General features: G+C 71.5%; 100 protein-coding genes, 2 tRNA genes, 1 other RNA gene, 3 pseudogenes and 1 riboswitch (2 of these 107 only partly in view). Of the genes and pseudogenes, 73 read left to right on the top strand and 33 right to left on the bottom strand.

The window, feature by feature from the left end:
* Positions 1 to 2,577 (bottom strand): annotated as a pseudogene (locus AC3CH1_RS22920) (FHA domain-containing protein); it reaches 1,133 nt to the left of the window's first position.
* Positions 2,578 to 3,071: 494 nt separating this feature from the next.
* On the opposite strand from AC3CH1_RS22920, the gene AC3CH1_RS22925 reads away from it, so the two are divergent.
* From AC3CH1_RS22925 to AC3CH1_RS22940, 4 genes are all read left to right on the top strand, one after another.
* Positions 3,072 to 4,754, top strand: coding sequence for a serine/threonine-protein kinase (locus tag AC3CH1_RS22925; protein WP_488464650.1), 1,683 nt, complete (start codon positions 3,072 to 3,074; stop codon positions 4,752 to 4,754).
* 320 nt (positions 4,755 to 5,074) lie between these two features.
* Positions 5,075 to 6,319 carry a serine/threonine-protein kinase gene (locus AC3CH1_RS22930; protein ID WP_488464651.1) on the top strand — a complete coding sequence of 415 codons (1,245 nt, stop codon included), beginning with the start codon at positions 5,075 to 5,077 and terminating at the stop codon, positions 6,317 to 6,319.
* A gap of 114 nt (positions 6,320 to 6,433) precedes the next feature.
* Positions 6,434 to 7,540, top strand: coding sequence for a peptide chain release factor 2 (gene prfB, locus AC3CH1_RS22935; RefSeq protein ID WP_488464652.1), 1,107 nt, complete (start codon positions 6,434 to 6,436; stop codon positions 7,538 to 7,540).
* Positions 7,541 to 7,869: 329 nt separating this feature from the next.
* The gene (locus AC3CH1_RS22940; protein WP_488464653.1) at positions 7,870 to 8,859 is read left to right on the top strand and encodes an LPXTG cell wall anchor domain-containing protein; all 990 of its coding nucleotides are present in this window, start codon (positions 7,870 to 7,872) and stop codon (positions 8,857 to 8,859) included.
* Positions 8,860 to 9,083: 224 nt separating this feature from the next.
* Here the strand turns inward: AC3CH1_RS22940 and AC3CH1_RS22945 are convergent, their stop codons facing one another.
* Positions 9,084 to 9,284: a hypothetical protein gene (locus AC3CH1_RS22945; protein ID WP_003968786.1), complete on the bottom strand. Its 201-nt coding sequence runs from the start codon at positions 9,282 to 9,284 to the stop codon at positions 9,084 to 9,086.
* Positions 9,285 to 9,543: 259 nt separating this feature from the next.
* Between AC3CH1_RS22945 and ftsE the strand changes: the two genes are divergently transcribed.
* From ftsE to ssrA, 5 genes are all read left to right on the top strand, one after another.
* Positions 9,544 to 10,233, top strand: coding sequence for a cell division ATP-binding protein FtsE (ftsE, locus tag AC3CH1_RS22950; RefSeq protein WP_003968787.1), 690 nt, complete (start codon positions 9,544 to 9,546; stop codon positions 10,231 to 10,233).
* Between the two features lie 54 nt (positions 10,234 to 10,287).
* Positions 10,288 to 11,205 carry a permease-like cell division protein FtsX gene (gene ftsX / locus AC3CH1_RS22955; protein WP_488464654.1) on the top strand — a complete coding sequence of 306 codons (918 nt, stop codon included), beginning with the start codon at positions 10,288 to 10,290 and terminating at the stop codon, positions 11,203 to 11,205.
* Positions 11,206 to 11,273: 68 nt separating this feature from the next.
* A complete protein-coding gene (locus tag AC3CH1_RS22960) occupies positions 11,274 to 12,461 on the top strand; it encodes a S41 family peptidase (RefSeq protein WP_488464655.1) in 1,188 nt (395 codons plus the stop codon).
* An 18-nt stretch (positions 12,462 to 12,479) separates the two neighbouring features.
* Entirely contained in the window at positions 12,480 to 12,968 is a 489-nt protein-coding gene (gene smpB, locus AC3CH1_RS22965; protein WP_018958425.1) for an SsrA-binding protein SmpB, read from the top strand.
* A gap of 119 nt (positions 12,969 to 13,087) precedes the next feature.
* Positions 13,088 to 13,475: a transfer-messenger RNA gene (gene ssrA / locus AC3CH1_RS22970) on the top strand.
* Positions 13,476 to 13,632: 157 nt separating this feature from the next.
* Here the strand turns inward: ssrA and AC3CH1_RS22975 are convergent.
* Positions 13,633 to 15,021 (bottom strand): MFS transporter, encoded by a 1,389-nt coding sequence (locus AC3CH1_RS22975; RefSeq protein ID WP_488464656.1) that lies wholly within the window; start codon positions 15,019 to 15,021, stop codon positions 13,633 to 13,635.
* Between the two features lie 260 nt (positions 15,022 to 15,281).
* Here AC3CH1_RS22975 and AC3CH1_RS22980 point away from each other — a divergent pair, with 260 nt between their 5' ends.
* From AC3CH1_RS22980 to AC3CH1_RS23010, 7 genes are all read left to right on the top strand, one after another.
* Entirely contained in the window at positions 15,282 to 16,253 is a 972-nt protein-coding gene (locus AC3CH1_RS22980; protein WP_488464657.1) for a LysR family transcriptional regulator, read from the top strand.
* Between the two features lie 160 nt (positions 16,254 to 16,413).
* Positions 16,414 to 17,091, top strand: coding sequence for a ribosomal eL19 family protein (locus tag AC3CH1_RS22985; protein ID WP_488464658.1), 678 nt, complete (start codon positions 16,414 to 16,416; stop codon positions 17,089 to 17,091).
* A complete protein-coding gene (locus AC3CH1_RS22990) occupies positions 17,092 to 19,314 on the top strand; it encodes a bifunctional polysaccharide deacetylase/glycosyltransferase family 2 protein (RefSeq protein ID WP_488464659.1) in 2,223 nt (740 codons plus the stop codon).
* Positions 19,311 to 20,483, top strand: coding sequence for an acyltransferase family protein (locus AC3CH1_RS22995; protein ID WP_488464660.1), 1,173 nt, complete (start codon positions 19,311 to 19,313; stop codon positions 20,481 to 20,483). Before AC3CH1_RS22990 ends, AC3CH1_RS22995 begins: the two co-directional genes overlap by 4 nt.
* Before the next feature lie 157 nt (positions 20,484 to 20,640).
* Complete coding sequence (locus AC3CH1_RS23000) at positions 20,641 to 21,972, top strand: nitrate/nitrite transporter (RefSeq protein WP_488464661.1); 1,332 nt, start codon at positions 20,641 to 20,643, stop codon at positions 21,970 to 21,972.
* Between the two features lie 163 nt (positions 21,973 to 22,135).
* Complete coding sequence (locus tag AC3CH1_RS23005) at positions 22,136 to 23,278, top strand: uroporphyrinogen-III synthase (RefSeq protein WP_488464662.1); 1,143 nt, start codon at positions 22,136 to 22,138, stop codon at positions 23,276 to 23,278.
* A gap of 91 nt (positions 23,279 to 23,369) precedes the next feature.
* Positions 23,370 to 23,933 (top strand): GNAT family N-acetyltransferase, encoded by a 564-nt coding sequence (locus AC3CH1_RS23010; protein WP_488464663.1) that lies wholly within the window; start codon positions 23,370 to 23,372, stop codon positions 23,931 to 23,933.
* Here the strand turns inward: AC3CH1_RS23010 and AC3CH1_RS23015 are convergent.
* Positions 23,866 to 24,531, bottom strand: a complete 666-nt coding sequence (locus tag AC3CH1_RS23015; protein ID WP_488466710.1) for a GNAT family N-acetyltransferase — start codon at positions 24,529 to 24,531, stop codon at positions 23,866 to 23,868. The genes AC3CH1_RS23010 and AC3CH1_RS23015 overlap by 68 nt on opposite strands.
* A 145-nt stretch (positions 24,532 to 24,676) precedes the next feature.
* Between AC3CH1_RS23015 and AC3CH1_RS23020 the strand changes: the two genes are divergently transcribed.
* From AC3CH1_RS23020 to AC3CH1_RS23035, 4 genes are all read left to right on the top strand, one after another.
* Positions 24,677 to 25,315: a CGNR zinc finger domain-containing protein gene (locus AC3CH1_RS23020; protein ID WP_488464664.1), complete on the top strand. Its 639-nt coding sequence runs from the start codon at positions 24,677 to 24,679 to the stop codon at positions 25,313 to 25,315.
* A gap of 112 nt (positions 25,316 to 25,427) precedes the next feature.
* The gene (locus AC3CH1_RS23025) at positions 25,428 to 27,809 is read left to right on the top strand and encodes a HelD family protein (protein ID WP_488464665.1); all 2,382 of its coding nucleotides are present in this window, start codon (positions 25,428 to 25,430) and stop codon (positions 27,807 to 27,809) included.
* A gap of 493 nt (positions 27,810 to 28,302) precedes the next feature.
* A complete protein-coding gene (locus AC3CH1_RS23030; RefSeq protein ID WP_488464666.1) occupies positions 28,303 to 29,739 on the top strand; it encodes an NAD-dependent malic enzyme in 1,437 nt (478 codons plus the stop codon).
* Positions 29,740 to 30,115: 376 nt separating this feature from the next.
* Positions 30,116 to 30,397 carry an HU family DNA-binding protein gene (locus tag AC3CH1_RS23035; protein ID WP_003968811.1) on the top strand — a complete coding sequence of 94 codons (282 nt, stop codon included), beginning with the start codon at positions 30,116 to 30,118 and terminating at the stop codon, positions 30,395 to 30,397.
* A 138-nt stretch (positions 30,398 to 30,535) separates the two neighbouring features.
* Here AC3CH1_RS23035 and AC3CH1_RS23040 read toward each other — a convergent pair whose 3' ends face one another.
* Positions 30,536 to 31,018: a DUF2000 family protein gene (locus tag AC3CH1_RS23040; protein WP_488464667.1), complete on the bottom strand. Its 483-nt coding sequence runs from the start codon at positions 31,016 to 31,018 to the stop codon at positions 30,536 to 30,538.
* Between the two features lie 67 nt (positions 31,019 to 31,085).
* On the opposite strand from AC3CH1_RS23040, the gene AC3CH1_RS23045 reads away from it, so the two are divergent.
* Entirely contained in the window at positions 31,086 to 31,898 is an 813-nt protein-coding gene (locus AC3CH1_RS23045) for a helix-turn-helix transcriptional regulator (RefSeq protein WP_488466711.1), read from the top strand.
* 127 nt (positions 31,899 to 32,025) lie between these two features.
* Here the strand turns inward: AC3CH1_RS23045 and murA are convergent, their stop codons facing one another.
* The gene (gene murA, locus AC3CH1_RS23050; RefSeq protein ID WP_467528657.1) at positions 32,026 to 33,366 is read right to left on the bottom strand and encodes a UDP-N-acetylglucosamine 1-carboxyvinyltransferase; all 1,341 of its coding nucleotides are present in this window, start codon (positions 33,364 to 33,366) and stop codon (positions 32,026 to 32,028) included.
* Between the two features lie 287 nt (positions 33,367 to 33,653).
* Here murA and AC3CH1_RS23055 point away from each other — a divergent pair, with 287 nt between their 5' ends.
* The 13 genes and pseudogenes from AC3CH1_RS23055 to AC3CH1_RS23115 all read left to right on the top strand — a co-directional run bounded on the left by AC3CH1_RS23055 (position 33,654) and on the right by AC3CH1_RS23115 (position 49,943).
* The gene (locus AC3CH1_RS23055; protein WP_488464668.1) at positions 33,654 to 34,214 is read left to right on the top strand and encodes a YqgE/AlgH family protein; all 561 of its coding nucleotides are present in this window, start codon (positions 33,654 to 33,656) and stop codon (positions 34,212 to 34,214) included.
* 122 nt (positions 34,215 to 34,336) lie between these two features.
* Entirely contained in the window at positions 34,337 to 34,633 is a 297-nt protein-coding gene (locus AC3CH1_RS23060) for a DUF3039 domain-containing protein (RefSeq protein ID WP_006124925.1), read from the top strand.
* Between the two features lie 239 nt (positions 34,634 to 34,872).
* A complete protein-coding gene (locus AC3CH1_RS23065; RefSeq protein WP_488464669.1) occupies positions 34,873 to 36,177 on the top strand; it encodes an extracellular solute-binding protein in 1,305 nt (434 codons plus the stop codon).
* Positions 36,178 to 36,179: 2 nt separating this feature from the next.
* Positions 36,180 to 37,160 (top strand): carbohydrate ABC transporter permease, encoded by a 981-nt coding sequence (locus tag AC3CH1_RS23070; protein WP_488464670.1) that lies wholly within the window; start codon positions 36,180 to 36,182, stop codon positions 37,158 to 37,160.
* Positions 37,157 to 38,062, top strand: a complete 906-nt coding sequence (locus AC3CH1_RS23075) for a carbohydrate ABC transporter permease (RefSeq protein WP_488464671.1) — start codon at positions 37,157 to 37,159, stop codon at positions 38,060 to 38,062. Before AC3CH1_RS23070 ends, AC3CH1_RS23075 begins: the two co-directional genes overlap by 4 nt.
* 4 nt (positions 38,063 to 38,066) lie before the next feature.
* Positions 38,067 to 39,733 (top strand): annotated as a pseudogene (locus AC3CH1_RS23080) (beta-N-acetylhexosaminidase).
* 353 nt (positions 39,734 to 40,086) lie between these two features.
* Positions 40,087 to 40,983: an FAD binding domain-containing protein gene (locus AC3CH1_RS23085; RefSeq protein WP_371623727.1), complete on the top strand. Its 897-nt coding sequence runs from the start codon at positions 40,087 to 40,089 to the stop codon at positions 40,981 to 40,983.
* Positions 40,980 to 42,800: a (2Fe-2S)-binding protein gene (locus AC3CH1_RS23090; RefSeq protein ID WP_488464672.1), complete on the top strand. Its 1,821-nt coding sequence runs from the start codon at positions 40,980 to 40,982 to the stop codon at positions 42,798 to 42,800. Before AC3CH1_RS23085 ends, AC3CH1_RS23090 begins: the two co-directional genes overlap by 4 nt.
* 73 nt (positions 42,801 to 42,873) lie before the next feature.
* On the top strand, positions 42,874 to 45,216 hold the full coding sequence (locus tag AC3CH1_RS23095; RefSeq protein WP_488464673.1) for a xanthine dehydrogenase family protein molybdopterin-binding subunit: 2,343 nt from the start codon (positions 42,874 to 42,876) through the stop codon (positions 45,214 to 45,216).
* 112 nt (positions 45,217 to 45,328) lie between these two features.
* Positions 45,329 to 45,751, top strand: a complete 423-nt coding sequence (locus AC3CH1_RS23100; RefSeq protein WP_488464674.1) for a hypothetical protein — start codon at positions 45,329 to 45,331, stop codon at positions 45,749 to 45,751.
* Positions 45,752 to 45,770: 19 nt separating this feature from the next.
* Complete coding sequence (locus AC3CH1_RS23105; protein ID WP_488464675.1) at positions 45,771 to 48,116, top strand: hypothetical protein; 2,346 nt, start codon at positions 45,771 to 45,773, stop codon at positions 48,114 to 48,116.
* Between the two features lie 28 nt (positions 48,117 to 48,144).
* The gene (locus AC3CH1_RS23110) at positions 48,145 to 48,822 is read left to right on the top strand and encodes a hypothetical protein (protein ID WP_488464676.1); all 678 of its coding nucleotides are present in this window, start codon (positions 48,145 to 48,147) and stop codon (positions 48,820 to 48,822) included.
* A 335-nt stretch (positions 48,823 to 49,157) separates the two neighbouring features.
* Positions 49,158 to 49,943: a hypothetical protein gene (locus AC3CH1_RS23115; RefSeq protein WP_488464677.1), complete on the top strand. Its 786-nt coding sequence runs from the start codon at positions 49,158 to 49,160 to the stop codon at positions 49,941 to 49,943.
* A gap of 53 nt (positions 49,944 to 49,996) precedes the next feature.
* Here the strand turns inward: AC3CH1_RS23115 and AC3CH1_RS23120 are convergent.
* Positions 49,997 to 50,071, bottom strand: a tRNA-Cys gene (locus AC3CH1_RS23120).
* Positions 50,072 to 50,297: 226 nt separating this feature from the next.
* On the opposite strand from AC3CH1_RS23120, the gene AC3CH1_RS23125 reads away from it, so the two are divergent.
* The 6 genes from AC3CH1_RS23125 (at position 50,298) to AC3CH1_RS23150 (ending at position 56,475) form a co-directional block, all read left to right on the top strand.
* Entirely contained in the window at positions 50,298 to 51,803 is a 1,506-nt protein-coding gene (locus AC3CH1_RS23125) for an MFS transporter (protein ID WP_488464678.1), read from the top strand.
* Positions 51,804 to 51,842: 39 nt separating this feature from the next.
* Positions 51,843 to 52,043, top strand: a complete 201-nt coding sequence (locus tag AC3CH1_RS23130; RefSeq protein ID WP_488464679.1) for a CopG family transcriptional regulator — start codon at positions 51,843 to 51,845, stop codon at positions 52,041 to 52,043.
* Entirely contained in the window at positions 52,040 to 52,429 is a 390-nt protein-coding gene (locus AC3CH1_RS23135) for a type II toxin-antitoxin system death-on-curing family toxin (protein ID WP_488464680.1), read from the top strand. Before AC3CH1_RS23130 ends, AC3CH1_RS23135 begins: the two co-directional genes overlap by 4 nt.
* A gap of 158 nt (positions 52,430 to 52,587) precedes the next feature.
* Positions 52,588 to 54,372 carry a DEAD/DEAH box helicase gene (locus tag AC3CH1_RS23140; protein ID WP_488464681.1) on the top strand — a complete coding sequence of 595 codons (1,785 nt, stop codon included), beginning with the start codon at positions 52,588 to 52,590 and terminating at the stop codon, positions 54,370 to 54,372.
* 494 nt (positions 54,373 to 54,866) lie between these two features.
* Entirely contained in the window at positions 54,867 to 55,511 is a 645-nt protein-coding gene (locus AC3CH1_RS23145; RefSeq protein ID WP_018958460.1) for an IclR family transcriptional regulator, read from the top strand.
* Positions 55,512 to 55,686: 175 nt separating this feature from the next.
* Positions 55,687 to 56,475 carry a S16 family serine protease gene (locus tag AC3CH1_RS23150; RefSeq protein ID WP_488464682.1) on the top strand — a complete coding sequence of 263 codons (789 nt, stop codon included), beginning with the start codon at positions 55,687 to 55,689 and terminating at the stop codon, positions 56,473 to 56,475.
* Here AC3CH1_RS23150 and AC3CH1_RS23155 read toward each other — a convergent pair.
* The 8 genes from AC3CH1_RS23155 to AC3CH1_RS23190 form a co-directional block, all read right to left on the bottom strand.
* Positions 56,435 to 57,751, bottom strand: a complete 1,317-nt coding sequence (locus AC3CH1_RS23155; protein WP_488464683.1) for an MFS transporter — start codon at positions 57,749 to 57,751, stop codon at positions 56,435 to 56,437. The two genes, AC3CH1_RS23150 and AC3CH1_RS23155, sit on opposite strands and share 41 nt — an antisense overlap.
* Positions 57,752 to 57,776: 25 nt before the next feature.
* Complete coding sequence (locus tag AC3CH1_RS23160; RefSeq protein ID WP_488464684.1) at positions 57,777 to 57,971, bottom strand: hypothetical protein; 195 nt, start codon at positions 57,969 to 57,971, stop codon at positions 57,777 to 57,779.
* 43 nt (positions 57,972 to 58,014) lie between these two features.
* On the bottom strand, positions 58,015 to 58,629 hold the full coding sequence (locus tag AC3CH1_RS23165) for an ArsR/SmtB family transcription factor (protein ID WP_488464685.1): 615 nt from the start codon (positions 58,627 to 58,629) through the stop codon (positions 58,015 to 58,017).
* A gap of 76 nt (positions 58,630 to 58,705) precedes the next feature.
* Complete coding sequence (locus AC3CH1_RS23170) at positions 58,706 to 59,698, bottom strand: glycine betaine ABC transporter substrate-binding protein (protein WP_488464686.1); 993 nt, start codon at positions 59,696 to 59,698, stop codon at positions 58,706 to 58,708.
* Positions 59,695 to 60,564 carry an ABC transporter permease gene (locus AC3CH1_RS23175; protein WP_488464687.1) on the bottom strand — a complete coding sequence of 290 codons (870 nt, stop codon included), beginning with the start codon at positions 60,562 to 60,564 and terminating at the stop codon, positions 59,695 to 59,697. Before AC3CH1_RS23175 ends, AC3CH1_RS23170 begins: the two co-directional genes overlap by 4 nt.
* Complete coding sequence (locus AC3CH1_RS23180) at positions 60,561 to 61,829, bottom strand: ABC transporter ATP-binding protein (RefSeq protein WP_488464688.1); 1,269 nt, start codon at positions 61,827 to 61,829, stop codon at positions 60,561 to 60,563. Before AC3CH1_RS23180 ends, AC3CH1_RS23175 begins: the two co-directional genes overlap by 4 nt.
* Positions 61,822 to 62,469, bottom strand: coding sequence for an ABC transporter permease (locus AC3CH1_RS23185; RefSeq protein ID WP_361880044.1), 648 nt, complete (start codon positions 62,467 to 62,469; stop codon positions 61,822 to 61,824). Before AC3CH1_RS23185 ends, AC3CH1_RS23180 begins: the two co-directional genes overlap by 8 nt.
* A 41-nt stretch (positions 62,470 to 62,510) precedes the next feature.
* Positions 62,511 to 62,984, bottom strand: coding sequence for an Lrp/AsnC family transcriptional regulator (locus AC3CH1_RS23190; protein ID WP_003968841.1), 474 nt, complete (start codon positions 62,982 to 62,984; stop codon positions 62,511 to 62,513).
* 122 nt (positions 62,985 to 63,106) lie between these two features.
* Here AC3CH1_RS23190 and hppD point away from each other — a divergent pair, with 122 nt between their 5' ends.
* Complete coding sequence (gene hppD / locus AC3CH1_RS23195; RefSeq protein ID WP_488464689.1) at positions 63,107 to 64,252, top strand: 4-hydroxyphenylpyruvate dioxygenase; 1,146 nt, start codon at positions 63,107 to 63,109, stop codon at positions 64,250 to 64,252.
* 132 nt (positions 64,253 to 64,384) lie between these two features.
* Here the strand turns inward: hppD and AC3CH1_RS23200 are convergent, their stop codons facing one another.
* Positions 64,385 to 66,139 (bottom strand): tetratricopeptide repeat protein, encoded by a 1,755-nt coding sequence (locus tag AC3CH1_RS23200; protein WP_488464690.1) that lies wholly within the window; start codon positions 66,137 to 66,139, stop codon positions 64,385 to 64,387.
* A gap of 97 nt (positions 66,140 to 66,236) precedes the next feature.
* Here AC3CH1_RS23200 and AC3CH1_RS23205 point away from each other — a divergent pair, with 97 nt between their 5' ends.
* On the top strand, positions 66,237 to 67,604 hold the full coding sequence (locus AC3CH1_RS23205; protein ID WP_488464691.1) for an FAD-binding oxidoreductase: 1,368 nt from the start codon (positions 66,237 to 66,239) through the stop codon (positions 67,602 to 67,604).
* A gap of 50 nt (positions 67,605 to 67,654) precedes the next feature.
* Here AC3CH1_RS23205 and AC3CH1_RS23210 read toward each other — a convergent pair whose 3' ends face one another.
* On the bottom strand, positions 67,655 to 68,137 hold the full coding sequence (locus AC3CH1_RS23210) for an SsgA family sporulation/cell division regulator (protein WP_361880054.1): 483 nt from the start codon (positions 68,135 to 68,137) through the stop codon (positions 67,655 to 67,657).
* 247 nt (positions 68,138 to 68,384) lie between these two features.
* On the opposite strand from AC3CH1_RS23210, the gene AC3CH1_RS23215 reads away from it, so the two are divergent.
* A complete protein-coding gene (locus AC3CH1_RS23215; protein WP_488464692.1) occupies positions 68,385 to 70,070 on the top strand; it encodes an RDD family protein in 1,686 nt (561 codons plus the stop codon).
* 227 nt (positions 70,071 to 70,297) lie between these two features.
* Positions 70,298 to 70,960, top strand: coding sequence for an RDD family protein (locus tag AC3CH1_RS23220; protein ID WP_488464693.1), 663 nt, complete (start codon positions 70,298 to 70,300; stop codon positions 70,958 to 70,960).
* Positions 70,961 to 70,988: 28 nt separating this feature from the next.
* Here the strand turns inward: AC3CH1_RS23220 and AC3CH1_RS23225 are convergent, their stop codons facing one another.
* Positions 70,989 to 71,306, bottom strand: a complete 318-nt coding sequence (locus AC3CH1_RS23225; RefSeq protein WP_488464694.1) for a hypothetical protein — start codon at positions 71,304 to 71,306, stop codon at positions 70,989 to 70,991.
* Positions 71,307 to 71,733: 427 nt separating this feature from the next.
* Between AC3CH1_RS23225 and AC3CH1_RS23230 the strand changes: the two are divergent.
* Together AC3CH1_RS23230 and AC3CH1_RS23235 are read left to right on the top strand one after the other, a co-directional pair.
* A pseudogene (locus AC3CH1_RS23230) lies at positions 71,734 to 74,135 on the top strand (immune inhibitor A domain-containing protein).
* A gap of 124 nt (positions 74,136 to 74,259) precedes the next feature.
* Positions 74,260 to 74,691: a hypothetical protein gene (locus AC3CH1_RS23235; protein WP_488464695.1), complete on the top strand. Its 432-nt coding sequence runs from the start codon at positions 74,260 to 74,262 to the stop codon at positions 74,689 to 74,691.
* A 97-nt stretch (positions 74,692 to 74,788) separates the two neighbouring features.
* Here the strand turns inward: AC3CH1_RS23235 and AC3CH1_RS23240 are convergent, their stop codons facing one another.
* On the bottom strand, positions 74,789 to 75,379 hold the full coding sequence (locus AC3CH1_RS23240; RefSeq protein WP_488464696.1) for an isochorismatase family protein: 591 nt from the start codon (positions 75,377 to 75,379) through the stop codon (positions 74,789 to 74,791).
* Positions 75,380 to 75,608: 229 nt separating this feature from the next.
* Complete coding sequence (locus tag AC3CH1_RS23245; protein ID WP_488464697.1) at positions 75,609 to 76,937, bottom strand: nicotinate phosphoribosyltransferase; 1,329 nt, start codon at positions 76,935 to 76,937, stop codon at positions 75,609 to 75,611.
* Positions 76,938 to 77,016: 79 nt separating this feature from the next.
* Here AC3CH1_RS23245 and clpS point away from each other — a divergent pair, with 79 nt between their 5' ends.
* From clpS to AC3CH1_RS23295, 10 genes are all read left to right on the top strand, one after another.
* Positions 77,017 to 77,334, top strand: coding sequence for an ATP-dependent Clp protease adapter ClpS (gene clpS / locus AC3CH1_RS23250; RefSeq protein WP_026290599.1), 318 nt, complete (start codon positions 77,017 to 77,019; stop codon positions 77,332 to 77,334).
* Between the two features lie 77 nt (positions 77,335 to 77,411).
* Complete coding sequence (locus AC3CH1_RS23255; protein ID WP_488464698.1) at positions 77,412 to 78,023, top strand: DUF2017 domain-containing protein; 612 nt, start codon at positions 77,412 to 77,414, stop codon at positions 78,021 to 78,023.
* 367 nt (positions 78,024 to 78,390) lie between these two features.
* Positions 78,391 to 79,839: an amino acid permease gene (locus tag AC3CH1_RS23260; protein WP_488464699.1), complete on the top strand. Its 1,449-nt coding sequence runs from the start codon at positions 78,391 to 78,393 to the stop codon at positions 79,837 to 79,839.
* A 130-nt stretch (positions 79,840 to 79,969) separates the two neighbouring features.
* Positions 79,970 to 80,392 carry a M67 family metallopeptidase gene (locus AC3CH1_RS23265; protein WP_488464700.1) on the top strand — a complete coding sequence of 141 codons (423 nt, stop codon included), beginning with the start codon at positions 79,970 to 79,972 and terminating at the stop codon, positions 80,390 to 80,392.
* A gap of 70 nt (positions 80,393 to 80,462) precedes the next feature.
* Positions 80,463 to 80,653, top strand: a riboswitch (cobalamin riboswitch).
* Positions 80,654 to 80,691: 38 nt separating this feature from the next.
* The gene (locus AC3CH1_RS23270; protein ID WP_488464701.1) at positions 80,692 to 81,687 is read left to right on the top strand and encodes an ABC transporter substrate-binding protein; all 996 of its coding nucleotides are present in this window, start codon (positions 80,692 to 80,694) and stop codon (positions 81,685 to 81,687) included.
* Positions 81,684 to 82,724, top strand: coding sequence for a FecCD family ABC transporter permease (locus tag AC3CH1_RS23275; protein ID WP_488464702.1), 1,041 nt, complete (start codon positions 81,684 to 81,686; stop codon positions 82,722 to 82,724). The genes AC3CH1_RS23270 and AC3CH1_RS23275 overlap by 4 nt, the downstream gene beginning before the upstream one ends.
* Positions 82,725 to 82,842: 118 nt before the next feature.
* Complete coding sequence (locus AC3CH1_RS23280; protein WP_488464703.1) at positions 82,843 to 83,640, top strand: ABC transporter ATP-binding protein; 798 nt, start codon at positions 82,843 to 82,845, stop codon at positions 83,638 to 83,640.
* Positions 83,641 to 83,709: 69 nt separating this feature from the next.
* Entirely contained in the window at positions 83,710 to 83,838 is a 129-nt protein-coding gene (locus tag AC3CH1_RS23285; RefSeq protein WP_018958487.1) for a putative leader peptide, read from the top strand.
* Positions 83,839 to 83,936: 98 nt separating this feature from the next.
* On the top strand, positions 83,937 to 84,224 hold the full coding sequence (locus AC3CH1_RS23290; protein WP_015608820.1) for a MoaD/ThiS family protein: 288 nt from the start codon (positions 83,937 to 83,939) through the stop codon (positions 84,222 to 84,224).
* A complete protein-coding gene (locus AC3CH1_RS23295) occupies positions 84,224 to 85,174 on the top strand; it encodes a PLP-dependent cysteine synthase family protein (protein ID WP_488464704.1) in 951 nt (316 codons plus the stop codon). Before AC3CH1_RS23290 ends, AC3CH1_RS23295 begins: the two co-directional genes overlap by 1 nt.
* Before the next feature lie 109 nt (positions 85,175 to 85,283).
* On the opposite strand, the gene AC3CH1_RS23300 is transcribed toward AC3CH1_RS23295, so the two are convergent.
* On the bottom strand, positions 85,284 to 85,796 hold the full coding sequence (locus AC3CH1_RS23300) for a type II toxin-antitoxin system PemK/MazF family toxin (RefSeq protein WP_488464705.1): 513 nt from the start codon (positions 85,794 to 85,796) through the stop codon (positions 85,284 to 85,286).
* 266 nt (positions 85,797 to 86,062) lie between these two features.
* On the opposite strand from AC3CH1_RS23300, the gene AC3CH1_RS23305 reads away from it, so the two are divergent.
* Together AC3CH1_RS23305 and AC3CH1_RS23310 are read left to right on the top strand one after the other, a co-directional pair.
* Entirely contained in the window at positions 86,063 to 86,815 is a 753-nt protein-coding gene (locus AC3CH1_RS23305) for an MBL fold metallo-hydrolase (RefSeq protein WP_488464706.1), read from the top strand.
* A gap of 76 nt (positions 86,816 to 86,891) precedes the next feature.
* Entirely contained in the window at positions 86,892 to 87,374 is a 483-nt protein-coding gene (locus tag AC3CH1_RS23310) for a GNAT family N-acetyltransferase (protein ID WP_488464707.1), read from the top strand.
* Between the two features lie 146 nt (positions 87,375 to 87,520).
* Here AC3CH1_RS23310 and AC3CH1_RS23315 read toward each other — a convergent pair whose 3' ends face one another.
* Positions 87,521 to 88,786, bottom strand: coding sequence for a PTS transporter subunit EIIC (locus AC3CH1_RS23315; protein WP_488464708.1), 1,266 nt, complete (start codon positions 88,784 to 88,786; stop codon positions 87,521 to 87,523).
* A gap of 279 nt (positions 88,787 to 89,065) precedes the next feature.
* On the bottom strand, positions 89,066 to 90,325 hold the full coding sequence (locus AC3CH1_RS23320; protein ID WP_488464709.1) for a PTS transporter subunit EIIC: 1,260 nt from the start codon (positions 90,323 to 90,325) through the stop codon (positions 89,066 to 89,068).
* A gap of 163 nt (positions 90,326 to 90,488) precedes the next feature.
* Here AC3CH1_RS23320 and AC3CH1_RS23325 point away from each other — a divergent pair, with 163 nt between their 5' ends.
* The 4 genes from AC3CH1_RS23325 to rdgB all read left to right on the top strand — a co-directional run bounded on the left by AC3CH1_RS23325 (position 90,489) and on the right by rdgB (position 92,947).
* Positions 90,489 to 90,779, top strand: coding sequence for a PTS sugar transporter subunit IIB (locus AC3CH1_RS23325; RefSeq protein WP_392945985.1), 291 nt, complete (start codon positions 90,489 to 90,491; stop codon positions 90,777 to 90,779).
* A gap of 162 nt (positions 90,780 to 90,941) precedes the next feature.
* Positions 90,942 to 91,679, top strand: a complete 738-nt coding sequence (gene rph / locus AC3CH1_RS23330; RefSeq protein WP_018958495.1) for a ribonuclease PH — start codon at positions 90,942 to 90,944, stop codon at positions 91,677 to 91,679.
* 123 nt (positions 91,680 to 91,802) lie between these two features.
* Complete coding sequence (locus tag AC3CH1_RS23335) at positions 91,803 to 92,192, top strand: hypothetical protein (protein ID WP_488464710.1); 390 nt, start codon at positions 91,803 to 91,805, stop codon at positions 92,190 to 92,192.
* A 152-nt stretch (positions 92,193 to 92,344) separates the two neighbouring features.
* Complete coding sequence (gene rdgB, locus AC3CH1_RS23340; protein WP_361875826.1) at positions 92,345 to 92,947, top strand: RdgB/HAM1 family non-canonical purine NTP pyrophosphatase; 603 nt, start codon at positions 92,345 to 92,347, stop codon at positions 92,945 to 92,947.
* A 111-nt stretch (positions 92,948 to 93,058) separates the two neighbouring features.
* Here rdgB and AC3CH1_RS23345 read toward each other — a convergent pair.
* The 4 genes from AC3CH1_RS23345 to bcp all read right to left on the bottom strand — a co-directional run bounded on the left by AC3CH1_RS23345 (position 93,059) and on the right by bcp (position 96,518).
* A tRNA-Leu gene (locus AC3CH1_RS23345) sits at positions 93,059 to 93,142 on the bottom strand.
* Between the two features lie 42 nt (positions 93,143 to 93,184).
* Positions 93,185 to 94,189 carry an HNH endonuclease signature motif containing protein gene (locus AC3CH1_RS23350; RefSeq protein ID WP_488464711.1) on the bottom strand — a complete coding sequence of 335 codons (1,005 nt, stop codon included), beginning with the start codon at positions 94,187 to 94,189 and terminating at the stop codon, positions 93,185 to 93,187.
* Positions 94,190 to 94,353: 164 nt separating this feature from the next.
* Entirely contained in the window at positions 94,354 to 95,850 is a 1,497-nt protein-coding gene (proP, locus tag AC3CH1_RS23355) for a glycine betaine/L-proline transporter ProP (protein WP_488464712.1), read from the bottom strand.
* Positions 95,851 to 96,050: 200 nt separating this feature from the next.
* Positions 96,051 to 96,518: a thioredoxin-dependent thiol peroxidase gene (gene bcp, locus AC3CH1_RS23360; RefSeq protein ID WP_488464713.1), complete on the bottom strand. Its 468-nt coding sequence runs from the start codon at positions 96,516 to 96,518 to the stop codon at positions 96,051 to 96,053.
* A gap of 150 nt (positions 96,519 to 96,668) precedes the next feature.
* Here bcp and AC3CH1_RS23365 point away from each other — a divergent pair, with 150 nt between their 5' ends.
* Both AC3CH1_RS23365 and AC3CH1_RS23370 read left to right on the top strand, forming a co-directional pair.
* Positions 96,669 to 96,986 (top strand): DUF3618 domain-containing protein, encoded by a 318-nt coding sequence (locus AC3CH1_RS23365; RefSeq protein ID WP_488464714.1) that lies wholly within the window; start codon positions 96,669 to 96,671, stop codon positions 96,984 to 96,986.
* An 80-nt stretch (positions 96,987 to 97,066) separates the two neighbouring features.
* A complete protein-coding gene (locus AC3CH1_RS23370) occupies positions 97,067 to 97,441 on the top strand; it encodes a GroES family chaperonin (RefSeq protein WP_007450657.1) in 375 nt (124 codons plus the stop codon).
* Positions 97,442 to 97,559: 118 nt separating this feature from the next.
* On the opposite strand, the gene AC3CH1_RS23375 is transcribed toward AC3CH1_RS23370, so the two are convergent.
* Positions 97,560 to 99,896: a transglycosylase domain-containing protein gene (locus tag AC3CH1_RS23375; RefSeq protein ID WP_488464715.1), complete on the bottom strand. Its 2,337-nt coding sequence runs from the start codon at positions 99,894 to 99,896 to the stop codon at positions 97,560 to 97,562.
* A 277-nt stretch (positions 99,897 to 100,173) separates the two neighbouring features.
* Here AC3CH1_RS23375 and AC3CH1_RS23380 point away from each other — a divergent pair, with 277 nt between their 5' ends.
* The 4 genes from AC3CH1_RS23380 to AC3CH1_RS23395 all read left to right on the top strand — a co-directional run bounded on the left by AC3CH1_RS23380 (position 100,174) and on the right by AC3CH1_RS23395 (position 103,861).
* Positions 100,174 to 100,974 carry an ABC transporter permease gene (locus tag AC3CH1_RS23380; RefSeq protein WP_488464716.1) on the top strand — a complete coding sequence of 267 codons (801 nt, stop codon included), beginning with the start codon at positions 100,174 to 100,176 and terminating at the stop codon, positions 100,972 to 100,974.
* Positions 100,967 to 101,854 carry an ABC transporter permease gene (locus AC3CH1_RS23385; RefSeq protein ID WP_488464717.1) on the top strand — a complete coding sequence of 296 codons (888 nt, stop codon included), beginning with the start codon at positions 100,967 to 100,969 and terminating at the stop codon, positions 101,852 to 101,854. Before AC3CH1_RS23380 ends, AC3CH1_RS23385 begins: the two co-directional genes overlap by 8 nt.
* Before the next feature lie 30 nt (positions 101,855 to 101,884).
* Positions 101,885 to 103,015: an ABC transporter ATP-binding protein gene (locus AC3CH1_RS23390; RefSeq protein ID WP_488464718.1), complete on the top strand. Its 1,131-nt coding sequence runs from the start codon at positions 101,885 to 101,887 to the stop codon at positions 103,013 to 103,015.
* A gap of 132 nt (positions 103,016 to 103,147) precedes the next feature.
* Positions 103,148 to 103,861, top strand: coding sequence for a DUF1707 SHOCT-like domain-containing protein (locus tag AC3CH1_RS23395; RefSeq protein ID WP_488466712.1), 714 nt, complete (start codon positions 103,148 to 103,150; stop codon positions 103,859 to 103,861).
* Positions 103,862 to 103,903: 42 nt separating this feature from the next.
* Here the strand turns inward: AC3CH1_RS23395 and AC3CH1_RS23400 are convergent, their stop codons facing one another.
* On the bottom strand, positions 103,904 to 105,151 hold the full coding sequence (locus tag AC3CH1_RS23400; RefSeq protein WP_488464719.1) for an SGNH/GDSL hydrolase family protein: 1,248 nt from the start codon (positions 105,149 to 105,151) through the stop codon (positions 103,904 to 103,906).
* A gap of 142 nt (positions 105,152 to 105,293) precedes the next feature.
* On the opposite strand from AC3CH1_RS23400, the gene AC3CH1_RS23405 reads away from it, so the two are divergent.
* Complete coding sequence (locus AC3CH1_RS23405) at positions 105,294 to 106,751, top strand: DUF445 domain-containing protein (RefSeq protein WP_488464720.1); 1,458 nt, start codon at positions 105,294 to 105,296, stop codon at positions 106,749 to 106,751.
* A gap of 80 nt (positions 106,752 to 106,831) precedes the next feature.
* Here AC3CH1_RS23405 and AC3CH1_RS23410 read toward each other — a convergent pair whose 3' ends face one another.
* The gene (locus AC3CH1_RS23410) at positions 106,832 to 107,140 is read right to left on the bottom strand and encodes a hypothetical protein (protein ID WP_488466713.1); all 309 of its coding nucleotides are present in this window, start codon (positions 107,138 to 107,140) and stop codon (positions 106,832 to 106,834) included.
* 184 nt (positions 107,141 to 107,324) lie between these two features.
* Between AC3CH1_RS23410 and AC3CH1_RS23415 the strand changes: the two genes are divergently transcribed.
* The 3 genes from AC3CH1_RS23415 (at position 107,325) to AC3CH1_RS23425 (ending at position 109,925) form a co-directional block, all read left to right on the top strand.
* A complete protein-coding gene (locus tag AC3CH1_RS23415) occupies positions 107,325 to 108,152 on the top strand; it encodes an alpha/beta fold hydrolase (RefSeq protein WP_488464721.1) in 828 nt (275 codons plus the stop codon).
* A gap of 96 nt (positions 108,153 to 108,248) precedes the next feature.
* Positions 108,249 to 108,848, top strand: coding sequence for a hypothetical protein (locus tag AC3CH1_RS23420; protein WP_488464722.1), 600 nt, complete (start codon positions 108,249 to 108,251; stop codon positions 108,846 to 108,848).
* Positions 108,849 to 109,157: 309 nt separating this feature from the next.
* A complete protein-coding gene (locus AC3CH1_RS23425) occupies positions 109,158 to 109,925 on the top strand; it encodes a sulfite exporter TauE/SafE family protein (protein WP_488464723.1) in 768 nt (255 codons plus the stop codon).
* Positions 109,926 to 110,015: 90 nt separating this feature from the next.
* Here the strand turns inward: AC3CH1_RS23425 and AC3CH1_RS23430 are convergent, their stop codons facing one another.
* The gene (locus tag AC3CH1_RS23430) at positions 110,016 to 110,690 is read right to left on the bottom strand and encodes an excalibur calcium-binding domain-containing protein (RefSeq protein ID WP_488464724.1); all 675 of its coding nucleotides are present in this window, start codon (positions 110,688 to 110,690) and stop codon (positions 110,016 to 110,018) included.
* Between the two features lie 418 nt (positions 110,691 to 111,108).
* Between AC3CH1_RS23430 and AC3CH1_RS23435 the strand changes: the two genes are divergently transcribed.
* Entirely contained in the window at positions 111,109 to 112,107 is a 999-nt protein-coding gene (locus tag AC3CH1_RS23435) for a phosphotransferase (protein WP_488464725.1), read from the top strand.
* Between the two features lie 283 nt (positions 112,108 to 112,390).
* Here the strand turns inward: AC3CH1_RS23435 and AC3CH1_RS23440 are convergent, their stop codons facing one another.
* Both AC3CH1_RS23440 and AC3CH1_RS23445 read right to left on the bottom strand, forming a co-directional pair.
* Entirely contained in the window at positions 112,391 to 113,326 is a 936-nt protein-coding gene (locus AC3CH1_RS23440; protein ID WP_488464726.1) for an SDR family oxidoreductase, read from the bottom strand.
* 102 nt (positions 113,327 to 113,428) lie between these two features.
* Positions 113,429 to 113,801: the 3' portion of an NADPH-dependent F420 reductase gene (locus AC3CH1_RS23445; protein WP_488464727.1), read on the bottom strand. Its footprint extends 260 nt past the window's final position; the window shows 373 of its 633 coding nt (coding positions 261-633); the start codon falls outside the window, past its right edge — the gene reads right to left on this strand; its stop codon occupies positions 113,429 to 113,431.

Consider the following 113,801-nt stretch of genomic DNA (forward strand, 5'->3'; position numbering starts at 1 on the left):
CGTGCGCTCCGAGTCCCGTGAATCCAGCGGCGGATACGGGGTGCGCCCGGAGTCCCGTGGATCCAGCGGCGGATACGGCGTACCGCCGGAGTCGCGGGCGTCCAGCGGTGGGTACGGGGTGCGGTCAGGGTCGGGGGCGCCCGCGGCCGGGTACGGCGCCCGGCCGGAGTCGCGGTGGGGGGAGGCGGCGGCGGTGCGTTGCGGGCCGACGCGCGGGCCCGTGCTGAGGGTGCGCCCCGAGTTGGGGCTGTCCAGCTCCTGGCGGGGCGCCCGGGCCGCCGCGCCCCGGGGCGTCGAGGCGCCGGGCTGGGCCTCCGCCGTGGACGCCCAGCGGGCCATCAGCGAGGCCGGCGTCGCCCGGGCCAGGCCCAGCTCGTCCAGCAGCCGGGCGGACGGCGGCAGCGCCGCGGTCGTCGGACGGCCGGCCAGTGCGGCCGAGCCCTCCTCACGCAGGGGCGCGAGCGCCCGCCCGAACCGCTCGGCCCAGGCCGCCGACACCGCGTCCACCGCGGCCACCGTCCCGTGCCCCGCGGCCTGCCCGCCCGCCGTGCGCAACAGGCGCAACGCCGTGGCGACGTCCCCGCTGAGCATCGCGACCGCCCCGCACTCCCGGAAGGCGATGGACGCCCGGCACGCGGCCTCGTACGTCGCGGACACCGGGGAGGTGGGGGAGGCGGCCGGGGTCTCGGCCAGGCAGATCAGGTGGATCCCGGCCGCCGCGCCCGCCCCGGCCAGCCGTGCCGTGGTCTCGCGCAGCACCGCCGTGCCGGGGTCGCCGTCCAGGAGGACCACCGTGTGCGGACCCGTGTGGGCGCGGGCTGCCTCGGCCACCGAGGCCCGGTCCAGATGCGGCCAGCCGGGACCGAGAGGGCCCTCGTCGAGGCGGCGCACCAGCTCGGCCGTACGGGCGGCCGCCTGCTCACGGTCGTACGCGAGGAGCAGCCGGCAGTCCTGCCCGTGCGTCGGCCGCAGATGCGGCAGCCACCCCAGCCAGGACCACTCGCGCCGCCGCTCCTCCAGCGGGCGGGCGCGGTCCGTGCTGATGAGGACGATCTCCAGGTCGAACGGGGAGTGCAGCGCGGCGAGCTGCGCCACCGTCGCGCGGGCGAGACCCGCCAGCCGGCCGCGCGGACCGGCGAGCCCCAGCGAACCGGCCTCCCGCAGCCCCACGGTCACCGGCACGGCGGGCACGTCGGCCCGGTCGGTCGTGCCGAGCCGCACCACCAGCGCCTCCGGGTGCTCCGGGTGGCGCTCCCAGAGCCGGGGCCCGGGGCCGAGCGCGGTCATCAGCACGGCCGCCGGATCCGGCCAGGTGCCCTCGGGGGCGGTGGGCAGCGCGGAGAAGGGGGAGCCGGGGGAGACAGGGGAGGCGAGGTGCCCGGCCCCCGACGGGCCGCCGGGCCGATCGTGGGAGCCGCCCGGGAAGTCGTGGGGTTCCGCCGCGGCGCCGTACGCGCCGGGTCCGGGCGCCGATGATCCGTACGTCGTCGGGCCACCCGGGCCGTCGGGGGCGCGGGAGGCGCCGTACGGGTCGCGCCGGACGCCCGCCCCGGTCTCCGGGTCCGCCGCCTGCTCGACCCTCGCGCCGCCCTTGAGCCGCCTCGCCCATGCTCCTATGCCGCGCCGGGGAGCCGGGGCGTCGGCGAACTCCTCGCCACGGGCCGGGGCATCCTGCCCCGGGTACGCGCCCGGCTCGGCCTCGGCGTGCTCGGGCCAGGAGTCCGCTTCGAGGGAGGAGCCCTGGGCTCCGGAGCCGCCGTGGGGCCCTTCGGGCGCCGGTGAACCGGCGGGAGCGGGGGAACCGATGGGACCGGGGAAAGGGGAGGCCGGTGCGCCGTAACCGTGGCCGTGGCCCGGGCCGCCGTGGTCGGGGGTGTGCCCGGAGAGCGGCGCGCCGATGCCGTGGCCCGGGGTGGGAGAGCCCGTCTCGGCGCGGGCCACCCGCAGGTGCCCCTCGCCGTCCGGGGCGGTCGGCAACGTCGCCGGACGGGAGCCCGCCGTGAGGCGGAGGGCGGACTCGCCGAGCCGCAGCAGCGCGCCGGGGGCGAGGCGGACCGGCCGCTCACGCACCTCGACGCCGTCCAGCGAGGTGCCGTTCGTCGAACCGAGGTCGGCGACCGAGACCCGGCCGTCGTCGGAGACCGTCACCGCGCAGTGCAGCCGGGAGACGTCCGGGTCGTCGAGGGGGACGTCCGCGTCCGCGGAGCGGCCGATCCGGATCTGCCCGCCGTGCAGCAGGTGGACGCCGCCCGCGTCAGGGCCCGCCACCACATGGAGCTGGGCCGGAACGGGGTCGTCGGTCGCCTCGTCGTCACCGGGGACCTGGAGCGAGAGGACCGCTCCGTCCACCAGGGGCGGTTCGCCCAGCGCGACGCGGTGGCCGTCGAGCCGCTCCCGTCCGGCGAAGAACACGATCGCTCCGCCGCCCTGGGAGCTCTCGGGCCCCGCCACGGCGGAGGCCAGCTGGGAGGCGACGGCGGCCAGCGCCGTCCCGGCGGGAGCGGTGACGAGCACGTCGCAGGTGCGCGCCGGGGTCTGGCCGCTGCGCGGCGCGAGGACGGTCAGCCGGATCTGCATCGCCGTCAGCGGTCCCTTCTGCGCGGGGGTGCCCGGCAGGGGAAACGCCCTGTGATTCCCCCCACCCGGCACGGACACGTCGTCCGTACAGGTCGTCACGCACCGCGAGACTCCGACCTCGCAGATCCGTGCTGGAGGCATCCTCGCACCTGCCACTGACAACACGCCCGGCGGTCACCTTTAAATGATCTTGAATGGTCGGCTGTGGGCGCAAAAGTGCCTGCTTGCGTCCGGATCCCGCCGCTCGGACGGATTTCCCGGTGGCCGCCCGCCGGGTGCCGGACGGAAATCCGCTCCTGTGCCCGAACGTCTGACCGGCCTGTGATCAGCCGTGCGGCAACCTTCCGCCCGGTCCGCGCGTCTTCCCCCGAAACATGAGCCCCCGGTGCCCCGTTCGGCGGCACTACAGTGGGCCGGAACATTCGGGCGGGCCCAAGGAGCGAACAAGACCCCTGGGGGACCGCAAGCACCACGATCAGCAGGGAGCGCATGACGTGCGGCCCGTAGGCAGCAAGTACCTGCTCGAGGAGCCGCTCGGACGCGGCGCCACGGGCACCGTCTGGCGAGCCCGCCAGCGGGAGACCGCGGGCGCCGAGGCAGCCGTCGCGGGTCAGCCCGGCGAGACCGTGGCCATCAAGGTCCTCAAGGAGGAGCTGGCCAACGACGCCGACGTCGTGATGCGGTTCCTGCGGGAGCGCTCCGTCCTGCTGCGGCTCACGCACCCCAACATCGTGCGCACCCGGGACCTCGTCGTCGAGGGCGATCTCCTCGCCCTGGTGATGGACCTGATCGACGGCCCCGACCTGCACCGCTACCTCCGCGAGAACGGCCCGCTCACCCCGGTCGCCGCTTCCCTGCTCACCGCGCAGATCGCGGACGCGCTGGCCGCCAGCCACGCCGACGGCGTCGTCCACCGCGACCTCAAGCCGGCCAACGTGCTGGTCGACGAGCGCGACGGCCAGATGCACCCGATGCTCACCGACTTCGGCATCGCGCGCCTGGCCGACTCCCCGGGCCTGACCCGGACCCACGAGTTCGTCGGCACACCCGCCTACGTGGCGCCGGAGTCCGCCGAAGGCCGCCCGCAGACCTCCGCCGTCGACATCTACGGCGCGGGCATCCTGCTGTACGAGCTGGTCACCGGCCGCCCGCCGTTCGCCGGGGGCACCGCCCTCGAAGTCCTGCACCGGCACCTCAGCGAGGAGCCCCGCCGCCCCTCCAACGTCCCGGCCCCGCTGTGGACGGTCATAGAGCGCTGCCTGAGCAAGGACCCGGACCGGCGGCCCAGCGCCGAGAACCTGGCCCGCGGTCTGCGTACGGTCGCCGCGGGCGTCGGCGTCCACGCGAACTCCGCCCAGATCGCCGCCGCCGACGGGGTGGGCGCCCTGCTCGCCCCCGACCCGGCGCCCACCGCGGTCCCGGAAACCCCGGGCGCCGCCGACCCCACGCAGGTGCTGCCGAGCAACGCGGGCTCCTACGACCCCGCCGCGCCCACCAGCGTCTTCCAGCAGACCGGCGGCCCGGGCCCCGGCGGCGGCGACGCCGACCCGACGTCCGTCATGCCGCCCGTGCCGCAGCGCCCCGACGGGCCGCCGCAGCCGGACGGGCCGCACCCCTGGCAGTCGCAGCTCCAGGCGGCCCGCGACCGCAACGAGCAGACCCAGGTCCAGTACCTCGACCCGAGCCAGGACCCGCTGCGCCGCCGCCCCCAGCGCCAGCAGCCGCCGCAGCAGCCCCAGCAGCAGCCGCCCCAGCGCCGCCAGCAGCCGCCGCAGCACCAGCAGTACCCGCCACAACACCAGCAGCAGCAACAACACCACCAGCAGCATCAGCCGCAGCGCTACCAGCCGCCGCAGCCGCCCCAGCGGCAGCAGTACGCGCCTCCGCAGCCGCAGCAGCCCCAGCAGCCGGCCCCGCGACCGCCGCGCGAGCCGCGTCCGCCGAGGCAGCGCGGCGCCAACCCGATGCGCATCCCCGGACTCGGCTGTCTCAAGGGCTGCCTGTTCACCGTGGTGCTCCTGATCGTCGCCGGCTGGCTCATTTGGGAGCTGACCCCGCTCCAGGACTGGGTCGCCCAGGGCAAGGGCTACTGGGAGGCGATCGGCGACGCGATCGGCACGGTCACCGACTGGATCTCCAAGGTCGGCGACAGCGCGGGCAGTTCGGGCGGGGCCTGAACCGAAACCGTTGGATGTCGCCCGACGCGTAAGGGCCGGGCGACATCCGATGTGCAACGGTCGAGCGGCCCTCGACGCGTAACGGTCGGGCGGCCCCTGACGCGTAACGGTTCGGTGAAGCCCGACCCGTATCGGTCCGGCGAGGTCCGGCCCGTATCGGGCGGGCGCTGTCCGACCCGTAACCCTGTCCCTTTGTCGACTTCTCCGGGCCTATTTGGCCCGGAGAAGTGAAGGTCGGCGCCATCAAGGGCACGTGACACCCCGAACGCCGCGTAACTTTGTCGACCGGGGGTCCACCGCCAGCCGCTGAGGGAGCAGTCTTGGCACGGAATATCGGCAGCCGGTACACGGCCCACCAGATCCTGGGGCGCGGCAGCGCCGGCACGGTATGGCTCGGCGAAGGGCCCGAGGGCCCGGTCGCCATCAAGCTGCTCCGTGAGGACCTCGCGTCCGACCAGGAGCTCGTGGGCCGCTTCGTGCAGGAGCGCACAGCCCTGCTCGGACTCGTCCACCCGCACGTGGTCGCCGTCCGGGACCTCGTCGTGGACGGCAACGACCTGGCCCTGGTCATGACCCTCGTCCGCGGCACCGACCTGCGCACCCGCCTCGACCGCGAACGCCGCCTCGCCCCCGAGGCCGCCGTCGCGATCATCGCGGACGTCGCCGACGGGCTCGCCGCCGCGCACAAGGCCCACGTGGTGCACCGGGACGTCAAGCCGGAGAACATCCTGCTCGACATGGAGGGCCCGCTCGGCCCCGGCGGCGCGCACCCGGCCCTGCTCACCGACTTCGGCGTCGCCAAGCTGATCGACACCCCGCGCCGCACCAAGGCCACGAAGATCATCGGTACGCCGGACTACCTGGCCCCCGAGATCGTCGAGGGCCTCCCGCCGCGCGCCGCCGTCGACATCTACGCCCTGGCGACCGTGCTCTACGAGCTGCTCGCCGGCTTCACCCCCTTCGGCGGCGGCCACCCCGGCGCGGTCCTGCGCCGCCACGTCACCGAGACCGTCGTCCCGCTCCCCGGCATCCCCGAGGAGCTCTGGCAGCTCCTGGTCCAGTGCCTGGCCAAGGCCCCAGCCTCCCGGCTGCGCGCCTCGGAGCTCGCCGTACGGCTGCGCGACCTGCTGCCCCTGCTGGCGGGGATACCCCCGCTGGAGGTGGACGAGCCGGACCCGGAGGAGAACGACCAGCAGCCCGCCGCCTACGACGAGCAGCAGTACACCCCGGCCGCCGAGGAGCCCCGCCGCCGCGGCGCGGTCCCGCTGGTACCCGGCTCCGCTCCCGACTCCAACCGGGACACCCACACGAGCATGCGCGTCCCCGCCCCGGACGAGCTGGCGGGCGGCCCCCTCGGGACGGCCCGCGCCCCCCGCGCCCCGGGCAGGCCCCGGCCCGGCTCCGCCCGCAACAAGGCGGCGGCCGTCCGCAAGCGCCGCATCACCCTCGGTGTCGCCGCCCTCGCCGTCTGCGCGGCCGTCGTGGTCGGCGGGCTGCTGGTCGACGGCGACGACGGGGGTCAGGCGCCCCAGGACAGCGAGAACTCGGCGCCGGCGACCCCGTAGGAGACGTCGAAAGCCCCCTGGCAGAGCCGCCGGGAACCCTCGCCCCGGTCCGGGAACGGCAACCGGTTTCCGGGCGAGGGCAAGCTTCATCCGCCCAGCCGTTACGCTGGACCCGTGGCAGTCGTCGATATTTCCGAAGAGCTGAAGTCCCTCTCCTCGACCATGGGGTCGATCGAGGCCGTCCTGGACCTGGATGCGCTGAGGGCGGACATCGCCGCGCTCGAGGAGCAGGCTGCGGCGCCGTCCCTGTGGGACGACCCGGAGGCGGCCCAGAAGATCACCAGCAAGCTTTCCCACCTCCAGGCCGAGGTCCGCAAGGCCGAGACCCTGCGCGGCCGCATCGACGACCTCGAAGTCCTCTTCGAGCTCGCCGCCGACGAGGGCGACGCCGACGCCCAGGCGGAGGCCGAGACCGAGCTGGAGTCGGTGAAGAAGGCGCTGGACGAGATGGAGGTCCGCACGCTCCTCTCCGGCGAGTACGACGCGCGCGAGGCCCTGGTGACCATCCGGGCCGAGGCCGGCGGCGTCGACGCAGCCGACTTCGCCGAGAAGCTCCAGCGCATGTACATCCGCTGGGCCGAGCGGCACAACTACAAGACCGAGGTCTACGAGACCGCGTACGCGGAAGAGGCCGGCATCAAGTCGACCACCTTCGCCGTCCAGGTCCCGTACGCCTACGGCACGCTCTCCGTCGAGCAGGGCACTCACCGCCTGGTCCGTATCTCGCCCTTCGACAACCAGGGCCGGCGCCAGACGTCCTTCGCGGGCGTCGAGGTGCTCCCGGTCGTCGAGCAGACCGACCACATCGAGATCGACGAGTCCGAGCTGCGCGTGGACGTGTACCGCTCCTCGGGCCCCGGCGGACAGGGCGTCAACACCACGGACTCCGCGGTCCGTCTGACCCACCTGGCCACCGGCATCGTCGTCTCCTGCCAGAACGAGCGCTCACAGATCCAGAACAAGGCGTCCGCGATGAACGTCCTCCAGGCGAAGCTCCTCGAGCGCCGCCGCCAGGAGGAGCAGGCGAAGATGAACGCGCTCAAGGGCGACGGCGGCAACTCCTGGGGCAACCAGATGCGTTCGTACGTCCTGCACCCGTACCAGATGGTCAAGGACCTGCGTACGGAGTTCGAGATGGGCAACCCCGAAGCGGTCTTCAACGGCGAGATCGACGGCTTCGTCGAAGCGGGCATCCGCTGGCGCAAGCAGAGCGAGAAGTAGCCACGGCGGTACGGAGATCGGGCCCGGACAGGCGACTGTCCGGGCCCTCCTCCGTTGCGGAGGACCTGTGCCCGACGCGTCACAGTCCGGCTTCCGAATAACCGTCAAGAACCCCCATATGGGTGTCTAGCGCACGGAACGGCCTTGACGTAGTCCTTAACTCTGGCCAGGGTGCTAGAGCAGCATGCGTATGTCCGGGACGGGTGTGAACCGGGGGGCTGGCGGGGCGACCACGACACGACGTGGCCGTGCCGAGGCGATTCCCCGCAGGGCCGCGACCCGCATATGGCTGCTCCAATGACGAGATCGGCTACTGGGGGTAGCAACACATGACGAAGAAGACGCGTATGCGCGTCGCGCGGATCGCCGCTGGTGCGGTTATCGCCGCGGGTGCCTCGCTGACCGCGGCCGGTGCGGCGCAGGCGATCGGTATCGGCGTCGACACCGGCGTCGCCGATGTCGAGGTCCAGACGGGCCTGCTGGGCGGGGACGACGGCGGTGCCACCGAGGGCAACGAGAACCCGATCGGCGGCGCCGACGTCGGCGGTGGCGACCAGGGTGGTGCCATCGAGGGTGCCGTTGAGGGTGGCGACCAGGGTGGCGTTGAAGGCGCTGTCGAGGGTGGCGACCAGGGCGGCGTCGAGGGTGCCGTTGAGGGTGGCGACCAGGGTGGCGTCGAGGGTGCCGTTGAGGGTGGCGACCAGGGCGGCGTCGAGGGTGCCGTTGAGGGTGGCGACCAGGGCGGCGTCGAGGGCGCCGTTGAGGGTGGCGACCAGGGCGGCGTTGAAGGCGCTGTCGAGGGTGGCGACCAGGGCGGCTCCAGCAACAACGGTGGCTCGGGCAACAACGGTGGCTCCAGCAACAACGGCGGCTCCAGCAACAACGGCGGCTCCGGTAACAACGGTGGCTCCGGCAACAGCGGTGGCTCCGGCAACAACGGTGGCACCAGCACCTCTGGCACCGGCACCTCCGGTAGCTCCTCCGACGGCGGCTCCTCCGACGGCGGCTCCTCCGACGGCGGCTCCTCCGACGGTGGCTCGACGTCCGGCGGCGGTTCCGCGACCGGCGGCGGGTCCACCACCGGTGGCGACGACGCCGGCTGCACCGTCGACCTCGATGGCGCCGAGTGCACCGACAACACGGACACCGACAGCGTCGGCAACAAGCCGGTCGAGCAGAGCGAGGGCAAGGAAGAGCTCGCCGAGACCGGCGCGGCCGAGACGACCTTCCTGGTCATCGGCGCCGCGACGATGATCGCGGGCGGCATCGGCTTCCGTATCCTGCCCCGCCTGGTCGGCGGCGGTCGCACGGTCGCCTAGTCCCGCAACGGACCGCGGTGGACCGTACCGGCGCGTAGAGGGCGCAGGTGCGGTCCGGTCGCGGCCCCGACGCGACACGGCACGGCATGAAGGAGGGCCCGGAGGGCGTATGACGCCTCCCGGGCCCTTCTGTGCGCCCGAACCCGCTCAGGCGGCCGTACGCCTACGTCTGTCGGCCCCGAAGGGGCTGTGAGGGGCGACCCGGAGGGCCGTGCGGGGCCGGATCAGGCCGCTTGGTGCGCCAGCAGCGCGAGCGCGGTCAGCAGCACCACCATCAGGGCGATCAGCATGGCCGGGCTCATCCCGGCCAGCGGGCCCTGGCCCTGCTCCTCCAGCATCTGCTGCCGCACGGCACGGCAGACGCGGCACCGGCCCTCGCTGACGGGGGACGCGCAGTTCGCGCACACCAGTCGGTCATAGGTCATGCGCATTCCTCCTCCCGCGCGGCGGAGCCGCTTACCTGCTTCTCTCCGCACAACGCTCACGGAAACGCAACCGTTCCCCCCACCACTGTGCCAGCTCGCGACGATTTCGGCGCGGCCCGCCGGACAAGGTCCGGCACGACCCGTTTCGTTCCAGGCGCGGATCCGCCATAAAACGCCCATTGGCGGACGCCGCCTGCACGCGTGAGCCCGGTTCGCGTATGGTCACGCTCACCTACTCCCGGCCGACCGTGGTGCATCCGTGATCCGATTCGACAACGTCTCCAAGACCTACCCGAAGCAGACCCGACCGGCTCTGCGCGATGTCTCGTTGGACATCGAGAAGGGTGAGTTCGTCTTCCTGGTGGGGTCCTCCGGCTCCGGCAAGTCGACCTTCATGCGACTGATCCTGCGCGAGGAGCGCGCCAGCACGGGCATGGTCCATGTGCTCGGCAAGGATCTCGCACGGCTGTCCAACTGGAAGGTGCCGCAGATGCGCCGCCAGCTGGGGACGGTCTTCCAGGACTTCCGCCTGCTGCCCAACAAGACGGTCGCGGAGAACGTGGCCTTCGCGCAGGAGGTCATCGGCAAGCCCCGCGGTGAGATCCGCAAGGCCGTGCCCCAGGTCCTCGACCTCGTCGGCCTCGGCGGCAAGGAGGAGCGGATGCCCGGTGAGCTCTCCGGCGGTGAGCAGCAGCGCGTGGCCATCGCCCGCGCCTTCGTGAACCGCCCCATGCTGCTGATCGCGGACGAGCCGACCGGCAACCTCGACCCGCAGACCTCCGTCGGCATCATGAAGCTGCTGGATCGGATCAACCGGACCGGCACCACCGTGATCATGGCGACCCACGACCAGAACATCGTCGACCAGATGCGCAAGCGCGTCATCGAGCTCGAGCAGGGCCGTCTCGTACGCGACCAGGCACGCGGCGTCTACGGCTACCAGCACTGACCGAGGGGCTCCGGCCCCTCGTGCACTTCGAGCATCGAGTACTGAAAGGACGCCATGCGCGCCCAGTTCGTCCTGTCGGAGATCGGCGTCGGTCTCCGCCGCAACCTCACGATGACCTTCGCGGTCGTGGTCTCCGTCGCCCTCTCGCTCGCCCTGTTCGGCGGTGCGCTGCTGATGCGCGAGCAGGTCAGCACGATGAAGGACTACTGGTACGACAAGGTCAACGTCTCGATCTTCCTCTGCAACAAGAACGACGCCAAGGACATGCCCAAGTGCGCCAAGGGGGCTGTCACCAAGGAGCAGAAGGACCAGATCAAGGTCGACCTGGAGAAGATGGACGCCGTCGAGACGGTCCACTTCGAGACGGTCGACGAGGCGTACAAGCACTACCAGGAGCAGTTCGGCGACTCCCCGATGGCGGGCAACATCACGCCCGACCAGATGCAGGAGTCCTTCCGGGTCAAGCTGGAGGACCCGCAGAAGTACAAGGTCGTCGCGACGGCCTTCGCCGGGCGGGACGGGGTGCAGTCCGTCCAGGACCAGCGGTCCATCCTGGACCAGCTCTTCGAGCTGATGAACGGCATGAACGCCGTCGCGGTCTACGTAATGATCCTGATGCTGGTCATCGCGCTGATCCTGATCGTCAACACCGTGCGCGTCTCCGCGTTCAGCCGGAGACGTGAAACGGGCATCATGCGCCTCGTCGGAGCCTCCGGCTTCTACATCCAGGCCCCCTTCATCATGGAGGCGGCCGTCGCCGGCCTCATCGGCGGCGTACTGGCCTGCGCCATGCTGCTCGGCGGACGGTACTTCCTGATCGACGGCGGCCTCGCGCTCCAGGAGAAGCTGAACCTGATCAACTTCATCGGCTGGGACGCGGTCCTCACCAAGCTCCCGCTGGTGCTCGCGATCGGTCTGCTGATGCCCGCCATCGCCGCTCTGTTCGCGCTGCGCAAGTACCTGAAGGTGTGACATGTGCCCCCTGGGGCGCGCGGGCGAGTGCCCGTGCGCCCCAGGGGGCTTGTCCTAGACTCGGCGCCATGTCGGGTTGTTCGCACCGCTTCCGGCCCCGCGGCCTACGCCGCGGGGCGGCCCTGACATTGGTCTTCGGGTGCGCTCTCGCCACCGCCGCCGCGACCGGTTCGCTGCCGCAGGACCCCGATTCGGGCTCCGGTACGCAGACCCGTGCCGTCTCCTCCACCGTCGCCCCGGTGGACCGCGACGAGATCGAGGACGCCGCCGCCGAGGCCGCGGCGGACGGGAAGTCCGTGAAGGACGCCGCGGAGGAGGTCGTCAGCCGTAGTGGCGATCGCTGGGGCGCGGTCTACGACGAGCGGGAGTACGAGGAGTTCGAGCAGGCGCTGGACGGCTCCTACACCGGTGTCGGGCTCTCCGCCCGTCGCACCGACCGCGGCCAGGTCACCGTGTCCCGCGTGCAGGCCGGCGGTCCCGCCGACCGGGCCGGCATCCGCGCCGGCGACCTGCTGCGCACCCTGGACGGCCGCGCGGTCGGCAAGCGCCCCGTCGCGGAGGTCGTCGCGTTGCTGCGCGGCGACGGTACGGGGGCGGCGGAGGGCAGCCGGGTGGAGCTCGGCCTGGTGCGGGAGGGCAGGGGCTGGACCGAGACCCTCCGGCGGGCCCGGCTGACCACCGAGGCGGTCACCGTGCGGCGGCTGGGGGCCGAGCCGTCGTCGGCGGTCCTGATCAAGGTCGCCGCGTTCACCAAGGGCGCCGGGGCCGAGGTCGGGGAAGCGGTCCGTGAGGCTCCCGACGGGGCCGGGATACTGCTCGACCTGCGCGCCAACTCCGGCGGACTCGTCACCGAGGCCGTCGTCGCCGCCTCCGCCTTCCTGGACGGCGGCCTGGTCGCCACGTACGACGTACGCGGGGAGCAGCAGGCCCTGTACGCCGATCCGGGCGGTGACACGGACCGCCCGCTCGTCGTCCTGGTCGACGGCGGCACGATGAGCGCCGCCGAGCTGTTGACCGGTGCGCTCCAGGACCGGGGCCGCGCGGTCACCGTCGGCTCGCCCACCTTCGGCAAGGGCTCCGTGCAGATGCCCAGCGAGCTTCCGGGCGGTTCGGTGGCCGAGCTGACCGTCGGCCACTACCGCACGCCGACCGGCCGGAACGTCGACGGCAGGGGCATCACACCCGACCTCGTGGTGGGGGAGAGGGCCCAGCAGCGGGCCGAGACGGTATTGAGTGGCCTCGGGGGTGGGTCGTAGTGCGAAAATGACCGCACTATGGCGAAGGAAAAAGACACCGGGCGCAAGATGATCGCGCAGAACAAGAAGGCGCGGCACGACTACACGATCCTCGACACCTACGAGTGCGGCCTCGTCCTCATGGGTACGGAGGTCAAGTCCCTGCGCATGGGACGGGCCTCCCTGGTCGACGGCTTCGTCCAGATCGACGACCACGAGGCCTGGCTCCACAACATCCACGTACCCGAGTACGTCCAGGGCACCTGGACCAACCACACGGCCAAGCGGAAGCGGAAGCTGCTGCTGCACCGGGCCGAGATCGACAAGCTGGAGTCGAAGTCGCAGGAGAGCGGCCACACGATCGTGCCGCTCGCGCTGTACTTCAAGGACGGCCGGGTCAAGGTCGAGATCGCGCTCGCGAAGGGCAAGAAGGAGTACGACAAGCGGCAGACGCTCCGCGAGAAGCAGGACACGCGGGAGACGAACCGCGCCATCTCGGCGGCCCGCCGGCGGCAGCGCAGCGCCTGAGCGGGGCCTGTCCCGGCGGGGCCGGCGGCCGGGCAGGAATACAGTGGCATCGTCCGGCGTTGGTCACGTACGATGGGCCGTGCACCTCAGCGAAGGTGCGCGTTTTGAAAAATCAACATGGGGATGATCGGTTTCGACAGCGGATGTCGAAGCAGGGGAAGCGAGTCGAGGAAGCGGCAATGATCTCGTAAACCATATGTCGCAAACAATAATCGCCAATTCCAAGCGCGATTCCTCCGCCTTCGCCCTCGCTGCCTAATTAGCAGCTAAGCGAAGACTCTGCGGAGTGTCAGCCCGGGGGTGGTCCCGACCCGGATCCTGGCATCAACTAGGGATCTAAACTTCTCGGCCCGGCCACGGGGCCGAGAAGGAAATCAAACAGTGGCTGGGCCTGTCGGAGGCTTGTTCGCGTGACCTCCGGGGCCGAGAAAAGCGCAGCGAACTGCACTCGGAGAAGCCCTGGTTCCGCACCGTTGGACGCGGGTTCGATTCCCGCCATCTCCACCACCCCATGTAAGCCTCCGCCCCGCGAGTTCACTCGCGGGGCGGAGGCTTTTTTCATGCAGGCTTTTTCATGCAGGCTTTTTTTCCTGCCCGGCGACCCGTGCCCGGCGACCCGTGCCCGGCGCCCGTCGTGCCCGCTCTTCGCTCGTCTCGCCCCTCGTCATGCCGTACGGCCCCCTCGCCGCACCGCCGTCCCCGCGCCCGCGGCGACCAGGGCGAGGGCCGCCGCCGACATCGGGGCCGCGTAACCGGTGACCGTGCCCGCGTGCTCGACCAGCCAGCCGCCGGCCGCCGCCCCGGCCGCGATGCCTCCGAGCAGCGCGGTCACCGCGAGCGTCATGCCCTCGTTCAACTGCTCCGGGCGCGTGGACCGCTGGACCAGCGTCATGCCCGTGACCATCGTCGGCGCGGTCGCCGCCCCCGCCACCAGCAGGCAGAGCGCCAGGACCGGCAGGGAGGCGGAGCCGGTGGCGGCCAGCAGCGGCAGGGACATCAGCGCCGTCATCCCGGCCAGGCACAGCAGCAGCCTGAGGCGGACGTTCCGGGCGGGTCGCAGCGCACCGTAGACCAGGCCCGCCACGCACGACCCGGCCGCCTGGAGCGCCAGGATCGCGCCCCCGGCATGCGCGATGGAGACCACCTCCAGCGCCCCGAACACCGCCCCCGTGGCGAGGAAGACCGCCAGCAGCGCGGGCATCCCCGGCGTCCGCAGGGGCGAGGCCACGGTTTTCGTACGGGGGGTGACGGGCGGTTCCGTGGCGCGCTGGGCGGCGAAGACCAGGACGCCGCTCATCAGGAGCACCGCCCCCACGAGGGTGCCCGCCACGGGAAACAGCGCCCCGCAGAGCGTCGCGGCGAGCACCGGGCCCAGCATGAAGCACAGCTCGTCGGCGGCCTGTTCGAAGGAGTTCGCGGTGTGCAGGGCCGCCGGGTCGCCCCGGTGCAGATGCGCCCAGCGGGCCCGCGACATCCCACCCGTGTTCGGGGTCGTCGCCGTCGCGGCGTACGCGGCGAACAGCGTCCAGGCCGGGGCCTCGTAGTGCACGCAGAGAACCAGGGCCAGCGACCCCAGCACGGCGAGCGCGGTGGCGGGCACCGCGATCCGCGCCTGCCCGAAGCGGTCCACGAGCCGGGCGGTGAAGGGCGCGACGACCGCCGTCGCGGCCAGCCCGGTCGCGGTGACGGCCCCGGCCAGGGCGTACGACCCCCGGGACCCGGCGATCATGATGACCGCGCTGACGCTGAACATCCCCATCGGCAGCCGGGCGATCAGGTTGCCCGCCGTGAACGCCCGCGCCCCGGGCGTGGCCAGCAGCCGGAGGTACGGGTTCGACGACCGCCGGCGCCCGGCTCCCCCGGTCCGCCCGGCTCCCCCGGTCCGCCAGTCACCTCCGGTCCTCCCGGGCTCGGAGCGAGGGGCGGCGACCAACTGGCCGCCGGCGACGGCGAGCAGGGGAGTGCACGGCGGTGCGACGGCCCGGTCCGGGCGGCCGACGGGAACGGGCCGGGCAGCGGCGAGCGGGCGGGGGGACGGGCCGGTTCGGGGCATGACCGCCCGGCGGGACGGGACCGGCGGGGGAACGGACTCCGGGTGGGGAACAGTCGCCGGGCGGGGAGCGGACCGCGGGTGGGAAACGGACTTCGGCAGGGGAGTGGACTCCGGCCGGGGAGCGGGCTCCTGGCGGGCGGCGGTGGGCGATATCGGCATACGGACAGGCTGACCGCGGACCGCCGCCCGGGTCCAACACCTTCTCCGCGCCGATTCACCCGTCTGTGTTGTGAATGTTTCCCGCGCGGTAGATTCGCGCTGTGCCTCCCGCCGACATCGACCCCCGTCTCCTGCGCGCGTTCCTCGCCGTCGCCGACGAACTGCACTTCACCCGGGCCGCCGCCCGCCTCTTCGTCGCGCAGCAGGCGCTGAGCCGGGACGTCCGGCGGTTGGAGCGCGAGCTGGGCGCCGAGCTGTTCGTCCGTACGACCCGGCAGGTCGCGCTCACCCCGGACGGGGAACGTCTGCTTCCGTACGCCCGCCGGGTGCTCGACGCGCACGCCGAACTGTCCGGGGCCTTCAGCGGGGCGCCCGCCCGGCCGCTGCTCGTCGACCTGAACAGCGACGGCGCGACCGCCGCCCGGGTGCTGGCGCGCGCCCGCGAACTGCTGCCGGAGTGCGAGCTGATGGCCCGCTTCGAGTCCGGCCTCACCTGGGCCGCCGGCGAGATCCTGGCCGGCCGGCTCGACGCCTCCTTCGGCCGGGCCGCCGGGCTGGCCCCCGCGGTGCGCGCGGGACTTTCCGTGCATCCCGTGCGGTACGAGCCGATGGCCCTGATGCTCCCCGTCTCCCACCCCCTCGCCGACCGGGAGGTCGTCGCCCTGGCCGAGCTGGCCGGAGAGACCGTCTACGCGGGGGCCGGCAACGAGCGGACACGGGAGTGGACGGACCTCGCGACGCTGCTGTTCGCCGAGTGGGGCATCACCATGGCCCCGCCCGTTCCGCTCGCCGTGGGTGTGGCCGAATTTCAGCGGGTCATGTCGAAGGGTGGGCACCCCGTGCTCGCCGTCGTCGACTTCCCGACGCTGCCCGGAACGGTGCTGCGCCCGCTCGTCGAACCGATTCCGCTTTCGCCGCTGGCGCTGGTCTGGCGCAAGGGTCTGAACCACCCCGGCGTGGATGCGCTGCGGAGCGCTGCTGACCAGTTGGCCCTTGCTGAAGGGTGGATGGTCCCGCCCCCCGGATCCTGGCTTCCCGAGGGCGATCGGTCACTGATGCGCAACCATTCCTGATCAACTCCGTTCAGGGGCGGTTGGGCGTCAACGTCGTGCGCTACATTCATCGTCCGGGTGCAGGAAGGTCGGGTTCGTGGACGGGTGGGGGCTCAGTCCAACAGTAAAGAACCAGTCATTTTCGTGCGCCTGATTCTGAGTGGGGGATGGGGCTGCACCTGTGGACGATTGGCGCGAAGGCCGGAGAACCTGGCACACGCACGAGCCCGACGACGCGACGATCCAGCTCGACGGGCTGGGCCGTCAGCTCGCCGAACTGCCCGGCGAACCCTCCCCGCCGGACGGCACCGACGGTCCCGTGTTCGTGGACGAGAGCGGTCGCCGCGGCAAGACCTTCCGCCGCCTCGGCTGGGTCCTGGCCTCGGTCTGCGTCGCCTACGCCGTGACCCTGGTCCTCGCCCTCCTCGGCGGCAACTCCCGTGCCCCCTGGCTGCCCCTGTCCGAGACCGGGGGGAAGGCGGAGGCGGAGCGGGCCGAGGAGGTCCCCGTGCCCGACGACACCGTCGGCGGCCCGTCCGAGGACGCCCCGGAGCCAGGGCCCAGCGCCTCGGGCCCCGCGGCGACCGAGGCGTCCGGCCCGCCCGCCGACGCGACCCCGTCGGCCACCTCCGTACTGGTGCCCGCCAAATCGGCCGGCGCCCCCTCCGCGTCGGTCTCCGCCGACCCGTCCCGTACGACCGGTACGGGCGGCGGCACGGAACCGGACCCCACGGCCTCGACCGCCGAGCCAACGGTCGACCCCTCGCCGCCGCCCCCCGCCCCGGAGCCGTCCGACCCGACGACGACCGCTCCCGCCGAGACTCCCGACCAGCCGGTGCAAGAAGAGAGCGCCCCGTAGATGAACTCCCCCGCCACGCGGGGCAGGAACGGCAGATCGAGGCGTGCGCCACGCGGCCGGAGCCGGTACAGGCTCCCCATGCGCTACCTCCTGCCGACGACGTTTCTCGTCGCCCTGCTCGCGATGCTGATGCTGCGCGGATACGTGCACAACGAGATCCTCGCCGACCACCGGGTCCACGGCGCCGACCGCACCACCCAGGTGCCCGACGACGTCCTCTCCGGAGGTCCCGTCATCGACGCCCGCTCCGGAGACGCGAAGACCCTGCGCGTACCCGACCGCCGGATCGTCCTGACCTTCGACGACGGCCCGGACCCGGTCTGGACGCCGAAGGTGCTCGACAAGCTGAAGGAGTACGACGCCCACGGCGTCTTCTTCGTCACCGGCAACATGGCCGCCCGGTACCCCGGACTGGTCGAGCGGATGGTCGCCGAGGGGCACGAGATCGGGCTGCACACCTTCAACCACCCCGACCTCTCCTACCAGTCCACCGAACGCATCGACTGGGAGCTGTCGCAGAACCAGTTGGCGCTGGCGGGCGCGGCGGGCATCCGCACCTCGCTCTTCCGGCCGCCGTACTCCTCCTTCTCGTACGCCATGGACAACACGTCCTGGCCGGTCACGGAGTACATCGGCAGCCGCGGCTACCTCACCGTCGTCAACGACACCGACAGCGAGGACTGGAAGCGCCCCGGGGTCCGCGCCATCGTCGAGCGGGCCACGCCGAAGGACGGCAAGGGCGCGATCATCCTGATGCACGACTCCGGCGGCGACCGCTCGCAGACCGTGGCCGCGCTCGACACCCTGCTGCCGGACCTGGGGGAGCGGGGCTACACCTTCACCCGGCTCACCACCGCCCTCGACGCCCCCAGCGCGCACACCCCGGTCACCGGGTTCGCGCTGTGGAAGGGCAAGGCGTTCGTCGCCGCCGTCGCCGTGTCCGAGCGGATCACCGGCGTCCTGGTCGTCGGCCTGGCCGTCATCGGCGTCCTCGTCCTCGTCCGCTTCGGGCTGATGCTGCTGCTGTCCTTCCTGCACGCCCGCAAGGTCCGCCGCAGGAACTTCGGCTGGGGTCCGCCCGTCACCCGCCCGGTCACCGTCCTGGTCCCCGCGTACAACGAACGCGCGTGCATCGAGGCGACCGTGCGCTCCCTGGCCGCCAGTGAGCACAGGATCGAGATCATCGTCATCGACGACGGTTCGACGGACGGCACCGCCGACCTCGTCGAGGCGTTGCGGCTGCCCCGCGTACGGGTCGTGCGCCAGCGGAACGCGGGCAAACCCGCCGCCCTCAACAACGGCATCCGGCACGCCCGTTACGACATCGTCGTGATGATGGACGGCGACACCGTCTTTGAACCGTCCACCGTCCGCGAGCTGGTCCAGCCCTTCGGGGACCCCCGGGTCGGAGCCGTCGCGGGCAACGCCAAGGTCGGCAACCGCGACTCCCTCATCGGCGCCTGGCAGCACATCGAGTACGTGATGGGCTTCAACCTGGACCGCCGGATGTACGACGTCCTCGGCTGCATGCCCACCATCCCCGGGGCTGTCGGCGCGTTCCGCCGCGAGGCCCTGGACCGGGTCGGCGGAATGAGCGAGGACACCCTCGCCGAGGACACCGACGTCACCATGGCCCTGCACCGGGACGGCTGGCGCGTGGTCTACGCGGAGAACGCCCGCGCCTGGACCGAGGCCCCGGAGTCCGTGCAGCAGCTGTGGTCGCAGCGCTACCGGTGGAGTTACGGCACCATGCAGGCCATCTGGAAGCACCGTCGCGCGGTCATCGAACGCGGGCCCTCGGGCCGCTTCGGACGGGTCGGGCTGCCGTTCGTCTCCCTCTTCATGGTGCTCGCCCCGCTGCTGGCCCCCCTGATCGACGTGTTCCTGCTGTACGGGCTGGTCTTCGGCCCCACCGGCAAGACCGTCGCCGCGTGGTTCGGCGTCCTGGTCGTCCAGGCGGTCTGCGCCGCCTACGCGTTCCGGCTGGACAAGGAGCGCATGACGCACCTGATCTCGCTGCCGCTCCAGCAGATCCTCTACCGCCAGCTCATGTACGTCGTGCTGCTCCAGTCCTGGATCACCGCGCTCACCGGCGGCCGGCTGCGCTGGCAGAAGCTGCGGCGCACGGGCGCGGTGGAGGCTCCCGGCGGCTCGTCCGGTCGGCGGCCCGCCGAGACCGGGGCCGTCAGCGCCGGCAGCCCGGACCGAAGGCCCTACGGATGACCGCCCCGCCCCTGCCGATGACCGTCCCCCCGGACCACGCGGTCCCGCCGCCGCCCGCCCCCGTGAAACCGGCCCGCGACCGGTACTTCGACCTGCTGCGGGCCCTCGCCCTCTTCCGCGTGGTCCTCTACCACCTGACCGGCTGGGCCTGGCTGCCCGTCGTCTTCCCGTCGATGGGCGTCATGTTCGCCCTCGCCGGGACGCTGATGGCGCGCTCGCTGAAGCGCCCCGCCGCCCAGGTGATCCGGGGCCGCGTCCGCCGGCTCCTGCCGCCGCTGTGGCTGCTCGGCGCGATCGGCGTCACCGGCATGGCCGCCCAGGGCTGGGGCCCGGACGCCGAGGGCCACCCGGGCTGGTGGTGGCAGCACCTCCTGTACTGGGTGCTGCCGCTCAGCGATCCGCCGTACGCGTACGACGTGGCGGGCATCGACGGATTCCTCGGCGCGAGCTGGCCCGAGGAGCTGGCCGGGCCGCTCTGGTACATCCGGGCCTACCTGTGGTTCGTCCTGCTCTCCCCGCTGATCCTGCGCGGCCTGCGCAGGCTGCCCCGGCCGACGCTGCTCGCGCCGCTCGCCCTGGCCGTCGTCATGCGGCTGGAGCTGTTCTCCACCACCGAACGCCTCGACTCCACGATCACCGACTTCTCCACGTTCGGCGCCTGCTGGGCCCTCGGCATGGCCCACCAGGAAGGCGTCCTGAAACGGCTGCCCGCCTACGTCGTGCCGTCGATCGCCCCGCTCCTCGCGGGCGCGGGGCTGTGGTGGGCGAACCACGAGGGCTTCCGCGGCGGCTTCGACCTGGACTCCATCCCGCTCGCCCAGGCCCTGTGGTCCCTCGGCTGCGTCCTGCTCCTGCTGCACCTCAGCCCCACCTGGACCGCGTGGCCGAAGCGACTGCGCCCCTTCGACCGGCCCATCACCTGGCTCAACTCGCGGGCGGTGACCGTCTACCTCTGGCACAACGTCTGCATCCTGACGGCCGCCACGCTCTACGACCGTCTCTGGTCCGTGGACGCCCTCGGCGAGAACGTGCCCTGGCTGCTGGAGAGCTGGGTGCCCGTGCTGCTGATCGCCTGGGCCCTCATCGCGCTCTGCGTCCTCGCCTTCGGCTGGGCCGAGGACGTCGCCGCCAAGCGCCGGCCGCGGCTCTGGCCGGACGGCAGGCGGTAGCGGACACCGCATCTCACCGGGCCGGGAGGGGGCCGGTGAGAGCAAGGTTGCCCACCGGTCACCTCACGGCACCACGCCGAAACGCGGGCTCCCTAGCGTCGGGACGACACCCCGAAGCGACGGGGACACCACCCCGACCCCCCTGTGGAGGCGCGTGATGGCAGGCCGTTGGATCGAGACCTGGGAGCCGGAGGACGAGACGTTCTGGCGGGAGAAGGGCGAACGCGTCGCCCGCCGCAACCTGTGGCTCTCCGTGCTCTCCGAGCACATCGGATTCTCCATCTGGACCCTCTGGTCGGTGATGGTCCTGTTCATGGGACCGGAGTACGGCATCGACCCGGCCGGGAAGTTCTTCCTCATCTCGACCGCCACCCTCGTCGGCGCCCTGGTGCGGGTGCCGTACACCTTCGCGGTCGCCCGGTTCGGCGGCCGCAACTGGACGGTCTTCAGCGCGGTGAGCCTGCTCGTCCCGACCCTGGCCGCGTTCTGGGTGATGGAGCCCGGCACCTCGTACGCCACCTTCGTCGCGGTCGCGGCGCTCACCGGGATCGGCGGCGGCAACTTCGCCTCGTCGATGACCAACATCAACGCCTTCTTCCCGCTGCGCGAGAAGGGCTGGGCACTCGGCCTGAACGCGGGCGGCGGCAACATCGGCGTCCCCGTCGTCCAGCTCGTCGGCCTGCTCGTCATCGGCACGCTGGGGGCCTCGCACCCCCGGATCGTCCTCGGCGTGTACCTCCCGCTGATCGTCCTGGCCGCCGTCTGCGCCGCCCTGTACATGGACAACCTCCGGCCCGTGAGGAACGACACCGGGGCCGCGCTGGAAGCCGTCCGCGACCCGCACACCTGGATCATGGCGGTCCTCTACATCGGCACCTTCGGCTCGTTCATCGGCTACAGCTTCGCCTTCGGCCTGGTGCTCCAGACCCAGTTCGGCCGGACCCCGCTCCAGGCCGCCTCGCTCACCTTCATCGGCCCGCTGCTGGGCTCCCTGATCCGGCCCGTCGGAGGCCGGCTCGCCGACCGGTACGGCGGCGCGCGCATCACCCTGGCCACCTTCGCCGCGATGGCCGCCGCCACCGGCGTCGTCATCCAGGCCTCGGGGAACGCCTCGCTGCCCGTCTTCCTCACCGGCTTCACCGCCCTGTTCGTCCTGACGGGCCTCGGCAACGGATCGACGTACAAGATGATCCCCGGCATCTTCCACGCCAAGGCCCTCGCCAGAGGGCTCGACGCGGAGGCCGCCGCCGCCCACGGACGACGGCTGTCCGGCGCGGCCATGGGCCTCATCGGGGCCGTCGGCGCGCTCGGCGGCCTGGCCATCAACCTCGCGTTCCGCCAGTCCTTCCAGGCCTCCGGCGCCGGAACCGCGGCCTTCTGGTCCTTCCTCGCCTTCTACGGGGTGTGCTTCACCCTCACCTGGGCGGTATACCTTCGCCGCCCGGCGCCCGTGCCCACCCGGGGCCGGCTCGGCTACGCGAAGGTGTAGGCCCTGCCCCCTGGAGCGAGCACGGGACGGCATGACGACATCCTGACGTCGTACGACGTAACGGCCGGGAAATACGGGGGAACCGAGCCTGTCACGCATCGTTGACAGTCTCGGACCTTCGCACCTCGCGTACCAGCGGAACCACGGGAGCCGGGAACACGCCATGCAGGACGACGACACAAGCCACGGCCCCCTCGCGGGCTTCACCGTCGGGGTGACCGCCGCCCGCCGCGCCGAGGAGCTCGCCACCCTCCTCAAACGCCGCGGGGCCGCCGTCCTGCACGCCCCCGCCCTGCGGATCGTGCAGCTCGCCGACGACAGCGAACTCCTCGCCGCCACCAATCAGTTGATCGGCCACGCGCCCGACGTGGCGGTCGCCACCACCGCCATCGGTTTCCGCGGCTGGATCGAGGCGGCCGACGGCTGGGGCGTCGGCGACGCCCTGCTGAAGACGTTGAGCGGGGTCGAACTCCTCGCCCGGGGCCCCAAGGTCAAGGGCGCCATCCGGGCCGCCGGGCTGACCGAGGCCTGGTCGCCCGGGTCCGAATCGATGGCCGAGGTCCTCGACCGGCTCCTCGCCGAAGGCGTCGCCGGCCGCCGGATCGCCCTCCAGCTGCACGGCGAACCGCTGCCCGGCTTCGTCGAGTCCCTCAACGCGGCGGGCGCCGACGTCGTCGTCGTCCCCGTCTACCGCTGGATGCCCCCGCAGGACCTCGCCCCGCTCGACCGGATGCTCGACGTCACGGCCGCCCGGGGCCTGGACGCGATCACCTTCACCAGCGCCCCCGCCGCCGCCTCGTTCCTGGACCGCGCCGAGACCCGCGGAGTGCTCCCGGAGGTCCTCGGCGCCCTGCGCGACGACGTGCTGGTCGCCTGCGTCGGACCGGTCACCGCGCTCCCGCTCCAGGCCCGGGGCATCGACACCCTCCAGCCGGAACGCTTCCGGCTCGGCCCCCTCGTCCAGCTGATGTGCGCCCGGCTCCCGCTCGCCGCCCGCACCCTGCCCGTGGCCGGCCACCGGGTCGAGATCCGGGGCCACGCCGTCCTGGTCGACGACGAGCTGCGCGCGGTGCCGCCCGCGGGCATGGCCCTCCTGCACGCGCTGGCCCGCCGCCCCGGCTGGGTGGTGGCCCGCGCCGACCTGCTGCGGGTCCTGCCGGGCAGCGGCAGCGACGAGCACGCGGTGGAGACCGCGATGGCCCGGCTGCGCACGGCGCTGGGCGTGCCCCGGCTGATCCAGACGGTCGTCAAGCGCGGCTACCGGCTGGCGCTGGACCCGGCGGCGGACACGAAGTACGACCGCTGAGACGCCCGCTGCCGAGGGCCTGGAGCGGAGCCGTACGTCCACCGGGGGCCCGGAGCGTCACCGACGGCGGGGCAGCGCCTAGCGTGACCGGATGACCGATCACCTCCACCGGATCGCCCCGGACGTGGCCTTCCGCCCCGTCGCGATCACCGACGCGCCCGCGTTCGCCGCTGCCCTCACCCGCAACCGCGCGTACATGCGCCGCTGGGAACCCGTCCGCCCCGAGGCCTTCTACACCGTCGAGGGCCAGACCGCCCGGCTCACCGCCCTGCTCGCCGACCGGGACGCCGGGCGGTCCATGGCCTGGGCGCTCGCGGACGACGACGGCCGGGTGATCGGCGGCTTCACGCTCTCCGGCGTCGAGCGGGGCCCTTACCGCAACGCCCGCCTCGGCTACTGGGTCGACGCGGACCACGCCGGACGCGGTCTCGCCACCGCCGCCGTCGGCGCGGTCTGCGACGCCGCCCGCGACCGGCTGGGCCTGCACCGCGTCGAGGCGGCGACCGTCACCGACAACGCCCCTTCCCAACGGGTGCTCGCCAAAGCCGGGTTCGAGCGGATCGGCACCGCGCCGGGCTATCTGCACATCAACGGCCGCTGGCGCGACCACCACCTGTTCCAGCGGCTTCTGCACGACGACCCGCCGGCGGGATGAGCGCCGCCGAGGGAGCCTCGCGCGCATGCACATGGCCGTCCAGCGGATAGTCGGGCGGCAGCGCCGGGATCACCCGCGCCAGCGCGTAACCGCACTTCTCCGCCACCCTGCACGAGGCCCCGTTGTCCACCTGGTGAAGCAACTCCAGCCTGGTCAGCCCCCGTTCGGCGAACTCCGGGAACGCCCAGTCGGTCAGCGCAGTCAGGGCCCGTGACGCCACGCCCCGGCCGCGCGCCGCCGCCGTCGTCCAGTAACCCACCTCCGCGCGGCCGTTGCCCGGATCCGGCCGCTTCAGCACGATGTTGCCGAGCGGTTCGCCGTGACGGAAGCCGTGCCCGCCGCCCTGCCGGATGCCGGGCACGGCTTCCGTCACGGCTTCCGTCACGGCGAAGGCGAAGCGGGTGCCCGTCGCCCACCCCCTGCGCTGCGCCTCCAGCCAGGCCGCCGCCCCGTCCGCCCCGGAGACCTGGGTGGCCAGCCACCGCCGCATCGCCGGATCCTCGTACGCCGCCAGCAGCGCGGGCAGGTCCTCCTCGCGCCACCGGCGCAGCCGCAGCCCGCCGGGGCCGAGCACGGCGCTCCCTTCCCGGTGGTCCATGGGTGTCTCCCCGTCGTGATCCATGACCGCCACGGTACGGGGGCGGGTCCCGCACCGGCACGGCGTCGGGGGTTCCGGCCGGGCCCGGACCGGGGCACTCTGGGGGGTGGCCGTTCGACCGGTGACCCAAGGCGGTGACAGGAGCATGGCAGCGGGCAGGGGTGCGCGGATGTGGCGGTTCGACACGGGCCGGATCTGCCTCGACCTGGTGGCCACGGAGCCGGCGGGCGGGGCGCCCGGGGGCTGCGAACAGCTCGACGGGCCCGCGCGTCTTGCCCGGTGGCTGGCCGACGCCCGGCTCGTCCCGCCGGGCACCGTACTGACGGCGTTGGACGACACCTGGGTGGCCCGCTTCCACGAGCTGCGCTCCGCCGTCAGCCGCCTGGTGGCAGCCCAGCTCGGCGGTCCCGAGGCCGACGGGGCGCTGGAGCGGGTCAACTCCCTGGCCTCCGGAGCGCCTCCGGGGCCCCGGGCGGTGCGCGGTGCGGACGGCGGCCTGGTGCGGGCCCTGAGCACGGCGCCCGACTGCGCGGGGCTCCTCGCCGTCGTCGCCCGGGACGCCGTGGACCTGCTCACCGACCCGGCCGCGCGGGCGGCCCTGCGCCGCTGCCAGGGTGAGGACTGCCACCGGCTCTACCTGGACACCTCGCGGGGCGGACGGCGCCGCTGGTGCTCCGGCGAGGTGTGCGGCAACCGCGAACGGGTCGCCCGCCACCGGCGCAGGACCATGGAGGCGGCCGCCGGGCGCGCTCCGGCGAAGGAAATTCCGCCCGGCGTCGAGTGAACCGGGCCCCCGCCCGACGCGACGCGCGATCGTCCCCGGTCGACAGGTGCGCTCGGGGCCCCCTTCGCTATAGGGTTGACGGCTGCCCAGTGCACGTCAGAAGGGGGCCTCGGTGGCCGCGCAGGATGCCGCTGTCGAATCGCTGCGGGACCGGGAAATCGGTGTCGAGCAGAAGCATCTCGACCGTGTTTATCACCGCCTCGAAGAGAAGATCCACGAGGCGGAATTTCTTATGAACGACGCCGTCAAGCGCGGCCAGGTCGGTACCCCCGGCGCGCTCGCGGAGCGGGACGCCCAGGTGTTCCGGGCCGGGATCCACCTCAACCGGCTGAACAGCGAGTTCGAGGACTTCCTCTTCGGGAGGATCGACCTGCTGCTCGGCAAGGACGGGGAGCGCGGCCCGGACGGCGCGTTCACCTCCGTCGAGCCGGCCGACGACACCGTACGGGAGGACGCCACAGCCGATATCGCGGAGACGCTCCACATCGGCCGGATCGGGGTCCTGGACTCCGACTACGCGCCGCTGGTGATCGACTGGCGCGCCCCGGCCGCCGCGCCGTTCTACCGCTCCACCCCGAAGGAGCCGGGCCGCGTCGTACGCCGCCGGGTCATCCGCTCCAAGGGCCGCAAGGTCCTCGGGGTCGAGGACGACCTGATGCGCCCGGAGCTGACGGCGTTCCTGGACGGCGAGAAGCTGCCGGTGATCGGGGACGGCGCGCTGATGGCGGCGCTCGGCCAGGCCCGCAGCCACACCATGCGGGACATCGTCTCCTCCATCCAGGCCGAACAGGACCTGGTCATCCGGGCCCCCGCCGCCTCCGTCACCGAGGTCACCGGCGGCCCCGGCACCGGCAAGACCGCGGTCGCCCTGCACCGGGCGGCGTATCTGCTCTACCAGGACCGGCGGCGGTACGCGGGCGGCATCCTGATCGTCTCGCCCACCCCGCTCCTCGTCGCGTACACCGAAGGGGTGCTGCCCTCGCTCGGCGAGGAGGGCCAGGTCGCGATCCGCGCGGTCGGCTCGCTGTCCGACGACGCGGCGGGCCTCCAGGGCGCGACGACGTACGACGAACCGGCGGTGGCCCGGATCAAGGGCTCCTCCCGGATGCTCCACGTGCTGCGCAAGGCCGCCCGGGGAGCGCTGGAACAGGGCCGGCCGCCGGCCCCGCGGGAGGAGGCGGGTCAGCTCTCCTTCGGCGAGGAGCCCGAGCAGAGCGGCGCGGCGACGACCCCGGGCCGGCTGCGCGTCGTCGCCTTCGGGGCCCGGGTCGAGCTGGAGGCCGACGAGCTCCAGCGCATCCGGCACAACGCCCTGGGCGGCACCGCCCCGGTCAATCTGCTGCGCCCGCGCGCCCGCAAGCTGCTGCTGGACGCCCTGTGGAGCAAGTCCTCCGGACGCGGCCGGTACACCGACCCGCAGCTGGTGGCGGAGCTGCGCTCGTCGTTCGACGAGGACGTCTCCACCGAGACCCCGTTCCTGGAGTTCCTCGACGCCTGGTGGCCCGAACTGACGCCGCGCCGGGTGCTGGCCGCGATGGCCGACGAGCGACGCCTCGGCCGCTGGTCCCGGCGCATCCTCAACCAGGGCGAGGTGCGCCGCCTGGCCCGGTCGCTGAAGCGCCTCGACGCGGACGGCGGCGGTCCGCTCTCCGTCCACGACGTGGCGCTCCTGGACGAGCTCCAGGCGCTGCTCGGCACCCCGAACCGGCCCCGCCGCAAGCGCGAGGCGGACCCTCTGGACCAGCTCACCGGTCTGGAGGAGCTGATGCCGCAGCGCGAGGAGACCCAGTGGGAGCGGGCCGAGCGGCTCGCGGCGGAGCGCACCGAGTACGCGCACGTCATCGTCGACGAGGCGCAGGACCTCACGCCGATGCAGTGGCGCATGGTCGGCCGCCGGGGCCGCCACGCCACCTGGACGATCGTCGGCGACCCGGCCCAGTCCTCCTGGTCCGACCCGGACGAGGCGGGCGCCGCCCGCGACGAGGCGCTCGGCTCCCGGCCGCGCCGCCGCTTCACCCTCACCGTCAACTACCGCAACCCGGCGGAGATCGCGGAGCTTGCCGCGAAGGTGCTGGCGCTGGCGATGCCCGGCATGGAGTCCCCGGCGGCGGTCCGCTCGACCGGGGTGGTGCCCCGCTTCGAGCCGGTACGCGAAGGGGACCTGGCCGGCACGGTCCGCGAGGAGGCCGCGCGGCTGCTCGCGGAGGTGGACGGCACGGTCGGCGTGGTCGTCGCGATGAACCGGCGCGCCCAGGCCCGCGAGTGGCTCGCGGAGCTGGGGGAGCGGGTGGTGGCGCTGGGCAGCCTGGAGGCCAAGGGACTGGAGTACGACGCCACGGTGGTCGTCTCGCCCGCGGAGATCGCGGACGAGTCCCCGGCCGGTCTGCGGGTGCTGTACGTGGCGCTGACCCGGGCGACCCAGCAGCTCACGGTGGTCTCGGGGGAGCGGGACATGCCGGACGAGGACGGGGTGCCGGACCTGTTGAGGGACTGACGCCGAAGGAGCTCGGCGAGTCAACCCGGCGCGCGGGAATCACTTCTCGGGGGTCTTTGTTACCTTGGTAGTGGCACCGGCTCGATCCAAGCCCCCGGGCCCAACCTTCGTCGCTTCGAGCGACCACTTGCCGCGAGGCGAGCATGGCGGGTCGGTGCCACCCAAGCGAAGAAGACAGACCCGCGTCACCTGCTGGTGGCGCGGGTCTGTTCTTGTTTTCCCGTGCTCCGCTCCCGCTTCCCGGCGGGCTCTTTCCCTCTTTCCCGGGGCCCGTTTCCCGGGCTCCGTTCCCTGTTCCACGGGCCGTCCGGCCGGTTGGGGTGCCGTTGGGGGTTCCGCCGAACGGGTAGTTTCTCGTATGGTGGAAACTACTTTCCGAAAGACGGCAGTCATTACCGGCTACCCGCCGGTAGGTGCGACGATCGGGGAGCGTGTCCGGAACGCGGGTTCCGGATGTGCGGCAATGAAGCTAAGGAAAGCGAAGGACTCGGCCATGGCAACGGCGCCCAGCGTCTCGTACTCGATGACGGTCAGGCTGGAGGTGCCCGCGAGCGGCACCGCGGTCTCCCAGCTCACCACGGCCGTGGAGTCCTCCGGGGGCTCGGTCACCGGCCTCGACGTGACCGCCTCAGGTCACGAGATGCTGCGGATCGACGTCACCATCGCCGCCAGCTCGACCTCGCACGCGGACGAGATCGTCGAAGGTCTGCGCGACATCGTGGGTGTCACGCTGGGCAAGGTCTCCGACCGTACGTTCCTGATGCACCTCGGCGGCAAGATCGAGATGGCGTCCAAGCACCCCATCCGCAACCGTGACGACCTGTCGATGATCTACACCCCCGGCGTCGCCCGGGTCTGCATGGCCATCGCCGAGAACCCCGAGGACGCGCGCCGCCTCACCATCAAGCGCAACTCCGTCGCAGTTGTGACGGACGGCTCCGCGGTGCTCGGCCTCGGCAACATCGGGCCGATGGCCGCGCTGCCCGTCATGGAGGGCAAGGCGGCCCTCTTCAAGCGCTTCGCCGGCATCGACGCCTGGCCGATCTGCCTGGACACCCAGGACACCGACGAGATCGTCGCCATCGTCAAGGCGATCGCCCCCGGCTTCGCGGGCATCAACCTGGAGGACATCTCCGCGCCGCGCTGCTTCGAGATCGAGGCCCGGCTGCGCGAGGCCCTCGACATCCCCGTCTTCCACGACGACCAGCACGGCACCGCGATCGTCGTGCTGGCCGCACTCACCAACGCCCTGCGCGTGGTGGGCAAGAACATCGGGGACGTACGGGTCGTCATGTCCGGCGCGGGAGCGGCCGGCACGGCCATCCTGAAGCTGCTCATCGCCGCCGGCGTCAAGCACGCCGTCGTCGCCGACATCCACGGTGTGGTGCACGCCGGACGCGAGGACCTGGTCGCGGCCGACCCCGACTCCCCGCTGCGCTGGATCGCCGACAACACCAACCCGGAGGGGGCCACCGGCACCCTCAAGGAGGCCGTGGCCGGTGCCGACGTCTTCATCGGCGTCTCCGCCCCGAACGTGCTGAACGGCGACGACGTCGCCGCGATGGCGGACGGCGCGATCGTGTTCGCGCTCGCGAACCCGGACCCCGAGGTCGACCCGGCGGTCGCCCGTCGGACGGCGGCGGTCGTCGCCACCGGCCGTTCGGACTTCCCCAACCAGATCAACAACGTGCTGGTCTTCCCGGGTGTCTTCCGCGGCCTGCTGGACGCTCAGTCCCGCACCGTCAACACGGAGATGATGCTCGCCGCGGCCGGCGCGCTGGCCGACGTGGTCGCCGAGGACGAGATCAACGCGAACTACATCATCCCCTCGGTCTTCAACGACAAGGTGGCGGGCGCGGTCGCCGGAGCCGTCCGGGCCGCCGCGAAGGCCGCCGCGGGCACCGGAACAGCTCCCTCCGCATCCGTCTGACCCCACTGTTTCAGGAGCCCCTCACGGGGCACTCGCAAGACACCCCGGGCCGCACCCGCCCGCGCCGTACGGCGCGTCGCGGGTCGCGGCGCCCCAAACGCCCCTTTAGGGTGGGCGGGCAGTGGGCCCTGCGGGGCCCGGCATCCGCTGCGGTCCGCTCGGCCAAGTCGACGGAGCGTCACCACGAGCGAACCGTGGCGCTTTTCATTGACCCCGAAGGGTTCCGGATTGGCTTTCCCGCCGCTGGTGGGGGCAGGATGCGTAATCGGGCGAGAGGGTCTGACATCAGACCCGGGTCCGGGGACTGTCAGAGGGCCCTGGCAGCATCGGCTTCGATCTCACGCCTCACAGGCAAGAAGAACACGGGAGTAACAACATGAACCGCAGTGAGCTGGTGGCCGCCCTGGCCGACCGCGCCGAGGTGACTCGCAAGGACGCCGACGCCGTGCTGGCCGCGCTCGCCGAGACCGTCGGTGAGATCGTCGCCAAGGGCGACGAGAAGGTCACCATCCCCGGCTTCCTGACCTTCGAGCGCACCCACCGTGCCGCTCGCACCGCTCGCAACCCGCAGACCGGCGACCCGATCAACATCCCCGCCGGCTACAGCGTGAAGGTCTCCGCGGGCTCGAAGCTCAAGGAAGCCGCCAAGGGCAAGTAACCCTCAACGGCGCAACAGAGGGCGGCCACTCCCGACCAGGAGTGGCCGCCCTCGCGCATGCCGGAGGCACATGCGCCCCGCAGGAGCCCCCGCACCGTGCCCGGGGCATACGGGGGCCGTAGCGGGCACGCGGAGGGCTCAGGGGTGCATCCGCGCCCCCTTGAGGACCTTGTCCACGGCGTTGCGCGGCCCGTACACGGCGAGGCCCACCAGATCCAGGGCGTCCCGCCCCACCGCCCGTACGGCCGCCCGGTTGTCCCGGTCGTTCCCCGTGCCGAAGAGGTCCGCGGTGAACACGGCCGTCGCCAGCGACCGGGACAGCGCCCTGGCGTGCGCGGCGGTCACCGTCTCCTTCGCCCCCTCGAAGACCAGCACGGGCTGCCGGAGCATCGGCAGATACGCGGTGGAGTCGGCGTCCTCGTAGGGTTCGCCGATCACCTCGGGCACCGTCGTCCCCAGGCCGCTGACCAGAAAGGCGGTCACGTTCAGGCGCTGCCAGGACTCCAGGTCGTCACGGAGCAGCACCGCGACCTTCGTGTCGAAGCGGACGGGGACGCTCCCGGCCACCGTGGTCCCGCTCTCGGTCCCGCCCTGGGTTTCGGTCTCGTGCGTGTTTCTCATGGTTCGAGACTGGCCGGTGGACCCGGGCGCGGTCTTGTACGTTCTTGCCGTGGCGCCACGGCAGGAGATGAGGGACGTCGCGGCCTGGCGCCCGGCGGTCGCCGGCGTCGTGGAGGTCTTCCACGCCCGCTTCACCGAGCACGCCTACCCCATGCACGTCCACGACGCCTGGACGCTCCTGATCGTCGACGACGGCGCCGTCCGCTACGACCTGGACCGCCACGAGCGCTCCACCCCGGACGGCACGGTGAGCCTGCTGCCGCCCGGCGTCCCGCACAACGGCTCCCCCGCGACCAGCGACGGCTTCCGCAAACGGGTGCTCTACCTGGACATGACGCACCTCGACGCGAGCCTCGTCGGACCCGCCGTGGACGCCCCCGACCTCGCCGACCCGCTGCTGCGCACCCGCGTCGGCCGGCTGCACACCGCCCTCGCGGATCCGGGCGACGCCTTCGAGGCCGAGAGCCGCCTGGCGTTCATCGGGGAGCGGCTGCGGGGACACCTGCGCCCCGGGGGCCTCCCGACGGGCCCGCCGCCCGGCCGGGGCGTCGCACAGGATCTGCGCGAGCTCCTCGACGAGCGGCTGCGCGAGGGCGTCACCCTGGACGGGGCCGCCCGGCTGCTGCACGCGCACCCCACCCATCTCGTACGGGCCTTCAGCGCGGCGTACGCCATCGCGCCGCACCAGTACGTGACGTCCCGCCGCGTCGACCGGGCCCGCCGTCTGCTGCTCGACGGGATGCCGCCCGGCGAGGCGGCCGCCGCCGTCGGCTTCCACGACCAGTCCCACCTCACCCGCCACTTCAAGCGGATCGCGGGCACCACCCCGGGGCGCTATGCCCGCCATGCCCGCTCACGCGGCCTTCAGGGGCCCCTCTGACGCCCGACAGCCCGCCGCCCCGGCTCCGAGTCCGGAACCGGGGCGGCGGGCCGCTCACGCGGGAACCGCGCGGTGCGCAGTGCTGTGTGCGGCAGCACTGTGGGGCCTTCAAGGGCGCGCGGGGGGATCAGACGAGCGAACCGCCCGGCAGTTCGACCTTCGCGCCGAGCTTCTCCAGCTTGTCCATGAAGTTCTCGTAACCGCGGTTGATCAGGTCGATGCCGTGCACCCGGGAGGTGCCCTGCGCCGCCAGTGCCGCGATCAGGTACGAGAAGCCGCCCCGGAGGTCCGGGATGACCAGGTCGGCGCCCTGGAGCTTGGTCGGTCCGGAGACGACCGCCGAGTGCAGGAAGTTGCGCTGGCCGAAACGGCAGTCCGAGCCGCCGAGGCATTCGCGGTACAGCTGGATGTGCGCGCCCATCTGGTTGAGCGCGGAGGTGAAGCCGAGCCGCGACTCGTACACCGTCTCGTGGACGATCGACAGGCCCGCGGCCTGTGTCAGCGCGACCACCAGGGGCTGCTGCCAGTCCGTCTGGAAGCCGGGGTGCACGTCCGTCTCCAGCGCGATGGCGTTCAGCGCGCCGCCCGGGTGCCAGAAGCGGATGCCCTCGTCGTCGATCTCGAAGGCCCCGCCGACCCGGCGGAAGGTGTTCAGGAAGGTCATCATCGAGCGCTGCTGGGCGCCGCGCACATAGATGTTGCCCTCGGTCGCCAGCGCCGCCGACGCCCAGGAAGCCGCCTCCAGGCGGTCCGGGATCGCCCGGTGGGTGTAACCGTCGAGCTTGTCGACACCGGTGATCCGGATGGTCCGGTCGGTGTCCACGGAGATGATCGCGCCCATCTTCTGCAGTACGCAGATGAGGTCCTCGATCTCCGGCTCGACGGCCGCGTTGGACAGCTCGGTGACGCCCTCGGCGAGGACGGCGGTGAGCAGCACCTGCTCGGTGGAGCCCACCGAGGGGTACGGCAGCCGGATCTTGGTGCCGCGCAGCCGTTGCGGGGCCTCCAGGTACTGGCCGTCCGCCCGCTTCTCGATGGTCGCGCCGAACTGGCGCAGCACCTCGAAGTGGAAGTCGATCGGCCGACCGCCGATGTCGCAGCCGCCCAGGCCCGGGATGAAGGCGTGGCCGAGGCGGTGCAGCAGCGGGCCGCAGAACAGGATCGGGATGCGCGACGACCCCGCGTGGGCATCGATGTCGGCGACGTTCGCCGACTCGACGTGCGAGGGGTCGAGGATCAGTTCGCCCGGCTCGTCGCCGGGGCGGACGGTGACGCCGTGGAGCTGGAGGAGCCCCCGGACCACCCGTACGTCACGGATGTCGGGAACGTTGCGGAGGCGGCTGGGCCCGCTGCCGAGCAGCGCGGCGACCATGGCCTTCGGCACCAGGTTCTTGGCGCCTCGGACGCGGATCTCGCCCTCCAGCGGGGTTCCGCCGTGGACAAGCAGGACATCGTCTGTGCCGGTCATGTATCTCGCGTTCCGGAGTGGTCGGGCAGGGGGCCAACGAAAAGGGTAATGGCCTCCTACCCCCCTTCCGTAAGACGAAGGGGGGTGTACGAACGTCATGAATCCGCCACAACACCCTCCGCGCATCCGATCTTGCGGAGCGTTACCGTCCGGATGGCCCACCGCGCCTCCGCCCGACGGTGCGCTCCCCGTGCCTCCGTGCGCCCTGAGCTGCGCTCGCTCTCCTGAGGGCGGCATCACGGTCACTCACCCCCCGTGGAGGGTGAAGATGCGGGATCATTCCTGCCATGACGGAGGTGTCCTCGCTCACAGGGCGGCTGCTCGTGGCCGCACCCGCCCTCACGGACCCGAATTTCGACCGGGCGGTGGTGCTGCTCCTCGACCACGACGAGGAGGGCTCCCTCGGCGTGGTCCTCAACCGCCCGACCCCGGTCGGCGTCGGCGACATCCTCGCGTCCTGGGCGAGCCTGACCGGCGAGCCGGACGTCGTCTTCCAGGGCGGCCCGGTCTCGCTCGACTCCGCGCTCGGCGTGGCGGTGATCCCCGGCGACGAGGGCCCGCTCGGCTGGCGGCGGGTGCACGGGGCCATCGGTCTGGTCGATCTGGAGACCCCGCCGGAGCTGCTCGGCCCCGCCCTCGGTTCGCTGCGGATCTTCGCCGGGTACGCGGGCTGGGGGCCCGGTCAACTGGAGGGCGAGCTGCACGAGGGCGCGTGGTACGTGGTCGAGTCGGAGCCCGGCGACGTCTCCTCCCCGCGCCCCGAACGGCTCTGGCGCGCGGTGCTCCGCCGTCAGCGCAGCGAGCTCGCGATGATCGCCACGTATCCGGACGACCCTTCGCTCAACTGAGCGACGAACCGTCGCTCGGCCCAGGAGCCGTCCCGTCGTTCACCTGAGGGACGAACCTCCGCTCGACCCGGGGTGACCCTTCCCTCAACCGGAGGCCCCCTCTTTCAGTACCCTTGGCGGTTATGAGCACTCTTGAGCCCGATCGCGGGGCAGGTACGGGGACCCTCGTCGAGCCGACGCCGCAGGTGTCGAGGGGTGACGGCGACCACGAGCGCTACGCCCACTACGTCCAGAAGGACAAGATCATGGCGAGTGCCCTGGAGGGCACTCCCGTGGTCGCGCTGTGCGGGAAGGTCTGGGTGCCGGGGCGCGACCCCAAGAAGTACCCGGTCTGTCCCATGTGCAAGGAGATCTACGAGTCCATGGGCGCCGGCGGCGACAAGGACAAGGGCAAGGGCGGCGGCAAGGACAAGAAGTAGGTCCGGACCTCACCTGCCGGAAGGCCCCCGGGGCGTGCGACACCGCACGCCCCGGGGGCCTTCCGCTTGCCCGGTCACCCTCGGTGACCGGGCGCTCGCGTTGCACGGGATGCATCCGCTGGTCACAGAGTGGTCGAGACCACTTGTCGTCGCCGGAACGCGGATCTACTCTCCTGCCAGTTGTGCAGAACGAAACGCACGTTGCACATGATGCAACGCATGACCGGTAGGGGTTCCGGATGAAGCTTTCTGCCCGAATTGCCGCCCCGGCTGCGGCGCTTGTGCTGGCCGGCCTCACCGCCACCGCCTGCGCGCCGCAGACCTCCGACACCAGTGCGAAGGGTGACGACAAGAGCGGCACGCTCCGTGTCTGGCTCTTCCAGGAGGTCGGCAACAAGCCCAAGGAGAAGGTCGTCGACACGGCCGTCGCCGCGTTCGAGAAGGCCCACAAGGGTGCCGAGGTCGAGGTCGAGTACATACCGGTCGACACCCGCGCACAGCGGATCAAGGCCGCGTTCAACGACCCCAAGAGCGCCCCGGACCTCATCGAGTACGGCAACTCCGACACCGCCGGATACGTCAAGGACGGCGGCCTCGCGGACATCACCGAGGAGTTCGGCGCCTGGGACGAGGCCAAGGACACCGACCCCATCGCCAAGCAGTCGGTCACCGTCGGCGACAAGATCTACGGCGCTCCCTTCTTCGTCGGCGTCCGGGCCCTCTACTACCGCACCGACGTCTTCGAGGACCTCGGCATCGAGGCCCCCAAGTCGCAGGCCGAGCTGATCTCCACCGCCAAGAAGATCCGCAAGGCCAAGCCCGACCTCTACGGCCTCGCCGTCGGCGGCGCGTACACCTACGGCGCGATGCCCTTCATCTGGGCCAACGGCGGCGAGCTCGCGGGCGAGACCGGCGGGACGTACAAGTCGGGCATCAACAGCGAGAAGTCCCGCAAGGGCATCGAGGCCTACACCTCCCTCTTCGGCGACGACAACTGCCCGGCCGCCAAGTGCGCCTCCATGGGCGGCAACGCCACCGTGACCGCCTTCGCCTCCGGCAAGGCCGCCATGGCCATCGGCGGCGACTTCAGCCACGCGGCCGTCGAGGCGGGCGCGGTCAAGGGCAAGTACGCCGTCGTCCCGCTGCCCGGAGTCGCCAAGAACTCCATCGCCCCCGCCTTCGCGGGCGGCAACAACCTCGGCATCCTCAAGAGCAGTTCGCACCGCACCCTGGCCGTCGACCTGATGAAGTCGCTCAGCGGCAAGAAGGCCCAGGCCGAGATGTTCGACGCGATGGGGTTCCTGCCCACCTACACCGACGTCCTGGAGAACGCCGCGAAGAAGGAGCCCTTCGTCGCCCCGTTCGTCCAGACCCTGGGCGCGGGTGCCAAGTTCGTCCCCGCCTCGCCCGCCTGGGGCCAGATCGACGCCTCGCTGGTCCTGCCGACGATGTTCCAGGAGATCGTCTCCGGCCGTAAGGACGTGGCCGCGGCCTCGGACGACGCGGCGAAGAAGATGGACACGGCCTTCACCGACGCGGGCTGACGATGACCACGCACACCACCTCGCTCAAGGTGCCGCCCGCGGCCGGGAAGGGCGGCGGCGCCCCCGCCGGCCGGCCGCCCCGGCGCGGCCGGTCCGTCTCGCCCGCGAACCGCGCCGGCTGGACCCCGTGGCTCTACCTCCTGCCGGCGCTCGTCCTGCTCGCCGGGCTGCTGGTCTACCCGATCTACCAACTCGGCCTGATCTCGTTCCTGGAGTACACCCAGGCCCAGGTCAGCGGCGGCGAACCCACCACCTTCCAGGGCTTCGGCAACTACGCCACCCTCTTCAACGACAGCCAGTTCTGGCAGGTCCTCCTCGCCACCGTGGTCTTCGCCGCGGCCTGCGTGGTGTCGACCCTGATCGTCGGCTGCGCGCTGGCCGTCCTGCTCACCCGCGTCCGCGCCGTGCCCCGGCTCGCGCTGATGATGGCCGCGCTCGGCGCCTGGGCCACCCCCGCGATCACCGGCTCCACCGTCTGGGTCTTCCTCTTCGACCCCGACTTCGGCCCGGTCAACAAGATGCTGGGACTCGGCGACTTCTCCTGGATGTACGGGCGCTACAGCGCCTTCGCCGTGGTGCTCTTCGCGGTCCTGTGGTGCTCGTTCCCGTTCGTGATGGTCACCGTGTACGCGGGCATCCGGGCCATCCCGACCGAAGTGCTGGAGGCCGCCTCGCTGGACGGCGCGTCCCAGTGGCGGATCTGGCGCACCATCATGGCCCCGATGCTCAAGCCCATCCTGATCGTCGTCACCATCCAGTCGATCATCTGGGACTTCAAGGTCTTCACCCAGATCTACGTCATGACCATCGGCGGCGGCATCGCCGGCCAGAACCTGGTGCTCAACGTGTACGCGTACCAGAAGGCGTTCGCGTCCTCGCAGTACAGCCTCGGATCCGCGATCGGCGTCGTGATGCTGGTGATCCTGCTGGCCGTCACGCTGGTCTATCTGCGCCTCGTGAGGCGCCAGGGGGAGGAACTGTGAGCACGACGACCGGCAGTCCCGTACGCGGTCCCGCGAGCGGCGGAACGCGCCGCGGCGGCATCGCCAAGCTGCTGCGCGTCAAGCGGCCCGGCAGGCTGGCCGCGGAGGCCGCTGCCCTGCTGATCGCCGTGGCGGTCGCCTTCCCCCTCTACTGGATGGTGCTCTCCGCCTTCAAACCGGCCGGGGAGATCCAGTCCACCGAAGCCCGCCCCTGGACGCTGTCCCCCTCGCTCGACTCGTTCCGCCGGGTCTTCGAACAGCAGGACTTCGGCCGCTACTTCCTCAACAGCCTGCTGGTGGCGGGCACGGTGGTCATCCTCTCCGCGCTGATCGCCTTCCTCGCCGCCACCGCGGTGACCCGCTTCCGCTTCAAGTTCCGCACCACGCTGCTGATCATGTTCCTGGTCGCGCAGATGGTGCCGGTGGAGGCGCTGACGATCCCGCTGTTCTTCCTGATGCGGGACTTCGGGCAGCTGAACACGCTCGGCTCGCTGATCCTGCCGCACCTGGCGTTCTCGCTGCCGTTCGCCATCTGGATGCTGCGCGGCTTCGTCAAGGCCGTCCCCGAAGCCCTGGAGGAGGCCGCCTACATCGACGGGGCCAGCCGCACCCGCTTCCTGTGGCAGATCCTCTTCCCGCTGGTCTTCCCGGGCCTCGTGGCGACCAGCGTCTTCTCCTTCATCACCACCTGGAACGACTTCCTGTTCGCGAAGTCGTTCATCATCAGCGACACCTCCCAGTCGACGCTGCCCATGGCGCTGCTGGTCTTCTTCAAACCGGACGAGAACGACTGGGGAGGGATCATGGCAGCCTCGACGGTGATGACCATCCCCGTACTGGTCTTCTTCGTACTCGTACAGCGACGCCTCGTCTCCGGACTGGGTGGAGCGGTAAAGGACTGATGGCATGACACCCGAGGACTCCCTCTCCACGGGCGCCGTGGACACCGCGGCTCTGGGACTGATCCCGGCCCCGCGCACCGTGACCCCGGCCCCCTCCGGGCCGTACCCGCTGGCCCAGGGGACCCCGCTGAGCGCCGCCCCGGGCACGGAGGGCGTCGCCCGCTGGCTGCGCACCACACTCGGCGCGGCCACCGGACTCTCCCTGGCCGAGGGCACGGGCGACCGCGGCATCGTGCTCGCCCTCGACGGGGAAATGGCCCCGGAGGCCTACCGCCTCGCCGTCGGAACCGACGCCGTACGCCTCACGGGCGGCAGCGCCGCGGGCGTCTTCCGGGGGGCGGGGACCCTCCGCCAGCTCCTCGGCCCGGACGCCTTCCGGCGCGCGCCCCTCGCCGCGAGCCGCGCCTGGGAGGTTCCGGCGGTCGTCGTCGAGGACGAACCCCGCTTCGGCTGGCGCGGCATGATGCTCGACGTCTCGCGGCACTTCCTGCCCAAGGACGACGTCCTGCGCTACCTGGACCTGCTGGCCGCCCACAAGCTGAACGTCTTCCACTTCCACCTCACCGACGACCAGGGCTGGCGCATCGAGATCAAGCGCTACCCCCGGCTGACCGAGGTCGGCTCCTGGCGCTCGCGCACCAAATACGGCCACCGGGCCTCCGACCTGTGGGACGAGACCCCCTACGGCGGCTTCTACACCCAGGACGACATCCGCGAGATCGTCGCCTACGCCGCCGAGCGGCACATCCGGGTCGTCCCCGAGATCGACATCCCGGGCCACTCGCAGGCGACCATCACCGCCTACCCCGAGCTGGGCAACACCGATGTCATCGACACCACCGCCCTCTCCGTCTGGGACAACTGGGGCGTCAGTCCGAACGTACTCGCCCCCACCGACGACACCCTGCGCTTCTTCGAGGGCGTCCTGGAGGAGGTGCTCGAACTCTTCCCCGCCGAGACCTCCCCGTTCGTCCACATGGGCGGCGACGAGTGCCCCAAGGAGCAGTGGAAGGAGTCCCCGCTCGCCCAGGCCCGGATCGCCGAACTCGGCGTGAAGGACGAGGACGGGCTCCAGTCCTGGTTCATCCGGCACTTCGACGCCTGGCTCACCGAGCGGGGCCGCCGCCTCATCGGCTGGGACGAGATCCTCGAAGGGGGCCTCGCCGAAGGGGCCGCGGTCTCCTCCTGGCGCGGCTACGCCGGAGGCATCGCGGCGGCCGAGGCCGGGCACGACGTCGTCATGTGCCCCGAGCAGCAGGTGTATCTGGACCACCGTCAGGACGGCGGCCCCGACGAGCCGATGCCCATCGGCTACGTCCGCACCCTGGAGGACGTCTACCGCTTCGAGCCCGTCCCCCGGGCCTGAGCGAGGAGGCGGCCCGTCACATCCTGGGCACCCAGGCCAACGTCTGGTCCGAGGTCATGCAGAACCGGGCCCGCGTCGACTACCAGGTCTTCCCGCGCCTCGCCGCCTTCGCCGAGGTCGCCTGGTCCGCCCTGCCCGCCCCGGCCGACCGGGACTTCGCCGCCTTCGACGCCCGGATGACGGCCCATTACGCCCGGCTCGACGCCCTCGGCGTGGACTACCGCCCGCCGGGCGGCCCGCACCCCCGCCAGCAGCGCCCCGGCGTCCTCGGCTTCCCGCGCGAGGGAGCTCCCCCCGTGGTGTGACCCCCGCACCGCACCGTCCGGCCGCGGCCGTCCTCCGGGACCGCCGCGGCCGGCGCGCGTCCGGGCCCAACAGCCCGCAACGGCACGCGCCCGAGACCCCCGTCCCATGCGCCGACACGAGGCCGCGAACCGCAATAAGTCGCACAAGCCTCGCTGAAGAGTGGCAATTCACCTTCCCCGCCGAAGAAGGACGAAACCCGGCCATCTCGCAGGTCAGGGACGGATCCACCCTTCGCGGACCCTCGCGACGGTCCGATCGGAAGATGTGCCAGAGTTGCCACGTCCGGGCTGTGAACACGTACCGTACGGCGGAACAGGCGGGACAGCCGGGAGACCGGGAAGGGGCAGCTGGGTTGACCACGCACGCACCGCAGGCGATGCAGTCGGTGACGCTGCCGGCCTCGTTGGACGAGGCCGTGGCGGCACTCGGCGCCATGCCCGCAGCCGTTCCGGTTGCCGGGGGCACGGACCTGATGGCAGCCGTCAACAAGGGGCTCCTGCGCCCCTCGGGACTGGTCGGCCTCGGCCGGATCAGCGAGCTGCGCGGCTGGCACTACCAGGACGGCCACGCGCTCCTGGGCGCCGGCCTCACCCACGCCCGCATGGGGCGCCCCGACTTCGCCGCCCTGATCCCCGCCCTCGCAGCCTCCGCCCGCGCCGCGGGGCCGCCGCAGATCCGCAACGCGGGCACGCTCGGCGGCAACATCGTCACCTCCGCGCCCACCGGCGACGCCCTGCCGGTGCTGGCCGCGCTGGAGGCCGAGCTGGTCATCGCGGGCCCCGACGGCGCCCGCCGCGAGATCCCCGTCTCCCACCTGCTGGCCGGCCGTGAACTGCTGGAGCCCGCGGAGCTGATCGGCTTCGTCCGCGTACCGCTGCTGCATGCCCCTCAGGTGTTCCTGAAGGCCACCGGCCGCACCGGCCCGGGCCGCGCCACCGCCTCGGTCGCCATCGTCCTGGACCCGGCCCGCCGGGGCGTGCGCTGCGCGGTCGGCGCCATCGCCCCGATGCCGCTGCGCCCGCTGGAGGCGGAGCGCTGGATCGCCTCGCTGATCGACTGGGACGGCGAGCGGGGCCTGGCCCCCGACGCGCTGGCCGCCTTCGGCGAGTACGTCGCCGCGGCCTGCATCCCCGACCACGCACCACCCGCCGACGGAACAGAGGCCCCGCCGCTGTCCCCGGCCGTACTGCACCTGCGGCGCACCGTCGCCGCGCTCGCCCGACGCGCGCTGGGGAGGGCACTGTCGTGAGCAATGAGGAATTCCCCGACCAGCACGGGCGGCAGGGCCACCCCGAGGGCCCGGACCCCCGTTACGGCGGCTGGGAGCCGACGCCGCAGGGCGACGGGTTCGACGCCGACGCCACCGCGTTCGTCCACCTCCCGCCGGAGGACCTGGCGAACATCCCCCTGGCCGCTCCCGGCCAGGGGTACGTCCCGCCGATGATCCTGCCGCTGACCCCGGCCGCGGGTCTGGACCCGGCGGCGACGGGCAGCTGGGTGCTCCAGACCCAGACCCAGCAGGCACAGGCCGAGCAGCGCGCCCAGGAGGCCGCCGCCGCCCACGAGTCCGCCGCCCAGGAGTCCGGCGCGGTCCACTGGCCGGACCCGAACCAGCAGGGCGGGCAGGGCGGCTACCAGGGCCCGTACCAGGACACGTCGCACGCCACGGCCCAGTGGAACTTCACCGAGACGTTCGGCGGGACGGCGGCCTCGCAGACGGCGGCGGCCCCGGAGGGCGGACACCCGGGCCACGCCGACCGGGCGAACCATGCCGACCGGGCGAACCACGCCGACCGGGCGAACCACGGAGACCACGCCGGTCAGGTGGACCACGCCGGTCACCCCGGCCAGACCGGTCACCTCGGTCAGACCGGTCACACCGGCGAGTGGACGATTCCGGTGGCGGACGGGGATCTCCCGGACGAATCGGGCGAGTTCCTGGCCTCGGCGCAGGCACCGCAGTGGTACGCGGACAGCGCCCGCCCGGCGACGCTCCCCGGCGGTGCCCCCGCCCCCTGGGCCACCCCGGTGCCGGAGCCGGAGCCGGAGCCGGTGGCCGACCCCGTACCCATGGCGGAGCAGACCCCCGAAGCGGAACCGGCGACGGACGAACCGGCGCGGGACGAACCGGCGCGGCAAACAGCCCGGGCGGCGGAGGCGGAGCCCACCACCGACACCGCCGCCACCACCACCGACGTCGAGGCCCCCGCCGCCGAGGAGCCCACCGCCGAGGAGCCCGACGCGGCACCCGAGGTGGCACCCGCTCCCGAGGCCGAAGCTGACACGGCCCCGGACACGGCCCCGGACGGAGCCCCGGAACCGGAGCAGGACGCGACTCCGGACGCGGCCCCGGACGTGATTCCGGACGCGGCCCCGGACGTGATTCCGGACGCGGCCCCGGACGTGATTCCGGACGCGGCCCCGGAAGCCGACGTCATCCCCGCCCCCGCCCCCGCCCTCCTCGACGCACCGAGCGAGCACCCGTCCGCGTCCTACCTGCTCCACGTGAACGGCGTGGACCGCCCGGTCAGCGACGCCTGGATCGGCGAGTCCCTGCTCTACGTGCTCCGTGAGCGCCTCGGTCTGGCCGGGGCCAAGGACGGCTGCTCGCAGGGCGAGTGCGGCGCCTGCAACGTCCAGGTCGACGGGCGGCTGGTCGCCTCCTGCCTGGTCCCCGCGGCCACGGCGGCGGGCAGCGAGGTGCGTACGGTCGAGGGCCTCGCCGTGGACGGCGAACCGTCCGACGTCCAGCGCGCCCTGTCCGCCTGCGGAGCCGTCCAGTGCGGCTTCTGCATCCCCGGCATGGCGATGACCGTCCACGACCTCCTGGAGGGCAACCACGCCCCCAGCGAGCTGGAGACTCGCCAGGCACTCTGCGGCAACCTCTGCCGCTGTTCCGGCTACCGGGGCGTGCTCGACGCCGTCGCGGACGTCGTCGCGGCCCGCGAGGCGAGCGCCGAGGCGGCCACGGCGGCCCAGGACGAGGCCCGCATCCCGCACCAGGCCGAGCCGGGCGCCGGCGGCGTGCAGCGGGGACCCCACCCGCACGAGGGAGAGGCGCTGTGAGGCACGCCCACGGCCCCGCCGCACAGCAGCGGCACACGCAACACCAGCACCAGGTGATCGACAAGGAGGCGGCGTGAGCAGCGACGCGGCCAACGCGACCAGCACCAGCCTGCCCAGGATCGACGCGCTGAGCGGCGGACCCGGCGGCGGACCGGACCAGGAGCTCCCGCAGATGGGCCTGGGGGCGTCGCTCCCCGCCGCCGACGCCCGCGCGAAGACCGAGGGCACCTTCCCGTACGCGGCGGACCTCTGGGCCGAGGGCCTGCTGTGGGCGGCCGTGCTGCGCTCCCCGCACCCGCACGCGCGGATCCTGTCCATCGACACCTCGGGCGCCGAGGAGATGCCCGGGGTGCGCGCGGTCGTCACGCACGAGGACGTGCCGGGGGACAGCAACTACGGCCGCCACGTCGTGGACCGCCCGGTGTTCGCGTCCGACCTGGTCCGCCACCACGGCGAGCCGATCGCCGCCGTCGCCGCCGACCACCCGGACACCGCACGGCTGGCCGCCGCCGCCATCGCCGTACGGTACGAGGTGCTGGAGCCGGTCACGGACCCGGAGAAGGCGTTCGCGGCGGAACCCCTGCACCCGGACGGCAACCTGATCCGCCACATCCCGCTGCGCTACGGCGACGCGGAGGCGACGGGCGAGGTCGTCGTCGAGGGCCTCTACCGCATCGGCCGCCAGGACCCGGCCCCGATCGGTGCGGAGGCCGCCCTCGCCGTGCCCCGCCCGGACGGCGGCGTGGAGATCTACACCGCCTCCACCGACCCGCACACCGACCGCGACCTGATCGCCGCTTGCTTCGGCCTGGAACCGGACCGGGTCAAGGTCGTCGTGACCGGGGTGCCGGGCGCGACCGGCGACCGCGAGGACCCGGGCTTCCAGATCCCCCTCGGGCTCCTCGCGCTGCGCACCGGCTGCCCGGTGAAGCTCGCCGCGAGCCGCGAGGAGTCCTTCCTCGGCCACACCCACCGCCACCCCACGCTCCTGCGCTACCGCCACCACGCGGACGCGGAGGGCCGCCTGGTCAAGGTGGAGGCCCAGATCCTCCTGGACGCGGGCGCGTACGCCGACGCCTCCTCCGAATCCCTGGCGGCCGCCGTGGCCTTCGCCTGCGGCCCGTACGTCGTCCCGCACGCCTTCATCGAGGGCTGGGCGGTCCGGACGAACAACCCGCCGTCGGGCCATGTGCGCGGCGAGGGCGCGATGCAGGTCTGCGCGGCGTACGAGGGCCAGATGGACAAGCTGGCCGCCAAGCTGGGCATCGACCCGGCCGAACTGCGCCTGCGCAACACGCTCTCCACGGGTGACATCCTGCCCACGGGCCAGACGGTGACCTGCCCGGCCCCGGTGGCCGAACTGCTCCAGGCCGTACGCGACTTCCCCCTCCCCTCCCTCCCCAAGGACGCCCCGGAGGACGACTGGCTGCTGCCTGGCGGTCCCGAGGGCGCGGGGGAGCCCGGGGCGGTGCGCCGGGGCGTGGGCTACGGCCTGGGCATGGTCCACATGCTGGGGGCCGAGGGCAAGGACGAGGTCTCGACGGCCACGGTCCGGGTCCACGACGGCGTGGCCACGGTGATCTGCGCGGCCGTGGAGACGGGCCAGGGCTTCACCACGCTGGCCCGCCAGATCGTCCAGGAGACCCTGGGCATCGAGGAGGTCCACGTGGCCGCCGTCGACACCGACCAGCCCCCGGCGGGCCCGGCGACGCACGGTCGCCACACCTGGGTGTCGGGCGGGGCGGTGGAGCGCGCGGCGAAGATGGTCCGCACCCAGCTCCTCCAGCCGCTGGCCCACAAGTTCGGCATGTCCACGGAGCTGCTCCAGATCGCCGACGGCAAGATCACCTCGTACGACGGGGTGCTGTCCACGACGGTCACCGAGGAGCTGGACGGCAAGGAGCTCTGGGCCACCGCCCAGTGCCGCCCCCACCCCACGGAACCGCTGGACGAGTCCGGCCAGGGCGACGCGTTCGTGGGCCTGGCGTTCTGCGCGGTACGGGCGGTGGTCGACGTCGACATCGAACTCGGCTCGGTCCGCGTGGTCGAGATGGCGGTCGCCCAGGACGTCGGCCGCGTCCTGAACCCCGCCCAGCTGGCGATCCGCATCGAGGCGGGCATCACCCAGGGCATCGGCGCGGCCCTCACGGAGAACCTCCGCACCGCCCGCGGCCTCATCCGCCACCCCGACCTGACCGGCTACGCGCTCCCGACCTCGCTGGACGCCCCGGACATCCGCATCGTGAAACTGGTCGAGGAGCGCGACGTGGTGGCCCCCTTCGGCGCGAAGCCGGCCTCGGCCGTCCCGGTCGTCACGGCCCCCGCGGCGGTCGCATCGGCAGTCCGCTCGGCGACGGGCCGGCCGGTGAACCGCCTGCCGATCAGGCCGCAGGCGGCGGTGGCGACGCCCAAGTGAAGCAGTCTTCACCCTTCGCTCACCCTGGGTGGAGATGAACTCGATACGGTAAGCAGGCAGGCGGCCGCATTCCTCCGACGAAGCGGTCTACGCAAGCGGACTTGGGGAATTCGTGACGTTCGAGAAGGAATGGGCCGAACTGCGCGCGGCGGCGGCAGAGCGAAGCGCCATGCAGCTCAACAGCGCTCCGGCCGCGGGGGGCGGTGGCGCGTCCGATCTGGTGGTGAACCGGGACGATCTCGGCGCTATCGGAAATGACGCCTACGAGCTCAGGACGAAGCTTTCGAAGGACGGTGACCACGCCCGTCCCGCCACTTTCGACGCGGCGATCGCGCTCACCAACGGCAACTTCGCGAGCGGTTCGGCGGTGCTCAAGGTGCACGACTTCTGGCAGACCCATCTCAGGACCCTGCTGGATTCTTGCGCGCACATTTCGAACCACCTGGACTACACCAAGGCCCAGCACGCCAAGGACGAGGTGAAGATCGGTGGGGATCTGACGTCGATCTCCATACTCTCGGAATACATGAAGTAGGGCTCGGGGGAGCACGCGCATGCTGAATTACGAAGACATCATCGAAGCCCCGCTGGGAAAGCTGAAGGCCGCGGCCGACGACTGGTCGGAAATGGCGGCCAAGCTGGACAAGCTCGCCACCCAGGCCTCCGACGGGATGAAGGCGAAGGCGAGCAAGGCGAGCTGGGAGGGTCTCAACGCCGTGGTCACCAGGGAATTCATAGGCAAGACCGCCAAGGAGTTCACGGACGCCGCCGCCGAGGCCAAGGGCGTCAAGACGCTGCTGGAAGAGGGCTACACGGCCTTCAAGAAGGCCAAGGACGACCTGGTCGGCATCCGGGACAACGAAGGGCCGGCGGCCGGCATCCGGGTGGACGGGAGGGGCAGGGTGACGGCGCGTTCCCCGATCTCCGAGGACAACACGGCGCGTCACGACCCCGACTTCAGCAAATACCTTCAGCAGGAGAGGGAGAACATCGAGTCGTGGCAGAAGAGGATCGACCTCATCGTCGACAACTGCAACGACACCGATGTGACCTTCAAGAACTCCCTTGAGGCCAACGTCACCGACCGCAAGGACTTCAGCGCCCCGAAGTACACGAAGTTCGACCAGGAGGAGGCGGGCCGGGCCGCCGCCCTGGCCGCAAAGGGCCGCGACCTCACCCACACCGAACTTCAGTCGCTGAACGAGCTGCTGCGCGACAACGGAAAGTCGCCTGAGTTCGCGAAGAACTTCTACGAGAAGCTCGGCCCGGAGAAGTCCCTCGCCTTCTTCGGCCAGCTCTCCACGGACACGCACGACTACGCCAAGGTCGACAAGACCCGCTTGGCGGACGTACAGGAACTCCAGCGCAACCTGGGCCTGAACCTGGCCACCGCCTCCCACGACAAGGCGTTCTCGACGGAGTGGGGGCCGGAGCTCCGCAAGCTGGGGACGCAGCAGATCCCGCTCTCCAAGTACGACAACAGCGGCGGCCCGTACGGCTACCAGCTGCTCGGCGGCATCATGCGGTACGGGAACTACGACGCGAAGTTCCTCAACCCGATCGCCGAGCACGTGGCGCAGCTGCACCAGCAGGATCCCTACCGCTTCGCCGGCAACAAGCAGGTGAACGGCTTCCTGGAGAACCCGTACAACCCCTCGGGGAAGAACGGCTCCGGCTACGACCCGACCACGGCCATGCTGGAGGCGCTGGGGAACAGCCCGGACGCGGCGAAGAAGTTCTTCACCGACGAACCGACGGCCTACAACGAGGACGGCACGGTCAAGCACGGTGCCACGGCCGACCTCGGGAAGAAGGACGACGTAGCGATCGGCAACTACCTCGACTTCTTCGGCAACGAGAAGTGGGAGTCGTTCCCGGACTCCAACTCCACCGACCCGGACAAGCTGGGGCCCACCCTCCAGCACATGCCGGACGCACTGGGCCACGCCCTGGAGGCGGCGACTCTCGGCTACCCGGCCGGCGACCCGGACGCGAGCGTGAAGCGGGACGCCGACAACGCCGCGGTCATGCAGCAGGTCATGGAGAAGTACGGCGCGGACGCGGGACTCCTCAAGCACCAGGAGGGCCTGGCGGACAGCATGGGCGTCATGGGTGCGGGATACATCGACGACATCAACTGGGCGTTGAACAAGAACGAACCGGGGAGCGTCTTCGCCCCCGGTGAGAACCAGGAGGGACGTCTCGACTTCGCGGACACCGAGGACCGCGACGGGCGCGACATCGCCCGGGGGTTCCTCAGCGCGATCGGCCAGCACCCGGACGCCTACGCGGCTGTCTCCGCAGCGGAAGAGGTCTACACCCGAAGTGTGCTGGAAGCGCAGGTAGGCCCGGACGGAAAGATCGACCAGGGCGCGGTGCGGGCGGCTGTGCATACGGGATCCGAGGTACAGGGCATGCTCGACCAGTCCCGGGGGGACCAGGTCGAGGCGGAGAACCTGAAGAAGCACGAGGAGTACGAGAAGGCGGTCGCCAAGCGGGCGGGCTGGGTGGAGTTCGGGGCCGTCGCGGGCGTGGCGGCCGGCGTGGCCTTCCTGCCCGCGACAGCGGCCGTGGGCACGGCCGCAATCCTCATCCCGTTGGCCACCGACACCGCCAGTGGCGCTCTGGAGCAGGTCATCGGGCAGACGGTCGGCGATATCTCCGGCAACTCGGTGGACGAGCACAAGGAGAAGGTCGAGGACCTCACCCGGGAGGAGAAGACCAAGGTCTACTCCGCTGGTGAGCGCTTGGCCGAGGCGCCGATGGAGGAGTTCATGCGCCATCATGGACTGGATCCCGACAGCGTATTCGGGCAGGACCTCAAGGAGTCCATGAGGGTCGGCTATTCCACCGGCAATGACCGCGAGAATCAGCAGGGCAACGACCCGGAGACCGGCTGAGACCGGTGGCGGGCGAGGACGCAGAAGGATGCAGATGGTGATCAGCCGTAGGGCTGTAAGCGATGGATTCGTCGCCGTGGTCGTGGCCGGTTCGCTGGCTCTCGGAGTGGTCGGCTGTAGTGGAGGGGACGGTGCCGCGAAGCAGGATGACCAGGCTGTGGAGGGCACGCGACTCTGCGGCGGCACCGCCATATCCGCCGACGCGGCGGAAGGGCTGAAGGTGATCACGGGGTCCACGCGGTTCGAGGCGCCGGCCGAGGGGTCCACCGTCGCGCAGGCCGCGGAGTCGTTGAGCGAGGCGTTCGATTCGCCCGGCGCCGATGACGGGGACATCTGCCAGGTGTACGCGATCAACGCCGCTCAGAGCGATCGGCTGGAGGTCACCTGGGAACTGGTAGGGAGCCCGCCGAAGGGCGAACCCGCTCCGAAGTTCAGTGTGCTTCCCATGGGGGAGCGGGCCCTGGCCGCTCCGGACGAGGCCGTCGTCCAGTTCGCCTGCCGGAGCGCGAAGCTGCCCGGCTCCCAGCCTGCTCACGTTGACATCGGCGTGGAGCGCTGGTCGCCCGGGGAACCCGAAGGCGACCCGGAGAAGTTGAAGGACGCCTACGCGACCGTGGCCCACTCCGTCTCGCTGGCCATGGCGAAGGAGCTGGGCTGCGAGAACAACGGCGGGCTGGAGGCCCGGCCGTCACTGGACCCCGCCTGACCCGGTGACGCGCGGCCGCGGGCTGCCGCGTTCGGTGGTCGCCCGCAGCCCTGTTCGCTCCTCGGCAGCGGTCGGAGACAGGGGAGCGACAAGCCCCTCCCCGTTGATTGCTGGACGCGGTCCGACGGCCCACGCGCCGATAGCGGCCCCGCACGTGAACCCTCGGCCCCTCCCGGTTCCGTGCGGGGCCCTTCGCGTCCCCTGCCGGAGCGAGAGGCTCTCCGGGGCGACGGGCCCCGGACACTTCCGGACCGGCCCGGATAGTCGGAGAATGCCGCGAAGGACCGAACCCGGCCGAAGGTTCGTACCGTCATCCGACCAGGGAGAGTCAGCACGTGATCACTGAGCCGGAACTGGTGGGCGAACCCGGGCCGGATACGCCCCCGGACGTGGTGAGCGGGTTCGATCCGGGGCAGGGGCTCCCCGCCGGTGGCCGGCGCCGGGCGCGGCGGCTGCTGTGGGCCGCCGCCGGAGCGGTGGTGGCGTCGGCGGTGTGGGCGACGGCGGTCTTCGCGTACGGGATCGGCGACGACGGGAAGCCCGACCCGCGCGGCTACCGCGTGGAGTCCGACTCCTGTGCGGCGGTGGAGCTGAAGGCGCTCGCCAAGGCGGTGGGGGAGCCGGCGGGTGAGCCGTCGACCGAACTGGACGGCATCGAGCACTCCGCCCTCCACCGCATCCGCTGCACCGTCGACTTCACGGTGGCGGCGGTTCGGGCGCCGGACGGCGCTGAGGCCTCGGGCTGGTCCACCGGCTATCAGGCGTCCGTCACGGCCGAGTTGCACCGGGAGACCGACCCGCGCCCCGAGTTCGAGGCGAGCAGCACGCTGACGGAGATCGACGGCACGGGCGTGGACCGGGTGGAGCGCGTACCGGACCTCGGCGACCAGGCCTATCTGCTGATCCTGGAGGACGCGTCCATGCGCGTGCGGGTGGTGGAAGGCGGTTTCGTCGTGACGCTCGCCCTGTCCTCCTGGATGTCTCCTCCGGACATCGACAACGGAACGGACGGTCTGCCGGAGGGTCTGCCGGACGTGATGGACCAACCTGAGATGCTCGCCTACCGGGCCGATCTGATCAGCGATACGCGCGAGGTGATGAAAGCCCTGAAGACCGGCTGACCGGCCGCAGACAGGAGTGGCCGCCCCCTGTCGCGGGGACGGCCACTCGGCGATGGAGACCGTGACCGGATTCGAACCGGTGTAACTCGAGTTGCAGTCGAGCCCCTGAGCCTCTCGGGCACACGGTCGGGTGTGGCGCTGCGGTGCTGTGGTGCGGTGCTCCGTTCCCTTGCTGTCCATGACGCTACGGGTCTCCGCCCGCCGCCTCAAGGCATCCGGCGGGCCCGCAACGCGACTGCCATACGCCGTTCACACCCGGCCCGGCACCGAGGCCCGGGACCTACGACCAAGGGCCGAGTGCGGTGCCGCACATGGACAGGGTTCAAACTGCTCCATGCCCCTTACGCTGAGCCCATGACCGCCCTCGAACCGCGTGACGGCACCGATGCCGCACGCCTCGCGCCGCCCGCGACCGACGATCACTCCTCGGACCCGCTGTCCGACATCCCCCGCGCGGCCGTCGAAGGGGTCCTCGGGCGCACCTACCGGGCGCTCAGCATCGGCATCGTCTCCGTGGTGTTCCTCATCGCGTTCGAGGCCACGGCGGTCGGCACGGCCATGCCGGTCGCCGCGCGCGAGCTGAACGGGATCCCTCTCTACGCCTTCGCCTTCTCCGCGTACTTCACCACCAGCCTGTTCGCCATGGTCCTCTCCGGGCAGTGGGCCGACCGGCGCGGGCCGCTCCAGCCGCTCGCCACCGGGATCACCGCCTTCGGCGTCGGCCTGCTGCTCTCCGGGGCGGCCACCAGCATGTGGGTCTTCATCGCGGGCCGGGCGGTCCAGGGGCTCGGCGGCGGGCTGGTGATCGTCGCCCTGTACGTGGTCATCGGGCGGGCCTACCCCGAGCGCATCCGGCCCGCGATCCTGGCGGCCTTCGCCGCGAGCTGGGTGATCCCCTCCGTCGTCGGGCCGCTCGCCTCCGGGACGGTGACCGAGCACCTCGGCTGGCGCTGGGTCTTCGTCGGCATACCGGCCCTCATCGTGATCCCGCTCGTCCTGGCCCTCCCGGCGATCCGGCGGACGGCCTCCGGGCCCGCGGACCCGGCCGCCGCCACGGAGCCGTACGACCGCCGCCGGATCCGGCTCGCCCTGGGGATCTCGGCCGGGGCGGGGCTGCTCCAGTACGCGGGGCAGGAGCTGAACTGGCTCGCCCTCCTGCCGGCCGCCCTCGGCACCGCCCTGCTGGTGCCCGCCGTACGCGGACTGCTGCCCACCGGGACCGTACGGGCGGGGCGCGGGCTGCCCTCGGTGGTCCTGCTGCGCGGGGTCGCCGCCGGGTCGTTCATCGCCGCCGAGTCCTTCGTACCGCTGATGCTGGTCACCCAGCGCGGACTGTCCCCGACGATGGCCGGGCTCTCGCTGGCCGTGGGCGGGGCGACCTGGGCCCTCGGCTCGTTCGTACAGTCCCGGCCGCGCATGGAGCCCCACCGCGAGCGGCTGATGGTCAGCGGCATGGTGCTGGTCGCCGCCTCGATCGCGGTGGCGCCCTCCGTGCTGATCGAGGGGGTCCCGGTCTGGACCGTCGCCGTCGCCTGGGCCTTCGGCTGCTTCGGGATGGGCATGGTGATCGCCTCCACCAGCGTGCTGCTGCTGAAGCTGTCGGCCCCGGAGGAGGCGGGCTCCAACTCCGCCGCCCTCCAGATCTCCGACGGGCTCTCCAACGTGCTGCTCCTGGCCGGCGGCGGCGCGGCCTTCGCCGCGCTCGGCGGCGGGGCGGTGGGCGCGGCCGCGCACGGGGCGGTGGAGGCCGGAGCCGCCGGCTCGCACCCGGGCGCGTTCGCCGCCGTGTTCCTGCCGATGGCGGGGGTGGCGCTGGTGGGGGCGTGGGTGGCGACCCGGGTCGTCGTGCGGGAGAAGTAGCGGTACCGCTCTGGCCCCAGCCGCTGGTACCGTTCTGGTATGGCTATGAACCTGCGTCTCCGTGACGACCAGACCGAAGCCCTCAAGCGGCGTGCCGAGCAGGAGGGCACCAGCATGCACGCCATATTGCTCCAGGCCGTGGACGACTACCTCTCCAGGACCGCGCAACAGGCCATCGTCCGCAAGACGGCCAAGGAGCAGGCGGCCAAGTGGAGCGAGCTGATGGAGCGGCTGAAGTGAGCTGTGTCTATCTGAGCTCCGAGGACATCCTCGTGATCGCCGAGCATGCCTGCGACGACATGCAGATCGTCCTTCGGGACGCCGGACTGCTGGAGTCGGCGGCACACCGCCCCTCCGCCGCCATGTTCGGCGAGGAGGCCTATCCCGATCTGATCGGCAAGGCGGCGGCGCTTCTCCAGTCCCTGGCGGTCAACCACCCTCTTTTCGACGGCAACAAACGGACCGCCTGGCTGTCCTGTGTCACGTTTCTGGCCATGAACGGCGTTGAACTGCGCCCGGACATCGACGCGGCGGAACGACTGGTCATCGATGTCGCCACGGGGGCGACGGACGAGATCAAGGCGATCTCCCAAGGGCTGCGGGACCTGGTCCTCGACGCGATGTGAGCACGGTCTCGTCGGCCCCCGGCACGGCTCGTTCGTGCCGGGTTCCCACCGGGCCCCCGGTAGGGTGGCCCGGTTGTCGTATCGCGGGCCGGGCCGATCAAGGGCCGGGTCCGGTGCGGACAGCGCCCCACGTACCCGAGAGCCCCGAACCGGAGACCGTGACTACTACCACCGCCTCCCACCACCTCTCACCCGCCTTTCCCGGCCGCGCCCCCTGGGGCACCGCCGGCAAGCTGCGAGCCTGGCAGCAGGGCGCCATGGAGAGGTACATCCAGGAGCAGCCGCGCGACTTCCTCGCCGTCGCGACGCCCGGCGCCGGCAAGACCACGTTCGCGCTGACCCTCGCGTCGTGGCTGCTGCACCACCATGTCGTGCAGCAGATCACCGTCGTCGCCCCGACCGAGCACCTCAAGAAGCAATGGGCGGAGGCGGCCGCCCGGGTGGGGATCAAGCTCGACCCCGACTACAGCGCCGGCCCGCTGAGCAAGGAGTACCACGGGGTCGCCGTGACGTACGCCGGGGTCGGCGTACGTCCGATGCTGCACCGCAACCGCTGCGAGCAGCGCAAGACGCTCGTGATCCTCGACGAGATCCACCACGCCGGTGACTCGAAGTCCTGGGGCGAGGCCTGCCAGGAGGCGTTCGACCCGGCGACCCGGCGGCTCGCGCTGACCGGTACGCCGTTCCGTTCGGACACCAACCCGATCCCGTTCGTGGCGTACGAGGAGGGCAACGACGGCATCCGCCGCTCCTCCGCCGACTACACCTACGGCTACGGCAACGCGCTCGCCGACGGCGTCGTCCGCCCGGTCATCTTCCTCAGCTACAGCGGCAACATGCGCTGGCGCACCAAGGCCGGCGACGAGATCGCCGCGCGGCTCGGCGAGCCGATGACCAAGGACGCCATCGGGCAGGCCTGGCGCACCGCGCTGGCGCCCACCGGCGAGTGGATCCCCAACGTGCTCACCGCCGCCGACAAGCGGCTCACCGAGGTCCGCAAGGGCATCCCCGACGCGGGCGGCCTCGTCATCGCGACCGACCAGGAGTCGGCGCGCGCGTACGCCAAGATCCTCAAGAAGGTCACCGGCGAGACGCCGACCGTGGTCCTCTCCGACGAGAAGGCCGCCTCCAAGAAGATCGACCAGTTCAGCGGCGACGAGTCGCGCTGGATGGTGGCGGTCCGCATGGTGTCCGAGGGCGTCGACGTGCCGCGCCTCGCCGTCGGCGTCTACGCGACGACGATCTCCACGCCCCTTTTCTTCGCCCAGGCCGTCGGCCGCTTCGTGCGGTCCCGCAGGCGCGGCGAGACGGCCTCCGTCTTCGTCCCGACCATCCCGATGCTCCTCGACTTCGCCAACGAGATGGAGGTCGAGCGCGATCATGTGCTCGACAAGCCGAAGAAGGGCAGCGACGAGGAGAACCCGTTCTCGGAGGAGGACAAGCTCCTCGCCGACGCGGAGAGACTGGAGGACGAGGAGACCGAGGAACAGCTCCCCTTCGAGGCGCTGGAATCCGACGCCGTCTTCGACCGGGTGCTGTACGACGGCGCCGAGTTCGGCATGCAGGCCCACCCCGGCTCCGAGGAGGAGCAGGACTACCTCGGCATCCCCGGGCTCCTCGAACCCGACCAGGTCCAGCTGCTCCTCCAGAAGCGGCAGACCCGGCAGATCGCGCACAGCCGCCAGAAGCCGGCCGAGGAGGCCGACCTCCTGGAGAAACCGGCCGACGCCCGGCCCGTGGTCACCCACAAGCAGCTGCTGAGCCTGCGCAAGCAGCTCAACACCACGGTCTCCGCCTACACGCACCAGAGCGGCAAGCCCCACGGTGTGATCCACAACGAACTGCGCCGCGTCTGCGGCGGCCCGCCGAGCGCGGAGGCCACGGCGCACCAGATCCAGCAGCGGATCGCGAAGGTCCAGGAATGGGCGACGCGGATGACGTGACCCCGCTGTCGTCCATTTCCCTCGGCCCGTTCGGAGGTTCCCCCTTCGTGCGGGCCGACGGCGTTCCCGGACGTCGCGGCGACGCTCCCGGCTTCCGCGGAGACGTTTCCGGTCGTCGGGTCCGGGAATTTTCTCGGTGACCGTTCACGCACTGTTAACGTTGGTTCACATCCGTGGACAGCTGACCTGCCGGTGTCGTGACACGTGAACGCGCGTAGATGTTCGCTTTCCGGACGCCGCCCCGCTGACCGGCCCTTATGCGCGGGCCGTTCCGGGGCTCCGTGTCCGAAGACCGGATTCTGGACGAGGACTTCCGCTGAGCGGACTGGCTCGCTACTGTCCCCGCCATATGAACGCCCCGTGGCAACGCCGCCGCGGAGCGCAGCCGGTGCCTTGCCAGGCCGGCGGCCTCTCCGTGCGTCGCCGCTGGGACCGGCGTCGCAACCCCGCCGGAGCAGGACCGTCGTCGCTCACCCCGAAGAGGAGAGGGCGTCGTGACAGCGGAGACCTCCCAGACGCTCGACCGAGGACTGCGCGTCCTCAAACTGCTCGCCGACACCGATCACGGCCTGACCGTCACCGAGTTGTCCAACAAGCTCGGTGTCAACCGGACCGTCGTCTACCGATTGCTCGCCACCCTGGAGCAGCACGCCCTGGTCCGCCGTGACCTGGGCGGCCGCGCCCGGGTCGGCCTGGGTGTGCTGCGGCTCGGCCGCCAGGTGCATCCGCTCGTCCGGGAAGCCGCGCTGCCCGCGCTGCGCTCCCTGGCCGAGGACATAGGGGCCACCGCCCATCTCACGCTCGTCGACGGCAGCGACGCCCTCGCGGTCGCCGTCGTCGAGCCCACCTGGACCGACTACCACGTCGCCTACCGGGCCGGCTTCCGGCATCCGCTGGACCGGGGTGCGGCGGGCCGGGCCATCCTGTCCGCCCGGCAGACCACGGAGGCCGGACACCCCGGGTACACCCTCACCCACGGCGAACTCGAGGCCGGGGCCAGCGGGGCGGCCGCGCCCCTGGTCGGGGTCTCGGGCGTGGAGGGCAGCGTCGGTGTCGTCATGCTCGCCGACGCCGTACCGGAACGGGTCGGGCCCCGCGTGCTCGACGCCGCCCGGGAGGTGGCCGACGCGCTGCGGTAGCCCGTGGTGCGGGGAGGTGGCCGACGCGCTGCGGTAGCCCGTGGTGCCGGGAGGTCGCCGACGCGCTGCGGTAGTCCGTACCGGCCGGGGAACGCCCGGTCCGCCTCCGCGGAGACGGCCGGGGCGGCGTACGCCTGGCGCGTTCCGGCCGGAGGGCGGCGGTTAGATTGGGTGCGTGCTCACTCGTCTCACGCGCCCCCGCGTCCTCGCCCTCTGCGCGCTGCCCGTCCTCGCCCTCTTCGGTACGGCGGCCTTCGCTCCGCTGCCGTTCACCCTGGCCCGGCCCGGGCTGACCGCGGACGTGCTCGGCGAGGACGACGGGCGGCCGGTGATCACCATCACCGGCGCGGAGACCCGGCCCACCGACGGGCAGCTGAGGATGACGACGATCCTCGCCACCGGGCCGAAGGCGGACGTCCGTATCGGCGAGGTGATCGACGGCTGGTTCCGGACCGACCGGGCGGTCATGCCGCGCGACTCCGTCTACCCCACCGGTGGCTCCGAGAAGGAGATCGAGAAGCACAACCTCGACGACATGAAGCAGTCGCAGAACGTCGCCGTCGACGCCGCCCTGAACTACCTGGACCGCGAGCCCGGTTCGCTGCGCGTCGGCGTGGACCTCGGCGACATCGGCGGCCCGAGCGCCGGCCTCTTCCTCTCCCTCGGCATCATCGACAAGCTCGACGGCAACGGCTCCGGCGGCGACCTCACCGGCGGCCGCACCATCGCCGGTACGGGGACGATCAGCGCGGACGGCGAGGTCGGCGCGGTCGGCGGCGTGTCGATGAAGGCCCAGGGCGCCCACCGTGACGGGGCGAGCGTCTTCCTCGTACCGAAGGCCGAGTGCGCTCAGGCGGAGGCCGAGGCGCCCGACGGGCTGCGGATCGTGCCCGTCTCCACGCTGAAGGACGCGGTCGGCTCGCTCAAGGCCCTGGAGACCGGTGGGAAGGTGCCGAGCTGCTGACCTGCGGCGGCGCCGGCTGTACGGGTGGCACCGACTGTACGGGCTCCGTCACCGGCGCGTCGTCCAGCGTCCGCCAGGACGGGAACACCAGCGGGCTCAGCGTGGCCAGGAAGTAGACCCCGCCCATCAGCAGCAGCGCCCCCGTCGCGCCCGCGCCCTCCACCAGCAGCCCGGCCGCCAGCCCGCCCAGCGGCATCGCCAACTCGCAGCCCGCCGTCAGCGCCCCCGACACCCGGCTGCGCAGCCGGTCCGGCACCCGCTCGTAGACCACCGTCGTCAGGATCGGGTTCAGCACGCCGCCCGCGATCCCGCCGAGCAGCATCGTCACCGCGAGCGGCAGCGTCGTCCCGGTCACCGCGGCGACCAGGAACCTCGGCGCGCCGCACAGGACGACGCACACCGTGAACACCGTCCGCCGGGAGAACCGGTGCCCCACCGCCCCGTACAACAGGGCCCCCGCCAGACCGCCCGCCCCGAACACCGCGGTGAGCAGCCCGATGGCGGTCGCGCCGCCCAGCTCGGCCTCGGCGTGCACGGGGAGCAGCACGGCGTACCAGCCCTGGTCGGTGCCGTTCATGAACATCACCATGACCACGATCGCCAGCAGCAGCCGGTTGCCCAGCAAGTGGGCGTAGCCCTCGCGGAGTTCGGAGCCGTAGGCGCGCAGCGACACCGGGGCCTCGGCCTTGCGCGGCTCGGCCGCGCGCACTCCCCGCACCCCTGTGGCGATCAGCAGGGCGGACAGCCCGAACGTCGCCGCGTCCAGCAGCAGGACGGTCTCCGCGCCGACGAAGGCGATGAGGACCCCGGCCAGCGCCGCGCCGACCATCCGGGCCCCGCGCGAGACCGCGTCGAAGAGGCTGGCGGCCCGGGGGAGCGTGGTGCCCGCGTGCTCGGCCAGGTCCGGGATCAGTACGTAGCGCGCGGTGTTGCCCGGGGTGTGGGCGAACCCGTTGACCGCCATCAGCGCGCACAGCATCCAGAAGTCGAGGACGTCGGCGAAGTGCAGGAGCGGGATCGTCGCGATGGCCGAGGCGCACACCACGTCGGAGGCGATGGCGACCCGGCGGCGGCCGATCCGGTCGATGACCGGTCCGCCGATCAGTGCGGCGACGACGATCGGCAGGGTGGCGCAGAAGGCGACGAGCCCGGCCCGGCCCGCGCTGCCGGTGGTCTCCAGGACGAACCAGGGGACGCCGATCAGAGTCAGTGAAGTGCCTGCGGTGGAAATGGAGTTGGCCGCGAGCGTGGCGGCGAGCGGGGTGCGGTTCCCCATGGTGCTGTCTCCCCCGACTCGATGGTCACGCCGGATGGAGGGCGGCGGTGCGAGGCGCGGTCGCCTCCCCGCTCCGGGTCGTCAGGCGCAGACCCGCCTCGACCAGGGCCCAGCCGACCCGGATGCGCAGGCTGGTGCGGGGGAGGCGGAACGCCGTGGCCTCTCCCTGGAGTTCGGACGCGCGGGTGGCGTGCAGGAGGTGGTGGACATCGGCATGCATGAGGCGGATCCCTTCGGGGAGTGGGCTGTTGGCGGCGCGACGCTCATTCGGAGGGGCGTGGGAAGGCGTGCAGGTGGGTCCGGACGACGGCCGACCCCTCGGTGTCGTCGGGGACGACGCCCCGGTAGCTCTCCATCAGTTCGTGGACCTTCCGGGACATCTCCAGGGCGAGTTCCGGGGTGAGGCGGAGCGTGAAGTCGCTCATGTCCCAGCTGCGCTGCCACTCCTTTGACCAGTCGTCCACGGTGCCCAGCCAGGTGTTCAGCTCCTGGGCGTGGGACGTGGCCGTCTCATGGAGGAGGAAGTCGATGGCCCCGCGCACCTCCGGGTCGGCGTGCGTCCGGAACTCGGCGCTCTCGACCGTCGAGCCGTCGTGCGCCGCCCGCCACCAGCGTTCGCGTCCCTTGCCCAGCTCCGGGGCGTCCTCGACCATGCCGGACTCGGCCAGTTGGCGCAGGTGGTAGCTGGTCGCGCCGCTGGACTCGGCCAGTCGCTCGCCGAGCCGGGAGGCGGTGGCCGGTCCGAACTCGCGCAGTGCCTTCAGCAGCCGGATCCGGAGGGGGTGCGCGATGGCCCGCAGGGTGCGGGCGTCGACCTGGTGGATCTTCCGGTCGGTGCCGTCGTAGCGGTAGGGGCGGGCGTCCTCGTTCTCTGCCATGGTTCGAAGGTAGAGATGCAAAGGATGCTTTGCAAGGTTTTTTTGCAAGGAACTGTTTGCAGCGATCCTTTGTAACTCACCCCTCCTCGATGAACCCCTCCGCCACCAGCCAGTCCTTCGCCACCTCGTGCGGGTCCTCGCCCTCCACGTCCACCTTGGCGTTCAGCGTCTGCGCGACCTCGGTCGTCAGCTTCTTCGCCAGCGGGTCCAGCAGCTCCGCGATCACCGGGTACTTCTCGAAGGTCGCCTCGTGGATGACCGGGGAGGCGTTGTAGTTGGGGAAGAAGTTCTTGTCGTCCTCCAGGACGTCCAGGTCCATCGCCTTGATGCGCCCGTCGGTGGTGAACACCTCGCCCAGCAGGCAGGAGTCGGACTCGGAGACCTGGGTGTAGATGATCCCGGCGTCCATCTTCCGGATGTTGCCCGCCGGGATGCTCATCCCGTACTTCTTCTCCATGCCGGGCAGCCCGTCGTCGCGGGAGGCGAACTCGTTCTCCACGCAGATCGTCACCGCGCCCGGGTCCTTCCTCGCCAGGGCCGCCACGTCCGAGAGGGTCTCCAGCCGGTACCGGGCGTTGTTCTTCTTGCTGATGGCGAGCGCGTACGTGTTGTCGAGCGGCGCCGGCGGCAGCCAGACCACCCCGTTGCCCCGGTCCTCGTCCCGCACCGCCTCGTACTGCTTCCTCGGGTCGACGATGGGGTCCGCGTGGCCGAGGAAGGTGATCCAGCCGGTGCCGGTGTAGTCCCACTGGGCGTCGGCGTCGCCGTTGATGATGGCCTCGCGCGCGCTGATCGAACCCGGCAGGTTCGTCCGGTCCAGGACCTCCGCCCCGGCCGCCTTGAACACCAGGCCGGTCATCTGACCCAGGATGATGTTCTCGCTGAAGTTCTTCGACGTCACGGTCAGCGTCGCGCCCCTGAGCGGCTCACCCCGCCCGACCGACCCCGGCGACACGTCGTCCACCATCGGCGAACCGCTCTTGAGCCCGCAGCCGCTTACCGCCACCGCCAGGGCCAGGCCACCGATCGCCACGGCCCCGCGCCGGGGAACGTACGCCGTCCTCCTCATCGCTCCTCCAGCCCGCGCGGCGTCAGCGCCAACTCGGCCAGCGAGGCCAGCCAGTCCACCAGCAGGGCCAGCACCACCGTCAGCACCGAGCCGATGACCAGCACCGGCATCCGCTGCGTCTGGATCCCCGACGTGATCAGGTCGCCCAGTCCGCCGCCCCCGCCGAACGTCGCCAGCGTCGCCGTGCCGACGTTCAGGACGAGTGCCGTACGCACCCCGGCCAGGATCAGCGGGACCGCGAGCGGCAGCTCCACCTTCATCAGGACGCCCCGGCCGGACATCCCCATCCCGCGCGCCGCCTCGATCATGTTCGGCTCGATCGCCCGCAGGCCCGCCACCGTGTTGGAGAGCACCGGCAGCACCGCGTAGATCACGATGCCGATGATCGCGGTCCGCGGGCCGATGCCCAGCCAGATCACCAGCAGCGCCAGCAGACCGATCGCGGGCGTCGCCTGCCCGATGTTGGCCAGCGCGGTGAACGCCGGGGCCGCCCTGCGCAGCCGCCGCCGGGTCAGGGCGATGCCCAGCGGGATCGCGATGATCAGCACCCAGAACGTGGAGATCGCCGTCAGCCGCACGTGCTGCCACCAGCGCAGCTGCACATTGCCGCCGCTCAGCGAGTTCTCCGCGATCGAGTCCAGGTGGGTGTTGGTGATCCAGACGTAGGTGGCGACCAGGACGACCACCAGCACCACCGGCAGGACCACCAGCTTCCGCCAGGTGAACCGGCGCTCCGGCGCGGCCGGGGCGGGGGAGGGGTCGCTCTCCTCGTCGTGGAACGCGTGACCCTTGACGTCGTGTTCGCCCGGCGGCCGGGTGGGGGCGGCCGGGCCCTTGCCGGATCCGGACGGATGGCTGGGACTCATCGGCCGCCGCCACCCCCCTCCAGCTCCTGCTCCGTCCGGTGGCCCCGCAGCTCCTCCAGCTCGTGCTGGTGCTCCATCGCCGTCAGCCGGTCGGCCTCCAGCAGCTCCTGCACGTTGTCCATCAGCGTCTTCATGTCGACGACCCCGATGAACTCGCCCCGCCGCCCGGTCACCGCGACCCGGCCCCCACTGTCGGTGAGGACCGCCTCCAGCGCGTCGTGCAGCGTGGCGTCCCGGGTCACCGTGTCGTGCACCAGCTGCCCGGCCCGCGCCAGCGAACCGCGCGCCCGCATCAGGTCGCCGCGCCGCAGCCACTTGTACGGGCGGTTGCGGCGGTCCAGCATCAGCAGCTCGTTGTGCGGGCCGCTGCGCAGCTTGTTGAAGATCGACTGGAGGGGGTCCTCGACCGTCACCGTCGGGAAGTCCGCGATGCCCACATCCCGTACGCGGGTCAGATTCAGCCGCTTCAGGGCCGCGCCCGCGCCGACGAAGCCGGAGACGAAGTCGTCCGTCGGGTTGGTCAGGATCGCCTCGGGGGTGTCGAACTGCGCGATGTGCGAACGCTCCCGCAGCACCGCGATGCGGTCGCCGAGCTTGATCGCCTCGTCGAAGTCGTGGGTGACGAACACGATCGTCTTGTGCAGTTCGTGCTGGAGCCGGATCAGCTCGTCCTGGAGGTGGTCGCGGGTGATCGGGTCGACCGCCCCGAACGGCTCGTCCATCAGCAGGACGGGAGGGTCGGCGGCCAGCGCCCGCGCCACCCCCACCCGCTGCTGCTGCCCGCCGGAGAGCTGGCGCGGATAGCGTCCGTGGAACTCGCGCGGGTCCAGGCCCACCAGGTCGAGCATCTCCTCCACCCGGTCCTTGACCCGGGACTTGGACCAGCCGACCATCTTCGGGACCAGGGCGATGTTGTCCGCGACCGTCATGTGCGGAAAGAGGCCGGAGGACTGGATCGCGTACCCGATCTTGCGGCGCAGCTTCACCGGGTCGATGTCGGTGACGTCCTCGTCGTCGATCCGGATCCGGCCCGACGTCGGCTCGATCAGCCGGTTGATCATCTTGAGGGTGGTGGACTTCCCGCAGCCGGACGGTCCGACGAAGACCACCGTCTCGCCCGCCCTGATCTCCATCGAGACGTTCTCGACGGCCGGATTCGGGGTGCCCGGGTAGCTCTTGGTGAGGTTCTCCAGCTGGATGGTGGCCCCGGAGGCGGCGGTGGCCCCCTCCTCCGCGACGACGGTGCCGGTCTCGGTCTCAGGCACGGATCCCCCTCGGGATGGTCAGCCGCCCCAGCAGGACGTACGCGGCGTCGAAGAGCAGGGCGAGGACGACGATGCCGAGTGTGCCCGCGAGGACCTGGTTGATCGCGTTGGCGCTGCCCAGCGAGGCGATGCCCCGGAAGATCTCGTTGCCGAGGCCGGGCCCGGAGGCGTACGCGGCGATGGCGGCGATGCCCATCAGCATCTGGGTCGAGACCCGGATCCCGGTCAGGATCGGCGGCCAGGCGAGTGGCAGCTCCACCCGGCACAGCCGGGCCGGCCGCGACATCCCGATGCCCGTCGCCGCGTCGACCAGGGACGGATCGACGCCCCGCAGCCCGACGATGGAGTTCCGGACGATGGGCAGCAGCCCGTACAGCGTCAGGGTGATCACGGTCGGCGCGACGCCGAGGCCGACCAGAGGGATCAGCAGACCGATCGCGGCGAGCGAGGGGATGGTGAGGATCGTGGCCGTGGAGGTGATGGCGAGCGAGCCGCCCCAGCCGCTGCGGTAGCTCACCACGCCGATGACCACGCCCAGCACGGTGGCGATGACCATGCACTGGAAGACCGCGCTGACGTGCTGGAACGCGTCCGTGAGGAGCTGCTGGTGGCGGGTGTTCAGATACTCCCAGAAGCTCACACGGCGCTCCTTCGGATCGGGGGGCCTCCCGAGCGCTTCGCTCAGTCGGTGTCCTCGGCCGCCTGTTCCACCAGCGGGATGATCCGCAGCGGAACCGGGTTCTCCATGACGATCGCCGTGGAGGCCCGGACAATGCCATCAAATCCGACAACCCGGTCGATCACCCGCTGGAGATCGGCGTTGGAACGGGCCACGAGGCGGCAGAACATGTCGCCGTGCCCGGTGGTGGTGTGCAGCTCCAGCACTTCCGGCACCCCGCCCAAGTGGGCGCGCACGTCGGCCCCTTGGCCCTGCTTGATCTCCAGCGTGGCGAACGCGGTGACGGGGTAGCCGAGCGCCGCCGGATCCACGTCGGGGCCGAATCCCCGGATGACGCCGTTCGACTGAAGACGGTCCAGCCGCGCCTGCACGGTCCCGCGCGCCACCCCGAGCCGCCGGGATGCTTCGAGGACGCCGATCCGCGGTTCGCGTGCCAGGAGCACGATGAGCCGCCCGTCCAGATGATCGATCGCCATGAGCCTGCCTCTGATGGTCACCCTGTACAGATAGTCCGGCCATCATGGCGATCCACTGGGCACATTGACCAGCCGATGCGTGAACTATTGCGCACCTTGCGATGTGGGGAGAGCCTTCGAACATGACTGAGACTCTGCACACCAGCCCCGAAACCGCCCGGCAGGCCGACCCCTTCCCGGTCAAGGGAATGGACGCGGTCGTCTTCGCCGTGGGCAACGCCAAGCAGGCCGCGCACTACTACTCGACCGCCTTCGGCATGAAGCTGGTCGCCTACTCCGGACCGGAGAACGGCACCCGCGAGACCGCGAGTTACGTCCTGACCAACGGCGCCGCCCGCTTCGTGTTCACCTCCGTGATCAAACCGTCCACCGAATGGGGCACCTTCCTCGCCGACCACGTCGCCGAGCACGGCGACGGCGTCATCGACCTCGCGATCGAGGTCCCGGACGCCCGCGCCGCGTACGCGTACGCCGTCGAGCACGGCGCCCGCGGCCTCACCGAGCCGCACGAGGTCAAGGACGAGCACGGCACCGTCGTCCTCGCCGCCATCGCCACGTACGGCGAGACCCGCCACACCCTGGTGGAGCGCTCCGGCTACGAGGGCCCCTACCTCCCCGGCTTCGCGGCGGCCTCGCCGATGGTCGAGCCGGCCGCCAAGCGCACCTTCCAGGCGATCGACCACTGCGTCGGCAACGTCGAGCTCGGCCGGATGAACGAGTGGGTCGGCTTCTACAACCAGGTCATGGGCTTCACCAACATGAAGGAGTTCGTGGGCGACGACATCGCCACCGAGTACTCCGCCCTGATGTCGAAGGTCGTCGCCGACGGCACGCTCAAGGTCAAGTTCCCGATCAACGAGCCGGCCATCGCGAAGAAGAAGTCGCAGATCGACGAGTACCTGGAGTTCTACGGCGGCGCGGGCGTCCAGCACATCGCGCTCGCCACGAACGACATCGTCGCCTCGGTCCGCGCGATGCGCGCCGCCGGCGTCCAGTTCCTGGACACCCCCGACTCGTACTACGACACCCTCGGCGAGTGGGCCGGCGAGACCCGGGTGCCGGTCGAGACCCTGCGCGAGCTGAAGATCCTCGTCGACCGCGACGAGGACGGCTACCTGCTGCAGATCTTCACCAAGCCGGTCCAGGACCGGCCGACCGTCTTCTTCGAGATGATCGAGCGCCACGGCTCCATGGGCTTCGGCAAGGGCAACTTCAAGGCCCTGTTCGAGGCGATCGAGCGCGAGCAGGAGAAGCGCGGCAACCTCTGAGCCGGGGACCCGCGAGCCGCTGTCCTTGACCTGCGGCCTGCCCGGCCTGCGTCTCTCACGCGGAACGCCACCGCGGCCCGGGGCAGTACCCCGGACCGCGGCGGCCACGTCGTTCACGGCGTCCTGCCCGGATCAGGGGCTCTTCGACGCCCCGGCCGCCTCCGGCTTCCCGGCCGCCGGGCTGGTCGCCGCGGCCTTCGACGAGGCCGGGGACGGGGACGGGGCCGCTTTCGAGGGGGCCGAAGCCTCGGGCTTCGTTTCCCGCTCGGCCTTACGTTCGGCCTCCCGCCCCGTCTCCCGCTCCGTCTCCGGTTTCGGCTCCGGGGCGGGCGGCGGCGGGGCCGACCGCGTGTCGCCCGGACCGCCCGGCGGCGGCTCGCCCAGCGCGTCCAGCGCCTGACGGGCCAGCGGCGCCGCGAGCGGCGAGAAGGCCGGGTTGGTGCGCACGGCCTGCTCCAGATTCCGGCGCGCCGGACCGTAGTCCTCCAGCTCCCGCTGGATCACGCCAAGGTGGTACGCGTACGAGGCATTCCGCACGCCCGTGTCCGCGGCCAGCCGCGCGTACTCCAGGCCCTCCTCCGACTCGCCCGCCCGGTGCAGCGCCCAGCCCAGCGCGTCCGCCACCGCCGCACTGCGGTGCTGCTTCGCCCACTGGCCGCGCAACAGCTCCACCGCCGCGTCCGGGTCCCCGTGGTCGGCCTCGAAACGGGCCAGCGGCAAGGACTCGTCGACCCCGGCCCTCTTCGCCGCGGCCACCATCTCCCGCAGCGCGGCGTACTGGGTGCGGGCGTCCCCGTCCAGCCCCAGCGACTCGTACAGCTCGCCCAGCTCCAGGGCGTACTCCGGGCGCGGGAACTTCTCCAGCGCGCTCTGGTACGCGGCCAGCGCCTCGTCGGTGCGCTCCAGCGCCACCAGGGCCCGGGCCCGGCCCGCCAGCGAGGCGTGGTGACCGGCGTCCGTGCGCAGCGCCGCGTCGAACTGCGCCACCGCCTCCTCCGGTTCGCCCCGCTCCCAGGCCAGCTCGCCGAGCCGGTGCAGCGCCTCGGCCTTCTCGGCGGGCTGCGTCGCCCGGTCCGCCGCCTCCCTGGCGGTGGCCAGCGCGTCCTCGCGCCAACCCTGGCCCCGGTACAGCTCGGCGGTGCGGGCCAGCGCCGGAACACCCTTGCGCAGCTCGCCGAACTTCTCCGTCGCCGCGGTCGCCGCCTTCTGGTCGCCGAGCCCGGTGTACGCGTCGATGAGGACCGGGTACACGCTCCAGGCCTTCGGCTGCCGCTTCTTCACGGTCTCGCCCCACCGCTTCGCCGCGAGGAAGTCGTGCCGGGCGTTGGCCAGGGCCGCCAGGCCCACCCACGCCTCCTCGTTCCCGCGCTCGCCCGCCCGCGCCTCCAGCGAACGCTTCAAGGTCTCCTCGGCGCGGGCGTAGTACGTCGTGTCCGCCGAACGCCGCGCCCACTCCACGTACGCCGTGCCGAGCGTCGCCAGGGACGGGGCGTCCTTCGGGTGGGACGCCACCCACTTCTGCCGGTCCCCGATCAGCGCGGTGAGGTCCGACAGCGAGGCGGGGGAGCCCGCGGTCGCCGCCGCCTCGGCCCGCTCGACCGGCCCCGGCTCCTTCGGCCCGTCGCCCTCCCCGTCCTCCACCGCCACCAGCGCCCCGGCCAGCAGCACCCCTGCGGCGACCGCGCCGAACGCGGCCCGGCGCAACGTCGTCCGCAGGGTGGGCGGCGGCGGGGGTACGGCGGTGGCGCCTTCGGCGGGCATCACGTAAGGGGCTTGCGGGTCCAGTGGGTCCTGTGGGTCCAGCGGGTCCTGTGGGTGCTGTGGCCCCTGCGGGGACGGCTCGGGCGGTTGGCGGGACTCCGGACCCTGCTGCGGCATGACATCCATGGCCATCACTGTGCGTCAGTCATACGAGCACACCGCTCCTTCGGATCGTCGCCGCCCACGGGTTCACACCATTGGCCCCGGGTGTCACGCTTGGATCATGAGCGATCTCCTCGAACAGCTGCGCGCGGGACTGCCCCCCGAGACGCTGATCACCGATCCGGACGTCACCGCGTCCTACGCCCACGACATGGCGAGCTTCTGCGAGGCCGGCACCCCGGCCGTCGTGGTGCTCCCGCGCACGGTCGAGCAGGTCCAGCACGTCATGCGCACCGCCACCGCGCTGCGCGTCCCGGTCGTCCCGCAGGGCGCCCGTACCGGCCTGTCCGGCGCGGCCAACGCCTCGGACGGCTGCATCGTGCTCTCCCTGGTGAAGATGGACCGGATCCTGGAGATCAGCCCCGTCGACCGGATCGCCGTCGTCGAACCGGGCGTCGTCAACGCGGTGCTGTCACGCGCGGTGAACGAACACGGTCTGTACTACCCGCCGGACCCCTCCAGCTGGGAAACGTGCACCATCGGCGGCAACATCGGCACCGCGTCCGGCGGCCTGTGCTGCGTGAAGTACGGGGTCACCGCCGAATACGTCCTGGGCCTGGACGTCGTCCTCGCCGACGGACGGCTCCTGACCACCGGCCGCCGCACCGCCAAGGGCGTCGCCGGATACGACCTGACCCGGCTCTTCGTCGGCTCCGAGGGCAGCCTCGGAGTCGTCGTCAAGGCCGTCCTCGCGCTGAGACCGCGGCCGCCGCAGCAGCTCGTCCTCGCCGCCGAGTTCCCCTCGGCAGCCACCGCCTGTGACGCTGTGTGCCGGATCATGGAGCGTGGTCACACCCCGTCACTCCTCGAACTGATGGACCGTACGACCGTGCGTGCCGTCAACGCGATGGCCTCCATGGGCCTGCCCGAGACCACCGAGGCCCTGCTGCTCTGCGCCTTCGACACCCCCGACCCGACGGCCGACCTGGCCGCCGTCGAAGACCTGTGCACCGCCGCCGGGGCCACCGAGGTGGTCCCCGCCGACAATCCCGCCGAGTCCGAACTCCTCCTCCAGGCCCGCCGGATGTCGCTCACCGCGTTGGAGACCGTCAGGCCCGCCACGATGATCGACGACGTCTGCGTACCGCGTTCGCAGCTCGGCGCGATGCTCGCGGGCACGGCGGCCATCGCCGAGGAGTACGACCTCACCATCGGCGTCTGCGCCCACGCGGGGGACGGCAACACCCACCCCGTCGTCTGCTTCGACCACCACGACCCCGACGAGTCCCGCCGGGCCCGCGAGTCCTTCGACGCGATCATGGCGCTCGGCCTGGAACTGGGCGGGACCATCACCGGCGAACACGGCGTCGGTGTCCTCAAGAAGGAGTGGCTCGCCCGCGAACTGGGCGAGACCGGCGTCGAACTCCAGCGCGGCATCAAGGCGGCCTTCGACCCGCTGAGCCTCCTCAACCCCGGCAAGCTCTTCTGACAGCGACCCCGGCAAGCTCTCCTGGCAGCGGCCCTCCCGTCCGGAGGCCCTCACGCCTCGCCGTCCTGGGACGGCGCGTCGTCCGACTGCCACGGGTCGCTCAGCCAGAGGTCGTCGGCCGGCAGCGGGGCCAACAGCTCCGCCAGCGCCTCGTCGATGCCGAGCCGGTCGCTCTCCGAACCCGGCGGCACCACCCGCAGGGTCCGCTCCACCCAGGCGGCCACGGCCGCCGAGTTCATTTCGAGCAGGGCGTCGCCGTCGGGGGAGGTGAGGGCCACACAGATGACGCCGCGGCCCGCGACCTTCGTCGGCCAGATCCGTACGTCCCCGTGCCCGCACGGCCGGAACACGCCCTCCACCAGCAACTCCCGGGCGAACGTCCAGTGCACGGGCGACTCGGAGCCGATGTGGAAGGCGATGTGCACGGCGTACGGGTCGTCCGTGCGATACGTCAGCCGGGCGGGTACCGGAATGGACCGCTCGGGGGACAGGACCAGCTTCAGCTCCAGCTCACGTTCCACGATGCTCATCATGAGAATGCACAACCTTCCGGTGCTCGTGGGCCGGCCCCGTGACCGTCCCGCACAAGGAGAGAGCGCCCTCCCCGCCACCTATTACGCGACTTCTCAAAGAAACTTCGTGCGATCCCGAAAGTGGTCCCAAACAGGTGGACCGGCCCGGGGGCGGTCGGCGGTCTGATAGATGTGGACCCTTGTATTGAGGCCGTCCGCCCGCCCGGCGGGGACGGCCTGAGGCCTCGAAGAGATACGGGACCCGCTGATGAGCGCGCCAACTCCGGCACCCGGTGACGAAAGCCCCCGCGAGGGCTACTACCCCGACCCCTCCATCCCCGGTTACGTCCGGTACTGGAACGGCGCGTCCTGGGTCCCCGGCACGAGCCGCCCCGCGCCCCGTCAGGCGGGCCCGGCCGCCGCTCCCGCCGCCGGTGGGCAGGCCGCGCCGGTGGAGGAGACCGGGCCGATCTTCTTCGACGAGGAGGACGGCCCCCTGGAGGGCCAGGACGGCCCGGCGGCCCCGGCGGCCGGATCCGGTGAACCCGCCGCGGACCACGCGGGCTCCGCGTCCGTCTGGCAGGCGGACACCGCACGCCAGAACGGTTTCGGCGGCGAACGGGACCGCCGGGTCGACTGGGGCGGGCCGGCCCAGGAGCCCGCCGGCCACCCTTCGGCGTCGGCCGACCCGAGGGCGCCGCTGGCCCAGGACCCGACCGGCGGCGCGCTGCCGGGGACGCGGGACGGCGGCCGGTCCGCCGCGGAGGCCGGGGCGCGTCCGCCGACCGAGGGAACGGTCACGATCCGCGCGGTGGGCCGGCGCGCCGCGGGGCCCGACGCCGCACGGTCCAACGCCGTTCAGCCCGCCGCCCCGGCACCGTCGAACGCCGGTACGCATCAGGGGCCGCAGAACGTGGGCGCGGCACAGAACAGCCTCGCACCGGCTCCGGCTCCGGCTCCGGCCCCCCGGGCACTGCCGGCGCAGGCACAGCACGCGCAGGAGTCGCAGCAGTCACAGCAGTCACAGCAGCCTCTGGCGCAGCAGGCGCAGCAGGCGCAGCAGGCGCAGCAGGCGCAGCAGGCACAGCACGCACAGCAGGTGCAGCAACAGCAGCCACAGCAGGCACCGGTACAGCAGGCAGCCCTGCCGGCCCCGACTCCGGCCGCCCCGGCCCCGGCTCCCGCTCCCGTACCGCAGGAAGTGCGGCAGGGGCCGGTCCAGGCCCCCGCCCCCGTGCCCGCGCCGTCCCCCGCCCCCGTGCCCCCGGCGGCCCCGCAGACGCCGCTGACGCCGGGCCCCGGCGGCGGCTCGGCCTCCTGGGCGCAGCAGGTCCACCAACTGGCCCAGCCCGAGCCACACCAGCAGCAACCACACCAGCTCCAGCGCCAGTCGCCGGGCGCGGACCAGCCCGTCGTGCCCTGGAAGCCGCCGGTCGACGACCCCTTCCAGCAACTCGCCCGCAACCAGGCCTCGGCCCGGCCCGCGGGGCTCGGCAAGCGGTTCGCCGCCCGGCTGGTCGACAGTCTCGTGCTCGGCGCGGTCGTCGGGGCCGCGGCCGTCCCGCTGGCGACCCGGGCGCTCGACCACATCGACCGGAAGATCACCGCGGCGAAGGAGACGGGGGAGACGGTCACCGTCTGGCTGCTGGACTCCACCACCGGGGCGCTGCTGGGGGCGCTGCTCGGCGCGTTCCTCCTCATCGGCTTCGTCCTGGAGGCGCTGCCGACGGCCAAGTGGGGCCGGACGCTGGGCAAGAAGCTCTGCGGTCTCGACGTACGGGACATCGAGTCCCACGACGCGCCCACCCTGGGCGCGGCCCTGCGCCGCTGGCTCGTCTACGGCGTGCTGGGGCTGCTCGTCATCGGCGTGGTCAACGTTCTCTGGTGCCTGATCGACCGGCCCTGGCGCCAGTGCTGGCACGACAAGGCGGCCCGCACCTTCGTCGCCGGCTGAGCGGACCGAGTCGGCTGACCGGGCGGGCGCGCGGACCGGGCTGGTCGCGCTGACCGGGCCGACCCGGCTGGGCGCGCTCAGCGGGCCCGGGGGAACGCGTGCCCGGCCCCGGGGAACGCGTGCCCGAGCGCGCGGCGACCTGCCCGTTTAGACTCGGATGCCGCTCCGTGTCCCCCGAACGCACCTGAGCCGTTGCGGGGCCCGGTGGAGCGGGATGCACTGCCCCCATGAGCAACGACCAGCCGACGCCCGGCCAGCCGCCCGAGGACGACGATCCGTTCCTCAAGAAGCCGCAGGAGCCCTCGCCGCCGTCCGAGGGTCGGCCCTACGGCAGCGCGCCGCCCCCGCCGCCTCCGCCGCCTCCCCCGAACGATCCCTACGGCGGCGGCTTCGGAGCGCCCGATCCGCTGGCCGGAATGCCGCCGCTCGCCGAGCCGGGGAAGCGGATCCTGGCGCGGCTCATCGACTTCCTCGTCATCTCGATCCCGCTGTACCTGATCTCGCTGCCCTGGGGCGGTGCGGTCGACGTCAACGGGGACGGCGACGACGGGTTCGGCGACGCCGTCGCCAACGGGTACGGCGGGAGCCAGCTGCTGTGGTCGATCATCGGCCTGGTGATCTACGTCGCCTACGACACGTACTTCACCCACAAGGACGGCCGCACGCTGGGCAAGCGGCTGCTCAAGCTGCGCGTCGCGATGCTCAACGACGGGCGGGTGCCGGACACCGGGGCCGCCCTGATGCGGGCCGTCGTTCTGTGGGCCCCGGCGCTGCTGTGCTGCCCGTGCCTGTGGTGGCTGATCAACATCGTGCTGATGTTCACCGACAAGCCCTACCGGCAGGGGCTCCAGGACAAGGCGGCCAAGACGGTCGTGGTGGCCGCCCGCTAGCGGGCGGTCGCTGCGGCCCGTCGCCCGCTCAGCGGCGCAGTGAGTGGTCGTTGGCCGGTGCCGACGAGCGGCCCGCCGCGACCCGCTCCCGGGCCCGGATGTCCTCCAGGGCGTGGTGGGTTCGGGCGGCGTCGGCGGTGGTCGCCCTCCGTCCCGCCCCCTCCGCGGCGCGGTGGCGGGGGAGGGGCAGGCGCACGGCGACCAGGAGGCCGAGGACCAGCGCGGTCGTCCCGACGGCGGCGACGCCGACGCCGGACTCCGTGCGGAACAGCAGCAGCAGGGCGAGCGTCGTGACGACGACGGTGGCCGAACCGTAGGCGAACTGTGCGGCAGTCGGACGCGGCATGGCGGTTTCCGTCCTCGGGACGTCGGATGGGCGGGCGGCGATCGGCACGGTCGTGCGCGCCGAACGACCCTACGACGGTGAATGCCCGGGCCCGACCGGTAGTAAGCGTGACCTAACGCACGGTACCGGTGCACAGGGGGCGCACGGAGTCACGCCTCTCACTAACCGGACGGCGGGACGCGCCTGTTGGTGTGGGGCGAACGCCCAGGTCCGGGCCGCGGACGTTCTTTTACCGTTCCCATGCCCTTCCCATACCGTCCGCATACCGGAAGAGCGCTCCGCATAGTGCACTTGGTCTGTTCAAGTCAAGGTCTGTCTTTTCTCTCACAACTCCGATCGAATGTCGTCACTTGTGACGCGTTTACGCGCTCGGCCCGTTTCCTACCCCCCTGGCCGCAGCGCGGACGCCCGGGGAGGACTGCTTCAAGTGACCAATCAGAGACGGGCGCTTCGCGCCGCCGCCGTTGTCGTGGCCATGGCCGCGACCGCCGCGACGGCGTCGACCTTCGCCACCGCCCAGGCGCATGACAGCTCATCAGGTTCCGGTGTCTCCACCGTCGACCGCCGTGACCCGGCGCCGGCCAAGGGGCACGTGGAGCACAACCTGGAGGGCCCCTTCAGCGAGCAGCAGGCCGCCCAGCGCGAAGCCGCGCTGGAGCAGGTGCTGTCCGGGGACAAGAAGGTGGCGAACCGGAACGGCTCCAAGGTCGTCAAGCTCGGCGACAAGAAGTACGTGGAGCTCGGCCGGGAGAAGACCGACAAGATCTTCACCATCCTGCTGGAGTTCGGCGACCAGGTCGACGACACCACGATGTTCGACCCGGACGGCGACGGCCCCAAGCCGCCCGTCAAGAAGTTCGGGGCGACCCGGGCCCGGCGCACAACAAGATCGCCAAGCCGGACCCGAAGAAGGACAACAGCACCGCCTGGAAGGCCGACTACAACCAGGAGCACTTCCAGGAGCTCTACTTCGGCGAGGGCAAGGGCGTCCACTCGCTCAAGACCTACTACGAGAAGACCTCCTCGGGTCGCTACTCGGTCGAGGGGGCGGTCTCCGACTGGGTCAAGGTCCCCTACAACGAGGCCCGTTACGGCTCCAACTACTGCGGCCAGACCAACTGTGCCAACGTGTGGGACGCCGTGCGCGACGGCGTGAACGCCTGGGTCGCCGACCAGCGGGCCAAGGGCCGCACCGACGCGGAGATCAAGGCGAACCTCGCCGAGTACGACGAGTGGGACCGCTACGACTTCGACGGTGACGGCAACTTCAACGAGTCCGACGGCTACATCGACCACTTCCAGCTGGTGCACGCCGGTGAGGACGAGTCGGCCGGCGGCGGCGCCGAGGGCACCAACGCCATCTGGGCGCACCGCTGGTACGCGTACGGCACCAACGCCGGTGCGACCGGCCCCGCGGACAACAAGGCCGGTGGCGCCCAGATCGGCGACACGGGCATCTGGGTCGGCGACTACACCGTCCAGCCCGAGAACGGCGGCCTGGGCGTCTTCGCCCACGAGTACGCCCACGACCTCGGTCTCCCGGACCTGTACGACACCTCCGGCGGCGGCGAGAACTCGGTCGGCTTCTGGTCCCTGATGTCGGCGGGCTCCTGGCTCGGCACCGGCACGGGTGAGATCGGCAACCTGCCGGGCGACATGACCTCGTGGGACAAGCTCCAGCTGGGCTGGCTCGACTACGACAAGGCCAAGGCCGGCAAGACCTCGCTGCACAAGCTGGGCGTCTCGGAGTACAACACCGAGAACCCGCAGGCGCTCGTCGTCGAGCTGCCCGAGAAGGCCGTCACCACCACCGTCGTCAAGCCCGCCGAGGGCGCGAAGCAGTGGTGGAGCGACATGGGCGACAACCTGTCGAACACCCTGACCCGCTCGGTCGACCTGACCGGCAAGTCCAAGGCCACGCTGGACCTTTCGGGCTGGTACGACATCGAGGCCGAGTACGACTACCTCTACACCGAGGTGTCCGACAACGGTGGCGCCAACTGGACCGTGCTCGACGGCACCGCCGACGGCAAGGCCCTCCCGCGCGACGCCAGTGACAAGCCGGCGCTGACCGACGTCTCGGGCGCGTACCAGAAGCTGTCCTTCCCCCTGGACGCCTACGCGGGCAAGAAGGTCGACCTCCGCTTCCGCTACCAGACGGACGGCGGCGCGGGCGGCAAGGGCTTCGCGGCCGACGCCATCACCGTCACGGCCGACGGCGCCGCGCTCTTCTCGGACAACGCCGAGGGCGACGACAACGGCTGGACCGCGAAGGGCTTCTCGCGCATCGGCGAGTCCTTCACCCAGAACTACCCGCAGTACTACATCGCGGAGAACCGCCAGTACGTGTCGTACGACGAGACCCTCAAGGTCGGCCCGTACAACTTCGGCTTCTCCGGCACCCGTCCGGACTGGGTCGAGCACTACGCGTACCAGAACGGTCTGCTGGTCTGGCTCTGGGACACCTCCCAGAAGGACAACAACACCTCCGCCCACCCGGGCCAAGGTCTGATCCTGCCGATCGACGCGCACGCCAAGCCGCTGAAGTGGAAGGACGGCTCGCTCCTGCGCAACAAGATCCAGCCGTTCGACGCGCCGTTCAGCTGGTACCCGAACCAGGGCTTCACGCTCCACAACGCGGACGTCCCGCTGCACATCAAGCCCGCCCTGGGCAACCCGGTCTTCGACGACCGCAAGGGCACCTACTGGTACAAGGAGAACCCCACGGGCAGTGTCAAGGTTTCTGACACGAACACCCGCATCTCCATCGTCCACGAGCCCCGCAACGGCTCGACGATGAGCGTGCTGGTCAGCCCCTCGGGCCGCTGATCAAGTAAAACCGCAGGTCAAACAGTGATCGGCCGTCGCCCCCTAGCGGGCGGCGGCCGATCGTGTTTAGGTGCGTCTTGTTCACATCCTTATTGACACGACGTCTCACGGGGGAGCGCGGAGCATGGCTGGCGGAGGTTTCTGCAGGTTGCCGAACGGCACGGTGGTGGTCGCACTGACCCTGACCAGACCGGCCGACGGAGCAGGCCCCCACGGGGGTACGGGAGCGGGGCCCGGGGCCCCGGTGCGGGTGCTGGTGCACGCGGCGAACCGGGCGCGCGCCCTGACCAGGCTGCGCAACCTGGGGCTGCGGGCGGTCTACCTGCGCGGCAACGACCGGCCGCCCACGCCGGACGAGGTCACGGCGGTGCTGCACCATCCGGACGGTCTGCTGTGGCGGGCCGCCCCGCAGGCGGATCCGGTCGGCCTGCCGGGCCTCGCGCCCCCGTCGACCCGGCTCTCCCCGTCGTACCAGTCGTGCCAGGAGCTGTGGCACCCGATCAGGGCCCTGCTGGGCCCCGCCGGACACGCCGGACCGGCCCGCCCGGCCGCGTAGGCACGCGAGGCGTGATGTCCGGGCGCGGCGGGCTTGGCGGGCGTGGCGGTCATGTCCGGGCGCGGCGCGCGAGGCGTGATGTCCGTGCGCGGTGCGGTTACGACGCGACGACCGGTGTGCCGGAGAGCTTCACGCCCGCCGTGCGCATCTCCGCGAGGGCCCGCTTCGTGGTCGCCCCGGACACGCCCGCGGTCAGGTCGAGCAGCACGTGCGTGACGAAGCCCTCACGGGCCGCGTCCAGCGCGGTGGCCCGCACGCAGTGATCGGTGGCGATGCCGACGACGTCGACCTCGGTGACATCGCGGTCGCGCAGCCACTGGGCGAGTGGGACCCCGTTCTCGTCGGAGCCCTCGAACCCGCTGTACGCGGCCGCGTACGCCCCCTTGTCGAACACCGTGTCGATCGCGCCGGAGGCGACGGCGGGCGCGAAGTTCGGGTGGAAGCCGACCCCCTCCGTACCGGCGACGCAGTGCACCGGCCAGGAGTGCTCGAAGTCCGGGCTGGGCGAGAAGTGGTCGCCCGGGTCGATGTGGTGGTCGCGGGTGGCCACCACGTGGCGGTAGCCGGGCTGGGCGTCGCCGATCAGGTCGGTGATGGCGGCGGCGACGTCGGCACCGCCCGCCACCGCGAGGCTGCCGCCCTCGCAGAAGTCGTTCTGAACGTCCACGACGATCAATGCGCGGTGCATGGCGGGTGTCCTTCGGTGGGGGCGGGAGCGGATGGGGCGGGGAGGGGGCTCGTGGGGCCGGAGCGGGATGGCGCCGAGCGGAGGGGGATGGCCGGGGTCTTGGGGTGTGTCCGCGGGTTCGAGCCTAGGCACTGGACCGTCACAATCAAGCCCGTCCGCCAAACCCCCGGTTCCGGACCCGGCCGGTCCGGACGCCGGGGCGACCCCCGCGGGCCGCCCCGAGCCGTACTCAGGCGTACTCGGTCGGGATCACGGGCTCGCCCCGGGACAGCTGGATCGCCGACATCGGCAGCCCCGCGCGCGCGGCCACGTGCCGCTCCCGCACCGCGTCCAGCGGCTCGCGGGCGACCACCTCGCCCGCCCGGGCCAGCTCCACCAGCAGCTGCCGGTCGGCCAGCTCCTCGGGGACCGGACCGGTGCCGATCACCTCGGCCTCGGCGACGCCGTGCGCGTCGGTCCGGCGGGCGGCCCACTTGCGGCCGCCCCTCGACGACTTCGCGCCGAGCGACTTCTTCGCCACCGGCACCAGCGGGGCGTCCGGCTCCGCCGAGCCGGCGCGGGCCACCAGCTTGTAGACCATGGAGCAGGTGGGGTGCCCGCTCCCGGTGACGAGCTGGGTGCCGACCCCGTACGCGTCCACCGGCGCGGCGGCCAGCGAGGCGATGGCGTACTCGTCCAGGTCCGAGGTCACCACGATCTTCGTGTCCGTCGCCCCCAGCTCGTCCAGCTGCTGCCGCACCCGGTGCGCGACCAGGAGCAGGTCCCCGGAGTCGATCCGTACGGCGCCCAGCTCGGGCCCCGCGATCTCGACGGCCGCCCGGACCGCCTCGGTCACGTCGTACGTGTCGACCAGCAGCGTCGTGCCCCGGCCCAGCGAGTCCACCTGCGCCCGGAAGGCGTCGCGCTCGGTGTCGTGCAGCAGGGTGAAGGCGTGCGCGCTCGTGCCGACGGTCGGGATCGCCCAGCGGAAGCCGGCCGCCAGGTCGGAGGTGGCGTCGAAGCCACCGACGTACGCGGCGCGGGCCGAGGCGACCGCGGAGAGCTCGTGGGTGCGGCGCGCGCCCATCTCGATCAGCCGGCGCTCCCCGGCGGCGGCCGACATCCGCGAGGCGGCGGCGGCGATGGCGGAGTCGTGGTTGAGGATGGAGAGGATCACCGTCTCCAGCAGCACGCACTCGGCGAAGGAACCCTCCACGCGCAGGATCGGGGAGCCGGGGAAGTAGACCTCGCCCTCCGGGTAGCCCCAGATGTCGCCGCCGAAGCGGTAGTCGGCCAGCCATTCGAGGGTGGGCTCGTCGACGATCTCCTGCTGCCGCAGGAAGCCGATCATCTCGTCGTCGAAGTGGAAGTTCTCCACCGCGTCCAGCACCCGGCCGGTGCCCGCGACGACTCCGTAGCGCCGCCCCTCGGGCAGCCGGCGGGTGAACGCCTCGAAGACCGAGTGCCGGTCGGCGGTGCCGGCCTTGAGGGCCGCCTGCACCATGGTCAGCTCGTACTGGTCGGTGAAGAGCGCGGTCGACGGAACGCCGACCCGTCGCCCGAGGTCCGCTGAGTTCATGGCTGGGATGCTACCCCCTATTCGTCAAAGTGACGAGATGTGGGGTCCGTTTATGCGCGGAACCCGCCCGGGTGGCAGCATGGGACAGGTGAGCGTTGCTACCCCGCTAGAGATCGAACGTCCCGATTCGGCCGAGGAGACCTTCGCGGTCCCCGAGCCGGACGTCCCGTGGGTGACGCTCGTCCACAATGACCCGGTCAACCTCATGAGCTACGTGACCTACGTCTTCCAGGCCTACTTCGGCTACCCGAAGGACAAGGCCCACCGGCTCATGATGGACGTGCACCAGAAGGGCCGCGCCGTCGTCTCCAGCGGGAGCCGCGAGGAGATGGAACGCGACGTCCAGGCCATGCACGGATACGGACTGTGGGCCACCCTCACCCAGGACCGCAACTAGGGGCCCGGGCCCCCTACAGGGCCCCGCCCCCTCGTCCCGCCCTCCCCCGCCCCGTTCGACCCACCATCGGAGAATCCATGGCCGGCCATTTCGAGGCCACCCCAGGCGGCGGCGCGGCCGTCGCGCTCGACGAGGTCGAGATCTCCATCCTGCGCTCCCTCGCCGTCCAGCTGCTCGAACTGATCGGCCCCGGCGAGACGCCCGCCGCCGGCGAGGACCCGCTCGCCGCCCTCTTCGCCGAGGGCCCCAGCAAGCCACCGTCCGACCCGGCGCTCGCCCGGCTCTTCCCCGACGCCTACGGCGGCCCCGACCGGCCCGCCGAGGGCGGAAAGCCGGAGGAGGAGCTCCGCGAGCTGTCCTCCGAGTTCCGCCGCTTCACCGAGAACGACCTGCGCTCCGGCAAGCGCGAGGACGCCGTCACCGTCGTCCGCACCCTGGACGCGCTCTCGCCCGCCGGGGACGGCGGCGCCGTCCTCACCCTCACCGGCGACGAGTGCCGCAGCTGGCTGCGCTCCCTCAACGACCTGCGCCTGACCATCGGCACCCGGCTGGAGGTCTCCGACGAGGACGAGGGCGACGAGGGCTCGCTCTACCGTCTCCCCGACGCCGATCCGCGCAAGCCGATGGTGATGGCCTACCTCTGGCTCGGCGCACTCCAGGAAACGCTCGTCGAAACGCTCATGCCGTAGAGCCGTAGTGCCGTGATGCCGTAATGCCCTGAACGGAGAGGGCGCCCCCCGCCATGCCGGGGCGGGCGCCCTCTGTTCGCTCAACGGATGCTCAGATCCGCATAACGATCGCACCAAGTGATCCGGCCTTTTCGTGCCGGACGGAACCCCTTGCCCGCTTTTTCCTGTGTCGTGCGCCACAGAATGTCCCACCGTGTCCCGTGACGGCCGTGATAAATCTTCACGACCGCCCGGGAACGCCACCCCTGTTCCCGGGGGCGCCGGAAACCGGCCGAACGCCGGCGGCACTCCATCCATATCCGGGGGGATCAGGACCTGATCCGCAGCTCTGTGAGGCGCGGATCGGCGTGGAGAAAGGCGCACCACCATGACATCGGCGCAGGTCGACGAGGGACAGGCCGACAAGGGCCGGCCCGGCGACGCCGGGGAATCCGGGACCAGTGGCGAGGGATACCAGCGCGGTCTGGGCGCTCGCCAGATTCAGATGATCGCCATCGGCGGAGCCATCGGCACCGGGCTCTTCCTCGGCGCGGGCAAAGCCATCGACCGGGCCGGACCCAGCCTCATCCTGGCCTACGTCATCGCGGGCCTGGTCATCTTCTTCATCATGCGGGCCCTGGGCGAACTCCTCATGTACCGCCCGGTCTCCGGCTCCTTCTCGGAGTACGCCCGGGAATTCCTCGGCCCGTTCTTCGGATTCGTCACCGGCTGGACCTACTGGCTCTTCTGGGTCGTCACCGGAATCACCGAAGTCACCGCCGCCGCCACCTATATGACGTACTGGTGGAACATTCCGCAGTGGCTGTCCGCCCTCGTGTTCACCGTCATTCTGTACGGCGCCAACCTGATCTCCGTGAAGCTCTTCGGTGAGCTGGAGTTCTGGTTCTCCATGGTCAAGGTCACCGCCATCATCGGCATGATCCTGATCTGCGCGGGCGTCCTCACCGTCGGATTCTCCGACGCCGGCGACACCGCCACCGTCGCCAACCTCTGGAACGACGGCGGATTCTTCCCCAACGGCATCACCGGCACGCTCATGACGCTCCAGATCGTCATGTTCGCCTTCCTCGCCGTGGAACTCGTCGGCGTCACCGCCGGGGAGTCCAAGGACCCCAAGACCGTGCTGCCCAAGGCCATCAACACCGTGCCGTGGCGCATCGCCGTCTTCTACGTCGGCGCGCTGATCATGATCCTCTCGGTCGTGCCGTGGTCCACCTTCAAGCCCGGCGTCTCCCCGTTCGTGAAGGCCTTCGAGGAGATGGGATTCAGCGTCGGCGCCGCCATCGTCAACTTCGTCGTCCTCACCGCCGCGCTCTCCTCCTGCAACTCCGGCATGTACTCCACCGGCCGCATGCTCCGCGACCTCGCCCTCAACGGCCAGGGCCCCCGCGCCTTCACCAAGCTGACGAAGAACGGCCTGCCGCTGGTGGGCACCACGTTCTCCGCCGCCCTGATGCTCGTCGGCGTGGGGATCAACTACCAGTGGCCCGGCGAGGCGTTCAACTACGTCGTCTCCTTCGCCACGATCTCCGGCATGTGGGCCTGGATCATGATCCTGTGCAGCCAGATCCGCTACCGCCGCATGGCCGACGCGGGCCTGCTCCCGCAGTCCTCGTTCAAGGCCCCCGGAGCCCCGTACACGAGCTGGTTCGCGCTCCTGTTCATCGGCATGGTCATCGTGATGATGGCGATCGACGAGGACGCCAGGATCTCGCTCTACTGCGCACCGCTGTGGGCGCTCATCCTCTTCGTCTCCTACCGGGCGCTCCAGGCGCGCACCCCCGAGAAGAAGACCACCACCGAGACCCACCGCTGACCCGAGGGCGGGCCCCACACCGCCCTCCTCCCGGACCGCCCCGGCCGCCCCAACGGCCGGCGTGTCCAGCATGCGGCCCCTTCCGTACCACCCACCGGTACGGAAGGGGCCGCCTGCATATCCTGGCGCCATGCTGACCATCACCCAGGCGCTCCACGACCAGATCGTCGCCCACTCCCGCGCCGACCACCCCGACGAGGCGTGCGGAGTGGTCGCGGGCCCGGCCGGGTCGGACCGCCCCGAGCGCTTCATCCCGATGCTCAACGCCGCCCGCTCGCCCACGTTCTACGAGTTCGACTCGGCCGACCTCCTCAAGCTCTACCGCGAGATGGACGACCGCGACGAGGACCCCGTGATCGTCTACCACTCGCACACGGCGACCGAGGCCTACCCCTCCCGCACCGACGTCACCTACGCCAACGAACCCGGCGCCCACTACGTCCTGGTCTCCACCGCCGACACCGATGACGCCGGACCCTTCCAGTTCCGCTCGTACCGCATCGTGGACGGCGAGATCACCGAGGAAGACGTGCGGATCGTCGAGGCGTACTGACCCACCAGGGACCTACCAGGGACCCACCAGGGACCCACCGGGAACCCACCAGGGTGCACCCGCAGGCCCCCCGCACCCGCACGGGTCTGGCACACTGCCCCCACACCCAACAAGGCAGCAGGAACCAGGAAGCCGGTGCGAATCCGGCACGGTCCCGCCACTGTGACCGGGCCCCCTCCCACGCGGACGACTCCCCAGCGGACGACGTCGCACCGGAGGGCGGCCCGGAAGTCAGGAACTGGCCCGCCGCCTTCTCGCATCGACCAGGGGACGCGGAAATCCCCCGGAGAGGCCTCGCCATGTCCCGGCGCACCCCCGCGCTCATAGCCGCCGCCGTGCTGCTCCCGCTCGCCCTCACCGCCTGCTCCACCCCGGACGGCGAAGCCGCCGCCGGGAACAGGGCCGAGGCGAAGAGCGACGGATTCCCCTACACCGTGAAGAACTGCGGTGTCACCACCACGTTCGAGGCCCCGCCGAAGCGCGTCGTCACCATGAACCAGCACGTCACCGAGATCATGCTGGAACTGGGCCTGGCGAAATCCCTCGTCGGCACCGCCTACCTCGACGACCAGGTCCTGCCGAAGTACGGACAGGACTACGCGTCCGTCCCCGTCATCGCCAAGGAGTACCCCTCCTACGAGCAGCTCCTCGCAACCAACCCCGACTTCGTCTACGGCGGCTACGGCAGCGCCTTCACCGCCGGCGACGGCCGCAGCCGAGCGGCGCTGAAGAAGTCCGGCATCGAGAGCCGGCTCAACACCGAGAGCTGCACCAAGGGCGACCAGCCCATGGACACCCTCTACGAGGAGATCCGCCAGGTCGGCCGCACCTTCGGCGTCCCCGACCGCGCCGAGGCCTGGATCAAGCAGGCCAAGGCAGACAACACCGCCACCGCGAAGAAACTCGCCGGCCTGAAGCCCGTCCCCGTCTTCGTCTACGACAGCGGCGACAAGACCGCCTTCACCGCGGGCGGCGAGGGCATCGGCAACGAACTGATCGAGCGGGCCGGCGGCACCAACGTCTTCGCCGACCTCGACAAGCCCTTCGGCGACGCCTCCTGGGAGAACGTCGTCGCCCGGCGGCCCGAAGCCATCGTCATCTACGACTACGGCGCCACCACCGTCGAACAGAAGAAGAAGCGCCTCCTCACCGACCCGGCCCTCGCCGACGTCCCCGCCATCAAGAACAAGCGCTTCGCGGTCATGCCGCTCTCCGACGCCGTCCTCGGCGTCCGCGTCCCCGCCGCCGTCGGCAAACTCGCCGCCCAGCTCCACCCGGGGGCCACCACCCCGTGAGCTGCCGCACCCCCGCACCGCGGCGGCTGCTCCGCTACACCCTGGTGCTCGGCGCCCTCGCCGCGCTCCTCGCCGCCGCCGTGCTCGCCGCACTCGCCCTCGGCTCCGTCCGCATCCCGCCCGGCCAGGTCATCGACATCCTGACCGGGCGGGCGGACGCGAGCCCCTTCCGCACGATCGTCCTGGACGTCCGGCTGCCCCGGGTGCTGCTCGGCATCGTCGTCGGCGCCGGACTCGCCGTCATCGGCACCGTCCTCCAGGCCCTCGTACGCAACCAGCTCGCCGACCCGTTCCTCCTCGGCGTCTCCTCCGGAGCCTCCACCGGCGCCGTCCTCGTCATCGTCCTCGGCATCGGCGCGACCCTCGCCACCACCGTCACCATCCCCGCCGCCGCCTTCGCCGGCGCGCTCCTCTCGCTGCTCCTCGTCTACACCCTGGCGCGCGGCGGAGGCGGCCTCACCACCAACCGGCTCGTCCTCGCCGGAGTCGCCGTCTCCTACGTCCTCTCCGCCCTGACCAGCCTGATCCTGGTCACCTCCGCCCGCGCCGACCACCTCCAGGAAGTCCTCTACTGGACCCTCGGCGGCCTCGGCGCGGCCCGCTGGGACATGCTCGCGCTCCCCACCGTCACCCTGGTCGCCGGCACCGCCCTCCTCCTCACCCTCGCCCGCCCGCTCGACCTGCTCCTGGTGGGGGAGGAGGGCGCGACCGTCCTCGGCCTCGACACCGCCCGCTTCCGGGCCGCCGTCTTCGTCCTCGTCTCCCTGATGACCGGGGTGCTCGTCGCGTACAGCGGGGCGATCGGCTTCGTCGGGCTGATGGTCCCGCACATGGCCCGGATGGCCGTCGGCGCCGCGCACCGCGCCCTGCTCCCGGTCGTCGCCCTCGGCGGGGCGGTGTTCCTGGTCCTCGCCGACCTGGCCGCCCGCACGATCGCCGCCCCGCAGGACATCCCGGTCGGCGTCCTCACCGCGCTGACCGGCGGCCCGTTCTTCCTCTGGATGCTCCGCCGCCGCCCCGAAGGAGCACCCGCATGAGGACGCCACGCGCCGAGGGAGCCCGCCCGACCACTCCGTACACCCGAAGGGCCCGCCCGACCACTCCGTACACCCGAAGGGCCCGCCCGACCGCTCCGTACACCCGAAGGGCCCGCCCGTGACCACCCTGCGCACCGAAGGCCTCTCCTACGGGGTCGGCGAGGGCCGCCACCTCGTCGACGCCGTCGACCTCACCGCCGCCGACGGCGAGACCGTCGGCCTCGTCGGCCCCAACGGCAGCGGCAAGACCACCCTCCTGCGCTGCGTCTACGGCACCCTGCGCCCCACCCACGGCCGCGTCCTCCTCGACGGGGACGACCTCGCCACCCTCCCCGCGAAGGCCCGCGCCCAGCGCATCGCCACCGTCCCGCAGGACGGCCACGCCGGCTTCGAGCTCACCGTCGGCCAGGTCGTCGCGATGGGCCGCGCCCCGCACAAACGGTTCTGGGAGGCGGACACCGCCGCCGACACCGCCCTGGTCGCCGAGGCCCTCGCCCGGGTCGGCATCGCCGCCCTCGAACCCCGTACCTTCGCCTCCCTCTCCGGCGGCGAACGCCAGCGCGCCCTGGTCGCCCGCGCCTTGGTCCAGCAGCCGTCGCTCGTCGTCCTGGACGAGCCGACCAACCACCTGGACATCCGCTACCAGCTGGAGATCCTCTCCCTGGTCCGCGACCTCGGCACCACCAACCTTCTCGCCCTGCACGACCTCAACCTCGCCGCGTACTACTGCGACCGCCTCTACGTCCTCAAGGACGGCGTCGTCGTCGCCTCCGGCACCCCGGAAGAGGTCCTCACGGCCGAACTGCTGGGCGACGTGTACGGCGTCGCCGCCGAGGTCAGCACCCACCCGAAGACCGGCGCACCCACGGTCGTCTACCTGCCGGAGGGGCTCACCCGCCCCGCATTGACCACATAGCGGTCGCTCACCATCCACCATCTGATACGACACTCGGGTTTCCGCACAGGGAATCGATACGATGCCCGCATGGTTCCCCATGACGTGAGCAACAAGACGCCGGGCACGCTGCTCGTCGCGCGGCTGCACGTCGACCTGTGCAGGCTCGCCAGCGCGATCTGTCCCGCCCGCAGCCTGCCCGTGAGCCGCCCGGCCTGAGCCGCGGTCCGCGCGCCCACCCACACGCACCACCCCCTGCGCGGGGGCAGAAACGCGCGCCCCACGCCACCTCCACGCTTTCGACAGGAGCCCACGCCATGGCCATCGAGGTCCGCATCCCGACCATCCTCCGCACCTACACCGACGGCGCGAAGGCCGTCGAAGGCAACGGGGACACCCTCGCCGACCTCTTCGCCGACCTGGAGAGCCGCCACACCGGCATCCGTGAGCGACTCGTCGACGGCGCGAACGGCGACCAGCTCCGCCGCTTCGTGAACGTCTACCTCAACGACGAGGACGTCCGCTTCCTCGACGGCATCACCACCAAGCTCAGCGACGGCGACAACGTCACGATCCTCCCGGCCGTCGCCGGCGGCATGCGCTGATGCGGTACGACTCCCCGCTGGCAGCCGTGGGCAACACACCTCTGGTGCGTCTGCCCCGGCTGTCCCCGTCCGAGGACGTCCGGATCTGGGCCAAGCTGGAGGACCGCAACCCCACCGGCTCGATCAAGGACCGCCCCGCGCTCCACATGGTCGAGCAGGCCGAGAAGGACGGCCGGCTGACACCCGGCTGCACCATCCTGGAACCCACCAGCGGCAACACCGGCATCTCGCTCGCCATGGCGGCCAAGCTCAAGGGCTACCGCATCGTCTGCGTCATGCCGGAGAACACCTCCCAGGAACGGCGCGATCTGCTCGCCATGTGGGGCGCCGAGATCATCTCCTCCCCGGCCGCGGGAGGCTCCAACACCGCCGTCCGCGTCGCGAAGGAACTCATCGCCGAGCACCCGGACTGGGTGATGCTCTACCAGTACGGCAACCCGGACAACGCGGGCGCCCACTACGCCACCACCGGACCCGAGATCCTCACCGACCTCCCGTCCATCACCCACTTCGTCGCGGGCCTCGGCACCACCGGCACCCTCATGGGCGTCGGCCGCTACCTCCGCGAGAACCGCCCCGACATCCAGATCGTCGCCGCCGAACCGCGCTACGACGACCTGGTCTACGGCCTGCGCAACCTCGACGAGGGCTTCGTCCCCGAGCTCTACGACGCCTCGGTCCTCACCACCCGCTTCTCCGTGGGCTCCGCCGACGCGGTCACCCGCACCCGCGAACTCCTCCAGCAGGAGGGCATCTTCGCGGGCGTCTCCACCGGCGCAGCCCTCCACGCCGCGATCGGCGTGGGCAACAAGGCGGTCAAGGCGGGGGAGAGCGCCGACATCGTCTTCGTCGTCGCGGACGGCGGCTGGAAGTACCTGTCGACAGGCGTCTACACGGCGAAGACCACAGAAGCGGCGATCGAAACCCTTCAGGGCCAACTCTGGGCGTGACCGATCCGGGCCGACCCCGGCCCGTCCGGCGTTCGAGGACACCTTCCAGCCCCTCCGGCGATCGAGGAGCGGGGCCCGGGGCGGAGCCCCGAAACCAGGGCCCCGCCCCTCACCCCGCCTCCAGCCCGCGCACCCGCTCCCACACCCCCGGATCCACCGTCCCCACCCGCCGCCGGAACCCGGCGATACGGACCTCCCGCAGCTCGTCCGTCTCCAGGAAGCTCTGCCGCCCCTGCCGGTCCCCGACCGTCCCCGAGGGCAGCGCGATCACCCCGGGCCGCTCCTCGTGATGCTTGCTGGTGATCTTCGCGACCAGCGCCGTGCGCCCCCGGCCCCGCCCCCGTACCGAGATCACCAGGCACGGCCGGTCCTTCGACCCCGGCCCGTCCTCGTAGGGCACATCGGCCCACCACACCTCACCGGCCCGAGGCGTACGCCCGTCCCCACGCCCCTCCGGGCCCGAAGGCCGCGACGGCCGGGACGGCGGCCGGGTCGACCCCACCGGCTGCCGGGGCCGACGCGAGCGGGGACCGCGGTCCGAGCGCCCCCGGCCGTCCACCACCGCGGCCACGAGCGCCAGCAGAACCACGGCGACCAGCGCCACCCACCAGAACGTGTTCATCCCCCGACCGTACCGGCGGCCGCGACGGGCACGGTGGGCACGGCGGGGCAGCCGGTGGGCGCGCTTCCATCGAACCGGTGACAGGGCAGGTGAGTTCCCCCACAACGGAGGGCAGCGGAGGAGCGACGCGGAGTTTCGCGCCTTACGCTCGACAAACCGCAGAACCCATTCCGCAGGCACCGTACGAAGCTCCGCAGGCACCGTACGAAACCACGGCGGAATCGCACGAACCCTCCCCGTTCCCGCGTACCGGAGGTTCACGCTCCATGAAGCTCACCGTCGTCGGCTGCTCCGGCTCGTTCCCCTCCACGGGTTCGGCATGCTCGAGCTACCTCGTAGAGGCCGACGGCTTCCGGCTGCTCCTCGACATGGGCAACGGCGCCCTCGGCGAGTTGCAGCGCCACGTCGGTCTCTACGACCTCGACGCGATCTTCCTCAGCCATCTGCACGCGGACCACTGCATCGACATGTGCGCGTATTTCGTCGTGCGCTACTACCGCCACGACGGCGCCCGCCCCGTCCCTCTCCCGGTCTACGGGCCCGAGGGCACCGAGCAGCGTCTGACCGCCGCCCACGGGGACACCCCGTCCGACCGGGCGATGAGCGAGGTCTTCGACTTCCACACCCTCAAGTCCCAGTCCTTGGACATCGGCCCCTTCTCGGTCCGTACGGAGAAGCTCCGCCACCCCGTCGACACCTTCGGCATCCGGATCGAGCACGCCGGCTCCGTCCTCGCCTACTCCGGCGACACGGGGACCTGCGACGCCCTGGAGGACCTGGCCCGGGACGCGGACCTGTTCCTCTGCGAGGCGTCGTTCATCGACGGCAAGGAGGACATCCCGGACCTGCACCTCAACGGCCGCGAGGCCGGCGAGGCGGCGGCCCGCGCCGGAGCACGCCGGCTCGTCCTCACCCACATCCCGCCGTGGACCGACGCCGACCGCAACGCCGCCGACGCCCGTGCGGCCTACCCGGGCCCGGTGGAACTGGCGGCCCCGGGCGCGGTGTACGAGCTCTGAACCCCGCGCGGGCGGCGGGCGGCCCGGTCTCACGGGACGCGCCACCGGCCCCGGGCCGCTCTGCGAGACTGCTCGGATGATCACGATCAGACCCGCCCGGGACGCCGACCTCGACGGCTTTCTGGCCCTGGCGTCCCAGGTCGAGCACTGGTTCGGACCGATGGTCGAGGAACCGGGCTTCCACCGCGCGGTGAAAGACCACATCCGTGACGGGGCGGCCCTGGTCGCCGAGGCCGCCGACGCGTCCGGCCCCGTCGGCGGCCTGCTGTTCGGCGCCGAACCGCCCACCTACCACGTGCACTGGCTCGTCGCCTCCGAACACCACCGCGGCGCGGGCGTGGGACGGCTCCTGATGGCGGAGGCGATGCGCCGGTACGTCACCGGGCCCGGCACCGTCGAGGTGATCACCTTCGGACCCGACCACCCCGGGGCGGTGGAGAGCGGGGCCCGCGTCTTCTACGAGCGGCTCGGCTTCCGCCCCGGCGAGCCAGGGGACCCGGGACCGGAGGGCGGCTCCCGCCAGCTCTACCGGTTGGACGTGCCCGTGCGCCAGAGGTGACGCGACCGCACATCCGACACGTACGTACGCCGAAACATCCGACAGGTACGTACGCCGAAACATCCGACAGGTACGTACGCCGAAGCCCCCGCTCCCGAAAGACGTCTTCGGGAAGCGGGGGCTTCGGCGTACGGGCGTGGCGGAGGCTACTTCGCCTCGGCCTTCTGCAGCTCGGCGAGCTCCTCGTCCGACTCCCGGCCCGGGGTGGGCAGGTTGAACTTGGTGATCGCGAAGCGGAAGACCACGTAGTAGACCACCGCGAAGCAGAGGCCGACCAGGACCAGCAGCCAGGGCTTCGACGCGATGCCGAGGTTCAGCAGGAAGTCGACCAGCCCGGCCGAGAAGCCGAAGCCGTCCTTCATGCCGAGCGCCCAGGTCAGCGCCATCGACACACCGGTCAGCACTGCGTGGATCGCGTACAGCACCGGGGCGACGAACATGAACGTGAACTCGATCGGCTCGGTCACACCGGTGACGAACGAGGTCAGCGCCAGCGAGAACATCATGCCGCCGACGACCTTGCGGCGCTCCGGGCGGGCACAGTGGACGATCGCGAGGCAGGCCGCCGGAAGGGCGAACATCATGATCGGGAAGAAGCCGGTCATGAACTGACCGGCGGTCGGGTCGCCCTCCAGGAAGCGGGCGATGTCGCCGTTCTTACCGTTGTACTCGCCCGCCTGGAACCACGGGAAGGAGTTCAGGAGGTGGTGCATGCCGACCGGGATCAGCGCACGGTTGGCGACACCGAAGATGCCCGCGCCGACCGCGCCGGAGCCGACGAGCCACTCACCGAAGTTGTGCAGACCCGCGCCGAGGACCGGCCAGATCAGACCGAAGACGATACCGATGAGCAGACCCGCGAAGGCGGAGAGGATCGGGACCAGACGGCGGCCGCTGAAGAAGCCGGCCCAGTCGGGCAGCTTCGTCCGGTAGAACTTCTGGTACAGCAGGGCCACGACGATACCCATCACGACACCGCCGAGGACGCCGGCGTTGACGGGAGCGTCCACCATGACGATCTTGTCGTCGACCACGGTGGCCTTCTGCGGCAGGCTGCCGTCCGTGAAGGTCGCGAGCACCTTCTGGAAGACGAGGTAGCCGGTGACGGCGGCCAGCGCGGTGGAGCCGTCCGACTTCTTCGCGAAGCCGATCGCGATGCCGACGGCGAAGAGCAGCGCCATGTTGTCGAGGAGCGCGTTGCCGCCCGCGGACATGTAGCCGGCGAGCTTCGTTATGAACGTCGGGAACGACTCGCGGCCCAGCATGTCGTCATTGCCGAGGCGGACCAGGAGCGCGGCAGCGGGCAGCACGGCGACCGGCAGCATGAGGCTGCGGCCGATGCGCTGCATGACGGCCATCACGCCGGCGCCCTTCTTCTTCTCGGCCGCGGGTGCGGTCTCAGCCGTGGTCATCAACTTCCTCCATGGGACACGGTGCCGCCCGGGTCGTTGATGCGGGGAGGCGGCGACTCGACAGACGCCGGCAGACAGCCGTGGTCTGGACCACTCAGTGGTGTAGACCAGTTTTAGCACGGTGAGGGTTAGATAAGGAACCTGCAATTCCCTGCTTATTCGCAGTAGCAGATCCGGCACTTTCGGTGACATGCCGAAGCCCCCGGACCGAGTGGTCCGGGGGCCTCATGCGTGCCGTATGCACCCGGTTCGAAGGCCCGGGGGCCTTGCCGCGCAGCGCTACTTGGTGAGGTCCTTCTCGATCTCCCTCTCGACCTCCTCCGGTTCACGCCCGGGCGTCTTGAGGTCGAACTTGATGATCGCGAAACGGAAGACCACGTAGTAGACCACCGCGAAGCCCGCGCCGATCGGGATGATCAACCAGGGTTTCGTATCCAGATGCCAGTTGACGACGTAGTCGATCAACCCGGCCGAGAAGCTGAACCCCGCGTGCACCCCCAGCAACCAGGTGATGCCCATCGACGCCCCGGTCAGCACCGCGTGCACGCCGTACAGCAGCGGCGCGACGAACATGAACGAGAACTCCAACGGCTCCGTCACGCCCGTGACGAACGAGGTCAGCGCCACCGAGACCATCAGACCCGCCACCTCCTTGCGGCGCTCGGGCCGCGCGCAGTGGGTGATGGCGAGGGCCGCGGCGGGCAGGCCGAACATCATGATCGGGAAGAACCCCGAGGTGAACTGACCGGCCGACGGGTCCTGGGCGAAGAACCGGGAGATGTCGCCCTGCACGGTCTGGCCGTCCGCCCCGGTGAACTCGCCCGCCTGGAACCAGAAGAACGTGTTCAGGAACTGGTGCATGCCGATCGGGATCAACAACCTGTTTGCGAAGCCGAAGATCGCCGCACCCCAGGAACCGAGGTCGATCAGCTGCTTGGAGAACCAGGTCAGCCCGTCGCCCACCGGCTGCCACAGCAGGCCGAACAGCACCCCGAGGATCACGCAGAGGAACGCCATCAGGATCGGCACCAGGCGTCGCCCGTTGAAGAACCCGAGCCAGTCGACCAGCTTGGTGCGGTGGTAGCGCTGCCAGACGACCGCGGTCAACAGCCCGATCAGGATGCCGCCGAGCACGCCGGGGTTCTGCGGCTCGCCGTCGGGCAGGGCCTCCGTCACGGTGCCGTCCATGGGGAAGGCGGTCAGCACCCCCCGGTAGACCAGGAAGCCGACGACGGCCGCCAGCGCGGTGGAGCCGTCCGCCTTCTTCGCGAAGCCGATGGCGACGCCGATGCAGAACAACAGGGGGAGGCCGAGCTCGCCGTCGAGGATCGCGCCGCCGCCGTTGAGCAGGACCTTGGAGGTCTTGTCCCAGAAGGCGCCGTCCAGGTACGAGCTGAAGAGGTTGCCGAGACTGACGAGCAGCCCGGCGGCGGGGAGCACGGCCACCGGAAGCTGAAGACTCCGCCCGACCTTCTGCAGGCCCTGGACCGGTCCGTTCCACCATTTTTGCTGCGGTACCGCAGCGGCGCTCGAACTCATGGGCGTCCTCCCGGAACACTTCACGTTTGGCGGTCGTTGCAAACTGGTGTAGACCAGTTGCGTCACGGTCCGGGGTCCGTCCCGAAGACAGGGCGCCGGTGATCGTCATCTTTCGGGATCATCCGCTTACCCGCCCGCGAAGTTGGGCCAACCGTGCGTTACCGTGACGAAACGGAACCGCAGCGGGCGGCCGTCTGCGCGCGAAACCAGGGAGAAGGACATGGCCACCAAGGCTGAGAAGATCGTCGCCGGGCTCGGCGGTATCGACAACATCGACGAGATCGAAGGCTGCATCACCCGCCTCCGCACCGAGGTCCACGACCCCAGCAAGGTCGACGAAGCCGCCCTCAAGGCCGCCGGCGCCCACGGCGTCGTCAAGATGGGCACCGCGATCCAGGTCGTCATCGGCACCGACGCGGACCCCATCGCCGCCGACATCGAAGACATGATGTGACCGGCTGACCCCACGCCGGAAACCACAGGCCCCGTCCTCCCACCGGAGGACGGGGCCTGAGCCATGCCCCCGCACACCCCCGCGCACGCGGGAATGCCGGGGCACGGCGGCCGCCACCGCACCCGAACGGAGCCACCCCCGCCACCGGATAAAGTCGGCCCCATGTCTCGCATCGACGGCCGCACCCCCGAACAGCTCCGCCCCGTCACCATCGAACGCGGCTGGAGCAAGCACGCCGAAGGCTCAGTCCTCATCTCCTTCGGCGACACCAAAGTCTTCTGCACCGCCTCCGTCACCGAAGGCGTCCCGCGCTGGCGCAAGGGCAGCGGCGAAGGCTGGGTCACCGCCGAATACTCCATGCTGCCCCGCTCCACCAACACCCGCGGCGACCGCGAAGCCGTACGCGGCAAGATCGGCGGACGCACCCACGAGATCAGCCGACTGATCGGCCGCTCCCTGCGCGCCGTCATCGACTACAAGGCCCTCGGCGAGAACACCATCGTCCTGGACTGCGACGTCCTCCAGGCCGACGGCGGCACCCGCACAGCCGCCATCACCGGCGCCTACGTCGCCCTCGCCGACGCCGTCGCCTGGGCCCAGGGCAAGAAGATCGTCAAGGCCGGCCGCAAGCCGCTCACCGACACCGTCGCCGCCATCAGCGTCGGCATCGTCGACGGCACCCCGCTCCTCGACCTCTGCTACGAGGAGGACGTCCGCGCCGAGACCGACATGAACGTCGTCTGCACCGGCGACGGCCGCTTCGTCGAGGTCCAGGGCACCGCCGAGGGCGCACCCTTCGACCGCAAGGAACTCGGCGCCCTCCTCGACCTCGCCACCGCCGGCTGCGTCGACCTCGCCGCACTCCAGCGCGACGCACTCGCCCGCACCCAGGACGCGTAGCGACCCACCCTCCGCGAGTAAAGAAGCAACCAAATACGCACCACAGAGCGTCGTTACGGATACGGGCGCACGGGTCGAACCGTGCGTCCGTCCACGTAACGATCCCCGGGGAGGGACCGAACCATGGCATCGCGCCGCCACCAACGCCTCGCACTCGCCACCGCCGCCACCCTGCTGACGCTGACCACGGCCGCGGGCTGCGCCGGCCTCGACAAGGCGCTCGACTGCGTCCGCACCGCCGACGCCATCGCCACCAGCGTCGGCAACCTCCAGAAGGCCGTCTCCAACGCCTCCGAGGACATCACCCAGGCCTCCGAGTCCCTGGACGACATCGACCGCGAGCTGAAGAAGCTCGACGACACCACGGACAACGCCGACCTCTCCAAGGCCGTCGACGACCTCCAGACCGGCGTCACCGGCGTCCGCAAGTCCATCGAGGCCGGCGACGCCACCCCCGACATCACCCCGGTGACGGACGCGGCGACGGAGATCGGCAAGGTCTGCAGCCCGTAAGCACCACCAAGGGCGGGGCGGGCCAGGGGGCGCGACCGGGCGGGCGAGGGACGCGACCGGGCGGTCCGGGCCGGAGACGCGACCGGGCGGGCCGGCCCGGGCCGAGGGCGGCACGGCCCGCCCAGGCCGCCGCCCGGGGCGATAATCGCCCCATGAAGCGCCTGATCCTCGCCACCCGCAACGCCGGGAAAATCACCGAACTCCACGCCATCCTCGCCGACGCGGGACTCGACCTCGACCTCGTCGGCGCGGACGCGTACCCCGACATCCCCGACGTCAAGGAAACCGGCGTCACCTTCGCCGAGAACGCCCTCCTCAAGGCCCACGCCCTCGCGAGCGCCACCGGCCTCCCCGCCGTCGCCGACGACTCCGGCCTCTGCGTGGACGTCCTCGGCGGCGCCCCCGGCATCTTCTCCGCCCGCTGGTCCGGCACCCACGGCGACGACACGGCCAACCTGAACCTGCTCCTGGCCCAACTCGGCGACATCGCCGACGAACACCGCGGCGCCTACTTCGCCTGCGCCGCCGCCCTGGCCCTCCCCGACGGCACGGAACACGTGGTCGAGGGCCGCCTGAACGGCACCCTGCGCCACACCCCGTCCGGCACGGGCGGCTTCGGCTACGACCCGATCCTCCAGCCGGAGGGCGAGACCCGCACATGCGCGGAGCTGACCCCGGCGGAGAAGAACGCGATCAGCCACCGGGGGAAGGCGTTCCGGGCGTTGGTGCCGGTGGTGCGGGAGTTGGCGGGGTAGCGCTGCCTACCCGCCCGCGCGTGCCAGGGCGCTGCCCGCTGGTCCGCCCGGCAGCCCCTCGAAACCGACAGGCCCGGCCCGCATTCCTGCGGGCCGGGCCTGTCTACGGGGTGCGCGAGGAGGGACTCGAACCCTCACGCCACTAGGACACTGGCTCCTAAGGCCAGCCTGTCTAACCAATTCCAGCACTCGCGCGTCCTCAGCAGTCTACAAGGGAGGGGCCGCCAGTCCTGTGAGTTATGTGGTGCCCGACCTCGCACGACGTCCTTTACCGCACCACGTTTCGGTCAGCGCATGACAGTTGGGACAGAGGTAGCGCAGGTTCTCAGCCCGGTTGTCCAGCCAGTCGCCATTGATGTGATCGATCTGGAGCGTGAACGATTGCCCCAGCCATTGGCCCGGGTTGCCGCAGGAGACGCAGACGTACGCGACACCGAGCTCCTGCAACGCGCGGTGGAGCCGAGTGCGGTGCGTGCGGGTTGATCCGGGCGGTTTGACGATGAGGGTGGTGGGCGCGATCGCGCGGGGCTCGGGGACCCGCGCCGCTGTCCAGGAGCGTCGGGTGAAGTGGCTGGTGTCGAGCTTCAGCTGGACAACCTTGCGTCGCACGCGGCGGTGGTTGGTGTCGTTGACTTCGAGGCCGAGCGCCCGCATGACGTCCGCATAACTGGTGCTCCTGGGAACCGCATTCCGCAGGGCGTCCTCCGGAATCGCCAAGCGCGCGTTGCGAAAGTGCGAAGTGTCGATGCCACGCCTCCGCAGCAGGCCGGCCAGCGCAGAGCGTGACCGGCCGTCGTCGGGTATCCCCAGACTGCACGCGGTGCCCCGGATGCTCGTGGCCGACGCTGCCGCCGCCTGCAACTCATCGGTGGTGAAAGGCAGATCCAGCTGTGGGCGGTTGAGCCCAGGGAAGTGGTCGACATCGATTCCGGCTGCGGCGATACGGCGGCCGATGTGGGAGAGAGTGCCGCTGGCCGGTGGGGCGCCGAGTTCGTTGACGACCTCGCGCAGCGAGGTGGAGCATTTCACCGCTGCTGCGATCGCCGAGTCCGGGTACTTCTTCCACGGGCTCCGCTGCTTGAAGTGCGAAGTGTCCAGCCCGTACTCCGTCACCTTCCGCTGGAGTGTGCGTCGCCTGCCGCCGTTCTCCGGCAGCCCCAGTCGGCGCATCAGGTCGGTCCAGTTCGCCGATGCGGCTATGCCCTCCGCCAGCCGCTCCCGTGTGTACGGGCTGTTCCCCATGGGTTCCCCCTCCGTCCCGGCTGCGCGTTCGCAGCCTCGTACGGAGTAACGAACCGCTTATCGGACAGTCACGCCCGAAATTCGGTGAGAACGCGGAACGGCCCGCACCGCTCGACGCGAGCGGTGCGGGCCGTTCCACCGAGGGAGGGCCGGAAGGGGGCGGGTCAGAACTTCGGGTCCGGTGCCTGGGACTGGACCAGTTCCGCCGCCTCCTCGTCCGTTTCGACCGACGGTGGGGAGCCGATCAGCGGTTGCTGGGCCGTCTCCTTCATGCAGGCGACCGCGATCAGGCCGACCAGGGCCGCCGCCATCGCGTAGTACGCGGGCATCAGGTTGGAGCCGCTCCAGCTGATGAGGGCCGTGATGACCAGCGGGGTCGTGCCGCCGAAGATCGACGCGGAGAGGTTGTAGCCGACCGACAGGGACCCGTAGCGGACGTTCGTCGGGAACAGGGCCGGGAGCGCGGCCGACATCGTGCCGAGCATGCAGACCAGGGAGAGGCCCAGCATCAGCATGCCGATGGTGATCGGGAGGATGCCGTCCACCCGGATGAGGAGGAACGCGGGCAGGGAGAGGACGAGGAAGCCCAGCATCCCGGTCATGAGCAGGGGTTTGCGGCCGAAGCGGTCGGACAGCTTGCCGATCTGGCTGATGATCGTCATCAGGAACACCATCACCGCCAGCAGGATCAGCAGTCCGTGCGTCTCGCTGTAGCCGAGCTCGTCGGAGAGGTACGTCGGCATGTACGACAGCAGCATGTAGTCGGTGATGTTGTACGCGCCGACCAGGCAGATGCAGAGGACCAGCGTCCGCCAGTGCTGCCGGAAGATCTTCGCCAGGTCGCCCTTGGCCGTGGACTCGACGCCGTCCGCCGCCTCGCTCGCGTGCGCCGTGCCGCCCTCCAGCTTCTGGAAGGCGGGGGTCTCGTCCAGGCGCAGTCGCAGGTAGAGGCCGACCAGGCCCAGCGGGCCCGCGACGAGGAACGGGATCCTCCACCCCCAGGCCTCCATCTGCGCGTCGTTCAGGAGGGCGTACAGGGCGGTCACGAGGCCTGCCGCGCCGACGTAGCCGGCCAGGGTGCCGAACTCCAGGAAGCTGCCGAAGAAGCCGCGTCGTTTGTCGGGGGCGTACTCGGCGATGAACGTCGAGGCGCCGCCGTACTCGCCGCCGGTCGAGAAGCCCTGGAGCATCCGGAAGAAGATCAGCAGGACCGCGGCCCAGACGCCGATCGTGTCGTGCGAGGGGATCAGGCCGATCGCGAAGGTGCCGACGGCCATGAGGATCATCGTCAGCGCGAGGACCTTCTTGCGGCCGACCTTGTCGCCCATCGGGCCGAAGAACATGCCGCCGAGCGGCCGTACGAGGAAGGCCACCGCGAAGGTCGCGAAGGAGGAGAGGAGCTGCGTGGTCTCGTTCCCGGACGGGAAGAAGACGTGTCCGATCGTCACGGCCAGGTAGGAGTAGATCCCGAAGTCGAACCACTCCATGGCGTTACCCAGGGAGGCGGCTTTCACGGCCCTCTTGACCGCCGCGTCGTCCGTGACCGTGATGTCCGTCCGGCGCAGTCGCGGGTTACGCCGTTTCCGGATGGCCCGGAAGAGCGTGGGGTGGCGTTTGACCGCTTCGGGGTCGGCCGCCTGGTGGGGGTCGGAGGCCGCCATGGCCGGGTCCTTTCCTCGGAGTGTGTTCCAGGAAAAGCTTCTGCGCAGTCATGGCGGTCGCAAACCGACTTCGTGGGCCGATGCGATCTCCCTCACATGATCTGAACACGTTCTTCGGTCGGCCGCCGGTCGGAATCGCCGGGATTGCCGGAATCGTGTGAGAGGTGGCCCGGGGCCGAAGGCGCCCCGGGCGGTGGACGTCAGATGCCCAGGTCCCTGATGATCTTGGCTACGTGGCCGGTCGCCTTCACGTTGTAGAACGCGTGCTCGATCTTGCCGTCCTCGTCGACGACGAGGGTGGAACGGATCACGCCCGTCACCACTTTGCCGTAGAGCTTCTTCTCGCCGAAGGCGCCGTAGGCCTCCAAAGTTTCCTTGGCCGGGTCGCCCGCCAGGGTGACCTTGAGGTTCTCCGTGTCGCGGAACTTGGCGAGCTTCTCCGGCTTGTCGGGGGAGACGCCGATGACGTCGTACCCGGCGCTCGCCAGGAGGTCGAGGTTGTCCGTGAAGTCGCAGGCCTGCTTGGTGCATCCGGGGGTAAGCGCGGCCGGGTAGAAGTACACGATGACCTTGCGGCCCTTGTGGTCCGCGAGCGACACCTGGTTGCCGTCGGCGTCGGGAAGGGTGAAGGCGGGAGCGGTGTCGCCGGGCTTCAGTCGCTCGCTCATGTGGTTCTCCTCGGGTGGTGCGCGGGTCGGACGGGACCGAGGGTAATAGGGGTGCCGCCGGGTGTGCGGGGGTTCGAGCTGACAGACTGTCGATGAAGGTTCACGAAGGTTCACGAAGGTTTACCGGACGACGACCACGGAGGCGGCGCAGTGTCGGATGCCAGGACCCCTGCGCAGATCGAGGCGGACATCATCAGCAGGCGCGAGCAGCTCGCTGTGGTGCTCGACGAGATCGGGGTGCGGGTACACCCGAAGACGATCATCGGAGATGCCAAGGCGAAGGCGGCCCAGTCCGTGGACCGGACGGCCGGCCGTGCCTTCGTCGCGGTGAACCGTTCGGTGTCGGAGGTGAAGGCGCGGTTTGTCGCGGAGGACGGCTCCCCGCGGTTGGAGCGGGTGATTCCCGCGGCTCTGCTGGTGGTCGGTGTGGTGGGGCTGCTCACCGTGTCCAGCCGTCGCCGCAAGTGACCGGCGGCGGTCGGTACGTGTCCGGTGGCGTTCGGCACCCGGAGGCGTACGGTCCGGTGCCCGGCAGGTAGGTTGCGGGCGTGAGCGACAACACCCACGAGGGCCATCGCGGCGCCACCGGCTCCGCCGACGACGACAAGCTGCCCATCCGGATGCTGCACGACCGGGTGCTGGTGCGGAACGACGCGTCCGAGGGCGAGCGGCGCTCCGGCGGCGGCATCCTGATTCCGGCGACGGCCGCGGTGGGCCGGCGTCTGGCCTGGGCCGTCGTCGTCGCGGTCGGGCAGAACGTGCGGACGGTGGAGCCCGGTGACCGGGTGCTGTACGACCCGGAGGACCGTGCCGAGGTCGAGGTGCGGGGTGTTGCGTACGTCCTGATGCGGGAGCGCGATCTGCACGCGGTGGCCGCCGACCGGTTCGAGGGTTCGGTGGATTCGACCGGGTTGTATCTGTAGAGCTCCGTACTCTCCGTACCCTCCGTACCTGTAGGGCTCCTCGGGGGCCGGTGACCGGTGTCACCGGGCCCGTTCTGGCCTTGGGCGGGCCGGGGCCGCGATCGCCCTCGATGGAGTCTCAGCCGGCCCCGCTGTCACCGTCACCGTCGGTGCCGCCGGTGCTCCCTGTTCCGCCGGAGCCGCCGTCGACGCCGGCGGTGCCGTTCGTTCCGCCGTCCCCGCCGTCCCCGCCGCCCCCGCCGTCCCCGCCGTCCGTGCCGCCGGTGTCCGTGCCGGACGTGGGCGGGCTGCTGCCGGCCGGGTCGCTCTCCGGGCTGCCGGAGGGGCCGGTCGTGGGTTCCGACGAGGAGGACGGGTCCGTGCTGCCGTCGGGGTCCTCGTCGAGCTGGGGTTCGTCCTCCTCGTCGGAGCCGGGTGCCGTCTCCAGGTCGAACTCCTGGACCGAGGAGGAGCGCAGCGCCGCTTCCGTGTAGGCGGCCCAGGTCTCGGCCGGGGCGCCGCCGCCGTTGACGCGGGGCAGGCCGAGGGCTCCGTACAGCGAGGTCTGGGCACCCGTCTTCGGGTTCTGGCCCATCACGGCGACGACGGTCGCGAGGTCCGGGGTGTACCCGGCGAACCAGGCGGCCCGGTCCTCCTCCGCCGTGCCGGTCTTGCCCGCGGCGGGGCGGCCCGCGGCCTGGGCCGCCGTGCCGGTGCCGCCCTCCACGACGCCGCGCAGCACGGCGGTGGTGGTGTCGGCGGCCTCGCGGCTGACGGCCTGGTCGGTCGTGCGCTCGGGCAGCTCGATCTCCACGCCGTCCTTGGTGACCTTCTCGACCAGGACGTGACGGCCGTGCCGGCCGTGGTCGGCGAGGGTGGCGTACGCCTCGGTCATGTCCAGGACGCTGGCGTTGGCGGTGCCGAGCGCGATGGAGGGGGAGGCGGTGAGGTCGGGGGTGTCGGTGGGGATGCCGAGGGCGACCGCGGTGTCCCGGACCTTTCCGGGGCCGACGTCCTGGGCCATCTGCGCGTAGACGGAGTTGACCGACTTGTCGGTGGCGGCGCGCACGGTGATGTCGCCGTAGTCGACGTCGTCCTCGTTGGCGGGGGCGTAGTCGGTGGGGCCCTGCACGCCGACGACCATGCGTTTGTTGGCGCCGTCGTAGACGGTGTTGGGCGTGATGCGCCGGCCGTCCTGGGTGGTGGAGTCGTTGACGACGGCGGAGGTGAGGACGAACGGCTTGAAGATCGAGCCGACCTGGTAGTCGCGGCGGGTCGCGTTGCTGACGTACTGCTTCGTGTAGTCGATGCCGCCGTACAGGGCGACGACCTCGCCGGTGTCGGGGACGATCGAGGCCCCGCCGACGCGGACGTTGCGGTCGGCCTCGCGTTCGGCGCTGGTCCTGGACATCACGTTGGCGTCGACGGCCTTGACGAAGGCGTCCTGCTTGGACTTGTCGAGGGTCGTGGTGATGCGGTAGCCGCCGGTGGCGAGGGTCTTCCCGTCGAGGATGCCGCGCCGGTCGAGGTGGTCCTCGACGGCCTGCACGATGTAGCCGCGCTGTCCGGAGAGCCCGGTCGACGGTCTGGCCTCGCCGGGGGTGGGGAACTCCGTCGTCGCCCGTTCGGCCGCATCGAGCCAGTCCTCCTTGACCATGCCGTCCAGGACGTAGTTCCAGCGGTGCTGGGCGGCGGGTTCGTTGTCGGGGTGGGCGATGACGTCGTAGGCGCTGGGGGCGTTGAGGAGGGAGGCGAGGTAGGCGCCCTCGGCGGTGGTGAGCTCCTCGACGTTCTTGCTGTAGTACGCCTGGGCGGCGGCCTGGATGCCGTAGGCGTTGCGCCCGAAGTAGCTGGTGTTGAGGTAGCCCTCGAAGATCTGGTCCTTGGTCTCCTCGCGGTCGAGCTTGATCGCGATGAAGAACTCCTTGGCCTTGCGCAGGACGGTCCGCTCCTGGCCGAGGTAGTAGTTCTTCACGTACTGCTGGGTGATCGTCGAGCCGCCCTGCTTGCCCTTGCCGGTCACGGTGTTCCAGCCGGCCCGGGCCATCGCCTTCACGTCCACGGCGCGCTCGGAGTAGAAGTCCCGGTCCTCGGCGGCCAGTACCGCGTGCTGGACGGTCGTGGGGACCTGGGAGAGCTTGACCTTCTCCCGGTTCACGTCGCCGTCCCGGGCGATGACGCTGCCGTCGCTGTAGAGGTAGACGTTGGACTGGGCGGTGGCCGCGGCGTTGGCGGCCGGGATGTCGACGAACTGGTATCCGGCGACGAACCCTCCGATGAGGAGGAGCCCGAGGCCCAGGACGGTCCCGAGGGTCATCCGCCAGGTGGGGACGGCACGCCGCCAGCCGGTGCGTCGCTTCCTGCCGTTCTTTCGGTTCTTCGCGCTGTTCCCCGGCGGCTCTTCCCGGTGGTTCCCGGGGGCGGCCGTCGCGCTCGAGGGGTCGCGGGGGGCCCAGTGCTGTGGCTCGTCGCTCATGTCCGTGGGGCTCCTCGGGCGTGGTCAGTTCTCCCATAGTGCCCGTTTCGTGGGGAAATTTTCGTTTATCTCTGGTTCGTTCCCTCCACCGGTCGTCAGGGCCGTCAGGGTCGTCACTGCCGTCACTGCCGTCACTGCGGTCACGGTCGTCACCGACCTCACGCAGACACGGTCGACGACGCGGTCACGAAAACCCGGTCGCCGGGGCCGGCGCGCCTGCACTAGGCTCGGGCGCTTTGGTGTCGGGAGCCGGTGGTGCCGGGGGAGAGGGGACGACGTGCGGCTCTACGCGTTGGTGGCGGGGGGTGCGTTCCGGCGCTACGCCACCTACCGGACGGCCACGGCCGCGGGGGTGTTCACCAACACGGTCTTCGGCTTCATCGTGGCGTACACCTACATCGCGCTGTGGGACGTTCGTCCGGGGCTCGGCGGGTACGACACGTCCGAGGCGCTGACCTATGTCTGGCTCGGGCAGGCCCTGCTGATGGCCTGCGCCATGATGGGCGGCGGCTTCGAGGACGAGCTGACGGAGCGTATCCGTACGGGGGACATCGCCGTCGACCTGTACCGTCCCGCCGACCTCCAGCTGTGGTGGATGGCGGGCGACCTGGGCCGGGCGGCGTTCCATCTGCTGGGGCGCGGTGTCGTGCCGATGTTCCTCGGGGCGCTCGCCTTCGATCTGGCGCTCCCGGGATCGCCGTGGACCTGGTCGGCGTTCTTCGTCTCGGTGTTCCTGGGCGTGGTGGTCAGCTTCGCGCTGCGCTTTCTGGTCGCGATGTCGGCGTTCTGGCTGATGGACGGGGCGGGCGCGATGCGGATCGTGTCGCTGGCCGGGCTGTTCTTCTCCGGGATGCTGCTGCCGTTGAACCTGTTCCCCGGACTGCTGGGAGAGGTGGCGCGGGCGCTGCCGTGGTCCTCGCTGCTCCAGGTCCCGGCCGATGTGTTCCTCGGCAAGCACACGGGGTGGGGGCTGGTGGAGGCGTACGCGTTCCAGGGCGGCTGGGCGGTGGTGCTGCTGCTGGCGGGCCGTCTGCTCCAGACCGTGGCGACCAGGAGGGTGGTGGTGCAGGGTGGCTGAGAGCGTGGTGCGGACGGAGGAGAGGACCGGGGCGCCGGGGGTGCCGGAGGCGTTCCCCTTCCCGGCGCGGCCCCGGCTGTCGGAGGGTGTGCGGGCGTACGGGCTGATCATGGCGATGTGGGTGCGCTCGACGATGGCGTACCGGGCCTCGTTCGCCATGACGGTGTTCGGGGACTTCGCGGTGACGGCCTTCGACTTCGTGACGATCCTGCTGATGTTCTCGCACGTCGACGCCCTGGGCGGCTACACGTTGCAGGAGATCGCCCTGCTGTACGGGGTGTCGGCCACCGCGTTCGGGCTGTGCGACCTGCTGCTGGGGTCGATGGACCGGGTGGGCCGCCGGGTCCGGGACGGGACGTTCGACACCCTGTTGGTGCGGCCGGTCCCGGTGCTGGCGCAGGTCGCGGCGGACCGGTTCGCGCTGCGCCGGCTGGGGCGGATCACGCAGGGGCTGCTGGTCCTGGGCTACGCGCTGGTCTCCCTGGACATCGCGTGGACGCCGCTGAAGGTGCTGATGCTGCCGATGATGGTGGTGAGCGGTGCGGCGATCTTCGGTGCGATCTTCGTCGCGGGGGCGGCGTTCCAGTTCGTCGCGCAGGACGCCTCGGAGGTGCAGAACTCCTTCACGTACGGCGGGACGACGCTGCTCCAGTACCCGCCCACGATCTTCGCGAAGGACCTCGTGCGCGGGGTGACGTTCGTGGTGCCGCTGGCCTTCGTCAGCTGGCTGCCCGCGCTGTACGTGCTGGACCGGGAGTACCCGGTGGATCTGCCGGAGTGGGTGGCGTTCCTGCCGCCGCTGGTGGCGGTGGCCTGCTGGGGGCTGGCGGGGATCGCGTGGCGGGCGGGGCTGCGGGCGTACCGGAGCACGGGCAGTTGAGCGGGAACGATCACGGAGGAGGGTACGGGCATGGGTGACGGCACGGACACGGGCACTGACGCAGGTGTGGGCGCGGGCACTGGCACAGGTGTGGGCGCGAGCACGACCGCAGGCACGGGCACGACCACGGGCACGCCCACGACCGCAGGCACTGGTACGACCGTGGGCATCGGCGGCGACACCGACGGCTTCATCACGCTCGACGGCGTCGAGAAGGTCTTCCAGGTCCGCCGCCGCACCGGTTTCCTGCGCCGTGAGCGCCGCGAGGTGCGGGCGGTGGACGGGCTCAGCTTCCGGGTGGCACGCGGCGAGATGGTCGGCTACATCGGCCCGAACGGGGCCGGGAAGTCGACCACGATCAAGATGCTGACGGGCATCCTCACCCCGAGCGGCGGCCGGCTGCGGGTCGCGGGTATCGACCCCTCCCGCGAACGTACGCGCCTCGCGCACCGCATCGGTGTCGTCTTCGGCCAGCGGACCACCCTCTGGTGGGACCTGCCGCTGCGCGACTCGTACCGGCTGATGCACCGCATGTACCGCATTCCCGAACGGCGTTACCGCGAGAACCTGGACCGCTGCGTCGAACTCCTCGACCTGGGCAAGCTGTTGGACGTCCCCGTACGGCAGCTCTCGCTGGGGCAGCGGATGCGGGGCGACATCGCGGCGGCGTTGCTGCACGATCCTGAGGTGCTCTACCTGGACGAGCCGACGATCGGCCTCGATGTGATCTCCAAGGCCAAGGTGCGGCAGTTCCTGAAGGAGTTGAACACCGAGCGCGGGACGACGGTCCTGCTGACGACGCACGATCTCACCGACATCGAGCAGCTGTGCAACCGGGTGATGGTGATCGACCACGGCCGTCTGATGTACGACGGTTCGCTGGCGGGCCTCCACGAGGTGGGGGAGAGCGAACGCATGCTCGTGGTGGACCTGGAGAGCGAACTCCCCCCGATCGTCCTGGAGTCGGAGGAGCCGGGCGGCGGGCCGGCCCTGCGGGCGGTCAAGGTGGAGGGCCCGCGCCAGTGGCTGGCGTTCCCCGCCGCCGCGTCGGCGGCCCCGCTGGTGGCGCGGATCGCCGCGGAGTACCCGCTGGTCGACCTGTCGGTACGGGAACCGGACATCGAGGCCGTGATCGCCAGGATGTACGCGTCCGCGCCGTGACGGGCGCACGCACCCGGGGCGGCGCGACGGGCGCTCCCCCGGAGCGGCGCGCGCAGGTCATGGGCCTGTATGGCTGTGCCGGGAACGGGTGCGTTCAATAGGCTGCGCGGTATGACGAGTGAGAGTCCGGACATGCGCGCCTCGGATGCCGAGCGTGAGCGGATCGCGGAGCTGCTGCGCGAGGCCGTGGCCGAGGGCCGACTGGACATGGACGAGTTCGACCAGCGCCTCGAAACGGCCTACAAGGCCCGCACGCGCGGGGAGTTGGAGCCGTTGGTCCGGGACCTTCCGGCGCCGGGCTCGGTGGTCGCTCCGGTCGGCTCGTCCGCGCCCGCCCTGCTGCGGGGCCCGGCGGCGAACCGGCCCGCGAGGGTCGGCGGCAGCGCCACCTCGAAGGGGGCGTTCGCCCTGTGGGGCGGCTTCAACCGGAAGGGCCGCTGGACGGTCGGCCGGATGTTCACCGCGTTCGCGATGTGGGGCGGCGGCGAGATCGATCTGCGCGAGGCCGACTTCGAGGATCGCGAGACCGTCATCCGCTGCATCACGATCATGGGCGGTATCCATGTGACCGTGCCGCCCGAGCTGAACGTCGACGTCAGGGGCGTCGGCGTCATGGGCGGTTTCGGGGAGGGCTCCAACGAGGAGGGCGAGCCCGCCCCGGACGCCCCGTACGTGCGGATCACCGGCTTCGCCCTGATGGGCGGCGTCGGCGTGGACCGCAAGCGGACGAAGGCGGAGCGCCGCCGGCTGAAGGAGGCGAAGGAGGCCGAACGGGAGGCGCGCCGCCGGCGCGGGCTGGAGGGCCCGGACGGCGGCTCCGACGGCGGTGGCCGCAAGGAACTCTGAGGGCGCGGGGCGGGCACGGGGCCCGGGTGGCTCTTCAGCGCCTCACAGCGCGTCGGACCGGGGTGCGCCGGCCCGGTCCAGGACCTTCAGGTCCAGCCGGTCGCCGAGCGCGCGGTACCCGTCGTCGTTGAGGTGCAGATGGTCGCCGGAGTCGTACGCGGCGAGGATCCGGTTCGGTGCGGCGGGATCGCGTACCGTCGCGTCGAAGTCCACGTACGCGTCGAAGACCGTGCCCGCCCGGATCTGCTCGTTGACGGCCTGGCGCACGGCGTTGCGCTGGGGCGTCCAGGTGGAGAAGCCCTCGAACGGGGTCAGCGTCGCGCCGACGACCGTGAGCCCGCGCGCGTGTGCCCGGTCGGTGAGGGCGCGCAGGCTGTCCACGATGCGCTGGGGGTCGGCCTCCTGGGGGCGCTGCTGTACGTCGTTGATGCCGAGCGCCACGACGACCGTCCGGGCCCCGGCGACCGCCAGGACGTCGCGGTCGAGCCGGTCGGTGCCCGACTGGCCCCCGGTGCCGCGGCCGATGCCCACGACCCGGTTGCCCGCGATGCCCGCGTTGGCGACTCCGTACCGGCCGCCCAACCGGTCGGCGAGGACGTCGGTCCAGCGGGCGTTGGCGTCGGTGGTGGAGCCGCTGCCCGCGGTCAGGGAGTCCCCGAAGGCGACGATCGCGCCGCGCGCGTTCTCGCTGCGGACGTCCACGGCGGTCAGATAGCGCCAGTGGGTGGTGCTGAAGGTGCCGCGTTCGTCGATCAGGTACGAGGTCTGGTGCGTGTGGGGGTGGTAGGTGACCGGTCCGCCCGCCCGCGGGGTGCGGAAGCCGACCTGGAGGTCGGAGTCGGGGGCCACGGGCACCACGACCGGGTCGCTGATGACCTGTCCGCCCGCCGCGACGGTGACGGTGGCGGAGCCCTTGAAGGTCACCGGCCGGGTGTTGACGGTGGCCTGGTCGACGACCAGGGGGCCCGTGCCGAAGAGGTTCGACAGGGTTATCCGGGCGACCTCTCCGCCGATGCTGGTGTGCACGACGTTACGGATGGTGCGTCCGGGGAGCCCGTTCTCGGTGCCCGGTTCGGCGCGGACGGGTGCGGCGGCCCAGGTGGTGACCCACCTGCCGCCCGAGGTCGCGGGGGCGACCGGGTTGCGGGCCGCCGCCTGGGTCTCGGCGGGCGGGAGCGGTGCCGACCGGTGGCCGGAGAGCAGCGTCGTGCCGAAGGCGACGGCGGCGGCGAGCACGGCGGTGCCCGCCACTAGGGCGATGAGCAGGGCATACCCCTGGCGCCTGGGCATGTGCGGTGTTTCTCCTTGTGATGATCGTGCTGGTCCCATGATGCGACAGGCCGTCGGGAACTCGACGTGCGGCCCGGGAGTAGGGGAGGTAGGGACAATGCGTACGTCACGGGGGCGAGGCGCACGCGGACGGGTGGAGCGGATGGAACGGACCGGATCCGACGAGCAGGAGCAGGGCGAGGACGCGGTGCAGAAGTCGGAGCGATCGGAGCGTGCGGCGCTGCCGCCGGCACAGGGGCAGGAACAGGCACAGGCACAGGCACAGGGGCAGGGGCAGGAACAGGCGCGGGCACAGTCGCCGGGGCAGGCGCCGAGGGCGGGTGTGGGCCCGCTGGCCTCGTTCGCGTACACCGCCGCCGACGAGGAGAAACAGCGCGGCGTACGGCGCATGAAAATCACGGCCACCGGCCTCCTTCTGCTCGTCGCGGTCGTCTACGTCCTGGCCACCTGGGCGAAGAACTCAGGCGTGGAGGGCTGGCCGGGCTACGTCGCGGCGGCTGCCGAGGCGGGGATGGTGGGCGCGTTGGCGGACTGGTTCGCCGTCACGGCGCTCTTCCGGCGCCCGCTCGGCCTGCCCATTCCGCACACAGCCATCATCCCCACCAAGAAGGATCAGCTGGGACAGTCACTCGGTTCCTTCGTTGGCGAGAACTTTCTCTCCGGAGACGTCATTCGTGACCGAATTCACGCTCTGGGGGTCGGTCGGAGGCTCGGTGTGTGGCTCGCGGAGCCGGCCCACGCCGACCGGGTCACCGCTGAGCTGGCGACCGCCCTGCGCGGTGCGCTGACGGTCCTTCGGGATTCCGATGTGCAGGCGGTGGTCGGCGAGGCCATCACCCGGCGCGCGGACGCGGTGGAGGTCGGGCCTGGCCTCGGCAAGATGCTGGAGAAGGTCGTCACGGACGGCGGTCACCGCAAGGTCGTCGACCTCGTCTGTGTCCGGGCGCACGACTGGCTGGTGGAGCACGGCGACTCGGTGATGAACGCGGTGCAGGGCGGAGCCCCGGGCTGGACCCCCCGGTTCGTGGACAAGCGGGTGGGGGAGCGGGTCTACAAGGAACTGCTGCGGTTCGTCACGGAGATGCGGGACATGCCGGAGCACCCGGCGCGCGGCTCCATCGACACGTTCCTGACCGACTTCGCGTCCGACCTCCAGAGCGACGCCGACACGCGGGCGCGGGTGGAGCGGCTGAAGTCGGAGATCCTGGGCCGCGGCGAGGTCCAGGACGTCATCGCCTCGGCGTGGTCCTCCGTACGGACGATGATCCTCTCGGCGGCGGAGGACGAGCGCAGCGAACTGCGGCTGCGTGCACGCGCCTCGCTGATGTCGCTGGGAGCGCGGCTGTCGAGCGACGAACGGCTCCAGGGCAAGCTGGACGGCTGGCTGGAGGACGCCGCGGTGTACGTCGTGACGACGTACCGCGGCGAGATCACCTCGCTGATCAGCGAGACGGTGGCCGGCTGGGACGCGGACCAGACCTCGAAGAAGATCGAGGCGCACATCGGCCGCGACCTCCAGTTCATCCGGATCAACGGCACGGTGGTCGGCGCGCTGGCGGGCCTGGCGATCTACACGGTGTCGCACGCGCTGAGCGGCTGAGCGGTGGTGTGGCTCAGCGGCTGGGTGGCTGAGCGTCCCGTCGGCCCGACCCCGGCGGTGAGGTCGGGCCGGCGAGCGGCTCAGGGGTTCGCGCCGCGCCGCGTGACGGCCCAGGAAGCGGCGGCCACGCCGCCCGCGACGGCGAAGACGGCGGGCCAGGCGCCGACCTTCTTGGCGAGCGGGTGCGATCCGGCGAAGGCGGCGACGTAGGCGACGGTCAGCCCGGCGGCGGCACGGGGCCCGGCCTGGCGGTTCCACTCGTACGCGGCGAGGGACCCGGCGGCGGCGAGCGCGACGCCGCCGAGCGGCCGCTTCCTGGTCCACCGGGCGACGCCGTAACCTCCGACGAGCCCGCTCGCCGCCACTGCCGCTGCCGGAATCCTCACCATCGCCCTCTTCACCATCGCCGCCACCATCGCTTCCTGTGAGCCGTCGGTACACCTGTGGTCGCACAGCTGTGGTCGCGCAGCTGTGGTTGCCCACTCAGCCCGAGGCTAGCGTTCGGGGCGACGGTGCCGCCGGGCGGGCCGGACCGAGGAGTGCGGGCAGCGGACGCGGAGACAGGAGTGTCGGGTGGAAGCGGTCACGACGACGGTGACGGTCGAGGACGGCGAAAGGGCGGGCGGAACCGGCCCCGTACGCCTCTCCTGCACCGACCACGGCGGCGGCGGGGGCCCGACCCTCCTCCTGCTGCACGGCCTGGCCGGTCATTCCGGCGAGTGGGAGGCGCTGGCGGCCCGGTTCGCGTCCACGCACCGGGTGATCGCCTTCGACGCCCGGGGCAGCGGGGCGAGCACCCGCCGTCCCGGGGACGTGACGCGGGCGGCGCACGTCCGCGATGTACTCGCGGTCGCGCGCCGGTTCGGTCTGGCGGGGGAGGACACGGTGCTGGTCGGCCAGTCGATGGGCGGCCTCACCGCGCTGCTGACGGCGGCGGCGCACCCTCAGGTGTGCCGCGCGCTGGTCCTGATCGAGGCGGGCCCGGCGGGGCCGAGTCCCCGACTGCCGGAACAGATAGGTGACTGGCTCGACTCGTGGCCGGTTCCGTTCCCGGACGCGGGAGCGGCCGAGGCGTTCTTCGGCGGCGGGCCCGCGGGCCGGGCCTGGGCGGCTGGGCTCGTGCCGGGCCCCGGCGGGCTGCACCCCCGGGTCGACCGGGACGTGATGGTCGCCACCGTCCAGGAGAACGCGCACCGGCACTACTGGGACGACTGGGACGAGGTGCGCTGCCCGGTCCTCGTGGTACGGGGCGAGAATGGCGTGATGAAGCCGGACGAGGCGGACCGGATGCGGGCCCGGCGCCCCGGGACGCGGATCGGCGTGATCCCGGGAGCCGGCCACGACGCCCACCTGGACAACACGGCCGCGGTGTACGGGGAGATGGCGGCCTTTCTCGCGTAACTGCTCCTGCCGATCGCGGGTTTGACGCGTGAGGGCGGGCCGCGGTGCCCTGTGCGGGCCGGGTAGGGTCTGGACTCTTCGCACGAGGGGGGTCTCATGCTGTTCCGTAACGCTGCCCGTACCGTCGCCGGTCCGGGTGACCGTGTCGACGCTCACCGTCCGGCCCGAACCGGTTGGCGTACCGGGGCACTCGCCGTGGTCGTGGCCGCGGCGCTGGTGTCCTGCACCCAGGCGTCGAGCGGCGGCGGCCCCGGTGGGGACGTCCCGGCCGCCTCAGCGGAACCGGCGGCGGACCAGGAGCGGATCGCGGAGGGCGCCGAGAACGCGGACCAGGCCGAGCGGGAGGCCGCCGAGGCGGAGCCCACCGCCGTGGCCACGCCCGGCCCCGAGCTGGTCCGCGACGCCTTCGCGACACTCCAGGCGACGCTCAACGACACCTGCACCCCGGGCGCGGGCGACTGCGCCTACTTCCTCGGCCGGGTCACCCGGGAACTCACCGAGCTGGACGAGGCGATGCGGGCGGACACCAAGGGCCCCGGCCACTTCGAGCAGCCGCTCGCCGACATGAAGGTCCTGTTCGACAAGCTGGGCGAGGACCGGTCCGAGGCACACCTGGAGAAGTACTTCTCCGAGATCGTCGGCACCCGTGACGGCATCAACACCTGGATGCAGGACCACCCGGACGACTACCGCTGACAGGAACCACTGGTTCCACCCGTTCCACTGGTTCCACCGGTTCCACTGGTTCCACCGGTTCCACTGGTTCCACCGGTTCCACTGGTTCCACCGGTCCTGCCGGGCCGTCTTGCCGATGCCGGGCCCACGAGTCCTGCCGGGCCCGCCGGGCTTTACGAGTCCCACCGGACCCATGAGCCCCGCCGGTCCCATCGGCCGCCTACGACCGCCCGCCGGAACACGAGAACGTGCGCCATCCGTCCCGCCCGACCGGGCCCCCGGCCGCTCTGCGTGCGCCGGGGCCGCGTCACGTGAGTGAGTGAGGGAAGCGTGGACCTGTACGAAGTGCTCGGCCTGCTCGTCGCCGCGACCGCGGCGGGCTGGGTGGACGCGGTGGTCGGCGGTGGCGGGGTGCTGCTCATCCCGGTGCTGCTGCTGGCCTTTCCGACGTACTCGCCCGCGGTGGCGCTCGGCACGAACAAGATCGCGGCGGTCATGGGCACCGCGACCGCCGCGTACATGTACCAGCGGCGCACCGAACTGGACCGCTCGGTCCTGCTGCCGGCAGCAGGACTGGCGATCCCCTTCGGCGCGCTGGGAGCACTGTCCGCGTCGAGCGTTCCCACGAGCTATTTCCGGCCCGTCATCATGGGCCTGCTCATCACGGTGGCGCTCTTCGTGGCCTTCCGGCCCGACTTCGGGGTCCAGCAGCGGGACATCGTCGTCACCCCGCGCCGCCGCAACGCCGCGATCCTCGTCGCGGGCGTCGGCATCGGCTTCTACGACGGTGTCTTCGGGCCCGGCGTCGGCACCTTCCTCATCATCTCCTTCACCACGCTCCTCGCTACCCAGTTCCTGGAGAGCGCGGCCATGGCGAAGGTGATCAACGCCTCCTCCAATCTGGGAGCCCTCGCGGTCTTCGCCTGGCAGGGAAACGTCCTGTGGGCCCTCGGCCTGGGAATGGCGGTGGGCAACATCGTCGGCGCGATGATCGGGTCGCGCACCGCGATGAAGAGGGGATCCGGATTCGTCCGGGTCGTTCTGGTGCTCGTGGTCACCGGCATGGTGGCCAAGATGGCATTCGACCAGTTCGCCTGACGGGTGATGGCGGCCACTGACGGGGCCGGGGCGGGGCCACCGGAGTCGGGCTCCGGCGGCCGCCTCCCGCCGCTGCGCGGCCATCGAGGCTCACTCGCAGCCGACGCCGTCCCCGTCACGGTCCAAGTGCCGCCCGTAGCCGGGGTCCCCGGCCCGGATGGGGGCGGCGCCGGCGTTCCGTACGGCGGTGCAGTTCGCGTAGGAGACGCTGCCGCCCCCACCACCCCCACCACTCGTACCGTTTCCGTCGGTGGAGGAGGCGGACTCGCCCCACGGCTCACAGCCCACGCCGTCGCCGTCGCGGTCCAGGTGGGGTGCGTAGCCGGGGTCACCCTCCTCGACGGGAGCGGCCCCGGCGGCGCGGGCGGCGTCGCAGTTCTTGTAGTACGCGGGCGCCGGGTCCGTCGCCCCCGGGGCGGAGTCCGAGGCGTTCGAGGCGGGAGCCGGAGTCGTTTCGGGGGCGGCGGCGGTGACGGTGATGCGGACGACGGCGGTGGCGGCGGGGACCTCGGCGCCCTTCACGAGGACCTCGTACGTGAGCTTGTCCTCGCCGGCGTACCCGTCTCCGGCGGTGTACGTGACCGTGGTCCCGGACACCGATGCGGAACCGTGGTCGGGCTCGGTGTCGATACTCAGGGTCAGTTCGGCGGGGTCGTAGGTGTGGAGCAGCGCGGCCCGGGCCCCGTTCTCCAGGGTGACGGAGTCGTTGTCGAGGACGTCCACGTCCAGGCTGTTGCCCGCGTCCATGCTCTGCTCGTCGTCCATGAGCGCCAGCGTCCGATCCACGGAGGCCGGAGACCCGGCCGACGCGGCGGCCTTCCCGCCCTGGTCGTCCGTGGTGCCGTCATCGCCTCCGCACCCCGTCAGGATCAGCGCGAGCGCGCCCGCTCCTGCCGATATCCGTATGCGAAGGAACCCGCGCCCGGGCCGTCGTGGCTGCTTCCTCGTCTGCATGTGTTGCCCCCAAGGCCGAACGCTGTGCTGTGGAGCAGCCGATATTCGCAGCGCGGCCGGGCGTACATCAGGGGCATGTCGGAAGCGAAGCGGAATTGTGATGAGAGCGTGTACAAAGCGTGTAGGCGGAAGGAGTGGGAGGGGGCCGAGGGGATGACGGGCAAGGGCGACGGCAGCGGGCGGACCCGACCGCCCCGGCCCTTCCCGGAAGGTCACTATCGTGTCCCGTGTGAAGGACCGTCCGACCGATATCGACGAAACCGTCCTGGCCGCCGCCCTCGGGGCCTGGGGCATCGAACCCGTCGTGCTCACCCACGCCCCGGTCGGCTTCGGCGACCACCACTGGGTCGCGGCCGACGCGGAGGGCCGCCGGACCTTCGTCACGGTCGCCGACCTCGCGCACAAGCCGCACTGCGGGCGAGACGCGGCCGAGGCGTGGACGGGCCTGAGCCGCGCCATGGACACGGCCGCGACGCTCGAATCGGCCCTCGACGAGGCGGCGTTGGTGGCGCCACTGCGCACCGGCGGCGGCGAGACGCTGCTTCGTCTGACCGACCGGTACGCCGTGAGCGTCTTCCCGTACGTGGAAGCGCCCACCGGCCACTTCGGTCAGGTGCTGGACACGGGTGCGCGAGGGATGCTGGTGGAGCGCCTGGCCCAACTGCACGCCACACGAGCCCCGTTGGCGACTCCGGGCCATGACCCGGCGCTGCCGGGTCGCGCGGCGATCGGAGCGGCGCTGGCCGATCCGCAGCGCTTCCGCGCGGATGCGGGCCCGTACGCGCAACGCTGCAAAGTCTTGCTGACCGTCAACTCGACCGCTCTGCGCTCGGCGTTGGAGCGCTTCGACAGCGGCACGACGCAGCTCGTGTCCGACGCATCGACCGCCACCACCGTGGTCACCCACGGCGAACCCCACCCCGGCAACGTCCTGGACCCCGGCGGCCGTACCCTCCTGGTCGACTGGGACACCGTCGCCCTCGCACCTCCGGAGCGCGACCTCTGGCTCGCCACCGACGCCCCGGAGGACCTGTCCCGCTACGCCGAACTCACCGGCCACCACCCGGACCCGGAGCTGCTCGCGTACTACGAACTCCGTTGGGCGCTGGACGACATGGCCTCCGCGCTCGACGTCTTCGGCACCCGGCACCCGGACACGGCCGACACGCGGCAGGCGTGGGAGGGCCTGGTCGACGCGGTGGCCGCGCTGGCGGACGGTCGGCGCTAGGTGTTCTGTCCATGGAGGCTGGTGACGGATCCCACGGCGGGATGATCTTGAACGAGCGAGGGCCCTCCGGGTTCGGTGTGGATGCGTCGGCTGTCGACCGCGCTACCTGGCCCGCATGCCGACCACGCTCGAGGTGCTCAGCGGCGGACGTCTCGAAGTGGGCGTGGGAATCGGGTGGATGAAGGACGAGCACGACATCTCCCGCAGCGCGGACCGGCATCGGCGCGGGCGGATGCCCGATGACCTGCTGGCGTTCCCGCACGGGCGGTGGACGGCCAACCGTTCAGGCGGCGGGGAAGTAATGGCCGTTGTCCAGATCGGCGAGAAGGCGGGGCTGGGCGGGTTCCCAGCCGAGGGTGCGGCGGGTGATGGCGTTGGACGCCGGGTAGCTCTGCGTGACGATGTTGGTGAGGAATCCGAAGTAGCCCGGTGTCATCAGGGAGTCGTCGGGGATGCTCACGGCGGGCAGACGCAGACGGGCGGCGAGGGCCTCGGCGATGTCGCGGAAGGTGGTGCCCTCGTCCTCGACCGCGTGCCAGTAACTGCCGGCCGGCCCGTTTTCCAGGGCCAGGCGGAACAGGACGGCGGTGTCGCGGATGTGGACGGCGTTCCACACGTTGGTGCCATCGCCGGGGTAGCCGGCGAACCCCTTCTCCTTCGCGAGCGCGATCAGCGTGGGAAGGAAGCCCGCCACATCACTCGTACCGTGCGCGATGTTGGCGATCCGCACGACCGAGGAACGCACCCCCTGCCCGGCCAGGTCGATCACGGCCCGCTCCACGACATTGCGGGCCCGCAGGGTGCCCCGGTGCTCTTCGCCGGACGGCAGGGCTGGGTCTTCCTCGGTGGCCGGCCGCCCCAGGCCACCCGGTGAGCCGATGCTCCCCGCGGTGACCAGCGGCTTTCCCGTTCCCGCGAGGGCCTCGCCGTAGGCGAGCAGGATGGGGAACTCCGCGGCGGCCACGGCGTCCATACCGCCGGTGGGCAGGAGGTCCTGTCGGTGGGCGACGTGGATGACGCCGTCGGAGGCGGCGGCTGCTTCCTTGAGCCCGTCGAGGTCCTCCAGGTCGCCACGGCGCACTTTCGCACCGAGCGCGGAGAGGGTCTCGGCGGACGCGTCCGACCGGGCCAGGCCGGTGACCTCGTGCCCTGCGGAGATGAGCTCGGGAATGATGTGAGAACCGGAATGCCCGGTCCCGCCGGCGACGAATACACGCATCGGGATTATTCCTTAAAGACCTTGAAGAGGTGGACTGAAGCTTTCCGTACCGCTCGCGAAACATTTCCGGACGACGCGGAAAAGAGGTGAGGAGCGCGCTATTCAGCGCAGCAGGGTGACGTTGAGGGAGAAATTCGTGTGCTTGATGGAGTGGCTCATCAGGCCCAGCTCCAGCAGGCCGACGTTTTCCAGCGCCCGTGCCATGAAGAGGTCGCCGGTGTCCCAGGGGCGCAGCCCCAGGCTCTCGACGAAATCCGACACGCGGGTCTTGGCCTGCGCGTCGTGGCCGGCGATGAACACGTCCACCGGACGGCCCTCGGCGGACCCGGCGGCCACCACATGGGAGAACACCGTGTTGAACGCCTTGACGACGTGCGCGTCATCGGGAGCGGCCTCGGCGATCTCCTGTGCTCCGGAGCTGTCAGCGGGCACGACGAAGCCCTGCAGGTCAGGGGTGACGGGGTTGGTGACGTCG

It is taken from the genome of Streptomyces sp. MGP-P1 (assembly GCF_057766565.1).

Coding starts and splice junctions, on each gene's coding strand:
- AC3CH1_RS22940 (WP_488464653.1), top strand. CDS start 7,870: ATGACGAAGAAGACGCGTATGCGCGTCGCGCGGATCGCCGCTGGTGCG.
- AC3CH1_RS22945 (WP_003968786.1), bottom strand. CDS start 9,284: ATGACCTATGACCGACTGGTGTGCGCGAACTGCGCGTCCCCCGTCAGC.
- ftsX (WP_488464654.1), top strand. CDS start 10,288: ATGCGCGCCCAGTTCGTCCTGTCGGAGATCGGCGTCGGTCTCCGCCGC.
- AC3CH1_RS22960 (WP_488464655.1), top strand. CDS start 11,274: ATGTCGGGTTGTTCGCACCGCTTCCGGCCCCGCGGCCTACGCCGCGGG.
- smpB (WP_018958425.1), top strand. CDS start 12,480: ATGGCGAAGGAAAAAGACACCGGGCGCAAGATGATCGCGCAGAACAAG.
- AC3CH1_RS22975 (WP_488464656.1), bottom strand. CDS start 15,021: ATGCCCCGAACCGGCCCGTCCCCCCGCCCGCTCGCCGCTGCCCGGCCC.
- AC3CH1_RS22990 (WP_488464659.1), top strand. CDS start 17,092: ATGAACTCCCCCGCCACGCGGGGCAGGAACGGCAGATCGAGGCGTGCG.
- AC3CH1_RS22995 (WP_488464660.1), top strand. CDS start 19,311: ATGACCGCCCCGCCCCTGCCGATGACCGTCCCCCCGGACCACGCGGTC.
- AC3CH1_RS23000 (WP_488464661.1), top strand. CDS start 20,641: ATGGCAGGCCGTTGGATCGAGACCTGGGAGCCGGAGGACGAGACGTTC.
- AC3CH1_RS23005 (WP_488464662.1), top strand. CDS start 22,136: ATGCAGGACGACGACACAAGCCACGGCCCCCTCGCGGGCTTCACCGTC.
- AC3CH1_RS23010 (WP_488464663.1), top strand. CDS start 23,370: ATGACCGATCACCTCCACCGGATCGCCCCGGACGTGGCCTTCCGCCCC.
- AC3CH1_RS23015 (WP_488466710.1), bottom strand. CDS start 24,531: ATGGACCACCGGGAAGGGAGCGCCGTGCTCGGCCCCGGCGGGCTGCGG.
- AC3CH1_RS23020 (WP_488464664.1), top strand. CDS start 24,677: ATGGCAGCGGGCAGGGGTGCGCGGATGTGGCGGTTCGACACGGGCCGG.
- AC3CH1_RS23030 (WP_488464666.1), top strand. CDS start 28,303: ATGGCAACGGCGCCCAGCGTCTCGTACTCGATGACGGTCAGGCTGGAG.
- AC3CH1_RS23035 (WP_003968811.1), top strand. CDS start 30,116: ATGAACCGCAGTGAGCTGGTGGCCGCCCTGGCCGACCGCGCCGAGGTG.
- AC3CH1_RS23040 (WP_488464667.1), bottom strand. CDS start 31,018: ATGAGAAACACGCACGAGACCGAAACCCAGGGCGGGACCGAGAGCGGG.
- AC3CH1_RS23045 (WP_488466711.1), top strand. CDS start 31,086: ATGAGGGACGTCGCGGCCTGGCGCCCGGCGGTCGCCGGCGTCGTGGAG.
- murA (WP_467528657.1), bottom strand. CDS start 33,366: ATGACCGGCACAGACGATGTCCTGCTTGTCCACGGCGGAACCCCGCTG.
- AC3CH1_RS23055 (WP_488464668.1), top strand. CDS start 33,654: ATGACGGAGGTGTCCTCGCTCACAGGGCGGCTGCTCGTGGCCGCACCC.
- AC3CH1_RS23060 (WP_006124925.1), top strand. CDS start 34,337: ATGAGCACTCTTGAGCCCGATCGCGGGGCAGGTACGGGGACCCTCGTC.
- AC3CH1_RS23065 (WP_488464669.1), top strand. CDS start 34,873: ATGAAGCTTTCTGCCCGAATTGCCGCCCCGGCTGCGGCGCTTGTGCTG.
- AC3CH1_RS23070 (WP_488464670.1), top strand. CDS start 36,180: ATGACCACGCACACCACCTCGCTCAAGGTGCCGCCCGCGGCCGGGAAG.
- AC3CH1_RS23105 (WP_488464675.1), top strand. CDS start 45,771: ATGCTGAATTACGAAGACATCATCGAAGCCCCGCTGGGAAAGCTGAAG.
- AC3CH1_RS23110 (WP_488464676.1), top strand. CDS start 48,145: ATGCAGATGGTGATCAGCCGTAGGGCTGTAAGCGATGGATTCGTCGCC.
- AC3CH1_RS23125 (WP_488464678.1), top strand. CDS start 50,298: ATGACCGCCCTCGAACCGCGTGACGGCACCGATGCCGCACGCCTCGCG.
- AC3CH1_RS23130 (WP_488464679.1), top strand. CDS start 51,843: ATGGCTATGAACCTGCGTCTCCGTGACGACCAGACCGAAGCCCTCAAG.
- AC3CH1_RS23155 (WP_488464683.1), bottom strand. CDS start 57,751: ATGGGGAACCGCACCCCGCTCGCCGCCACGCTCGCGGCCAACTCCATT.
- AC3CH1_RS23160 (WP_488464684.1), bottom strand. CDS start 57,971: ATGCATGCCGATGTCCACCACCTCCTGCACGCCACCCGCGCGTCCGAA.
- AC3CH1_RS23165 (WP_488464685.1), bottom strand. CDS start 58,629: ATGGCAGAGAACGAGGACGCCCGCCCCTACCGCTACGACGGCACCGAC.
- AC3CH1_RS23170 (WP_488464686.1), bottom strand. CDS start 59,698: ATGAGGAGGACGGCGTACGTTCCCCGGCGCGGGGCCGTGGCGATCGGT.
- AC3CH1_RS23175 (WP_488464687.1), bottom strand. CDS start 60,564: ATGAGTCCCAGCCATCCGTCCGGATCCGGCAAGGGCCCGGCCGCCCCC.
- AC3CH1_RS23190 (WP_003968841.1), bottom strand. CDS start 62,984: ATGGCGATCGATCATCTGGACGGGCGGCTCATCGTGCTCCTGGCACGC.
- hppD (WP_488464689.1), top strand. CDS start 63,107: ATGACTGAGACTCTGCACACCAGCCCCGAAACCGCCCGGCAGGCCGAC.
- AC3CH1_RS23200 (WP_488464690.1), bottom strand. CDS start 66,139: ATGGATGTCATGCCGCAGCAGGGTCCGGAGTCCCGCCAACCGCCCGAG.
- AC3CH1_RS23205 (WP_488464691.1), top strand. CDS start 66,237: ATGAGCGATCTCCTCGAACAGCTGCGCGCGGGACTGCCCCCCGAGACG.
- AC3CH1_RS23210 (WP_361880054.1), bottom strand. CDS start 68,137: ATGATGAGCATCGTGGAACGTGAGCTGGAGCTGAAGCTGGTCCTGTCC.
- AC3CH1_RS23215 (WP_488464692.1), top strand. CDS start 68,385: ATGAGCGCGCCAACTCCGGCACCCGGTGACGAAAGCCCCCGCGAGGGC.
- AC3CH1_RS23220 (WP_488464693.1), top strand. CDS start 70,298: ATGAGCAACGACCAGCCGACGCCCGGCCAGCCGCCCGAGGACGACGAT.
- AC3CH1_RS23225 (WP_488464694.1), bottom strand. CDS start 71,306: ATGCCGCGTCCGACTGCCGCACAGTTCGCCTACGGTTCGGCCACCGTC.
- AC3CH1_RS23235 (WP_488464695.1), top strand. CDS start 74,260: ATGGCTGGCGGAGGTTTCTGCAGGTTGCCGAACGGCACGGTGGTGGTC.
- AC3CH1_RS23240 (WP_488464696.1), bottom strand. CDS start 75,379: ATGCACCGCGCATTGATCGTCGTGGACGTTCAGAACGACTTCTGCGAG.
- AC3CH1_RS23245 (WP_488464697.1), bottom strand. CDS start 76,937: ATGAACTCAGCGGACCTCGGGCGACGGGTCGGCGTTCCGTCGACCGCG.
- clpS (WP_026290599.1), top strand. CDS start 77,017: ATGGGACAGGTGAGCGTTGCTACCCCGCTAGAGATCGAACGTCCCGAT.
- AC3CH1_RS23255 (WP_488464698.1), top strand. CDS start 77,412: ATGGCCGGCCATTTCGAGGCCACCCCAGGCGGCGGCGCGGCCGTCGCG.
- AC3CH1_RS23260 (WP_488464699.1), top strand. CDS start 78,391: ATGACATCGGCGCAGGTCGACGAGGGACAGGCCGACAAGGGCCGGCCC.
- AC3CH1_RS23265 (WP_488464700.1), top strand. CDS start 79,970: ATGCTGACCATCACCCAGGCGCTCCACGACCAGATCGTCGCCCACTCC.
- AC3CH1_RS23270 (WP_488464701.1), top strand. CDS start 80,692: ATGTCCCGGCGCACCCCCGCGCTCATAGCCGCCGCCGTGCTGCTCCCG.
- AC3CH1_RS23285 (WP_018958487.1), top strand. CDS start 83,710: ATGGTTCCCCATGACGTGAGCAACAAGACGCCGGGCACGCTGCTCGTC.
- AC3CH1_RS23290 (WP_015608820.1), top strand. CDS start 83,937: ATGGCCATCGAGGTCCGCATCCCGACCATCCTCCGCACCTACACCGAC.
- AC3CH1_RS23295 (WP_488464704.1), top strand. CDS start 84,224: ATGCGGTACGACTCCCCGCTGGCAGCCGTGGGCAACACACCTCTGGTG.
- AC3CH1_RS23300 (WP_488464705.1), bottom strand. CDS start 85,796: ATGAACACGTTCTGGTGGGTGGCGCTGGTCGCCGTGGTTCTGCTGGCG.
- AC3CH1_RS23305 (WP_488464706.1), top strand. CDS start 86,063: ATGAAGCTCACCGTCGTCGGCTGCTCCGGCTCGTTCCCCTCCACGGGT.
- AC3CH1_RS23310 (WP_488464707.1), top strand. CDS start 86,892: ATGATCACGATCAGACCCGCCCGGGACGCCGACCTCGACGGCTTTCTG.
- AC3CH1_RS23315 (WP_488464708.1), bottom strand. CDS start 88,786: ATGACCACGGCTGAGACCGCACCCGCGGCCGAGAAGAAGAAGGGCGCC.
- AC3CH1_RS23320 (WP_488464709.1), bottom strand. CDS start 90,325: ATGAGTTCGAGCGCCGCTGCGGTACCGCAGCAAAAATGGTGGAACGGA.
- rph (WP_018958495.1), top strand. CDS start 90,942: ATGTCTCGCATCGACGGCCGCACCCCCGAACAGCTCCGCCCCGTCACC.
- AC3CH1_RS23335 (WP_488464710.1), top strand. CDS start 91,803: ATGGCATCGCGCCGCCACCAACGCCTCGCACTCGCCACCGCCGCCACC.
- rdgB (WP_361875826.1), top strand. CDS start 92,345: ATGAAGCGCCTGATCCTCGCCACCCGCAACGCCGGGAAAATCACCGAA.
- AC3CH1_RS23350 (WP_488464711.1), bottom strand. CDS start 94,189: ATGGGGAACAGCCCGTACACACGGGAGCGGCTGGCGGAGGGCATAGCC.
- proP (WP_488464712.1), bottom strand. CDS start 95,850: ATGGCGGCCTCCGACCCCCACCAGGCGGCCGACCCCGAAGCGGTCAAA.
- bcp (WP_488464713.1), bottom strand. CDS start 96,518: ATGAGCGAGCGACTGAAGCCCGGCGACACCGCTCCCGCCTTCACCCTT.
- AC3CH1_RS23375 (WP_488464715.1), bottom strand. CDS start 99,896: ATGAGCGACGAGCCACAGCACTGGGCCCCCCGCGACCCCTCGAGCGCG.
- AC3CH1_RS23390 (WP_488464718.1), top strand. CDS start 101,885: ATGGGTGACGGCACGGACACGGGCACTGACGCAGGTGTGGGCGCGGGC.
- AC3CH1_RS23395 (WP_488466712.1), top strand. CDS start 103,148: ATGCGCGCCTCGGATGCCGAGCGTGAGCGGATCGCGGAGCTGCTGCGC.
- AC3CH1_RS23400 (WP_488464719.1), bottom strand. CDS start 105,151: ATGCCCAGGCGCCAGGGGTATGCCCTGCTCATCGCCCTAGTGGCGGGC.
- AC3CH1_RS23405 (WP_488464720.1), top strand. CDS start 105,294: ATGGAACGGACCGGATCCGACGAGCAGGAGCAGGGCGAGGACGCGGTG.
- AC3CH1_RS23410 (WP_488466713.1), bottom strand. CDS start 107,140: ATGGTGAGGATTCCGGCAGCGGCAGTGGCGGCGAGCGGGCTCGTCGGA.
- AC3CH1_RS23420 (WP_488464722.1), top strand. CDS start 108,249: ATGCTGTTCCGTAACGCTGCCCGTACCGTCGCCGGTCCGGGTGACCGT.
- AC3CH1_RS23430 (WP_488464724.1), bottom strand. CDS start 110,690: ATGGACGACGAGCAGAGCATGGACGCGGGCAACAGCCTGGACGTGGAC.
- AC3CH1_RS23440 (WP_488464726.1), bottom strand. CDS start 113,326: ATGCGTGTATTCGTCGCCGGCGGGACCGGGCATTCCGGTTCTCACATC.